90 protein-coding genes and 1 riboswitch (2 of these 91 only partly in view) are annotated in these 115,343 nt (G+C 44.1%); of the genes, 57 read left to right on the top strand and 33 right to left on the bottom strand.

Annotation, left to right across the window (positions count from 1 at the left end; genetic code table 11):
• Positions 1 to 369, top strand: partial view of a PQQ-dependent sugar dehydrogenase gene (locus J8L84_RS06440; RefSeq protein WP_211069958.1) — the end only. 1,107 nt of this gene lie to the left of the window's left edge; the window shows 369 of its 1,476 coding nt (coding positions 1,108–1,476); the start codon falls outside the window, past its left edge; the stop codon is at positions 367 to 369.
• A gap of 98 nt (positions 370 to 467) precedes the next feature.
• The gene (locus J8L84_RS06435; protein WP_348771816.1) at positions 468 to 1,301 is read left to right on the top strand and encodes a ThuA domain-containing protein; all 834 of its coding nucleotides are present in this window, start codon (positions 468 to 470) and stop codon (positions 1,299 to 1,301) included.
• Positions 1,302 to 1,404: 103 nt separating this feature from the next.
• Here the strand turns inward: J8L84_RS06435 and J8L84_RS06430 are convergent, their stop codons facing one another.
• Both J8L84_RS06430 and J8L84_RS06425 read right to left on the bottom strand, forming a co-directional pair.
• Positions 1,405 to 1,944: a cohesin domain-containing protein gene (locus J8L84_RS06430; protein ID WP_211069957.1), complete on the bottom strand. Its 540-nt coding sequence runs from the start codon at positions 1,942 to 1,944 to the stop codon at positions 1,405 to 1,407.
• Positions 1,945 to 1,978: 34 nt separating this feature from the next.
• Complete coding sequence (locus J8L84_RS06425) at positions 1,979 to 5,128, bottom strand: Ig-like domain-containing protein (protein ID WP_211069956.1); 3,150 nt, start codon at positions 5,126 to 5,128, stop codon at positions 1,979 to 1,981.
• Between the two features lie 450 nt (positions 5,129 to 5,578).
• On the opposite strand from J8L84_RS06425, the gene J8L84_RS06420 reads away from it, so the two are divergent.
• Together J8L84_RS06420 and J8L84_RS06415 are read left to right on the top strand one after the other, a co-directional pair.
• Complete coding sequence (locus tag J8L84_RS06420; protein ID WP_348771815.1) at positions 5,579 to 7,450, top strand: sulfatase-like hydrolase/transferase; 1,872 nt, start codon at positions 5,579 to 5,581, stop codon at positions 7,448 to 7,450.
• A complete protein-coding gene (locus tag J8L84_RS06415; RefSeq protein ID WP_211069955.1) occupies positions 7,450 to 9,438 on the top strand; it encodes a sulfatase-like hydrolase/transferase in 1,989 nt (662 codons plus the stop codon). Before J8L84_RS06420 ends, J8L84_RS06415 begins: the two co-directional genes overlap by 1 nt.
• Before the next feature lie 129 nt (positions 9,439 to 9,567).
• Here J8L84_RS06415 and J8L84_RS06410 read toward each other — a convergent pair whose 3' ends face one another.
• From J8L84_RS06410 to J8L84_RS06400, 3 genes are all read right to left on the bottom strand, one after another.
• Positions 9,568 to 10,605, bottom strand: coding sequence for a hypothetical protein (locus J8L84_RS06410; protein ID WP_211069954.1), 1,038 nt, complete (start codon positions 10,603 to 10,605; stop codon positions 9,568 to 9,570).
• Between the two features lie 172 nt (positions 10,606 to 10,777).
• Positions 10,778 to 12,163 (bottom strand): siroheme synthase CysG, encoded by a 1,386-nt coding sequence (gene cysG / locus J8L84_RS06405; protein WP_211069953.1) that lies wholly within the window; start codon positions 12,161 to 12,163, stop codon positions 10,778 to 10,780.
• Positions 12,164 to 12,288: 125 nt separating this feature from the next.
• A complete protein-coding gene (locus J8L84_RS06400; protein ID WP_211069952.1) occupies positions 12,289 to 14,055 on the bottom strand; it encodes a DEAD/DEAH box helicase in 1,767 nt (588 codons plus the stop codon).
• Between the two features lie 216 nt (positions 14,056 to 14,271).
• Between J8L84_RS06400 and prsT the strand changes: the two genes are divergently transcribed.
• Positions 14,272 to 17,049 carry an XrtA/PEP-CTERM system TPR-repeat protein PrsT gene (prsT, locus tag J8L84_RS06395; protein WP_211069951.1) on the top strand — a complete coding sequence of 926 codons (2,778 nt, stop codon included), beginning with the start codon at positions 14,272 to 14,274 and terminating at the stop codon, positions 17,047 to 17,049.
• 160 nt (positions 17,050 to 17,209) lie between these two features.
• Here prsT and J8L84_RS06390 read toward each other — a convergent pair whose 3' ends face one another.
• Positions 17,210 to 18,034 (bottom strand): ion transporter, encoded by an 825-nt coding sequence (locus J8L84_RS06390; protein WP_211069950.1) that lies wholly within the window; start codon positions 18,032 to 18,034, stop codon positions 17,210 to 17,212.
• Between the two features lie 270 nt (positions 18,035 to 18,304).
• Positions 18,305 to 19,672 (bottom strand): outer membrane channel protein TolC, encoded by a 1,368-nt coding sequence (gene tolC, locus J8L84_RS06385; RefSeq protein WP_211069949.1) that lies wholly within the window; start codon positions 19,670 to 19,672, stop codon positions 18,305 to 18,307.
• Between the two features lie 292 nt (positions 19,673 to 19,964).
• Here tolC and nudF point away from each other — a divergent pair, with 292 nt between their 5' ends.
• The 9 genes from nudF (at position 19,965) to J8L84_RS06340 (ending at position 33,320) form a co-directional block, all read left to right on the top strand.
• Entirely contained in the window at positions 19,965 to 20,591 is a 627-nt protein-coding gene (nudF, locus tag J8L84_RS06380) for an ADP-ribose diphosphatase (RefSeq protein ID WP_211069948.1), read from the top strand.
• A gap of 41 nt (positions 20,592 to 20,632) precedes the next feature.
• Positions 20,633 to 21,028: a DUF1249 domain-containing protein gene (locus tag J8L84_RS06375; RefSeq protein WP_211070041.1), complete on the top strand. Its 396-nt coding sequence runs from the start codon at positions 20,633 to 20,635 to the stop codon at positions 21,026 to 21,028.
• On the top strand, positions 21,025 to 21,780 hold the full coding sequence (locus J8L84_RS06370; protein ID WP_211069947.1) for a metallophosphoesterase: 756 nt from the start codon (positions 21,025 to 21,027) through the stop codon (positions 21,778 to 21,780). Before J8L84_RS06375 ends, J8L84_RS06370 begins: the two co-directional genes overlap by 4 nt.
• Entirely contained in the window at positions 21,777 to 22,361 is a 585-nt protein-coding gene (locus tag J8L84_RS06365) for a YqiA/YcfP family alpha/beta fold hydrolase (protein ID WP_211069946.1), read from the top strand. Before J8L84_RS06370 ends, J8L84_RS06365 begins: the two co-directional genes overlap by 4 nt.
• 250 nt (positions 22,362 to 22,611) lie before the next feature.
• Entirely contained in the window at positions 22,612 to 24,507 is a 1,896-nt protein-coding gene (gene parE / locus J8L84_RS06360) for a DNA topoisomerase IV subunit B (RefSeq protein ID WP_211069945.1), read from the top strand.
• A gap of 516 nt (positions 24,508 to 25,023) precedes the next feature.
• Positions 25,024 to 29,526, top strand: a complete 4,503-nt coding sequence (locus J8L84_RS06355) for an EAL domain-containing protein (protein WP_211069944.1) — start codon at positions 25,024 to 25,026, stop codon at positions 29,524 to 29,526.
• Positions 29,527 to 29,533: 7 nt separating this feature from the next.
• On the top strand, positions 29,534 to 31,036 hold the full coding sequence (locus J8L84_RS06350; RefSeq protein WP_211069943.1) for a GAF domain-containing protein: 1,503 nt from the start codon (positions 29,534 to 29,536) through the stop codon (positions 31,034 to 31,036).
• A gap of 154 nt (positions 31,037 to 31,190) precedes the next feature.
• The gene (locus J8L84_RS06345) at positions 31,191 to 31,868 is read left to right on the top strand and encodes an HAD family phosphatase (protein WP_211069942.1); all 678 of its coding nucleotides are present in this window, start codon (positions 31,191 to 31,193) and stop codon (positions 31,866 to 31,868) included.
• 102 nt (positions 31,869 to 31,970) lie between these two features.
• Positions 31,971 to 33,320: a hypothetical protein gene (locus J8L84_RS06340; protein WP_211069941.1), complete on the top strand. Its 1,350-nt coding sequence runs from the start codon at positions 31,971 to 31,973 to the stop codon at positions 33,318 to 33,320.
• A 135-nt stretch (positions 33,321 to 33,455) separates the two neighbouring features.
• On the opposite strand, the gene J8L84_RS06335 is transcribed toward J8L84_RS06340, so the two are convergent.
• On the bottom strand, positions 33,456 to 33,770 hold the full coding sequence (locus tag J8L84_RS06335) for a hypothetical protein (RefSeq protein ID WP_211069940.1): 315 nt from the start codon (positions 33,768 to 33,770) through the stop codon (positions 33,456 to 33,458).
• Positions 33,771 to 33,934: 164 nt separating this feature from the next.
• On the opposite strand from J8L84_RS06335, the gene J8L84_RS06330 reads away from it, so the two are divergent.
• Positions 33,935 to 34,126 (top strand): hypothetical protein, encoded by a 192-nt coding sequence (locus tag J8L84_RS06330; RefSeq protein WP_057793966.1) that lies wholly within the window; start codon positions 33,935 to 33,937, stop codon positions 34,124 to 34,126.
• A 3-nt stretch (positions 34,127 to 34,129) separates the two neighbouring features.
• Here J8L84_RS06330 and epmB read toward each other — a convergent pair whose 3' ends face one another.
• Entirely contained in the window at positions 34,130 to 35,155 is a 1,026-nt protein-coding gene (gene epmB / locus J8L84_RS06325) for an EF-P beta-lysylation protein EpmB (protein WP_211069939.1), read from the bottom strand.
• A 36-nt stretch (positions 35,156 to 35,191) separates the two neighbouring features.
• Here epmB and efp point away from each other — a divergent pair, with 36 nt between their 5' ends.
• The 5 genes from efp to J8L84_RS06300 all read left to right on the top strand — a co-directional run bounded on the left by efp (position 35,192) and on the right by J8L84_RS06300 (position 40,958).
• Positions 35,192 to 35,761 (top strand): elongation factor P, encoded by a 570-nt coding sequence (gene efp, locus J8L84_RS06320; protein ID WP_013785484.1) that lies wholly within the window; start codon positions 35,192 to 35,194, stop codon positions 35,759 to 35,761.
• Positions 35,762 to 36,015: 254 nt separating this feature from the next.
• Entirely contained in the window at positions 36,016 to 36,984 is a 969-nt protein-coding gene (gene epmA, locus J8L84_RS06315; RefSeq protein WP_211069938.1) for an elongation factor P--(R)-beta-lysine ligase, read from the top strand.
• A gap of 246 nt (positions 36,985 to 37,230) precedes the next feature.
• Positions 37,231 to 39,660, top strand: coding sequence for a TonB-dependent receptor (locus J8L84_RS06310; protein WP_211069937.1), 2,430 nt, complete (start codon positions 37,231 to 37,233; stop codon positions 39,658 to 39,660).
• 18 nt (positions 39,661 to 39,678) lie between these two features.
• Positions 39,679 to 40,452 (top strand): gamma-glutamylcyclotransferase family protein, encoded by a 774-nt coding sequence (locus J8L84_RS06305; protein ID WP_211069936.1) that lies wholly within the window; start codon positions 39,679 to 39,681, stop codon positions 40,450 to 40,452.
• Entirely contained in the window at positions 40,440 to 40,958 is a 519-nt protein-coding gene (locus tag J8L84_RS06300) for a GNAT family N-acetyltransferase (protein WP_211069935.1), read from the top strand. The genes J8L84_RS06305 and J8L84_RS06300 overlap by 13 nt, the downstream gene beginning before the upstream one ends.
• Here the strand turns inward: J8L84_RS06300 and J8L84_RS06295 are convergent.
• On the bottom strand, positions 40,955 to 41,578 hold the full coding sequence (locus J8L84_RS06295; protein ID WP_211069934.1) for a peptidylprolyl isomerase: 624 nt from the start codon (positions 41,576 to 41,578) through the stop codon (positions 40,955 to 40,957). The genes J8L84_RS06300 and J8L84_RS06295 overlap by 4 nt on opposite strands.
• A 9-nt stretch (positions 41,579 to 41,587) precedes the next feature.
• Complete coding sequence (locus J8L84_RS06290; RefSeq protein WP_211069933.1) at positions 41,588 to 42,790, bottom strand: methyltransferase; 1,203 nt, start codon at positions 42,788 to 42,790, stop codon at positions 41,588 to 41,590.
• Positions 42,791 to 42,820: 30 nt separating this feature from the next.
• Between J8L84_RS06290 and J8L84_RS06285 the strand changes: the two genes are divergently transcribed.
• The 4 genes from J8L84_RS06285 to J8L84_RS06270 all read left to right on the top strand — a co-directional run bounded on the left by J8L84_RS06285 (position 42,821) and on the right by J8L84_RS06270 (position 45,275).
• A complete protein-coding gene (locus tag J8L84_RS06285; protein ID WP_211069932.1) occupies positions 42,821 to 43,450 on the top strand; it encodes an alpha-ketoglutarate-dependent dioxygenase AlkB in 630 nt (209 codons plus the stop codon).
• A gap of 7 nt (positions 43,451 to 43,457) precedes the next feature.
• The gene (locus tag J8L84_RS06280) at positions 43,458 to 43,772 is read left to right on the top strand and encodes a BolA/IbaG family iron-sulfur metabolism protein (RefSeq protein ID WP_211069931.1); all 315 of its coding nucleotides are present in this window, start codon (positions 43,458 to 43,460) and stop codon (positions 43,770 to 43,772) included.
• A 77-nt stretch (positions 43,773 to 43,849) separates the two neighbouring features.
• Positions 43,850 to 44,530 carry a phosphatase PAP2 family protein gene (locus tag J8L84_RS06275; protein WP_211069930.1) on the top strand — a complete coding sequence of 227 codons (681 nt, stop codon included), beginning with the start codon at positions 43,850 to 43,852 and terminating at the stop codon, positions 44,528 to 44,530.
• 97 nt (positions 44,531 to 44,627) lie between these two features.
• Positions 44,628 to 45,275 (top strand): nucleotidyltransferase family protein, encoded by a 648-nt coding sequence (locus J8L84_RS06270; protein WP_247670592.1) that lies wholly within the window; start codon positions 44,628 to 44,630, stop codon positions 45,273 to 45,275.
• Here J8L84_RS06270 and J8L84_RS06265 read toward each other — a convergent pair.
• Positions 45,252 to 46,616, bottom strand: coding sequence for a nitrate regulatory protein (locus tag J8L84_RS06265; protein ID WP_211069929.1), 1,365 nt, complete (start codon positions 46,614 to 46,616; stop codon positions 45,252 to 45,254). The two genes, J8L84_RS06270 and J8L84_RS06265, sit on opposite strands and share 24 nt — an antisense overlap.
• 257 nt (positions 46,617 to 46,873) lie before the next feature.
• Complete coding sequence (locus J8L84_RS06260) at positions 46,874 to 47,158, bottom strand: hypothetical protein (RefSeq protein WP_057793943.1); 285 nt, start codon at positions 47,156 to 47,158, stop codon at positions 46,874 to 46,876.
• A gap of 325 nt (positions 47,159 to 47,483) precedes the next feature.
• Between J8L84_RS06260 and J8L84_RS06255 the strand changes: the two genes are divergently transcribed.
• From J8L84_RS06255 to J8L84_RS06205, 11 genes are all read left to right on the top strand, one after another.
• Positions 47,484 to 49,049: a SulP family inorganic anion transporter gene (locus J8L84_RS06255; protein ID WP_211069928.1), complete on the top strand. Its 1,566-nt coding sequence runs from the start codon at positions 47,484 to 47,486 to the stop codon at positions 49,047 to 49,049.
• Positions 49,050 to 49,402: 353 nt separating this feature from the next.
• Positions 49,403 to 51,952 (top strand): nitrite reductase large subunit NirB, encoded by a 2,550-nt coding sequence (gene nirB, locus J8L84_RS06250; protein ID WP_211069927.1) that lies wholly within the window; start codon positions 49,403 to 49,405, stop codon positions 51,950 to 51,952.
• 14 nt (positions 51,953 to 51,966) lie between these two features.
• Positions 51,967 to 52,320, top strand: coding sequence for a nitrite reductase small subunit NirD (gene nirD / locus J8L84_RS06245; protein ID WP_211069926.1), 354 nt, complete (start codon positions 51,967 to 51,969; stop codon positions 52,318 to 52,320).
• A gap of 43 nt (positions 52,321 to 52,363) precedes the next feature.
• Positions 52,364 to 55,153 (top strand): nitrate reductase, encoded by a 2,790-nt coding sequence (locus J8L84_RS06240; protein ID WP_211069925.1) that lies wholly within the window; start codon positions 52,364 to 52,366, stop codon positions 55,151 to 55,153.
• A gap of 117 nt (positions 55,154 to 55,270) precedes the next feature.
• Entirely contained in the window at positions 55,271 to 56,170 is a 900-nt protein-coding gene (gene cobA / locus J8L84_RS06235) for a uroporphyrinogen-III C-methyltransferase (RefSeq protein ID WP_063458142.1), read from the top strand.
• Entirely contained in the window at positions 56,154 to 57,149 is a 996-nt protein-coding gene (locus J8L84_RS06230; RefSeq protein ID WP_211069924.1) for a glycosyl transferase family protein, read from the top strand. Before cobA ends, J8L84_RS06230 begins: the two co-directional genes overlap by 17 nt.
• A 199-nt stretch (positions 57,150 to 57,348) precedes the next feature.
• Positions 57,349 to 58,665, top strand: a complete 1,317-nt coding sequence (locus tag J8L84_RS06225; protein ID WP_211069923.1) for a methyl-accepting chemotaxis protein — start codon at positions 57,349 to 57,351, stop codon at positions 58,663 to 58,665.
• A gap of 447 nt (positions 58,666 to 59,112) precedes the next feature.
• A complete protein-coding gene (locus tag J8L84_RS06220) occupies positions 59,113 to 60,528 on the top strand; it encodes a CmpA/NrtA family ABC transporter substrate-binding protein (protein WP_211069922.1) in 1,416 nt (471 codons plus the stop codon).
• A gap of 36 nt (positions 60,529 to 60,564) precedes the next feature.
• On the top strand, positions 60,565 to 61,560 hold the full coding sequence (locus tag J8L84_RS06215) for an ABC transporter permease (protein WP_211069921.1): 996 nt from the start codon (positions 60,565 to 60,567) through the stop codon (positions 61,558 to 61,560).
• Positions 61,561 to 61,575: 15 nt separating this feature from the next.
• Positions 61,576 to 62,442: an ABC transporter ATP-binding protein gene (locus J8L84_RS06210; protein WP_211069920.1), complete on the top strand. Its 867-nt coding sequence runs from the start codon at positions 61,576 to 61,578 to the stop codon at positions 62,440 to 62,442.
• 274 nt (positions 62,443 to 62,716) lie between these two features.
• The gene (locus J8L84_RS06205; RefSeq protein ID WP_247670620.1) at positions 62,717 to 63,892 is read left to right on the top strand and encodes an alginate export family protein; all 1,176 of its coding nucleotides are present in this window, start codon (positions 62,717 to 62,719) and stop codon (positions 63,890 to 63,892) included.
• Positions 63,893 to 64,101: 209 nt separating this feature from the next.
• On the opposite strand, the gene J8L84_RS06200 is transcribed toward J8L84_RS06205, so the two are convergent.
• The 5 genes from J8L84_RS06200 to ccoG all read right to left on the bottom strand — a co-directional run bounded on the left by J8L84_RS06200 (position 64,102) and on the right by ccoG (position 70,298).
• Entirely contained in the window at positions 64,102 to 64,704 is a 603-nt protein-coding gene (locus J8L84_RS06200) for an HD domain-containing protein (RefSeq protein ID WP_211069918.1), read from the bottom strand.
• Positions 64,705 to 64,825: 121 nt separating this feature from the next.
• Complete coding sequence (locus J8L84_RS06195) at positions 64,826 to 65,458, bottom strand: thiol:disulfide interchange protein DsbA/DsbL (RefSeq protein ID WP_057793918.1); 633 nt, start codon at positions 65,456 to 65,458, stop codon at positions 64,826 to 64,828.
• Between the two features lie 200 nt (positions 65,459 to 65,658).
• A complete protein-coding gene (locus J8L84_RS06190) occupies positions 65,659 to 67,584 on the bottom strand; it encodes a TonB-dependent receptor (RefSeq protein WP_211069917.1) in 1,926 nt (641 codons plus the stop codon).
• A 51-nt stretch (positions 67,585 to 67,635) separates the two neighbouring features.
• Positions 67,636 to 67,852: riboswitch (cobalamin riboswitch) on the bottom strand.
• 44 nt (positions 67,853 to 67,896) lie between these two features.
• Positions 67,897 to 68,868, bottom strand: coding sequence for a serine/threonine protein kinase (locus J8L84_RS06185; protein ID WP_211069916.1), 972 nt, complete (start codon positions 68,866 to 68,868; stop codon positions 67,897 to 67,899).
• Positions 68,865 to 70,298 (bottom strand): cytochrome c oxidase accessory protein CcoG, encoded by a 1,434-nt coding sequence (ccoG, locus tag J8L84_RS06180; RefSeq protein ID WP_211069915.1) that lies wholly within the window; start codon positions 70,296 to 70,298, stop codon positions 68,865 to 68,867. Before ccoG ends, J8L84_RS06185 begins: the two co-directional genes overlap by 4 nt.
• Before the next feature lie 321 nt (positions 70,299 to 70,619).
• On the opposite strand from ccoG, the gene J8L84_RS06175 reads away from it, so the two are divergent.
• Together J8L84_RS06175 and J8L84_RS06170 are read left to right on the top strand one after the other, a co-directional pair.
• The gene (locus tag J8L84_RS06175; protein WP_211069914.1) at positions 70,620 to 70,985 is read left to right on the top strand and encodes a hypothetical protein; all 366 of its coding nucleotides are present in this window, start codon (positions 70,620 to 70,622) and stop codon (positions 70,983 to 70,985) included.
• 309 nt (positions 70,986 to 71,294) lie between these two features.
• Positions 71,295 to 71,828 carry a DUF3016 domain-containing protein gene (locus tag J8L84_RS06170; protein WP_211069913.1) on the top strand — a complete coding sequence of 178 codons (534 nt, stop codon included), beginning with the start codon at positions 71,295 to 71,297 and terminating at the stop codon, positions 71,826 to 71,828.
• A gap of 87 nt (positions 71,829 to 71,915) precedes the next feature.
• Here J8L84_RS06170 and J8L84_RS06165 read toward each other — a convergent pair whose 3' ends face one another.
• On the bottom strand, positions 71,916 to 73,676 hold the full coding sequence (locus J8L84_RS06165; protein WP_211069912.1) for an acyl-CoA dehydrogenase family protein: 1,761 nt from the start codon (positions 73,674 to 73,676) through the stop codon (positions 71,916 to 71,918).
• Positions 73,677 to 73,921: 245 nt separating this feature from the next.
• Between J8L84_RS06165 and J8L84_RS06160 the strand changes: the two genes are divergently transcribed.
• Both J8L84_RS06160 and J8L84_RS06155 read left to right on the top strand, forming a co-directional pair.
• Positions 73,922 to 74,671, top strand: a complete 750-nt coding sequence (locus J8L84_RS06160; RefSeq protein ID WP_211069911.1) for an SDR family oxidoreductase — start codon at positions 73,922 to 73,924, stop codon at positions 74,669 to 74,671.
• On the top strand, positions 74,668 to 75,537 hold the full coding sequence (locus tag J8L84_RS06155) for an amidohydrolase family protein (protein ID WP_211069910.1): 870 nt from the start codon (positions 74,668 to 74,670) through the stop codon (positions 75,535 to 75,537). Before J8L84_RS06160 ends, J8L84_RS06155 begins: the two co-directional genes overlap by 4 nt.
• Positions 75,538 to 75,647: 110 nt before the next feature.
• On the opposite strand, the gene J8L84_RS06150 is transcribed toward J8L84_RS06155, so the two are convergent.
• The 5 genes from J8L84_RS06150 to J8L84_RS06130 form a co-directional block, all read right to left on the bottom strand.
• Positions 75,648 to 76,001, bottom strand: a complete 354-nt coding sequence (locus tag J8L84_RS06150; RefSeq protein ID WP_211069909.1) for a hypothetical protein — start codon at positions 75,999 to 76,001, stop codon at positions 75,648 to 75,650.
• The gene (locus tag J8L84_RS06145) at positions 75,998 to 77,284 is read right to left on the bottom strand and encodes a hypothetical protein (RefSeq protein WP_211069908.1); all 1,287 of its coding nucleotides are present in this window, start codon (positions 77,282 to 77,284) and stop codon (positions 75,998 to 76,000) included. Before J8L84_RS06145 ends, J8L84_RS06150 begins: the two co-directional genes overlap by 4 nt.
• Positions 77,285 to 77,345: 61 nt before the next feature.
• Positions 77,346 to 78,530 carry a mandelate racemase/muconate lactonizing enzyme family protein gene (locus J8L84_RS06140; RefSeq protein WP_211069907.1) on the bottom strand — a complete coding sequence of 395 codons (1,185 nt, stop codon included), beginning with the start codon at positions 78,528 to 78,530 and terminating at the stop codon, positions 77,346 to 77,348.
• A 66-nt stretch (positions 78,531 to 78,596) separates the two neighbouring features.
• Positions 78,597 to 79,364, bottom strand: a complete 768-nt coding sequence (locus J8L84_RS06135) for a class II aldolase/adducin family protein (protein ID WP_211069906.1) — start codon at positions 79,362 to 79,364, stop codon at positions 78,597 to 78,599.
• Between the two features lie 116 nt (positions 79,365 to 79,480).
• Positions 79,481 to 80,002, bottom strand: a complete 522-nt coding sequence (locus tag J8L84_RS06130) for an NUDIX domain-containing protein (RefSeq protein ID WP_211069905.1) — start codon at positions 80,000 to 80,002, stop codon at positions 79,481 to 79,483.
• A gap of 145 nt (positions 80,003 to 80,147) precedes the next feature.
• On the opposite strand from J8L84_RS06130, the gene J8L84_RS06125 reads away from it, so the two are divergent.
• The 5 genes from J8L84_RS06125 to J8L84_RS06105 all read left to right on the top strand — a co-directional run bounded on the left by J8L84_RS06125 (position 80,148) and on the right by J8L84_RS06105 (position 88,217).
• The gene (locus tag J8L84_RS06125) at positions 80,148 to 81,209 is read left to right on the top strand and encodes an efflux RND transporter periplasmic adaptor subunit (RefSeq protein ID WP_211069904.1); all 1,062 of its coding nucleotides are present in this window, start codon (positions 80,148 to 80,150) and stop codon (positions 81,207 to 81,209) included.
• 3 nt (positions 81,210 to 81,212) lie between these two features.
• Positions 81,213 to 84,323, top strand: a complete 3,111-nt coding sequence (locus J8L84_RS06120; protein WP_211069903.1) for an efflux RND transporter permease subunit — start codon at positions 81,213 to 81,215, stop codon at positions 84,321 to 84,323.
• 529 nt (positions 84,324 to 84,852) lie between these two features.
• Entirely contained in the window at positions 84,853 to 85,257 is a 405-nt protein-coding gene (locus J8L84_RS06115; RefSeq protein WP_126872457.1) for a phosphate ABC transporter substrate-binding protein, read from the top strand.
• A 32-nt stretch (positions 85,258 to 85,289) separates the two neighbouring features.
• Positions 85,290 to 86,447: a topoisomerase IV gene (locus J8L84_RS06110; protein ID WP_211069902.1), complete on the top strand. Its 1,158-nt coding sequence runs from the start codon at positions 85,290 to 85,292 to the stop codon at positions 86,445 to 86,447.
• A gap of 150 nt (positions 86,448 to 86,597) precedes the next feature.
• Positions 86,598 to 88,217, top strand: a complete 1,620-nt coding sequence (locus tag J8L84_RS06105) for a methyl-accepting chemotaxis protein (RefSeq protein WP_211069901.1) — start codon at positions 86,598 to 86,600, stop codon at positions 88,215 to 88,217.
• Between the two features lie 236 nt (positions 88,218 to 88,453).
• On the opposite strand, the gene rpoD is transcribed toward J8L84_RS06105, so the two are convergent.
• From rpoD to rpsU, 4 genes are all read right to left on the bottom strand, one after another.
• Entirely contained in the window at positions 88,454 to 90,280 is a 1,827-nt protein-coding gene (gene rpoD / locus J8L84_RS06100; RefSeq protein WP_013785437.1) for an RNA polymerase sigma factor RpoD, read from the bottom strand.
• Positions 90,281 to 90,604: 324 nt separating this feature from the next.
• Entirely contained in the window at positions 90,605 to 92,386 is a 1,782-nt protein-coding gene (gene dnaG / locus J8L84_RS06095; RefSeq protein WP_211069900.1) for a DNA primase, read from the bottom strand.
• A 141-nt stretch (positions 92,387 to 92,527) separates the two neighbouring features.
• Positions 92,528 to 92,974 carry a GatB/YqeY domain-containing protein gene (locus J8L84_RS06090; protein WP_062086005.1) on the bottom strand — a complete coding sequence of 149 codons (447 nt, stop codon included), beginning with the start codon at positions 92,972 to 92,974 and terminating at the stop codon, positions 92,528 to 92,530.
• A gap of 370 nt (positions 92,975 to 93,344) precedes the next feature.
• Positions 93,345 to 93,560, bottom strand: a complete 216-nt coding sequence (rpsU, locus tag J8L84_RS06085) for a 30S ribosomal protein S21 (RefSeq protein WP_012517258.1) — start codon at positions 93,558 to 93,560, stop codon at positions 93,345 to 93,347.
• Between the two features lie 389 nt (positions 93,561 to 93,949).
• Between rpsU and tsaD the strand changes: the two genes are divergently transcribed.
• Both tsaD and J8L84_RS06075 read left to right on the top strand, forming a co-directional pair.
• On the top strand, positions 93,950 to 94,963 hold the full coding sequence (gene tsaD, locus J8L84_RS06080) for a tRNA (adenosine(37)-N6)-threonylcarbamoyltransferase complex transferase subunit TsaD (RefSeq protein WP_211069899.1): 1,014 nt from the start codon (positions 93,950 to 93,952) through the stop codon (positions 94,961 to 94,963).
• Positions 94,964 to 95,032: 69 nt separating this feature from the next.
• Complete coding sequence (locus tag J8L84_RS06075) at positions 95,033 to 96,337, top strand: ectonucleotide pyrophosphatase/phosphodiesterase (RefSeq protein ID WP_211069898.1); 1,305 nt, start codon at positions 95,033 to 95,035, stop codon at positions 96,335 to 96,337.
• Between the two features lie 40 nt (positions 96,338 to 96,377).
• Here the strand turns inward: J8L84_RS06075 and plsY are convergent, their stop codons facing one another.
• A complete protein-coding gene (gene plsY, locus J8L84_RS06070; protein WP_211069897.1) occupies positions 96,378 to 96,980 on the bottom strand; it encodes a glycerol-3-phosphate 1-O-acyltransferase PlsY in 603 nt (200 codons plus the stop codon).
• A gap of 238 nt (positions 96,981 to 97,218) precedes the next feature.
• On the opposite strand from plsY, the gene folB reads away from it, so the two are divergent.
• From folB to J8L84_RS06050, 4 genes are all read left to right on the top strand, one after another.
• A complete protein-coding gene (folB, locus tag J8L84_RS06065) occupies positions 97,219 to 97,572 on the top strand; it encodes a dihydroneopterin aldolase (RefSeq protein WP_211069896.1) in 354 nt (117 codons plus the stop codon).
• Positions 97,572 to 98,066, top strand: coding sequence for a 2-amino-4-hydroxy-6-hydroxymethyldihydropteridine diphosphokinase (gene folK / locus J8L84_RS06060; RefSeq protein WP_211069895.1), 495 nt, complete (start codon positions 97,572 to 97,574; stop codon positions 98,064 to 98,066). Before folB ends, folK begins: the two co-directional genes overlap by 1 nt.
• Before the next feature lie 8 nt (positions 98,067 to 98,074).
• Positions 98,075 to 98,875, top strand: a complete 801-nt coding sequence (locus J8L84_RS06055; RefSeq protein WP_211069894.1) for an undecaprenyl-diphosphate phosphatase — start codon at positions 98,075 to 98,077, stop codon at positions 98,873 to 98,875.
• A 142-nt stretch (positions 98,876 to 99,017) separates the two neighbouring features.
• Complete coding sequence (locus tag J8L84_RS06050) at positions 99,018 to 99,386, top strand: histidine triad nucleotide-binding protein (protein WP_211069893.1); 369 nt, start codon at positions 99,018 to 99,020, stop codon at positions 99,384 to 99,386.
• 100 nt (positions 99,387 to 99,486) lie between these two features.
• Here J8L84_RS06050 and J8L84_RS06045 read toward each other — a convergent pair whose 3' ends face one another.
• Positions 99,487 to 101,208, bottom strand: a complete 1,722-nt coding sequence (locus J8L84_RS06045; protein WP_211070039.1) for a Zn-dependent hydrolase — start codon at positions 101,206 to 101,208, stop codon at positions 99,487 to 99,489.
• A gap of 389 nt (positions 101,209 to 101,597) precedes the next feature.
• Here J8L84_RS06045 and J8L84_RS06040 point away from each other — a divergent pair, with 389 nt between their 5' ends.
• Entirely contained in the window at positions 101,598 to 102,434 is an 837-nt protein-coding gene (locus J8L84_RS06040; protein ID WP_211069892.1) for an HDOD domain-containing protein, read from the top strand.
• Positions 102,435 to 102,481: 47 nt separating this feature from the next.
• On the opposite strand, the gene J8L84_RS06035 is transcribed toward J8L84_RS06040, so the two are convergent.
• Positions 102,482 to 103,645 carry a benzoate/H(+) symporter BenE family transporter gene (locus tag J8L84_RS06035; protein ID WP_211069891.1) on the bottom strand — a complete coding sequence of 388 codons (1,164 nt, stop codon included), beginning with the start codon at positions 103,643 to 103,645 and terminating at the stop codon, positions 102,482 to 102,484.
• A 162-nt stretch (positions 103,646 to 103,807) separates the two neighbouring features.
• Between J8L84_RS06035 and J8L84_RS06030 the strand changes: the two genes are divergently transcribed.
• Positions 103,808 to 104,377, top strand: coding sequence for an XRE family transcriptional regulator (locus tag J8L84_RS06030; protein WP_211069890.1), 570 nt, complete (start codon positions 103,808 to 103,810; stop codon positions 104,375 to 104,377).
• Between the two features lie 129 nt (positions 104,378 to 104,506).
• On the opposite strand, the gene rdgC is transcribed toward J8L84_RS06030, so the two are convergent.
• On the bottom strand, positions 104,507 to 105,418 hold the full coding sequence (gene rdgC / locus J8L84_RS06025; RefSeq protein ID WP_211069889.1) for a recombination-associated protein RdgC: 912 nt from the start codon (positions 105,416 to 105,418) through the stop codon (positions 104,507 to 104,509).
• 93 nt (positions 105,419 to 105,511) lie between these two features.
• The gene (locus tag J8L84_RS06020) at positions 105,512 to 107,248 is read right to left on the bottom strand and encodes a HAMP domain-containing sensor histidine kinase (protein ID WP_211069888.1); all 1,737 of its coding nucleotides are present in this window, start codon (positions 107,246 to 107,248) and stop codon (positions 105,512 to 105,514) included.
• Positions 107,249 to 107,450: 202 nt separating this feature from the next.
• Here J8L84_RS06020 and phoB point away from each other — a divergent pair, with 202 nt between their 5' ends.
• The 5 genes from phoB to J8L84_RS05995 form a co-directional block, all read left to right on the top strand.
• Positions 107,451 to 108,140 (top strand): phosphate regulon transcriptional regulator PhoB, encoded by a 690-nt coding sequence (gene phoB / locus J8L84_RS06015; RefSeq protein ID WP_057793852.1) that lies wholly within the window; start codon positions 107,451 to 107,453, stop codon positions 108,138 to 108,140.
• A gap of 73 nt (positions 108,141 to 108,213) precedes the next feature.
• Positions 108,214 to 109,515, top strand: coding sequence for a phosphate regulon sensor histidine kinase PhoR (gene phoR, locus J8L84_RS06010; protein ID WP_061997161.1), 1,302 nt, complete (start codon positions 108,214 to 108,216; stop codon positions 109,513 to 109,515).
• Entirely contained in the window at positions 109,516 to 110,478 is a 963-nt protein-coding gene (locus J8L84_RS06005) for a phosphate ABC transporter substrate-binding protein (protein ID WP_211069887.1), read from the top strand.
• A gap of 25 nt (positions 110,479 to 110,503) precedes the next feature.
• Positions 110,504 to 111,313 carry a 2OG-Fe(II) oxygenase gene (locus J8L84_RS06000; RefSeq protein WP_348771814.1) on the top strand — a complete coding sequence of 270 codons (810 nt, stop codon included), beginning with the start codon at positions 110,504 to 110,506 and terminating at the stop codon, positions 111,311 to 111,313.
• Positions 111,314 to 111,520: 207 nt separating this feature from the next.
• Positions 111,521 to 115,343 carry the 5' portion of a hypothetical protein gene (locus J8L84_RS05995; RefSeq protein WP_211069885.1) on the top strand. The gene runs 251 nt beyond the window's last position, so 3,823 of the gene's 4,074 nt are visible here — the first part of the coding sequence; its start codon is at positions 111,521 to 111,523; its stop codon lies off the right edge, out of view.

Genomic DNA, 115,343 nt, shown 5'->3' with positions numbered 1-115,343 from the left:
AAAGTCGTGTGGGATGGCACTATGCCCTTCGAATTGCATTCTATTACGCTGACTGAAACAGGGTTTAGAATGTCGTTTACCGATACCTTATCTTCTGAAACTGTTGCTAAGGAAAGCCTTAAAGCCCAGTCATGGCAATATCATTATTCTAGTAGCTATGGCTCGCCTAAGGTGGACTTGTCTACGTTGCCGATTACTAATGTTGTTTTGTTAGATGATGGAAAAACCATCGACGTAACACTGCCATTGACTTCGGGCAAGGTGGTACAAATTGATTTCCCAGGTCTGAAGGATGTTAACGGGCGTTCAGTTAGTGTCGACAAAGTTTACTATACGCTCAACCAGTTGCTCGCGAGTAAGCAGCAATGATGCTCTGTGAACGTCTTATTCGGACATGTATATTGTTCGTAATCGCCTGCCTGCTCATGGCGTGTGTTTCACCAAATATAACGCCTGAGCCTAAAAAAGTGTTGATCGTAGATGGTCAAAATAATCATCCTATCTGGCCCAAATCAACGGCAATGATGAAAGCTTTTTTAGAAGGAAACGGGCAGTTCGTCGTTGATGTTTATCGAACGCAATATACTTGGCGGGGAGATAAGTGGCTTGAGCAGTATCCGTCCAATGACGGCCGTGAGCATCAATCAATGTCACAAGCTAAAACAGACCTCTCGTTTTCCCCCGATTTTGCGCAATATGATGTGGTTATTTCTAATTTTGGTTGGAAGGCCGCGCCATGGCCACCTGCAACCCAGCGCAAATTTGAGCAGTACATGCAAAACGGAGGTGGTTTCGTGTCTGTGCATGCTGCCAATAATGCATTTCCCAATTGGCTTGAATACAACAAAATGATTGGCCTAGGTGGTTGGGGAGGGCGAAACCAAAAAGATGGGCCTTATATTTATTACAATGACGATGGTGAATTGCAGCGTGATATGTCAGCAGGGCAGGGCGGCGGACATGGTTATATACACGAGTTTACTATACAGGTAAGGCATGCAACTCATCCCATAATGCAGGGTCTGCCTAGTGATTGGTTGCATAGCGAAGATGAATTGTATAATCGCCTGCGGGGACCGGCAGAAAACTTAACAGTGCTAGCTTCGGCGTACGACAACAAAAAATACAACGGATACGGACGGCACGAACCTGTGATTATGACCATTAATTATCATCAAGGAAGAGTGTTTCACACTACCTTAGGTCATGGTGAAGCGGTCTATTCTGACCCTACTTTTATGTCGATATTGGCTAAAGGGGTTACCTGGGCAGCGGGTACTAATCATGAGGATATGCGATAAAAAACGACGTTATTATTGTGCTATGGTTGGTTGCTACAAGCTTAATGAACACCGGTTGATAGCGACAGGTTTTTAACCTGTCGCTATTACGATAAACGACCTATCAGCGGTTAAATCGTCGTATTCCAATAAATGTGATAATAACCATCAATATAATACTCAAGGTGTTGGGTGCAATTACGTTTACCGCATTAACCGTTGCCGACGCTTGCCCGCTATCTATTGCAACATCTAACTCCCCAGCGACAAATTCAGCAGCAATGATATTTTCTATATTGAAGCTGCTTTGCCCAGCATCGAGAGCATTTACGTTGAATTTAACAACAGTAAAATCGCCACCGGAAAAAGCGACAAAGTCTAAAAAAGCCACCGCGACACCAAACGCTTGAGGCGTCACGTTGAATAGAAACGGTAACGAATCGTATAAATCCCCGCCTATGGAAAGTGCATCAAGCTCAAATAAATCAGTATCAAACGCAATATCTAAGCTCAAAGTGTCGAAGCTTGTAAATCCTGTGCCTATTACCGAAACCTCTACGGTATCACCAACAATAAGGTTGCTAGTATCAAGCTCAATACTGATGAGTCCAGCTTGAGCTTGAAAGCCAATTAAAAGCGTAATTAAAGTAAACAGTTTTTTCATTCAATGGTGTTCCTGTAAGTGGTTATTTAGCGACTTAATCCGTGTCTTCTTTTGCGCATCGCGCACGAGTACATAAGGCCATCATGGCGCGAGCGTCTAAAATATTAACGAGGCCATCGCTGTTAATATCGAATTGAGGGGCGATATCTTGACGGGCTTGTATTGCGGCCAGAAGTTCGCTGATATCAGCACTGTCTATATCGGCGTCTCCATCCCAGTCACCGGATAACGCTGCAGGTGCGACGACATTCAATGGCGCAATTCCTTGAATTTTATAGGTGCTGCCGTCGGTTGAGATAAATTGCGCAAACAGGAAGTAAAAATGCCCCTCAGGTAACGCTTGGGTTGGGGGAATACCACTAAGTGGCAACGATACCTGTGCAGTACCGCTCTGTTTACCAATAGCGTTAGGATCGGATACCACAATGTCGTTAAACGAACGTGACCAAGTTTGATCCATTTCCCTTAGGAAAAATTTTACGCCACCAAGCTCGTCGGTTACGGTTTGTCCCTCACCGGCTTCAAAAAACGCAGTGACATCAAGAGTGTCATTATTGCTATATGTGCTAGAAAGGTACTTACTCTCATCATCTAAGGCTAGGCTAGGTGTAACTGTGTTTTCACTTGGCACCATAGTAATAGGGTAAGCGGCCACATTTTTAGTAACGCCAGAGGAGGAGTGCACGCGCACAAACAAAAAGTAAAATTCACCGTTGGTTAAGTCCTCGCTGGGCGTAAGTCCTGACAGAGGAAGGTAAACTGTAGAAGTGCCTTTCTGTGTTCCAATAGCGGTACTGTCCGTCACCTTGATATCACTAATGACTGTCCAGTTGCTCGCCATGTGCCGCAAGAGGTAATTAATACCGCCTAAATCAGCCGTTACCTCAAAGCCCGTGCCAGCGTCATATTCAGTAGTGACTTGCATATTTTTATCTAAATGGAATTCAAGCGTTTCATATTTTTGAGCATCATCAAAACTTATTGATGTTTGCGTGGGCTCTTCAACGGTTATCTTGGTGGTTGCCGTAAAATTGCCATCACGTGATGTGGCAGTGATAGTCACATCACCAACGTCCAGGGCTGTTACCATGCCATTGCTATCGACCATAGCGACTGATTCATCGCTAGACGCTAAATTGAAACTTTGATCACTAGCAAAAAAGGGCGTCACGGATGCGGATAGTTTTAATGTAGCTCCGACGGCGAGCGTAGCGTTGTCAGGGCTAATATACATGCCGGTAACTGCGCCGCCATCCGGTCTGATCTCTTGGTCAAAACCAAACACTTTCATATTAACGCTGGCAATGTGGCCTCCCGTATCGGGGAAGGTAATATCGATTTGGTTATCGTTTTTAAGTAATGAATAGGGAACCGGAATTTCAAGTAACCCAAAAAAGCGGTCTCTTCCTAATTGTTCGTCTCCGCTAATACGTGCATTCGAAGTGAGTAACTGACCATTGAATCTCACTTCTGGTGAAAGTGATTGACCATGGTCTCTGCCGAGCGCTATGCGCAGAATTGATTCACCCAGGGAGGTGGTTTGAACCCCTTTTATTTCAAATTGATTAACTTGATTGGCGTTTATTTCTTTTAAGTACTCTGTTGCAAAGTACTTGTTTTCAGTGGATAGGCCATTGATGTTCAAGTCGGCGTCGTAACTATATTCGACCACTATCGTTGCTTCTGGCGCTAGCTCGAAGTGCTCGAGGTTCAATGGAGCATTAATAATATCTAACTGCGGCGCATTATTGGCGAGATATAAATGTTTAACTTTTATGTTTTGAACCTTGGCACCTGAAGTACCATATTGATGAAGTAATATGGTTTCGTTGTCTTCAGTCAGGTTACTGAAAATAACGTACAACTTTTCTTTGCTGACATAGCTATCTATCAAGATATCTTCGTTGGTAGTGAACGAATCTACCCGCTTACCTTTCACATCAGACCAAAGCTCATAAAACTTCACCATTTCAGTGAACACCCAGTGCTCACCTTGTTCTCCTTCGCCCTCTTTAGCTTGACGAAGTAAGCGCCAGTTATAAGGAAAACCGTTTCTAGTTCCCCATAATGCTTTTACGGTGACAAAAGGAATTGCTTTGCTGATAGCATCTGGACGATCCATAAACTGCATCATCATGGGGCTGGCGGTTTTAAGAAACCACCAGTCTCTCAGCGGTGTCCAGGGGGCATTCTCGATAGGGCGATTACGGCCGCCGTATTCTGAAATAACATGTTCTTTCGTTTCGCCCAGCGTGAGCAGGGAATAATGATCCATCATATCTAAAGTGGCTTCTATACGGCTCCCTTTGAAGCGATTGTCATCTTCTAAGTCATAAAAATGGGTTGAGTAGAAATCCATACTTTCGCCGGCGGTATCAATGAATAACTTCATTCTTTCTTCCCACCGTGCAAAGTTACGCTGCTCGTAGATTGGGAAGGCAACCGTATAGCCGCCAATTTTTATATCTTGATTGTGCTGGCGAAAAGCGTTGGCAACGTCTTTGTGAAATTTGAAAATGTCAATGGGAGGAATGGGCGCTTCTAAGCCCATTTCATGCGGCGCATCGGTGAGTTGATATAAGGGTTCATTTAATACTTCAAAATAAGTTGGCTTCACTCGTCCTTGGGTAGAGGGTTCGCCATCGGTACGAAAGAAAGCATTCATATATTGACCCATGAAGTCACCCACTGCATCGGCGCCATTTGCTTGCCAGCTTTCACCTCCACAGCAAGGATTTACCGTTGCAAACCAATGCGGGCGAGGTTGCCCTCCCACCATAACGTCTCCGCGGCCATCGTATTTGTGAACGCCCGCGTCGTTAATTCCATACGTGGTTTCACGAGCGAATTTACCGCGATTGACTAGGTGTGTTGAGTCGACATAACCAGGGTTGAGCGGGTCTTCAACAGACTGATTAAAGTTCCAACCAGCACTGCCGTTTTCTCGGCCAAAATAGACGTCTAAGTCTTCCATCAAATATTTAAGCTTGTCTGCTTCTCCGTCCCAGTCACTTTCTGAAGCCGTGGAATGCAACGTAATATATTTGTGTCTATCAAAGCTGTCTTTTCCTCCGACGGAATGCTTAATATTTACATTCACCACGGCCTCTGTTTTTGCGAATAATCCTGGGGATGATAAAGCCAACCCTACTCCAACCAAGAGGGAGGATATTTTGTAATTCATTATACTAGGATCCTTAATGTTGACGCGTTGCTAAATTGTTAACTCAGGTAGAATCCTATGATATGAATGTTATTTATACAATAAATTGTTAACATTTTACTTTTTATTTTTCGGTGGTATTGTATTTTTATTGAAAAGAGGTAGCTTTCATTTTGTTGATAAATAATGTTTTTTATTAAATTCACATTTATGACAGTGGGTGCAATTAATTATCGGGTTTAAATGAGAGGTTGATTTATTTTTGGTAATTGTTAACAATATGGCAACTTGTGTTATGTTGAGCGCTATTATTTGGCAGATGGTTAGTGCGATTACTATCTGCTTAAAGTGTTCATTTATTCATTAAATTCTGAACAGGTCCTAGCAATGAAACATTCTCGTCTCTCAATTCTTTTAATAGTGCCAGCCATGTTTGGAATCATTTCGTGTGCACATGAATCACAGGATAACGTGTCAAAAATAGCAACCGATTCACAACCTCACGTTCAAGACAGTACGACCCCTAGTTTAAATGCCACTGCAGCAGATAAAGTTCAGCCCAACATTCTTTGGATAATTACCGATGACCATCGGCCGGATTCGGTGTCTGCGTACAACAAAGCCATATATGGGCAAAGTGAAAGCCCGTTAGGGTATATAGAATCTCCCAGTGCTGATCAGTTAGCCCAAGAAGGCGTGCTATTTACCCAGGCCTTCACTAACTCTCCGGTATGTGCGCCATCGCGGGCCGCATTACATTCTGGTAGATATCCCTTTCGTACCGGGCGATTTGCGTTTGAGTTGTCACACCCCGGGCCTGATTTTTCTAAACCTTTGTTATCTGAATACCTAAAAGGTGCAGGCTATTACACTGCAATGTTTGGCAAAGAAGATCATTACTTTATGCAGTGGGGCCCCGGCCAGACGTTCAATAAACTTCCTTTATTTGATTTTAGGGTGCACTTCAAACATGACCTGCAAAACCATGGTATTGGTGATATTTACACCCGAGCGTCATATGGCGACGAACCTGGTAATTCAACCCCTATTGGCTATAGCGAATACGTGAACTACCCAGATGGCACTAGCAGAAGTTATTTAATTAAAAGTAAAGAGGGAGAGATTAGTGAGCAGGATCTTGCGCTGCGAAGAAAGACCGATGAAGAATTCGATATATTACGAAGTTATACACGCAGCAACCCCAATCTCATTATTGGTGGCGTGAATCCAAATACGGCTACTGAAACTATTGATGCGAAGGTGGTTAGGGAGTTACGTAATCATTTAGAAAATGCTAAGCAAGCCTACACGACGTTATCAGGGAAGCCTGCAAAAGGCGCTGATTCTAATAAACCATTGTTCATTAATTTGGGCTTCCATTTACCTCACACGCCTGTTTTACCGCCTAAGTCTGTAAGAGACCGTTTTAAAACAAAGGAATACAAGGTTCCAAAATTCGAATTATCTGAGGTAGAGAAGTTGCCTCCGCAACTTCAAAAAATGTATCACGCCACTAAAATTACAGGCATGACAGATGCTGAAGTTCAGCAAGCAATACAGGACTATTATGCATTTACTGCGCATGGCGATGAGCTTATTGGCGAAGCGGTAGACGCTTTTAAAGCTTACAGTAAAAAACAAGGCCGCCCTTGGGTGGTGGTTTATACCGTGGGTGATCATGGCTGGCATCTAGGTGAGCAAGGAATCGAGGCAAAGTTTGGTCCTTGGCAACAAAGTGTAGCCAATGCTGCAATCATTACAGCCTCTGATAAGTCTTTAGTTCCTCGTGGTTTGGTTAATCATGATTTGGTTGAATTTGTTGATTTTGCGCCGACCATACTAGATCTGGCAGGGGTCGATATTAAGCAAGAAAGGTTTAATCATTTAGATGGTTACAGCTTACTTGATGTCGCAGCTGGTGAGGCGCCAAAGCGAGAGTATATCTTGGGTGAGACAAATGTGGTGGTAGGGCCTCGCGCATACCTGCATTCAAAACGGTTTCGTTTTTCTATGCGAACTCGACCTCCAGGCGCAGCGCCCGGTGAGCGCATGCGTTGGGCATTAGATGCAGATGCGAATGAGGTCGACATGGCATTATACGATTTAGCTGTGGATCCGTTAGAGAGGCAAAATGTCGCTGATACAGAGGCCTATAGACCTTTAGCGCTATGGCTTAGAAATAAACTAGGCAGCATAGTGCTAGGCGATGGCAGAATTGAGGTGGACTGGTCAAAAGAAAATAGTTATGTAGAAAGTAATTTCGCTGAAGGCGCTGATGACAAACGGTTGGATATTCCTAAAGACTTAATTCCTTCAGTTCCACAAAATGTGGCGATAAATTAATGAAATACTTACAAAGCCGCTTTATGCAATGCGCCTTTTTCACATGTGCAGCTGTGACCTCGAGTTTAATACTCGGGTGCAGCTTCACTGCACCCCAAGATAGCGGAAATGAAAGGTTACCTTTATCACCAACCTCTTCTTCAGATATCCCAATGCAGGGCGATGTTGCAGATGAATCCACCCGTCATGTACACAAGAAACCACAGCTACAGCCGAACATATTATGGATTTTAACTGATGATCAACGTGCTGACTCAATCGCTGCCGTCAACCGAATCATTAGGGGAACGAGTGAAAGTGCGTTGGGCTATGTAGAGTCGCCGAATATCGATGCCTTAGCAAAGGAAGGCGTGTTGTTTACTTATGCATATAGTCAGTCTCCAGGTTGCTCTCCCTCACGATACTCTATGGCGACAGGACAATATCCTCACAGAAGTGGACGCTATGGCTTTGAGTATGCCCATCGTGGGAACGAACATGCAAAACCGACAATACCTGAAATACTACGACAAGCCGGTTATCAAACAATGCTTAGTGGAAAGTCAGGTTTGCGGCTACGAGAATGGCAGCCTGAACAAGGTGAGCGGCAGACACCCTTAACTTATGATTTTGAGGTTGAGCGATATGCGCTAAGTAAAGCTGGGTTTACTGATTGGGGTAAAAATACCGTTTACGATCCTGATACATGGAAGCCACTGTCGACATCCGAGCATTTTTATTATTCTGATGGCAGTAAAAAATCTTTTTTAGTCAGTGAAAATGGCAAGAGTATTGGCGCTAAAAACCCAATTGATGAAGAACTGGATATTGTGCGCTCTTATACCCGAAGCCTTAAATCGTTGATTCTAGCAGGGGAGAGTCCCAAGCCCGCTGGTGAAACACTAGATGGCTTTATATTAAAGGCATTTACTCAGTATTTAAGTCATCCAAACACTTCGTATACTTCTGTACTTGGCGACAAAATTGAAGGACCAGATCCGACTAAGCCGGTAATGCTAAGTTTAAGTTTCGGTTTTCCCCATACGCCAGTGCTCCCTCCTAAATCTTTTCGTGACCGGTTTAAAACTAAACAATACCGTGTTCCTGAGTTTTCAAAGTCTGAATTAGAAAGTTTGCCACCACAATTGGTGAAGCTATATAAGAATATGAAAACGGATGGTATGACAAACGAAGAAAAGCTCAAAACCATTCAGGACTACTATGCTTTTACAGCTTATGGTGATGCTTTGATCGGCGAGGCGATTGAAAAATTCAAGGCATTTAATGAAACATCGGGGCGGCCATATTTGATTGTGATGTCGGTAGGGGATCACGGCTGGCACCTAGGTGAACAGGGCATTTCTGCAAAGTTTGGGCCTTGGAATAAATCTAATCATGGGGCGATGATTGTTGTCGATTCTTCCGGTGAATATTTTCCGAAGGGTACGGTATATAACGACTTTGTTGAATATGTGGATATTGCGCCAACGATACTAGCAGCTTCAGGCCTTGATGTAGATAATGATGAAAAGCTATCTCATTTAGATGGTTTCGATTTGGCTTCGGTTATTCGAAAGCCAGCTTTGAAGCGAGATTATGTCTTAGGTGAATTAAATCAAATTATAGGTGATCGTGCTTATTTGAGAACAAAGCGATTTGGCTTTTCTATGAAAGTACGACCCAAATTAGGCAAGCCGGGGGAAACCCATGCGCCAGGCGAAGATATTCATTGGGCTGTTAATGCTAGCTCAGGTGATGTTGAAATGGCGCTGTATGATTTAGCCTGCGACCCAAATGAGCGAGAGAACGTGGCTTACCACAAAGATTACGCTGATATTGCTGCTGCGCTGCGCACAAAAACACAAAACATCTTTTTGGGCGATAAGCGATTAGAGATAGATTGGCAAAAAGAAAACGTCTCTTTTGAATCAAACTTTGCGTCGGGCGCCCATGATTACCGTTTACCAAAAGCGCTTAGTGAAGAGGCCTCATGCACTGCAGGGCTATAAACTGTATCGGGTAATTAAACCACATGGTATGGACTATAGATGGTTTAACTACTGAGCTTAATGATGGAATTGGCTGGGAGCGATTGGAAAAATAATTGAAAGCTAACCGATAGCCAATCAAGAACTATGCTAGTCAATATGCTCCACTTGATAGCGGCCTGTAGAGATGTAGCGTTTCGTATCTTCTGAAATGTCGCCAAAGGGGATAAGGGCTGGGCCGGTTGGGTCAAAAAGCACGTAAGTCTTACCCTCAACGTCTAACTTCTCGTCTTCGGAAGTGGCGTTTATCGCCACCCCTAGTAACGCATGATGGGGAAGAAAAACCATAATGATGTTGGTAGAAGGAAGAAAGGCACGTACCAAAGCGCCCGTCAGCACCGCCTTACTGTCGCAGTCGCCTCTGTTTTGCATCAGTAACCCTAGAGGCGGCGCAAACCCTGAACCGTTACTAGCAACTCTATCTTCCAGCGTGTCGTAAGGAATGCTTTGAACCCAGCTGAGTAAAAGCTGCAAATAAGCGCGGTTGTTTTCGATACGACCTATTTTGTCATAAAATGCTTCCGATATAGGCCTAAGCGATTCAAACGTTTGTGCAACGTAGCGAAGGTGGTCCGGCTTTACCGCTTGTTGGTTAAAAAGCGTGGTGAATCGGGTGTAATAATGCTTATCAAGGTAGTCAGAATAAGCGGTTCGTTGCACGTCTTTTAGTTGAAATAATATTTGGTCAGCTTTATTTGGCTTGGTTGATTTAACCTTAATATTAACGGCGTCATTTTCATGGGTAACTGACACAACGGCTTCGCGCGGATCGACTTTTTTTGCCTCTTTCAATAACGACACAGTAACGTAACGCTGGGCTATTTCAGGTTTATAGTTGGCTTGTGTGGTAGGCGCTACCTTTAACGCGCTATTAGGCAAAGAGAATGCAATGGTTTGCTCCATGCCTTCGCTATCTAGCCATCGATATTTGAACTGAATATCATCAGGCGTCACGGTTTTGTCGAAAGAGAGTTGCGATGCGTAAGTAGCGATAGGGGCAAAACAAAGAAGAAAAAGTGCGATCCTAAGCGGCAGGGCTAGTGGCGGTGCCAGTGAAAAGGCAAGCGGAAAGGCTAACCAGAGCGCTAACGGCTTAAATAACCGAGTAGATAAGCCTATGACAAACATCGCCGTTTGCCTGCAAAGACGGCTTACATGCCCTACAAATTGAAACCTTCGCTTTGGTGTGATTACCAATGTATAAATGCCGACATGCCGCTTAGCTGATTAATTCAGTATGCGTACACAGGGGTAAATTGCAACAAATTAGTTAAAACCAACGCCTTCTCACAAGGGGAAGTTAGTCACCAAACCAATTGAGCTGGTTATGCAAATTTACTACTGTACCTACGATAATGAGTGTAGGGGGCTTTAACGCAGATGTAGCAGGGTTTTGTGTAATATCGCTAAGCGTGCCTGTTACCACTACCTGATTTTCAGTAGTGGCCGATTGGATAAGGGCAATAGGGGTATCTGCGGTAAGACCATTTTCAATTAGCTTTTCGCAAATAATGGGTAAACCCGTTAACCCCATATAAAACACAATCGTTTGATTAGCGTGTGCGAGTGATTGCCAATTTAAATCGATGGTACCGTCTTTTAAGTGACCTGTAGCAAACACCACTGATTGGGCGTGATCTCTATGGGTTAATGGAATGCCTGCATAACTAGATGCGCCATTGGCCGCGGTAATACCGGGCACAACTTGAAACTCAATACCGTACTGAATAAGAGTTTGAATCTCTTCCCCGCCACGGCCAAAAATAAACGGGTCTCCGCCTTTTAAGCGCACTACACGGTTACCTTTTTTCGCTTCATCAACCATCAATTGGTTTATGTCATCTTGCGGCAAGCTATGGTTGCTCTTTGCTTTACCCACGTAAATTTTTTCGGCATCGCGGCGAACGAGTTCTAAAATTTGTGGTGACACTAATCTATCGTAAACTACCACATCGGCTTTTTGCATTAAGCGCAATGCGCGAAAGGTGAGTAAGTCTGGATCGCCAGGACCTGCGCCTACCAAATAAACTTGGCCTTGCACTTGGTTGTTTTCAGCCGCTGCCGTAAGCGCGGTCTCAAAAGCTGCATCGGCTTTACTGTCTTGGCCTTTTTCGACCATCTCAGCAATATCACCGTCTAATACGTCTTCCCAAAAGTAACGCCTTGCAGTAACACCATTTAAGGCTTGCTTTACTTTTTCTCTGAATTTCTCAGAGAACGCGCCCAGTTTACTTAAATTAGCAGGTAGTACGGTTTCCAGCTTTTGGCGCAAATAGCGCAATAGTACGGGCGCTACGCCGCCGCTACTCATGGCAATAATAATAGGTGAACGGTCTACGATAGAAGGGGTAATGAATTGGCAAAGTGGTGTGTTATCTACCACGTTTACTAGCACTTTTTGTTCGCGAGCTAAATCGTGAATAGCTTGATTGGTTTCTGATTTATCAGTGGCAATAAAAACCATGTCTTTGTCGGCTAAATCGCTATCGATAAATTCTCGCTCAATCAGGGTTACTTTTTCGTTTTGTGCCAAACGTTTTACCGTATCGCATGCCCAAGGCGCCACCACAGTGATGTGAGCTGGGGTCTTCATGATGAGCTCAAGTTTGCGGGCGGCTACTTCTCCAGCGCCAACAATTAAGCAGCGAAGAGAGCGAGCATCTAAAAATAGGGGAAAGTAATCCATCAAAGGGCACATAAAAAAAAAGAACTAACGCTATTTTGCGCTAATTCTTTTTAATTAGAAACAACGAAATCAGCCTTTATATTCCACAACGTTATATAAAGGCGGAAGTTGCTTTTATTTCGATCTTACGACTTGCGACGTGCGCGGTTATCACGGCTGCGGTTTTCACCACGGTTGTCGCCACGCTCACGCTTCGCTGGTGGTGTATCAGACCATTCGCGAATAGATAAACGTTGACCCGCTACGCGAGTACCTTGAAGTTTATCTTTAGTCTCTTTTGGCATACCTTCAGGCAAATCAACAGTACTGAAGTTATCATAAATTTCGATAGCACCAATGTGCTTAGAATCCATGTTACCTTCGTTTGCGATTGCGCCAACGATATTACCCGGCTTAGCACCGTGTGTATGACCTACATCGATACGGAAGCGCTGCATACCTGCTTCTGGCTTACGACCAGTGCGAGGCGCTCTAGGCTTACGCTCACGACCGTCGCCGCGGCCATCTCTGCGATCGCCACGAGGTTCACGGCTATCACGAGGTGGTTTGCTATGAAGATCAGGGCGGTCGCTTTCTTTAAGAATAAGCGGCTCATCACCTTGGGCAATCTTAAGCAATGCTGCCATAAGCACTTCAGGAGAAGCTTCAGCTTCTTCTTTAATCATCTCAACCAATGGAATAAGCGTTTCAATGCTGTCATCTTGCGTAGCTTCAATAACAGATTGCTTGAAACGGCTTAAACGGGTTTCGTTGATTTCGCTAATTGAAGGAATTGGCATTGCTTCAATTGGCTGCTTAGTCGTCTTCTCAATAGAGAAAAGCATACGCTTTTCACGATGAGAGATGAAAAGGATTGCATCACCTTGACGTCCAGCACGGCCAGTACGACCAATACGGTGAACATAAGATTCACTATCGTAAGGTACGTCGTAGTTAACTACGTGACTAACACGTTCAACATCAAGACCACGTGCAACAACATCAGTTGCTACTAAGATATCAATGTTACCTTGCTTAAGCTTATCAACAGTACGCTCACGAGCGTTCTGAGGAATATCACCATTTAGCGGTTCAACATCGTATCCACGTGCAGAAAGTTTATCAGCAAGTTCAACAGTCGCTGTTTTAGTACGCACGAAAATAATCATGCCGTCAAAATGCTCTACTTCCATGATACGCGTAAGTGCCTCAAGCTTATGATGAGGCGCGACTTGGCAGTAACGTTGACGGATAGTACTTGCAGTACTTACCTTAGACGCAATTTTTACGTGCTTAGGATCTTTAAGATAACGCTGAGTAATCTTCTTAATTGGACCAGGCATAGTGGCTGAGAACAACGCCGTTTGACGTTCAGCTGGCGCGTGGCTCAAAATAAGCTCAACGTCATCAATGAAGCCCATACGTAGCATTTCGTCGGCTTCATCAAGTACGAGGAATTTAAGTTCGCTTAAATCCAACGTTTTACGTTTGATATGATCGATTACACGACCTGGTGTACCTACCACAACTTGAACGCCGCGCTTAAGCTGGCGAATTTGGTTGTCGTAAGATTGACCGCCGTAAACAGGCAGTACTTTAATTTTATGGCTGAAACTAGCGTACACTTGGAACGCTTCTGCTACCTGAATCGCTAATTCGCGAGTAGGTGCTAGTACCAGTAATTGCGGCTTACGTTGCTCAGGATCGATATTTGCCAACATTGGAAGGGCAAACGCTGCGGTTTTTCCTGTCCCTGTCTGGGCCTGACCGAGTAAGTCGTGACCTTCAAGCAGTAATGGAATACTCTCGGCTTGAATAGGTGACGGTTTCTCGTAGCCAACTTTTTCAAGGGCTTGTAAGATAGGTTCTGGTAGTTTTAGATCTTTAAATGTCATGTCGACAGTTGTTGTCATTAAGGGTCCTGATGCTTTAAGTAAGGAGGGTGCGGCATACTGTAGGACGCCTTCAAACGTCGGAGTGTGCTCGCGGTATTGCAAAAAACGTTATTATATTCGAATAATGGTCAGGTTGCCACGAAATTGCACAATAATGACGAAAAAATGCACAATTGGTCGTGTAAACTTCGGGTATACCTCGAAATTCAAATGATGTAGGGCAAAGGAACGACAATGAATAAGAAATACCCACAGCAGATTTTTAAGCGATCTTCCATCGCAGTTCTTATTTTGAGCAGCCTTTTAGTAGGATGCGGCGACAAATCGATAGACGCTCACCTCGAAGATGCACGAGCTTATGCTCTAAATCAAAATAATGCTGCTGCAATTGTTGAATATAAAAATGCCATTCAGATGGACCCCAATGCAGCGGTACCTCGCTTTGAGTTAGGTAAATTATACCTTCAAAATGATAATTACGTATCAGCCGAAAAAGAATTAAATAAAGCGTTAGAGCTAGGCCACCCCGCCAGCGAAGTCATTCCCTTGCTCTCTGTTGCTTATCAACAGTCGGGTGCAGAAAATGCTTTAGGAGAAGTGGATTATCGTGCAGAGGGCATGACTGCCGTAGAATCTGCCGAAGTCGGCTTTTATAAGCTTCAAGCTTTAGTGCAGTTAGAAAAACTGGGAGAGGCTGAAGCACTGCTAGACGATTTACTAACCCTTGATACGCAATCTGTGTATAAGGGCTTAATTGAAAGCTACCAACATGTGCTTAGTGAAGACTACGCGCAGGCACTTACGGCTACTGAAATACTGCGAAAGCAAGCGCCAAGTAACAAAGATGTTTTATTGCAGCTTGCCCGTCTTTACCTACTAGAACAAAAACAACCAGAAGCCATTGGTGTTTATGAAGATTACACCAAAGCCTATCCAAAAGACGTGACCAGTAAGTTCGCTTACGCTGCTTTGCTAATAGAGCAGCGTGATTTAGAACGTGCTGAGCCGGTGGTGGATGAGCTGTTAACGCTGAATGAAGCACACCCACTGTTAAATACGTTTAAAGGCATAATTGAATCGGCCAATGGTAATCATGCAAAAGCGTTAGCGCATTTAGAGACAGCAGTACAAAACGGTCGTAATGATCAAGTGGTGCGATTGGTTGCCGGTTTCAGCGCGTATCAAATTCAAGATTTTGAAGCTGCCCAACGACACCTAACTATGGTGGCATCACGGTTACCTGAAAATCACCCAGGCTTAAGAATGCTGGCAGACAGCATGTTGCAACTGGGTGAAAACGACGAAGCTCTTGCCGTGTTAAACCGAGTGGAAGGCGGCGCGACCACAGACGCAGCGTTATTTTCAAAAGCGGGGTATCAATTACTTCGTGAAGGTAACGTGCTTGGTGCCAAGCAAATGGTAGAAAAAACCGAAGCGGTTGTTGATACCTCGCCAGAAGATCTTGCTCGTTTAGGAGTGCTACAACTTTCATTAAACGATGTGACCGGTTTGGTTAATATTGAAGAAGCGGTTCAACGGGCCCCAGAATCAACAGCGTCTCAAAATACCTTGCTGCGCGCATACATCGCTACTGGTGAACTTGAAAAGGCCAAAGTTGCTGCCAGCGAATGGCGTGATCAAGCGCCAAACGAGGCCTTGCCGTTGGTGTACCTAGCCAGCATTGCGATTGTAGAGGAAGACTTTACTACAGCAACCGACTTACTAAATAGCGCTCAGAAGCTAGAGGGTGCCAATAAAGAAGTGGCTTATGCCAAGGTGAAATTGCTGATTGCACAGAAGCAGTTTGCTGATGCTGTTACGCTTGTTAAGTCTCATATAAAAGATAACCCTTCTGACGTGCAGGCGTTGACCATGTGGTATGCCCTAGAAGCGCGAGAAAATAATGATGGGGTAGTGGTTGATTACTTAGAGAAGCAACTTGCAACGCAATCAGCTGATATCGATTTGCGTTTATTATTAGCCCGTATTTATTCGCGAATGGGTGAAGTCGCCAAGAACAATAACTTGCTAGCCTCTGTGGAAGGTGATGAAAGCACCCCAATGGCGTTTTGGAATTTAAAAGGCCAAGGGCTAATTCGTGCCAACGAAGTTGGAAAAGCCAAAGCGTTGTTTGAGCGTTGGGTCGCGTTTTACCCGCAAGATAAAAATGCGGTACTGGGCATGTTGCTTATCCTTGATTCAGAGAATAACTACCGCGAAGGTTTAGCGCTTACTGAAAAAGTATTAGCGAAGCGTCCTGATGCACAGATTAGCCTTTTAAAAGCGTATTTCCACGCCATGATGGGGCAAAGCAAACCGGCATGGGAGGTTATTAATGGCACCTCTGATGAGGTACAAGCTCTGCCATTTGTACGCGGTATTCTTGCACGACTGTATGTTATCGATAAGCAACCAGAACAAGCATTAGAACATGCAGAGGTGGCTTATGAAGCTACGCCAAACTCAGACATGGCTTTGCTAATGGTGGCTATTCTTGAAATGACAGGTAAACAAGCCGAAGCTTTATCATTTCTTGAAAAGCATGTGGATAACACGCCAAACGATGTACGCAGTGCCATGCTGTTAGCTGAACGCCAAATTGGTCGCGATAAAGAAACTGCCATAGCGACCTATGAAACTATTTTGACTAAAACCCCAGATAACTTTGTAGTGTTGAATAACTTAGCGTTTTTGAGTTTTCAAAATGGAAACCTAGATAAAGCTGAAACCATGGCGAAAAAGGCCGTGTCTTTGCAACCTGAAAATGCTGACTCAGTAGATACGCTGGCGCAAATACTGATTGCTAAAGGCGATAAAGAAGCCGCCCTTAAACTGTATTCAGATATTGCAACTCGGCCTATCTTAAATGATGAGGTTTATCTTAATCACGTAGAGCTATTATTGCAGATGGATAAACAAGCATTAGCTAAGCGTCGCTTAGCCAGTAGAGAGTTTGAAAAAGAAGTATCACTTCAGCGTATAGAAACGCTTAAAACTAGCTACAAGTTATAAAAAGTTATTCGTTACTTAGAAGCTATTAGCTATTGATTTAATTAAAATAATAGCGACATTAACAGCTAAGTGAATACAAAAAAAGCGCCTAGGTTGCCACTTCAATCTTCCCTAGGCGCTTTTTTATTGTCTGTTATTTACTGTTGTTAATTAGTGCGAATTATTGTTTTTCGAGTTTGGCCTTAATCGCGGTAAGCTCTGCCATTACGTCTTGTAATGTAGGTTCACTATGGCCTTCGGCTTCTAATTCGGCTCTTAACAAGGCTTCCTTCTCTTCCCTGGCTTTTTCATTCTCACGCTCCATCACGTTCACCACAATGCCAATCACCATGTTTAAAAAGGCGAACGCAGTAAAGAAGATAAAGGTTAAGTAATACACCCAGCTTAGCGGATAAACCTCCATGGTTTCGTACATAACATCGGTCCAATCTTCAAAGGTCATCACCCTGAATAAGGTAAGCAATGAGATGGTAATGTCGCCCCAAAGGACAGGGTTAATATCGCCAAACAACGTACTGCCCACGGCAGCGTAAATATAGAAAATGATAAACATGAGCAACATTACGTAGCCCAGTTGCGGTAACGCTTTTACCAGCGACACTAAGAGTATGCGCAGTTCAGGAATGATAGAGATCATCCGCAGCACCCTAAACACCCTTACTAGTCGTGCTATCAAGGCAAGTTCAGTATCATCGGCAGGTATAAGGCTGATAATAACAATGACGGTATCGAATACATTCCAGAAGCTTTTGAAAAAATTTCGCTTTCGGCGTTCGCCTAAAAAACGAATAGTGATTTCAGTTAAGAAAAAAGCGCTGATAAACCAATCAAGTAGCAGGGTGACACTGCCAAATCCAGCGGGCAGTTCATAGGTTTTAGCGCCTACTAATAACGCTGAAATGACGATAACGCTAACCACAAAGGCTTCAAACCATTTATTAGCGCGAATACGTTCAAATCGACTTTGTAACTCAGAAGCTTGCATGTTTTTCTTTGCTCACATTACAAACAAATAAGCGCTACCAATCATTTACGATAAATAGGCTTATTTAGGGATAATAAAAAAGGGGCAACATCATGGACGATGCATTGTGCTTGTTGCAAGTAAAATTGTATCACCGGCATATTACTGGCTTAGCGTGCCTGACATCATGTTCTGACTTTACATCATTTACAAAGAAGGCGGCTAATGCCGCCTTCTTTAATAACACTGGTTGTATCGCCAGATTATTTTTTCAGTTTGTGTTGTCGATGACTATTCAGCGTCTTCCATTGGCTTTAAGCCACGGTTGATAATAGCCACATCTTCACCGGTTAAGGTACCTGCAGCTTGCTTTAAGGTAACAACCGATTGGATAAAGTCGTAGCGTGCGCCCGATAAGTTGTTACGTGCATCGAACAAATTACGGGTGCTATCGAGTACATCAACAATAGTACGTGTACCTACATCAAAACCCGCTTCAGTTGCTTTCAATGCACTGTTTGCAGAAACCACAGACTGCTCAAGGGCGCGAATGGTTGATATTGATGCTTTTACGTTATTAAACGAGCTACGAATAGACTGAACCGTTTCACGGTACGTTTGTTCAGCAGCTTGACTGGCTGATACGTAAAGGTATTTCGCTTGGTCAGTTTGCGAACTTACACGATGGCCAGAGTAAATTGGGATTGACACTGAAAGGCCAATTGACTCGCTATCAAGGTAAGGCGTCTCGTACTGAATAAACTGAGAATCTACGTCATTTTTCGAGCGCCCCAGGCTTGCCGACAAATCAAGGGTAGGTAAGTGGCCTGAACGGGCAGCAGCGATATCTTCTTTAGCAATATCCATCGCTAAACGGTCAACCAACAATGCTAAGTTTTTATCTTGCGCCGTTTCTAGCCAGTTATCGACTTTTGCAGGCACTGGCATAGTGGCAGAAAACGTTTCTTTATCTAAGCCAAACAAGCGGTCGTGGTACTTGCCGGTGATCACACGTAATGCTTCAAGAGCGAATTCTAGTTGGTTTTCAGCCTGAATCTCTTGAGCGACAGTGCTGTCGTAGTTAGCTTGTGCTTCGTGCACATCAGTAATAGCAGTAAGCCCTACTTCAAAGCGCTGTCGGGTTTGCTCTAACTGACGTTCAATGGCACGTTTTTCTGCGTTAACAAATTCAACGCTATCTCGGGCACGTAAAACATCAAAGTAAGCGGTAACTGTACGCACGATTAAATCTTGCATGCTTGCGGCTAATTGCGCATCGCTTTGTTCTGCAACCTTTTCGGCGCGATCTAAGCCAATCCAGTTTGCATGATCGTACAACGACATAGATAACGAAATACCGTAATCGATACTGTCAGAGTCTGTCTCAAAAGTGACGACTTGTAGGTCTTCTGCGCCACTACCTAATGTTTGTGCGTTCTCTGTGGTAGAGGTGGTATAAGACATAGATCCAGAGATTTGAGGAAGAAGGTTTGCACGACTAATGCTGATCCCTTCAAATGCAGCATCACGCTGCGCTTTCGCTTGATTTACCAAAGGGTCATTGGCAAGTGCTTGTTGATACACTTGCGTCAGATCATCGGCAAGCGCACCGGTTGTTACTGAGAAACCGATTGCGAGCGACAGAAGTTTTCGATTCATGCTTACGTCTTCCTGTTATGTCTAGATGAGTCTAAGTGACTGCTAATAATTATAAATAATATGTGAAGTGTATAAATTTTATTCGTAAACCGAAACAGTACAGTCGTAACAGTGTTGCTTTAACTGTAACAGAATATGTGATCGACCTTGTTCATCGGCAAGTAATCACATTTATCTCAGAAAATTCGGTATTAACTTTTTATGCTTTCGTCCGCGGTTAGGGCGCGTATACAAAAGTGGTATGTCTATGTACTATGCATGATAAATCGTTTCGAACCAAAAGTGTCTGCAAATGAGCAAGAAAATCCTTTCATTTACCTCAAACGACGTTGAAATTACGAGTGTAAAACCGGTTTATCGTGGTTTTTTCACCATGCAAGAATATCTGTTTACGCACAAATGCTTCGACGGCACCCAAAGCGGTACAGTGAAACGAGAGCTATTTGAGCGCGGTCATGCTGTAGGCGTATTGCCCTACGATCCTATTTTGAAGGAATTTGTTCTTATTGAGCAGTTTAGAATAGGGGCATTAGCGACATCTTCAACCCCTTGGCTGATAGAAATAATTGCGGGCATGATTGATGAAGGTGAAACAGAAGTAGATGTATGCCATAGAGAGTCGATGGAAGAGGCCGGTATTGAGCTTGAAAATCTCACCAAAGCAATGAGTTATTTATCTAGCCCTGGGGGCACCACCGAGCGTATTCATATTTTTATTGCAAAAACCAATGCAGAAAAAGCCCACGGCATTCACGGATTAGAGACTGAGTCGGAAGATATCAAAGTACATAGAGTGGCTGAGCAAACTGCCCTTGAATGGCTGGAAAACGGCCATATAGACAACGCTGCCGCAGTAATTGCGCTACAATGGTTCTTTATGAACAAATCCACGCTAATGGAGCAATGGAAGATATCGTGACACAACGTACCCACAGAAAATACGTCCCTCATCTACCCACAATGCAGGCATTGTGCGAGTTAAACTACGCGCACATTCTTCGTATTCTGCCCGATTGTGATACAGAGGAACTTAACTACGTATTTACTGTGGGCGACACGCTTACCTACGAAATTAAGATTATTGAGTCTGCTCGATACACCAGTACATTAAGCCTTAAACAAACGTCCAACGATATGCCCAGCTATTTAACACCATCAATGACGGTGCGTTTGTACCATGATGCCAGAATGGCCGAAGTAATAAGTAGCCAAAATACGGGCGCGCTTCAACCCTCGTACGAATACCCTAATTTAAAAATGCGCCAACGCAATGAAAAGCAAATGGTGAATATCTTTCTTGCTGAATGGTTAGATTTTTGCCGAAAACTGCGTCCTAAGGTAACGTCGCTAGCGTGAGTACCCTGCTGCATATTAGCGACTGCCATTTATTTGGTGATACCACTCGCCAAGGTTATGGTGCGATTAATCCCTATCACAGCTTAAAACAGATATTGGTTGAGGCTTTCGAGCACAGCGCCAATATCAGCACGATTATCGTTACCGGTGATATAAGTGGCGATGACTCTCTAACAAGCTATCAGCACTTTACCGCGTTAATAGAAAACTACGCCAAGGCACCAGTTTATGTGATTGCTGGCAATCATGATAATAACCCTCATTTTAATACATTATCTGCTCACCATCTTGTTGCTGGCGCGCCAGTTGAATTAGGCGACTGGCAAATTCACGGCGTAGATACACGTTTTGAAGGCGCGAGAGGGCAAGTAGATATTTTTGAGCTTAAGGCTATAGGCAAACAAGTATCTGAACATTCACATCGCCATCATTTACTTGCCATGCACCACCATGCCTCGCCATCAGAAAGCTGGATGGATAAACACGACTTGGCAAACGCCGGTGAGTTTTTGAACTGGGTAGAGGAAGGCATTCCATTAGCGGCCATTATTCATGGCCATGTACATTCGCCCCTTCGTTACACGCTAGGTACCAAGAATAAAGTACCAGTGATGGGTTGCCCCGCAAGTTGTTGGCAGTGGGAAATGGCACCTGAATTTGCGTTAAGTGACGAGCAGCCAGGTTATCAATTAATTAGGTTACACGGTGATGGAACGTTAACCTGCGATATAAAGAGAATAAAAACAACATGAAACACGTGTTATACCTTCATGGCTTTTTAAGTTCACCACAGTCTGTAAAAGCGCAGGCTACCAAAGCGTATTTTGAGCAGCATCACCCCGATGTAACATTGCATATTCCCGCGCTTTCGAATTACCCGAGCCAAGTAGAAAGCCAGTTGCTGGCACTGATAGAAAGCACACCTGCGCTAATTGAAGATGGCCTGCGCGTTATTGGTAGTTCAATGGGCGGTTATTTGTCTACTTTTTTAATAGAAAAGTTCTCGGGAAAAGCGGTATTGATTAACCCTGCGGTAAAACCTTATGAATTACTGCAAGGTTTTATTGGAGAACATACCAACCCGTATACGGGCGAAGTGTTTAATATCGTTGAAAGCGATATTGAAGTGATAGAAAAGCTAGACGCTAAAGAATTGCAGCATGCACCAGCGTACAAGGTGTTATTGCAAACTGAGGATGAAACTTTAGATTACCGTTTAGCAGAAACCAAATATGCAATGAGTACGCTAGTGGTAGAGGAAGGCGGCGATCACAGCTTTATTGGCTTTGAAGATCACTTGCCCGCCATTGCAGATTTTCTGCTTAAAGACTAAAAGCCGTTAGCTAAGTTGTGCTGCTAATTTAGGCTGCTAATTTTTTTGGGGGGCTACTCGCTTCTCATTGTTGCGCGACTATTCGTAATTATTCATTAGTATTAACGGCACATCGTTTTAACCAAGCTTGCTGACTTTCGCCTTTTCATTGCGAGGGTAGGCAAGCCTTGGTAACATCAATTTATCTTGCGTTGCAGTTGTCTTCTGCGTACGTTAACCCTTGTTGCTGGCTTAAATAATAACCATAACTATGTCAAATCAATATAACTCTGATGCAATTGAAGTCTTAAACGGTCTCGACCCGGTTAAGCGCCGCCCAGGTATGTATACCGATACCACTCGACCCAACCATTTGGGCCAAGAAGTTATTGATAACAGTGTGGATGAAGCCCTAGCAGGTCATGCTTCCAACATTAAAGTTATCTTGCATGAAGACCAATCTCTTGAAGTCATTGATGATGGCCGTGGTATGCCGGTGGATATTCACCCTGAAGAGAAAATCTCTGGTGTAGAACTTATTTTAAGTAAGCTGCATGCAGGGGGAAAATTCTCTAACAAAAACTATGCGTTTTCAGGGGGATTACACGGGGTGGGTATTTCAGTAGTTAATGCCCTCTCTACTCGGGTAGAAGTGACTATTCGCCGCGACAGTAACGTTTATCAAATTGCCTTTGCCAATGGCGATAAAATTGAAGAGCTCGCGGTGATAGACACCTGCGGCAAACGCAATACGGGTACGCGAGTACATTTTTGGCCCGACCCGCAATATTTCGATTCAGCTAAATTTTCAGCCAGCCGTCTTATTCATAACCTTCGTGCAAAAGCAGTACTAAGCCCAGGCTTACGTATTCGTTTTGACAATAAAATCGCTAAAGACTCGCAAGAGTGGTACTACGAAGATGGTTTGCAAGATTACTTATATCAAGCGGTACAAGAGTACGAAACACTTCCTACTGATGTGCCTTTTGTAGGTAGCTTCAAAGGCAACACTGAAGGGGCTGATTGGGCGGTAATGTGGCTACCAGAAGGCGGTGAATTAACTACCGAAAGTTACGTTAACCTTATTCCTACTGCCCAAGGCGGTACTCATGTGAATGGTATGCGCCAAGGCTTGTTAGAGTCTATGCGTGAGTTTTGTGAATTTAGAAACTTAATGCCTCGTGGCGTAAAGCTGTCTCCTGATGATATCTGGGACCGATGTGCTTATATTTTGTCTACCAAAATGCAAGACCCACAATTTGCAGGGCAAACTAAAGAGCGCTTATCGTCACGCCAAGCGTCTGCGTTTGTGTCAGGGGTAGTTAAAGACGCGTTTAGCTTATGGTTAAACCAACATACTGAAGTGGCTGAAGCTTTGGCAGATATGTGTATTAACAATGCACAGCGCCGTTTACGTCAAAACAAAAAAGTGGCGCGTAAAAAGGTAACCCAAGGGCCAGCTCTGCCAGGTAAGTTAACCGATTGTTCGTCTCAGGATATTTCCTACTCTGAGCTTTTCTTAGTGGAAGGGGATTCAGCAGGTGGTTCTGCCAAGCAAGCTAGAGACCGAGAATTCCAAGCTATCATGCCGCTTCGCGGTAAAATTCTAAATAGCTGGGAAGTAGACTCTTCACAGGTATTAGCGTCACAAGAAATTCACGATATATCAGTAGCGTTAGGGATAGACCCAGACTCTACGGATTTGTCTGGCCTTCGTTACGGTAAAATTTGTATATTGGCGGATGCCGATTCCGACGGACTGCACATCGCTACTTTGTTGTGTGCATTGTTTGTGAAGCACTTTAGAACGTTAGTCGACCAAGGTCATGTTTATGTAGCCATGCCGCCGCTATTTCGTATCGATGTGGGCAAGGAAGTTTTCTATGCGCTAGATGAAGGCGAGAAAAAAGGCATATTGGATCGCATAGAGGCAGAGAAAAAGCGCGGCAAAGTAAACGTTCAGCGCTTTAAAGGGCTAGGTGAAATGAACCCTTTACAACTTCGTGAAACGACCATGGACCCGAACACCCGTAGGTTAGTGCAACTTACCATAGAAGACTCTGCAGAAATGCTTGAGTTAATGGACATGCTGTTAGCTAAAAAGCGTTCTGGGGACAGAAAAGTCTGGCTTGAAAGCAAAGGGAATATGGCAGAAGTTGACCTGTAACCATCATCGTTGTTAGCCATATCGATATCGATATGGCTTTGACCCTATGCAATACCTTTCGCGATTTACCTATCCGTTTACTTATCACTTCATGATGACAGTCCATAAATATGAGTTTAGTTACCATTTATGAGCTTTATCCTCGGACTCTTTACTGTTACTAACTATTACTCGCCTACTTTTCAGCCACCTATAAACCTATTACTTGCCTAATTGTCGACTCAATTTTGCAACTAGACTTAGTTTGATGAAATAGTTATCAAGTAACGCCGATGACGTCGTTATATAAAACCAGCAAAATGCCGTGATCTTTTCGTTAGTTTTCAACGTCAAGTACGGGCGTTTTGAACCTTTTAGGCACGTAACGCGTTTTATTTAACGTAATAAGATTAGACTTTAGTATATTTCTACAGTGCTAATTACTGGTATAGTAAGCGTATTAGATGCGGTGAAGATGCCGCAAATACTGAATGTTCGCATTGGCACTCAGTTAACTCAAATGGAGCTAAATGTAGTATGGAATCCTTACCGTCATCGCGGGTGACTAAACCTGAGATAGCTCCTTTTATTGTTGGCGTAGGCTCTTCAGCGGGCGGAATAGAAGCATTGATTAACTTGGTAAGCGAATTACCAAAAGCTATTAATGCGACTTTTATTATTGCTCAGCATTTATCGCCTACCCATAAAAGCCAAATGACAGAAATATTGGCGCGAGAAACTGAATACCCCGTGGTCGAGGCTACACCGCATTGCAAAATTAAAGCGAACACCATTTATGTAGGCCCACCGGGCTTCCACCTCAAATACAAAGAGGGGTATTTACACCTCGATAAATCACCGGATGAGCTTTCGCCTAAGCCTTCGGTAAACCTCTTGTTTGAATCATTAGCTGACGAAATTGGCGATCACGCCATTGGCGTTATCTTATCTGGTACTGGCGGCGATGGTGCCAGAGGGCTTAAGGCCATCAAAGGTGTCGGTGGATTTGCCTTTGTACAAGACCCTGCCTCAGCAAAATATGATGGCATGCCCAAAGCGGCGCTTGAAAATGTGGCTGTGGATTCAATTCTTGAACCCCAAGAAATGGGGCAAGAAATTGCACATATTTCGCAAAACATCGCGCGAAATTTCTTAGCGGTGCAGGAAGACACTCGAAGTGAATTGATGAGTGAGCTCTACGGAAAAATAAGAACCGCTACAAAAATAGACTTCAGTTTTTATAAACAATCTACCTTGTTGCGCAGGGTGAATCGCCGTTTAATTGCCACACAAACTGAAGATTTACCCTCTTACTTGACCTATTTAGACAATAACGCCGATGAAGTTATAGCATTGTCGAAAGAGCTTTTAATTTCAGTTACCGACTTTTTTAGAGATCACACTGCCTTTAACGCTATCAAAACGCACATACAAAGCATTGTAGAGAATAAAAACAGCGGCGATGCTATTCGGTTATGGGTAGCAGGATGTGCCACTGGGGAAGAGGCATACTCATTAGCCATCTTATTTCTTGAAGCTATTGAGAAGCAGGGCATTGATGCCAACTTACAGATTTTTGCGACTGATATCGACGAACAAGCACTCTCAGTTGCCCGCAAAGGGGCTTATTCTGTTCAGGCCATTGCAAGCCTTTCATCCGATTTAACCGACAAATACTTTCGGTATGCTGACAATGCGTATTATCCGCAAAAATTACTGCGTGATGTAATCACCTTTTCTCGTCAGGATATCACGCGAGATCCGCCATTTTTACACCTTGATATGGTGTCGTTTAGAAATGTACTTATCTACTTTAATAGCGATTTACAGCAGCGGGTATTATCACTGTTTCGTTATTCGCTAACCAAAGAAGGTATTCTCTTTTTAGGTAAGTCTGAATCGATTGGCTCTACAGAAGATATGTTTGTTGCCCTTGATAGGCGCAGTAGAATTTTTAAAGTAAGCGAGGCGTCTAAGCCTCCCGCACTGCCGAAAATGCTAAAAAGCCATGTAGATATAACTAAAACGAAAACGGCTATCACTAACAGCTACGAAAATATTTTCACTCGCTCTGTGCTAGATAGCTTTGGGCCAAGTTTACTCATCAGTGAAAGGTTTGCCATTTTGCACTCACATGGCAACTTACGACGCTTTATTACGTTTCCATCCGGGGTGCCCGATCTTAATTTATCGAAACTCATTGCTGCGCCTTTCGCCGCAGACTTAATTTCTTGTGTGAATAAGGCCAGTCGTACTGGTGAAATAGTCACAAGCCGAGCTAAGCGCCTCGCTGACGATGACAGCCTACTGTGGAAGTTAAGGGTGTTGCCGCTAGAAAACCAAAGTCCTCAGCACTACTTAGTTAATTTTTACGAAGACGACGCTATTATTGATGCCGAGCCCAAAGAACCGACGGCAACCAATGAAGCTGATGTTGCCGAACTGATTGCAGCGCGTGAGCAACTACAAACGCTTACCGAGGAAATGGCTGCCTCTGCAGAAGAAATGCAGGCACTTAATGAAGAAGTGCAAGCCGCTAACGAAGAGCTACAAGCGAATAACGAAGAACTTGAAGCCACCAACGAAGAGTTGCAAGCCACTAACGAAGAACTCATTAGCGTAAATGAAGAAAGCATGCGTAAGTCTGCTGATTTAGGTGCCATAAACAGTGAGTTAATGAGCGTTTATAACACGTTAGATTTCCCTATCTTGGTGTTTGACACCGATACCTGCTTAAACCGAACGAATGACGCTGCCAATCGCCGTTTTCACTTGAATAATGGCTCGTTTAAAAAGCCAATGTACTCGCTTAATTTCCCTGACTATTTTGAAGACATTGAAAAGCGCTTAAGTAAAACCCTGCGTAATGGTGTAAAAACGAGCATGGTGATCAAGCCATCGAGCCAAGAAACTTACAATGTATTCATTACGCCAATTCTAAACAGTCGAGACCGCATCACTGGGGCCATTTTAGTTATTATTGATAATTCAGAATTGGTTATTGCCCATGAGCGAATTGAAAAAAGCCAAGAGCAGCTTTTATCTATCATGAATAACTCGTTGGCGTTAATTGCATTAAAAGACAATGCGGGCCGATATGAGTTTGTGAACTCTCGGTTTGAAGAAGTCTTTGGCGTAACCGCGCAAGATGTGATTGGTAAAACCGACCTTCAAATTTTTGAGCGAGATACTGCCCGCCAGTTCCGTGAAAAAGACTTAGACACCATGCGTGCTTTATCCCCGGTAGAAACCCTTGATGAGTTCACCTTGCGGGCTGGTAAAGTTATTATCAAAAGTGTGCGATTCCCTATTTTTGATGCAGAAGGCACTATTAAGTCAATTTGTACCCAAGCAACAGATATTTCAAAAGAGTTACATGCCAATGAACAGTTGCGTTTAGCTGGCAAGATATTTGAGCGGACCAGTGAAGCTATCCTGGTTACCGATGCCAATCAGCGCATTCTTACCACTAATGAAACATTTGCAGAGCTAACGGGTTTTTCTCAGCAGGAGTTAACCGGAAAAACACCTAAGTTATTGGAATCAGGAGAGCACTCTAAAGATTTCTTTGCTGCAATGAAGGCCTCGTTGATCGAACGAGGGTTTTGGCAAGGTGAGGTCATAAACAAAGTGAAAGATGGTAGCCATGTAAAAATGTGGCTAACAGTCAATGCAGTAAAAGGCGCTAATGGCGATATTGTTAATTACGTAGCGTCTTACAGTAATATTGACGAAATAAAAAATATGCAGCGCCGTATTGAGTATCTTGCTACTCATGATGAATTAACGGGTTTACCCAATAGGACGGTATTGCTTGAACGCCTTGAATTAATGGTAAATGGGGCGAAGCGCAGCAAGCAACTGTGCGGTGTACTCTTTGTTGACCTAGATAACTTCAAGCCAGTTAATGATAACTTAGGGCATAAAGTGGGCGACTTGCTACTTAAGCAGGTTACTAAGCGTCTGCAACAATGTATTCGAGACACAGATATGTTGGCGCGAATTGGCGGTGATGAGTTTGTAGCCTTAGTATCGGCTTCTCATATCGACGAAATTGATGATATTGCAAAACGTATTATCAGTCAGGTTCAAAGCGAATTTGATGTGTCTACCCATTCTATTTCCGTATCTGCGAGCATTGGTATCGCCGTTTACCCTGCAGATGGGATCAGCTCAGAAATACTCTTGCAGCACGCAGATGAAGCCATGTATTTAGCGAAATCTTCTGGTCGCAATCAATATCAATACTTTACCGCGAAGATGAAAGAGCAGGCATTGGCTCGTTTAGAAGTTGAAAAACAGCTTAAAGTGGCGCTAGATGGTAAACAGTTTTCAATGGTATACCAACCGCAGTTCGAGTCTACTTCGAATGCCATAATTGGCGCCGAGGCATTACTGCGCTATAAAAATAGTGATGGTGAAGTACTCAGTGCTGAGTCATTCATTAATATTGCCGAGCGTGGAAAGCTCATAGAAACCATCGGCTTTCATGCGGTTGAGTTGGTTGCGCGAGAAATTGCTCAATATATACAGCTTGGTAACAAACTGCCCGCCATAGCAATTAATTTATCTGGGGCACAGTTGCTCACATCCGATTTTATTAAAAACTTTGTAGCAGTACTTGAGCGTTATGAACTCACTGCTGGTCTATTTAAATTTGAAGTTTCAGAAAAAGATATTGAAAGTGGTGAAGAGCGAATTTACCATCGGTTGAAGACATTGGCCTCAATGGGCAGTGTTATAAGCATTGATGACTATGGCCTTTATCATAGTGCTATCTCTCAGCTTCAGCGAAGCGGTGCAAGTGAAATTAAGCTTTCAAGCCGATTAATGGCCGATGCTAGCGATAGCAATGACACTAATAAACTCATCCAAGCTTTGGTTAATGCAGGTAAAGCACTAGGTCTTAAAATCATCGCGGATAAAGTTGAAACTCAACAGCAGCTCGAATACTTACGGGATATCGGGTGCGATGTAGTACAGGGTCTCGTTCTTTCGCCTATGCTTACTTGCTCAGAGCTTAATAAACAAATTAGCTAATAAGATTATGAACCCGGATACGATTACCCGTAATAAACACGATACTAAGATGGACACCTTAGTTGAAAATTGCGAAAAAGAAGCCTTGCACTTAAGTGGCAAGGTTCAGCAATTTGGCGGCGCCTTTTTTATCGATAGTGAATCTCTACAGGTCACCGCGGCTAGCAGTAATTTGGCCAGTCTTATTCACCTCTCGCCCTCTGAGCTGGTGGGCAGGCCGGTAAAATCACTCGACTGGCTACCGTTAAGTATACTTTATAACTTAGGTTCAAAGGCTGGCGACAGAGCTTATGCCTTTAACGAACCCTTCAATGATGATGTACTGAACTTCAGAAGCCATCGTAGTGAAGAAGGGATTTTAATTGAGATAGAATCAAGCATTGCTAATGTCTCCCAGCGTCAGTATTTGCAATTAAGATCGGCCATTCTTCCTACCATCGAACAGCATTGGGAAGATGAGGATTTTTGGGATCAGCTTATCTCAACCCTTGATGAGTTTTTGCCCTGTGAACGTATATTGCTTTATCGCTTTAATGAACTTTGGAGCGGTGAAGTGGTAGCAGAAAAAGTCATTGAAGGGGCGCCAAAGTATATTGGGTTAAAATTTCCTGCATCGGACATACCAGCTATTGCCCGCCAGATGTATTATGAAAATCCGTCGCGATATATTGCTAGCAGTGCTACACCGCCCGCTGACTTTTTGAATCAAGCAGAACAACCGCTAAACTTAACGTATTCGGATTTACGCAGTGTGTCGCCTATTCATGGCGAATATATGCAAAACATGGGCGTGGCTACATCGTTTTCTATTCCTATCATTCAAACTGGTAAGTTGTGGGGCATAGTGTCCTGTCACAACAGCACTGAATCGCACATTGATGCGCAGTTGCGCCATCAAGCGGAAATGCTGGTGAAGTATTTCTCTATGGTGTATTCCACGCACAAATCGAAAAAGCGCCTGCAATTACTCACCTCATTGGATGAGAAGGTTGGGGCTATTACGCATAAGCTTCGCCTGAAAGATGCTGAAGCAACGCAAGATTTTCTAGAAGACGTAAAGCGAGATTTTACCGCATGTGGGTCTGCCATTTTCATTAATGGAAAATGGTTTATTAGTAATGACAATGGCTACGACATTAGCCTACTAAAACGTATCGATAAAGCCTTTCAGTCAGACACTTCTGATGTCATTCTGCACACCCAAGATATTCGCCAGTACTCAGGGTTAGAGGCATTAGGCTCAGAAAATGTGAGAGGCGTGATGCTAATTCGTATGAACTATGAATTGGCCAAAGCGCGATTATATATTTTCAGACAACCGGAAGCGCAAATAACGCACTGGGCTGGCAAACCGGAAAAAGACATTAACGAACAAGGCATGCTATCACCACGTGCGTCATTTGAGCGGTGGAGCGAGGTTGATGGTGAGCAAAGCTTACCGTGGACTAAACGAGATATTTTGTTTTCCAAAAAGCTGCGTGCATCGTTAATTCGAACGCTAACACGTTAGGCATTGTGCCCGACCATCTATCTAGGGCCTCCTGATTGGAGGTTCTTTTTTTTCAGTACAATAATCTGTACATTTTCTAACAAGCATTCATGCAAGTAATCATGCGAGTAATAAAAAATTCGTTTTAATACTTGCTCATATTCGAGGTGAACCGATGGCAAATTCTTCCGTTTCCAAAAACACTACCACGCTATTGTTTGATCACGATGGTACCTTGATTAATTCAGAGCACGTCCACTTCACTCTTTGGCAAGAAATAGTCGCCAGCTACGGGGCTGAATTAACCGACGAGTTTTACTGCAAGGTAATGGCGGGCATACCCGTTAAACAAAATGCCGAAGATGTAGTTAAGCATTTTTCTTTAGATGCAAAGCCCGAATTGCTGGCCAAAAAGAAACACGACAAAATTGAAGAATATCTCTTACAGCAAGCTTTCCCCCTTATGCCCTATGCTGCTGAAACTATCAAAGCGTGTGCAGAAGCAGGGTACACCCTAGGGATAGTGACCGGGGGAAGTACATTATCAGTTGAAAAAACTCTGACTAGTTATGGCCTAGCGCAATACATTTCCTGTGTGGTGGCGGTAGAAGATGTTGCTAATAGCAAACCTGCCCCCGATTGTTACCAACTGGCAATGAAGACGTTGGGTGTATCGCCTGCTGAATGTATTGCCATTGAAGATACGTATACTGGCATGCAGTCAGCGTTGTCTGCTGAATTAGCGTGTGTGGTTGTTCCTACTACTCAATCAGCTACCCATGATTTCACCGAGGCCACCTCTCGTTACGAAAGCTTACAATTATGGGTGGAACAAGAGATCACAGGTCGCTAGTCATAAACACTAGATTTAGCTACTATTTCTATTCTTCACAACGTAGCGTTTAGGTAAGGTCGTGGTGGTATGTATTCATGGTGTTTGGGAAGTGATTAAATCATGAGAAGTGTGGGTCGTTGGATTCTTGGTGTCGTGGTGACTTTATTCGTGGTTACCTTTGTCGTATTGATAGGGGTAAGCGTAGCTGTAGTTCAGCGCTCGCCGTTAGTGGTAGCCAGTGCACCAAACCAATTGGATGGCGCAGATAGCGTTAACGACTTATTGTCTCAGTTACAAAATGCGTTCACCGAGCGTAGTGCTAATCATGTTATTCATCTAACCGAAACCCAGATTGAAAGCTTAGTCGGGGTGTTGCAGCGGGCCGTGCCTAATTTTAGTGGCGTAGTCAACGTAACCGAAGTAGGCAGTACAATTACCTTTACCTTTTCACCCAGTAGCGTTGATTTATATTTCAATGTATCAGCACTGATTTTACCCGGCGATAGCCTGCAAATTGATTATATTAGTGTGGGGGATTTGTCGTTGTCTGGGCCTCTCATGCTCTCGTTTGCTGAAAAGGGTATAAATTATTGGACTAAGTCTGAAATTGCCACTATTGCCCTGACCCGAGTTGAAAAAGTGACCATGCGCCGTGGTGAGGTGTCTTTACATACTGCCCCACTGGCCTCGTTATTAGAAGAGCTTACCGTTGTGTCTAATAATATGGGCGTTGAAGAAGAAACCGAGCTTCAAACCCTTGCCGCTTATTACTTGCGTTATATTTCAGGGCGAGATTTAGCCTTATCAAAGCAGCCAGTGCCTCTTATTGAGTATTTACGGGAAGGCATGGCTCGCGCAAGAGAGCAAAGCAATTCTCCACAAGAGGCAGCACTACATAATAAAGCGGTTATTTTGGCGCTTGCAGCGTATGTGGGGCACTATCGTATTGGTAGCTTAGTGGGTGACTTACAGCCCAACCCAACAAAAGCACTGAAGCCTCGCGCCCCCGCTATTTTATTGGAGCGTAACGATTTGGCCCGGCATTTCATTATTTCCGCTGCCCTTGAATTACTTGCCGAGCAAGATATGTCCTGGGCGATTGGTGAGTTCAAAGAGTTAATGGACAGAGGTGCAGGTGGTTCAGGCTACAGTTTTGTTGATTTAGGTGCCGATATGTCGGGCTCACAATTTGCCCGAGTGGCGACCATGCCTGAGCATGCCGAAAGTACGCAAAACGCGGTGGCACGAATTCAATCTGATAACGACATTGTCCCTGCGATAAAAACCTTCCCTGAAGGGTTGAGTAAGCAAGCATTTACGGAAAAGTATGGGCAAGTAGACAGCGACGCCTATTTAAACGAAGTGGCTGAGATTAAGCGACTAATCAAACAAGTGCCTATGTATCAAAAGGCCCATGCTGAAGGGAACTTAATCAATCAAATTGAAGCGGGCGAGGTAGTGGAACACTAGGCGAGGTAGGGGAACACTAATAGCTTGCGCTAGCTCCCTGAGCCAAAATCTAAACGTGGCCATGCTACCTAAATTGCGAATAAAGGTAGCATGGATTTTTATAGGTTAATGGTATTTGTAGGTTAAAAAGCGCGTCTATTTACTTGCCAAAGACTGCTGAAATTGAGACACCGTGGTAAGTGCCAATTCAATCTTTTTAATCAAAGACGGCAAAGCTGCCTTCGCTTCTTCTTCTGTCATGTCTTTCAATGCTTGCCAATCTACTGCAATCTCTTCCACATAAGGGCCGAAGCGTTTTGCTTGTGTGGTGAACGGGCTATCTTCAGCAAATATGGCGGCGAACTTGCCTTGACTGTCTTTTTGCAAACGATCCAATGCTTGATCTGCATCCACCGCCTTACGATAAAGGGTCTGGATAGTATCTTGAAGTTGTTGGTGAATAGCTTGCATATCTTTTCCTATACAAAGAAGCCTATAAAAGACGTCTCATAAAAAGCGCCTGAAAAAAGCAGTGTAAAATTAGATTAAAGTTTCAGCATCTTTAGCCGATAACTTCGAAGGTGGGCAATTTTGCCTATTTTTTTACTTTGCTTCAAGCAACAAAGGAAAACGGTATGGATCTACAAGGTGCTAGTGCCTCTGGAACGTCCGGTGCGTCACTTGAACTCGCTTCGCTTAAGTTGGCCAAGGGTCAACAAGAGCAAGAAGGAAAAGCGGCGCTTCAGCTTTTAGAAAATTCAGCTGACGTACCAAAATCAACATCTTCTAATCCTGCTGTAGGCGGAAATATAAACACTTTCGCTTAAGGTTTAGGGATGTAAATGTAAGTCGATAGGCGTTTTGCCAGGCTGAGCGCCTATCTCTCTAACGAGTTTAGGCACAAGGAAACCTGGTAGGCGCTTTATCGCTTCTTGCATAATCTGTCTTGCCTTATCATCGCTTACATAGAAGTGACTTGCCCCTTGTACTTTATCGAGTACATGTAAATAGTACGGCAGAACCCCCGCATCAAATAACCGCTCACTTAATTCACACAATGCATCGGCCGAGTCATTCACATCTTTTAGCAACACCGATTGGTTTAACAGGGTAACGCCCTGACTACGCAATTTCTCCAGCCTAGTTTTCAACGCTGTTGATACTTCATTAGCATGATTGACGTGTAACACGAGTATTTTTTGAATAGACAGCTGAGTAAACCAGTCAAAAAAAGCGTTATCGAGGCGCTCGGGCAATACAACCGGTAAACGGGTGTGTATGCGAAGTCTTTTAATATGAGGGATTGCGGCGATTTCTTTTGCCAATGCGGCTAGGTGATCATCTTTTGCCATTAGCGGGTCGCCGCCTGAAAAAATCACTTCGTTAATGGCAGGGTTGCCAGTAATGTAATCTATTGCCTCTTGCCACTGGGCTTTATTCACTGCGTTATCGGCATAAGGGAAGTGCCTGCGAAAACAATAGCGGCAGTTAACGGCGCACCCAGTGCGAACCATGAGTAACACTCGTGAGTCGTACTTGTGTAACAAGCCTTTGCTCGCAGTATCGTGTTCATCTAATGGGTCTTTCGTGTAACCCGGTTCAATACTAAACTCTTCTTTAAGGGGCATCACTTGCAGAAAAAGTGGATCCATTGGGTTTCCTTTTTCCATTAGCGAAGCAAAGTGTCGTGGAACACGCATAGGAAAAAGGCGTCGTGCTTTACTGTCTTGTTCGTAGTCTTTGGTAGGTAAATCTAAAAAAGACAACAGCTTTTCAGGGCTGGTAAAGCTATTAGCTAATTCTTTTTGCCAGTTATGCTCTACAGAAATCGCTTTTTTAGGTATTATTTGTTCCACGAAATTTTTTGTACCTTATGTTTAGACAGAGGAATTATGGCTAATTACAGCACTAACGAGTTCAAAGCCGGCCTGAAAATCATGCTGGACGGTGAACCTTGTAACATTTTAGAAAACGAATACGTGAAGCCGGGCAAGGGTCAGGCATTCAACCGCGTTAAAATTCGTAAACTTATTTCAGGCAAAGTTTTAGAAAAAACTTTCCGCTCTGGTGAGTCAGTAGAAGGCGCAGATGTTTTGGACACTGAGCTTGCATACTTGTACACCGATGGCGAATTCTACCACTTTATGAACAACGAAACATTCGAACAAATCGCTGCCGACGAAAAAGCGGTGGGTGATAGCGTTAAGTGGTTAGTCGAAAACGATGTATGCGTTATTACCTTGTGGAACGGTACGCCAATTACAGTAACGCCACCAAACTTCGTTGAACTTGAAATTACTGAAACTGACCCAGGCCTTAAAGGCGATACTGCGGGTACAGGTGGTAAGCCAGCTACGCTAACAACGGGCGCAGTAGTACGTGTTCCTTTGTTTGTGCAAACAGGCGAAGTGATTAAAGTAGATACTCGCTCTGGTGAGTATGCGTCTCGTGCGCAGAAGTAAAAATAGGTAAAAGTAAGTAAAAAGTAGGTAGAAAAGCTGAAGTTAGCCGATGCTGTATTTGGCATCGGTAACTCGCTTATCGTTACGCATTTTTTCAAGCGTTATTTGCCAGATTAAGCCCAAGAATCTTGAGCTTAGGCTTTGTAAGCATAAGCATCGCAAGCTCGAATCTCGTAAGGTTAAGAGTTGATAATCCCAACGCTTTTTATCGTATTTATCACCACCCTTTTCAATAAGTAAACACACACCTTTTCATGAACGACTGGCAACCTACCTCATCACATGATTCTCGACTTGCGCGAGCCCACTTACTTCGCAGCATAAGACATTTTTTCTATACACGTGATGTGCTAGAAGTAGAAACCCCTTTGTTGTCCACCGGTACGGTAACCGATGAACATCTTGATGCATTTTATACTAGGTTCAATCATTCACATGATGGTAAGCCCGTAGACTTATACCTGCAGACGTCCCCTGAGTTCGCTATGAAACGCCTTTTGTGCGACCAAAGTGGTGCTATTTATCAAGTCTGCAAAGCATTTAGGCATGAAGGGGAAGGGCGCTGGCATAACCCTGAGTTCACTATGCTTGAATGGTATCGTCCTGGATTCGACCATCACGCCTTAATGCAAGAGGTTGATGCATTGTTAATGGAAACTTTAGGGACGGATTCTGGAGAGTTGGTTAGTTATCAAAATGTGTTTAAATCTCGTTTAGAGATTGACCCACTAACCGCTACGGATGAAATGCTTTTGGCTAAAATGGCTGACTGCAATATAAATATTTCAAGCCCGGAACAACTTAATAAAGACAGTAAGCTACAACTGCTTTTTGCAATGGCGATTGAGCCCGTTATAGGCCAAGAACGCCCGTGTTTTGTATTTGGGTTTCCTGCTTCACAAGCATCGCTTGCCCGTATCAATACAGAAGACTCACGCACTGCCGACAGATTTGAAGTGTATTTTAAAGGGGCTGAATTGGCGAACGGATTTCATGAACTCAGCGATGCTTCAGAACAAGAGCAACGTTTCGAGCAAGACAATGAGAAGCGTCGCAATAATGGCCAATCTGTAAAGCCTATAGATACACGATTTCTGTCAGCACTGAAAAGCGGCTTGCCACAGTGCGCAGGTGTAGCGCTAGGTATAGATCGGTTGTTAATGCTTAAAATAGGGGCGTCGCATATTCAAGAGGTGCTCAACTTTCCAGTGAGTAGGGCGTAAGTTTCACTCTTTATGCTATTTTCTACCCAGTGCCTTGCCCCACACTTCAGTCTATTCTCAGCGTTAAGCATGACGGCGACTGTCTCTAATCAAAGTACTACTTTAACCAGTGTCCTCGGTGAATGAAGTTAAATCGTAGACAAGTTGCCATTGACAATAAACGGCTCAACCCACAAAATGTTATAACATCACAAGAATAGCCATGTAAATGGTTAAACAAATAAAGAAATTGTTAGGGAAACCGTTATGAAAATGCGTTCACTGCTAAGTCTTACGATAGCAGGTCTACTCTCGTCTCCATCCTTTGCGACTGTTATCAGCGGTAAAGTTACCGATGTGTCAGGTCAACCCGTTGAAGGTGCCGAGGTTAGCATTGAAGGTACTCGCCGAGTCGTTACCACCGATGAAAACGGTGTGTACCGTTTTAGCGATGTTAAGCAAACTCATGTGCATCTTCACGTATTTTCAAGCCAATATATTCATGGTGACAATGACCTTGGTGAAATCGTCGGTGATAAAACCGTTGATTTTTCACTTACCCCTTCGTCTGTTGAAAATATTGTTGTTACGGCTACCGCATTACAATCTTCAGTACTTGAGTCTGTTACGCCCGTTACTGTTATTGGCGCAGAGCGCCTTAGACGTATTGAAGCGCCGACATTAGGTGAAACGTTAAAGAATACTCCTGGGGTACAAAGCACGTATTTTGGTCCAGTCTCAAGTAGCCCAATTATTCGTGGTAACGATGGCCCACGGGTTAAAATTGTTCAAAATGGATTAGATGTTTCTGATGTATCTCGTGTTGGTCCTGACCACAATGTAACCAGTAACTTGGCAAGTGCCACACAAGTAGAAGTCCTTCGCGGCCCTGCCACTTTGCAATATGGTAGCGGTGCCATTGGCGGTGTGGTTAACATCGTTGATAAGCGTATTGTGCAACACCAAATGGACGGCGTTGAAGGTGAAGCCGAAGTAAGCTACAGCACAGTAGATAACGGTAAATTTGCTCGCGGCGATGTAACTGGTGGCAGCGGTAACTTTGCATGGCATATCGATGGCTATTCTCGTAACACAGATGACACGGATATTCCTGGTTATGCTTCAGTAGAACCTGATGAAGATGAAGCATACGGCGTATTAGAAAGCACCGCGATGGAAACCAGCGATATTACGGCTGGCTTGTCTTACATTGGTGAAGAAGGTTACTTTGGCTTTGCGGTAGAGCAACTTGATAACCGTTATGGCGTGCCTGGTCACAGTCATGAGCATGAAGAAGACCACGATGATGAAGATCATGACGACGAAGATCATGATGAAGAGCTGCACGAAGAAGAAGGCGTATTGATTGACGTAGACATGACTCGTTATCAAGCGGCAGGCGAATGGCATTCACCTATCAGAGGGTTAACCAATGCGAAGTTTGCAGCGGCTTATACCGATTACGAACACGTTGAAATTGAAGATGGCGAGCAAGGCACTATTTTCACTAATAAATCTAGTGATATTCGCGCTTCAATTTCACATGAAGAAGTGGATGGCTGGCATGGTGTGCTAGGTGTCCAGTTCCAACATAGCGACTATGAAGCTGAAGGGGAAGAAGCCTTTACCCCTGCAAATACCTCTTCAAACTATGCGGTCTACCTTGTAGAACAAAAAGTAGTGGGAGACGTGACCTTCGAACTAGGTGGTCGTGTTGAATACACTGAGTACGATGCCGACGACAGTGAGTTATCTCTTGAGGTGACGCATGCTGATGAAGATGAGCACGAAGAAGAAGAGGATCATGAAGAGCATGAAGAACAAGTCACTTCATATAGCTTCAACAAGTATGACTTCACCAGTACGTCTTTATCAGCTGGTTTGAACTGGGAATATGCAGAAGGGCGCTCAATCGCCACTACACTTTCACGTAGTGAGCGTGCGCCTAGCCAACAAGAGTTGTTCTCTGCAGGCCAGCATTTAGCCACACAAAGCTACGAGCTAGGTTTGGTTTTCGATTTAGATGAAGACGGTCATATTGAAGAAGACTTAAAAGACGTAGAAAAAGAAGTTAGCACCAATATCGATGTTACTTTCCGTAAATTCACTGGCGATTGGGGCTATACAGTTTCATTGTTCTATAACCAAGCGGATGATTATATTTATCAAACAAATACTGGGTTATTGGCAATAACCGAAGAGCACGAAGATCATGAGGAAGAAGAAGAGGAAGGCCATGAAGAAGAAGGCACACCTATCTATTACTTCCAACAAGCCGATGCGGATATTTGGGGCTTAGAAGCCGAAGCCTACTACGATGTAAATGCGCAAGTACGTGTTACTGTGTTTAGTGATTATATTAACGCAGAAATAGAAGACGACAACTTGCCTCGTACTCCACCTATGCGATTTGGTGGTAACATTAGTTACGTCAATAACGGTGTAAGTGCTGATGTAGGCGTAACTTGGTATGATGACCAAGACGACGTTGCGTCTTACGAAACACAAACCGATGGTTACACCTTGTTAGATGCCAGTGTTCAGTACGAATTTGGCGGCCAAGGCGTTGAGTGGATTGTTTATGCAAAAGGAAACAATCTAACAGATGAAGAAGCTCGCGTTCATACATCATTTTTGAAAGATCAAGCGCCACTACCTGGCCGTAACCTTACGCTAGGAGTACGTGCGCTGTTCTAATATCGCAGCGAAAACGGGGTGCGCTTGGTAGACGTAAAAGCAGCAAATTGCTTATTAGAAAATACGGCAAAAAGCTCGGTAAAAAATACGGCAAAAAGCTCAGTAAAAAGCACAGTAAAAGACAGTTGGTTAGCTACCTTAGCTAACCAACAAAGTAAGCATATTGTGCTAGGTTACGGCAGTTTACTAAGTCGAGATTCCAGGGAGCGTCACTCCGGTATTTATACTCAAGGTTTACCCGTGCGTGTTTCAGGTTTTAAACGCGCATGGGTTACTCGTAGTCTGCAAGAAAAACAAACCTATGTAGGCGCCGTTGCCGACAAAACATCTCAATTAAATGCACAGCTTATTCCCGCTGAGGTAAACCCTTCATTGCGTGCGCGAGAAAAGAATTATCGATTTGTGGAAGTGCCAGTTAGTGCAATTGAACATGTAAGCTCCTCCTTGTGTAATCAATCCTCTTTCACCCCTGCGCTTCGCGAGGCGTTAAGCCAACACCAGCTTTGGTTGTGCGAAACCTTACTTTGTCATCATGCCAGTACCGACTTCCCAGTTTCACAATCTTATATCGACACCTGTCTTGTGGGCTGTTTAGAGCATGGTGGGGTAAGTGAAGCTAACGCTTTTATTGAGCATACTCATGGCTGGGAACACCCTAGAATTAACGACAGAGCAAACCCGATTTACCCAAGAGCTGCCGCTATTTCAAAGCAACATTTAGCGCAGATAGATACGCTGTTAAATAAGGCAAAGCAATCCACTCAAAGGCATACTCATTCATGTTGTTACTAACTGAAAGGTTGGCATTAAGCCCGCTAACACAAGCCGATAAACTGTGGATTGTGGAAATGCACCAAGACCCGCTATGGAAGCAGTTCATTGGTAATCGTGGTGTGGCAAGTGTTGAAGATGCTGCTGATTATATTGACCGGGTTAATGCGCAAATTAACGAGTGGGGATACGGCTTACTGGCAATAAGAAATAAGAAAACCAACGCGCCTTATGGTGTGTGTGGGCTGATTAATCGCTATGTTTTCAAGTGCCCTGATTTAGGTTTTGCGCTGCTACCGAATGCCCGTAGACAGGGGATAGCGTTAGAAGCCGCTAAAGCGGTTATTGATTGGGTAGAGATGGAAGAAGATATACATTTCATTACCGCTTCTACCCACCCCAATAACACGCGCTCTCAACATCTGTTACACCAGCTAGGGTTTGAAAAACGTGGCCCTTACTTTATTGATAAGTCCACACCGGTTCAAACCCTGTTCTGGCGAAACAGTGATTACGCTAGCCGTTAGAACGGCGGAAGTACGGTAACCTTTTTAATGATAATAGGCTCAATGGGGACATTGTTGGTGTTAAGCACTAAAGAGTATTCGGTCTCTACTTCAGACATCGCATCGACAATATCTTCACCTTCTACAATCATGCCAAAAACCGCATAGCCCCAGTCTCGACCGGGGTTTAATGTTTCGTTGTCATTCACGTTGAAGAAAAACTGACGATTTGCGGTATGTGGATCATCTTGCCGAGCCATAGCGATGGTGTGCAAATCGTTGGTAAGCCCATTGCCCGACTCGTTAAATATTTCTGGATAATTAGACTTACCCTCAAAATCGGTGGTATAGCCTCCGCCTTGCACCACAAACCCTGGCACAATGCGATGGAAAATAGTGTTTTCATAACTGCGCTTGTCTACATAACGCAAAAAGTTATTCACAGTAATCGGCGCACGTCGGCGGTCTAATTCAACCACAATATCGCCCATAGAGGTTTCAATTTTTACTCTAGGGTAATAGTTATCAGGCTGAATTTGTGAGCCATCGTCTTTTTTAGCCGCCAATGCATTAGGGCTAATTGCTGCAGACGTAAAAACGAGAGCTGAGAAAAGTAAGGCCGTTATAAGCGGTTTTAACATGTGCATTCCTTATCGTTTAGCGGTACCCAAAATAACAAATTTTTTGTCGCTTGCCAGCACGTCTGAACCACCAAACATGCGTTTAAGTTTAACGTGATGTTCAAGGTGTCTGTTTCCAACCACCACCAACTGCCCACCTTTTACCAAGGCGTGTTTTGAGTCGTTAAACATTTGCCAGGCAATATGGTCGGTAATGGCATTTTGTTGATGGAAAGGCGGGTTACACAATATCTTGGTTACCCAAGGTGATTGTTGCTTTTCTAGCAAGCTTTCAAGGCAGTTACTGGCAATAAACTCACATTGATCAATTTTGTCTGGGAAATTCTCAAGTACATTTAATCGTGCACTTTCCACAGCCATAAAAGACTCATCAATGAATATTACCTTGCAGTCGCCGGCCAAGGCTAAGGCGTTTACGCCTAACACGCCATTGCCGCAGCCTAAATCGACCACGGTTTCATTAGCGCTTACCGTCATGTGCTCAAGCATAAGACGGGCACCAATATCTAACGACTGGCGAGAAAATACATTTGCGTGGTTTTTTAGTACGAAGGTTTGGCCTGTGGCGCCCTTGCATTCCCATGTTTCAGGGTAAGGCGAGGGGATAGGAGCAATACTTTCATCAAGAGTACTAAAAACCAATCGCGACTTCTTCTTTGCCAAGGAGGTTTTAGCTGGGCCAATGATTTTCTCGAATAAGGCAGATACCGACTTGGTCACAGCTTTTATTTTACCCGCCGCCACAATATGCGTACCAGGCGCTGCATATCGCTTAATATCGATAAGCTGTTGTTCAAGTAAAGCCAGCGTGCGCGGCACTTTCAGCATAATTACGCTTGGGGCACGCTCAGGCGTGAAAGTAAGGCTTTTAACACTGGTTAAACTTGTCACGGGTGACGTTAGCGCGCCTTCCTCATTCATAACCGGTTTTAAATGGTTACGCCTTAGGTTTTCTTGTAATGATCGCACGCTAATATACGAATCTGAAATCCAAATAGGATTATACTGCGTAAACCAACAGCCAAGGGTACCAAAGTCGTCATTAAAAATGAGGATGGGACCCAAGGTAGATGACGCATCGAGGTGTGCTTCAACATGCTCAATAAGCAATTCATCGGCACTGTCCCACGCTTGTAGGCTTTTGTGCTGATGTTTTTCAGGGTAGCGTATTAAGGTAAACTGGCGCTCTGCCATTGAAAATTCTGTATTCATTATTTTCTTGTCTAAAGTTATCGGGGGGTTATGCAATTACCACTTTTTACTGACGCAAAAGCAGCGAAAAACTCACCCATTACGCTACCGTTGCCAGAAGCTGAGGTGCGCTATTATCCGCAATGGCTTAGCTCAGAGCAAGCGAATGACTATCAAGGTGTGTTTGAAAGCACATTGCCATGGCGACAAGACACTATCCGCATGTATGGAAAGCGCCTAGACGTGCCTAGATTACAGGCTTGGCATGGTGATCCAGAGTGCTTTTATAAATATTCGGGTATTAAGCTTGCACCACAACCTTGGACTCAAGAGCTGGCAGCTATTCGGGATAAATGTATCGAGGTTTGTCATATTCCTTTTAACAGTGTGCTGGCAAACTGGTATCGACATGGTCAAGACAGCATGAGTATGCATGCTGATGATGAGCCAGAACTTGGGCCAAACCCGGTGGTGGCGTCGGTAACTTTTGGCGAATCTCGGCCTTTTGTGTTCAAACACAAAGAAACCGGCGCGCGTTATACCCAAATATTAGAGCACGGTAGTCTGTTGGTTATGGGTGAAACCACTCAATCGCATTATCTACACGGTATTGCTAAGACGACTAAACATATCGGTGGTAGAATTAACCTTACTTTCCGGCATTTAATTTCAACCAAGTAGTTTTCATATGAATGTTAAAGAATTTATTGAATCGACCATTACCAGCGCACTTTCACCTGTTTTATTAAAGGTAGAAGACGAGAGCTTCATGCACAATGTACCTGACGGTGCACAAAGTCATTTCAAAGTAACCGTGGTGACTGAGGCCTTTGAAGGCAAACGTTTAATTGCTCGTCATCGTGAAATTAATACGTTGGTCGATGAAGCCTTGAAAGGGCCTGTACATGCGCTAGCATTACACACTTATACCCCAACAGAGTGGGTAGCACGAGGTGGCGAAGCACTAACATCTCCAGCGTGTTTAGGTGGCAGCAAGTCTTAACGCGTATTTATTCGTTTCATTCCTTAATTAAGTATTCATTTTAATTTTCTATAGCCCCAATAGGAGCGCTACGTAACATGGAAGTAAGAAGTTCGGTCAACGCGTATTTGCAAATAGTAAAAACACCCACGGTGCAGGTGGTGTTATTAGGTGGTGGCTTTTTGCTGCTAATGCTATTTGCCACCATGGAAGTCTTAGCGCCTTTCGACCAAGCCGTCATTGAAATGTTGGTGTGGGACGATATGCCGGGAGTGGTTCAACGCTTCTTTGAAAATTTCACCGCACTTGGCAGTAATGAAGTACTTATCTTTTTTTCACTTGCCGTTGCCGGTTGGTTGAAATTGACCGGGCATCCTAAAAAAGCATTTACGCTACTAATAGCGGTAGCAGCAGGTTTGGTCATTACCTTTGTCCTTAAAGCCGGTATAGACCGCCCTAGACCGCCGCTGTCTGGCCATCAAGTTACCGTATTAACACAAAGCTTTCCCTCTGCACATGCCATGATGTCTACCCTTGTTTACTTCTGTATTGCTAGGCTGTTTTGCTTTTCTATCACAAAAGTTAAATTAAAAGTTTGGGTATATTCTCTGACTACACTATTGGTATTTATGATTGGCCTGAGTCGAGTGCAATTAGGCGTGCATTGGCCGACCGACGTAATAGCAGGATGGTTAGGAGGGGGGGCGATAGCCGCATTTAGTTTCTATGTGATCAAATGGCAAAGGAATCTGCGCATTCGTTCTGAGCATTCGAAATAACGCCTAGCTTTCTCTTGCTAGCTTTTCAATGTTGGCCTTTTCATTAATCTTATGAAATTAGCCTTATGAAATTAGTCTGCTCAAGTAAACGGCTTCAATGATGACGAACCTCAAAAGTACAGGCAGTAACGAAAGCGCAGCTAGCACAGCCAACACAGCCAGTATAGAAAGCGAAGCCCGATCAGCGGTTAGCCGTGTGCTAACCGCTGATCTCTACCGCATGCAGTGTTTGACTGCGCTCAAAGCGCTAAACCTGCCCCAAGGGTATTTAGCGGCGGGATTTCTACGTAATGCCATATGGGATGAGCTCCATGGCTATAAGAAAGCTACGGCGTTAAACGATATCGATGTTATTTACTTCAACCCATCAGATACCTCAAAAGACACCGAGCTCAATATAGAAAAAGCGTTAACTTCGCAAGTGCCATCAGCCCACTGGCAAGTGAAGAATCAGGCGCGTATGCATCTGAACCATGGTCATAACGCTTATAGAGATTGCGAAGAGGCCATTAGTTATTGGGTGGAAAAAGAAACCTGTGTCGCCATCAGGCTTTGCCCAAAAGAGGGGAGTGATAAGTTTGATATGCTTGCGCCCTATGGGCTTTCAAGTAATTTTGCCGGTAGGATTTCAATAAACCCTCGCCACCCTAGAGATGACGTGTTTACCCAACGAGTGAAAACGAAAAATTGGCTGGTAACGTGGCCGCAACTTACTTTAGGTTCAGCGTTGGTTCGCTCTATTTGATATTTCAACAACGGTAGCGGCTATGTCGGTAAGTTTTTTATGCTCATTCATGGCCTGCTTTTGTAGCTTTCGATATGCATCATTTTCATTTAATTGAAATTGCTGCATAAGAATGAGTTTAGCTCTATCTACTAACTTGTGTTCGGTAATAGCGCGTTTCGCTTCTTCTAACTCACGACTCATGTCTTCAATATACTGGGCTTGCCCTCGCAACAAATCGTAAAATGAGCGATGCGCAGACAGGGTTTGTGTCTGCTCACTAATATCTGCGTTGTTACCCGAGCCAGTTATATCAGGCTGTAGCAGCCCAAGATCACTGTCTTCCACCAAACCAGGCATGCTAGGGTCAAACAGCATAGTAAGGGGTGAACCATCTTGCGCATGTTCATCGGTAAAGCTTTCAATCAACCGTTGATGGTTTTTCATTTCATGATGCGCGTTACTGACTTTAGTTTGCGCTTCTTTAGTTAAGCTGTCGGTCAGTTTATTTTCAATTTCTTGCATGGCATCAATACGCCGCGTGGCCACATCGAACCACACTTCACTAATTTCAGCCGCAATCGGGCTGCCATCAGCAAGTTGTGCAATCATTTTGCGCAATTGATTAATATCGTGTGCAGCAGGGCTGCCATCTAAAAGCTCGTAAGCGTCTTTATGACAAGAACGGGCGAATTCATTAAACACGGTAAAGTGATGCTGCTGGGCGTGTTGAAGGGCGCTGAGTTTATCGCATAATCGCTTATCAAAGTGCGTTTCTGCAAAGCCAATAGCGCCCCATGCGCGTTCTTGCCCCGCATATTCTTTACCCTGCATAAAGTTGAAAAGTGCAACTAAAAGGCGGGTTATCACTGGGTCGCTCGCAATGTCAGCGGCTTCAAAAATAACAGTCAGTAGCCCAGCGACTAAGCGGCAATAGGCGCGAGTGGAATCTAGCGGGGACAGGGTTAAATTTTTCGCTTGTTCACGAAGTACTGGCAGGTAATCAATGCCTTGCAGCGCTAAGGTAATGCTGCTTAACAAACGAGGGTTAGCGGTGTCATGGCTATCGGTTAAATACAGTGACTTGAGTTGACTGCGTAACATCGATTCTGCTTCACAGCTTGCTTCAATATGAGTGGCGCGCTGCCCTGCAAACCTATCACCTTTAGACGCTAAATAAATGTTGGTGGCACCACGTTCGCGCTGCAGAGCATGCACCATATTACGAACCGAAATAACAATACGGCAGTTGCTGGATAGCTGCTCAAGCACCGTAATCTCGGCGCGTTTGGCGGCGAGCAAGAAGCGCTTAGTGGCATCGCTATAATGCGTAGGGGACGTTATTTCATGGTCTGTTTGCATGATACGTTATGGATTTAGCGGACTAATTGAATAGTTTATAAAAGCAATGCCTATGCCTTAACGTACCTTTCTTGAATGGGTTTGCTTAAGTGTCTGTTTTTAATGAGATATTTGTTGAAGTGGAATTTAAGGGAGATGGGTTTTTGAGCCAACACCTGTAACCAGTACTACGTGTGATACGTTTTATGCTCGATAACGGTGCAAGTTAAGATAATCTTAGCCTTGCACCTCGCTTAATATTTGTTATTACGCGCTTACTAGGCTCTTACTACGCGCAGAAACCAGCCGACAAAAATAGAAATAAGCAGCCCGAAGAAAGACATCAACGCAGTAATCATCAGTAATTTACCGGAAAAGTCAGGATCTTCACCCGTCTCAGTCATTAGCATGCCGGATGCTTTGAAGATAAATAAAGCGGCAATAGAAAATAGCAAAATGACAGCGGTGGACATTAACGTAGATTTCCAAAAGGTTTTTGGAAATGCCCAATGAATAGCGCCAGCCACCAGCACGCATAAAATAGTGAGTAAATAAGGGACCACTTCCACTCCTTATCGGTTGGTCAAAATACACCTCGCCGCAAAAAGTGTCAGCGACGTAGTTTAAAAAATCAGTGAGAATACAATTGAGAGCGTCAATGACAATAAACGACGCATCAATTGCTAGATAAAAACTAAGCTTGCTACGATGCCATGGAAAGCCAGTCTTGTCAGCTTAAAATCCTCTGTACGATTAACATTCTATTAAAAGATTTTAAGCATTAATGGTGGTAGAATCGCACCAAAATTTGTGCAAGACAGTGATTTATAGCATCCACAGCTATACTGACAACGCACGATCCTAAAACCTCTAAACTCCTGAGAAAACATGTTTGATTTAATTACTAATCGAGATAGTAATGTAAAAAATGACGTGCTTTCTGGTATTACCGTTGCACTAGCACTGGTACCAGAAGCGGTTGCTTTTGCATTTGTTGCTGGTGTTGAGCCCATGATTGGGTTGTATGCCGCATTTATGATGGGACTTATCACGTCAGCCATTGGCGGGCGTCCAGGAATGATTTCTGGTGCGACAGGTGCTATGGCCGTGGTCATGGTGGCACTAGTGGCACAGCATGGCGTTCAATATCTGTTTGCCGCCGTTATATTAGCCGGCTTACTGCAAATACTCTGTGGGGTATTTAAGCTTGGTAAGTTCATACGATTGGTGCCATACCCAGTAATGCTAGGGTTTGTGAATGGTTTAGCCATTGTTATTTTCCTTGCCCAATTAGGTCAATTCAAAGTAGTGAATGCCCTAGGTCAGTTGGAGTGGATGCAAGGGTCTATGTTGTATTGGATGCTTGGGCTCGTCGCGCTTACCATGGCGATTATTTACTTACTGCCTAAGCTTACTACCGCAGTGCCCGCCTCGTTAGTGGCTATTGTTACGGTAACTGCCATGGTACATGGGCTTGATTTAGAAGCGCGTACCGTTATCGATTTCGTGCGTGATTTACTGCCTGAAGCACAAAAAGCGAGCGCTACCCTAGCGGGTGAACTACCCACTTTTGCTATCCCGATGGTACCGTTTACTTGGGAAACGGTGATGATTGTTCTGCCTACTTCAATCATTTTATGTTTGGTTGGCTTGATTGAGTCACTCCTTACATTATCGCTTATTGATGAAATGACAGACACCCGCGGCCGTGGCAACAAAGAATGTGTTGGTCAGGGCGTTGCGAATACAGTGAATGGCTTCTTTGGCGGTATGGGCGGTTGTGCCATGATTGGTCAGAGTATGATTAACATTAACTCTGGTGGTCGTGGACGTTTATCTGGTATTACAGCGGCATTGGTATTGCTTGCCTTTATCCTTTTTGCAGCACCATTAATTGAAATGATTCCGCTAGCGGCATTGGTTGGCGTAATGTTTGTTGTGGTTATTGCTACCTTTGAATGGGCATCGTTCCGCATTATCCGTGGTGTAAATAAAGAAGATGCTTTTGTCCTATTCTTAGTTACCGCGGTTACGGTCATTGCCGACCTTGCGATTGCGGTTGTGGTGGGTGTTATCGTTTCTGCCTTGGTATTTGCGTGGAAGCACGCTCGCCATATTGAAGTTAAGAGTCATATCGATAGCGACGATTGGAAAGTGTATGACTTAGAAGGGCCTTTGTTCTTCGGTTCAGTTAGTCACTTCAAAGACTTGTTTGATATTGCCAATGACCCTGAGCATGTGGTTATCGACTTTAAAGAATCGAGAATTTGGGATTCTTCAGGTATTGATGCCTTAGACACGTTAGCTGACAAATATGAACAGCAAGGTAAGAAGCTGCATATTCGCCATATCAGTGATGAGTGTCGCAACTTACTGCGTAAAGCAGACAAGTTTGTAGAAATTAACGTGAATGAAGATCCACGTTATCGCGTTGCTACCGATAAACTTGCTTAACCGCTGTTGGTTATCGCCTTGGTGTTACTACTAAGGCGAATTACTAATACTAGAAAGTAAAATAGACCACTTAAGTGCACCAAATGAAATCGCAAATGCTTTTGTTTGGTGCAAATTAGGGTGGTTCGAAAAGCCTAGTTTTTGAATAAATCTATATAAAACAGGCTTGTAATGACATGGCACTAATATTGGATATACTTAATTGTGTGAAATACTGTGTGTGTATGTTTAGAGCAACCTAGCTCATAAAAATTTGATAGCTACGATCACTCGTAGCGCTTGATAGGCAACGAAGCCCGCAACAACGAAAGTTGATGCGGGCTTTTTTTTGTCCCGAATAAAGGGGAGAGACCATGACATCTTTGGCATCTAAAACGCGAATTCTCGTCGTTGGTAACGGAATGGTAGGGCACCATTTTGTTGAACAGCTTCATCAAAGCAGCGATAACGTTGATATCACCGTACTGTGTGGTGAGTCGAGACTGGCCTACGATAGAGTACATTTGTCCTCTTACTTTAGTGGTGCTAGCGCAGATGATTTAGCGCTGACAACCGCTGATGTATATCGTGAGTGGGGCGTTAATGTGGTAACCAACGCCATAGTGACTGACTTGCTGCGCGACGAAAAAAAGGCGTTAACAGAAGATGGCCAGGTGTTTCCCTATGATAAGTTGGTTCTTGCCACGGGGTCTTACCCGTTTGTTCCGCCTATTCCAGGAAACGATCAAGAACACTGCTTAGTGTATCGCACTATTGATGACCTGATTGCGATTGAAAACTCTGCCCGCGAAAGCAAAGTGGGTGTGGTAGTGGGTGGCGGATTATTGGGGCTTGAAGCGGCAAACGCATTAAAAGAAGCCGGCCTTGAAACCCATGTGGTGGAATTTGCGCCACAGCTTATGGCAGTGCAGTTAGACGAAACCGGCGGTGACGTACTTCGCAGTAAAATTGAATCCTTAGGGGTAACCGTACATACCCAGAAAGCGACACAGGTTATTGAAGCCGGTGAGCAATCACGTTATCGCATGGTATTTGCCGACGGTACTTTTCTTGAAACGGATATGGTGCTGTTTTCAGCAGGTATTCGCCCATCAGATCAACTCGCCAGAAAATCCATGCTAGCCCTAGGGGAGCGTGGCGGTATTGTCGTTGATGACAACTGCTTAACCTCAGATCCTGACATTTTCGCCGTGGGCGAATGTGCGCTGTGGCAAAACCGCATATTTGGTTTGGTTGCGCCTGGCTACACGATGGCTCGCGCAGCAGTAAGCTCGCTAACAGGTGGTGATACTGTATTCACCGGCGCCGACATGAGTACTAAACTCAAGTTGATGGGCGTGGAAGTGGGCTCTATAGGCGATGCGCACGAGCGTACCACTGGCGCACAAAGCTACACCTACTTTAATCAGCCTGAAGGCGTGTACAAAAAGTTGGTAGTAGATGAAAGCCAACAAAAAGTGTTAGGTGCCGTGTTAGTGGGTGATACCAGCGATTACGATACCTTGTTGCAATATGCCTTAAACGGCATTGATTTACCGGAAAATCCTGAAACGCTTATTTTGCCTAGTGCTGGTGCTGCGCCAGCGTTAGGTGCAGATGCACTGCCAGATACCGCAACAATATGTTCATGTCATAACGTGGCCAAAAGCGACATTGTCTCGGCTATCGACGAAGGCTGTTGCAGCCTTGGTGATGTTAAAAGTTGCACGAAAGCCAGTACCGGCTGTGGCGGGTGTACCGCATTGTTGAAAAACGTGGTTGATAGCGAGCTTGAAAAACGGGGTGTTGAAGTCTCGAAAGCCATTTGTGAGCATTTCAATCATACCCGCCAAGAACTATTTCACATTGTAAAAGTGAACGGCATTACCTCTTTTGACGAGTTGCTCGAAAAGCATGGTACGGGTCTTGGCTGTGAAATATGTAAGCCAGCAGCAGGCTCTATTTTAGCCTCTGTGTACAACGATTACGTACTTAAACAAGAGCATTTACCTCTGCAAGATACCAACGATATTTACCTTGGTAACATGCAAAAAGACGGCACTTATTCTGTAGTTCCTCGTGTGGCGGGGGGAGAAATTACCCCAGAGAAGCTTATTTTGTTAGGCGAAGTTGCCAAGAAATATAGCTTGTATACCAAAATAACCGGCGGTCAGCGTATTGATTTATTTGGCGCGCGGGTCGATCAACTGCCTGATATTTGGGAGGCTCTCGTTAAAGGCGGCTTTGAAACCGGCCATGCATACGCTAAAGCCCTTCGTACGGTGAAATCTTGTGTAGGTAGCACGTGGTGTCGTTACGGGGTGCAAGATTCGGTAAAAACCGCAATCGATTTAGAGAACCGTTACAAAGGCCTACGGGCACCGCACAAAATTAAATTCGGCGTTTCCGGCTGTACCCGAGAATGTGCAGAAGCACAAAGTAAAGATATTGGTGTTATTGCTACCGAAAATGGCTGGAACTTATACGTGTGCGGAAACGGCGGTATGAAACCTCGTCATGCCGATTTATTCGCTACCGATTTAGATACAGAAACGCTGGTTAAATACATCGACCGTGTATTGATGTTCTATGTACGCACTGCCGATAGGCTTCAACGTACATCGGTGTGGATGGACAACTTAGAAGGGGGGTTAGCTTACCTTCAGGATGTTGTTATGAATGACTCGCTCAACATAAACGCAGACTTAGAAGCCCAAATGGAAACCGTGGTTGGTGCTTATCAATGTGAGTGGAAAACTACCCTTGAAAGCGAAGCATCCCGCAAACGTTTCCGTCAATTCGTTAACACAGATGGCACAGATACAAACATACAATTTGTATCTGAACGAGGCCAAGTTAGACCTGCCACTGAAATGGAAAAGTCTAAAGGTGCCGACAATCTCATTGCGGTTGACGTAATTTAAAAAGGAACAAACTGATGACAGCAAATACAGATGTGGCGCCCCTTTGGCATGACGTGTGTGGCATTGACGACGTGGTAACAAATAGCGGTGTTTGTGCACTTATCGAAGGTCAGCAGGTGGCGTTGTTTAGTGTAATAAAAGGTGGCGAGCAGTTTCTTTACGCCATTAGCAACTGGGATCCCATCGGCAAAGCAAACGTGCTATATCGTGGCCTTATAGGCTCTATAGCGGATGATATTGTGGTGGCATCGCCTCTTTATAAAGAGCATTACGTGTTGGCCACAGGTAAGTGTATTGAACGTGATGACGTAAGCGTAATGGCGTACGACGTGAAAGTGGAAGGTGAGCGAATACTCGTTGCTGTTTAACCCATTTTTATCCGTTGTCTTTGTTTACTAAGAGAGTTTTTCCATGAATATGGCTACACCAAAAACCACTATGCTGGAACCACTACTACGGCAAAAGCAAACCACCTGCCCTTATTGTGGTGTGGGTTGTGGTGTAGATATCAGTTGCAACGTTAGCGGGCGCACTACCTCCCTGGACAAGGTTACTGGTACGCCCGAGCATCCGGCCAATTATGGTCGTCTGTGTGTAAAAGGCACAAACCTGCTTGAAACAAATGATCTTAGCGGCCGTTTGCTTCACCCAACCATGGCAGGTGCAAAGGTAGATTGGGACACGGCTACCCGCGCGGTGGCTGATAAAATCACCCAGACTATTGCTGAACATGGGCCGGATGCCGTTGCGTTTTATGTATCAGGGCAATTACTTACTGAAGATTATTATGTTGCGAATAAGCTCATGAAAGGGTTTATTGGCAGCGCAAATATAGACACAAACTCACGGCTTTGCATGTCATCTGCTGTTGCAGGTTACAAACGTGCGTTTGGCGAAGACGTGGTGCCTTGTGATTACACCGATTTAGAGTGTACTTCGCTGTTGGTGCTGACAGGCAGTAACACCGCGTGGGCACACCCTGTGCTATTCCAGCGTATTCAACGGGCGAAGCTGCGCAATCCAGCTATGAAAGTGGTGGTGATAGACCCTCGGGAAACCGAAACATGTACCATCGCCGATTTACACTTGCCTCTTACAGGGGGCAGCGACGTTGCACTTTTTAATGGGTTACTTCAATTTGCTCACAACAATGGGGCAATCAATGAACCTGCTATTAGCGAGTTCACCCAAGGATTAAGTGACGCCATTACAAGTGCTAACACGCTTGATGCAAAAGACGTGGCGAGTGTGTGTGGTTTGAATGAAGCAGATTTGGCCACTTTCTATCAATGGTTTATTAGCGCAGACAGTGCAATTACCTTCTATTCCATGGGGGTTAACCAATCCTCTGCTGGAGTAGACAAGGCCAACGCCATTATTAATTGCCACTTGGCGCTAGATTTCATTAGCAAGCCAGGTTGTGGACCCTTTTCAATAACAGGCCAGCCCAATGCCATGGGTGGCAGAGAAGTGGGGGGGTTAGCCAACATGTTGGCGGCGCATTGTGATATTGAAAACCCTGAACACCGTGAAAATGTAAAAGTGTTTTGGCAGTCTCCTGCTATGCCAGAGCAAGGCGGCTTAAAAGCGGTAGACCTGTTCTCTGCTATGGATGCGGGGCAAATAAAGTTTGTATGGATAATGGGTACAAACCCCGTAGTCAGTATGCCTTATCGTGAGCAAGTTGAATCGGCGCTCAAAAAGTGCGACATGGTAGTGGTATCTGACATTGTACAGAGTAACGATACCCTTGCCTTTGCCGATATTGCACTACCGGCAACGGGGTGGTCTGAAAAAGACGGAACCGTGACGAATTCAGAGCGAAGAATTTCACGTCAGCGAGGGATTATGCCACCTGCAGGTGAAGCCAAACACGATTGGCAAATTATGTGTGATGTCGCACGGAAAATGGGATTTAATGACGCATTTTCTTATTCACATCCCAGTGAAATATTTGATGAACATGCCCGCTTAACATCATATAAAAATGACGGAGCACGACTACTCAATCTTGCTCCCTTAGTGGGGAAGTCGCAGGCTCAGTATGATGCAATGGCGCCAGTGCAATGGCCATTAATGACCAACAGCGATAAAACTCTTTTACCTGTTCGCCCCTTTTATAACAAAGTGTTTTCTACCCCGACGGGCAAAGCAAACTTTGTTGCTGTGACATTTACAGCACCTGTTCAAGTGACCTCGAATGAATTTCCATTTGTGCTCAATAGCGGGCGAATGCGTGACCAATGGCACACCATGACTCGAACAGGTAAGGCGCCGGTACTTCATGCCCATACTGCCCACGCTAATCTTTATATTCATCCCGAAGATGCAAAAACATTGCTTGTAGCACAAAACGACTATGTTGCTCTTAGCAGTGAAGTGAGCGGCGAAACACCCTGTATCTTCCCTGTGCAAATCGATAAACGTCAGCGTCGAGGCGATGTATTCGTTCCTATTCATTGGTCTGGAGAGTGGGGTTCGCACAGTAAATTGGCAAAGCTTTTTGCGCCGGCAACCGATCCTATTTCAGGACAGCCAGAATTAAAACATGGTGCGGTATCCATTGCCCCCCACAGCTTTTTAAGCTACGGAAAGCTTTATATTAGTGACGACGTACAATCGGCAAATAGCAAATTGGATATCGTCAATGTGCTCAGCGAGGTAGTGGAAAGTAATGGCGGCTACTGGGCTAAACAATTAATCGAAAATGGGCTGGGAGTATCTATTGCCAGCCAACTTACATCGCACGCGTTAATGACGGGTTTGCTAGAAAAATTACCTAAAACGTGGGTGTGCTATCAACACAAAACCACCGATAGCCAAGTGCTGATTTGTACTTATGAAGATTCGTTTTGTTTTATGGCATTTTTCGGTGCGCAAAGCCCGAGTACCAAGCCAAAGTATGATGTGCCAAATTCTTGGATAGACAGTGCATTAACGCAAAGTTTCAGCCCTGACAAACTGGCTAATTTTTTACGCTGCGAAGTGGATGAAGCGTTTTTAAATGGCCCTGTGGTTTGCAGCTGCTTTTCTGTAAGGGAAAAAACCATTAACAAAGCGATTGCAGCAGGGTGCTCATCAGTGTCTGAATTGGGCGATACGCTAAAGTGCGGAACAAATTGCGGTTCGTGCAAACCTGCTTTAGCAACATTAATTAACGAACATGTTACCCCGGTAGGAGACGTCGCGCGTGAGAGTTAACACTAAGAGCGTGTCTGCCAAAAAGCTATACAGAGTGCATCCTTGTATAAATGTAACTAATACAAGAGCGATTAACACAAAAGCTACAGCCACGAGCCTTGCTCTGGAGACATTATCATGAACACTTTAGTTAACACATTTGGGCTGTTGTTTCGCGAAGCATTATCGTTACCTGTTCGTCACTCGACATCCAATTTTTTAAGTGGATGGTTGGGCAACGGGAAAAACGCGCCACGCAGTAAGAAAGAAGGAAAAGTGTACATTGTTGGGGCGGGTCCTGGTGATGTAGAATTACTCACCCTTAAAGCGCTTAGGTTAATCAAGCAAGCCGATATTGTGTTGTTTGATGCGTTAGTGGGCAAAGATGTCATTGCAGAAATTCCCCGTCATGTGAAACGTGAATATGTGGGTAAACGCTGTGGGCAACACAGTATGAAACAGCAAGATATTAGTGCGAAGGTGGTTGAGCTGGCCAAGGCAGGTCATTGCGTAGTTCGACTTAAAGGTGGCGACCCTGCGTTGTTTGCCAGAACGTGCGAAGAAACTATGGCGCTAACAGAAGCGAATATTCCTTTTGCTATTGTACCTGGTATTACGGCGGCTTCTGGTATGTCTGCCTACACAGGTATCCCCCTGACTGATAGACGTTGTGCACAGGCGGTAAGCTTTATTACTGCACATTTTCAAAACCCTGAAACATGGCCAGAGATGACACAATTGGCAAAAAACGTAGCCTCTCAAACGGTAGTGGTTTATATGGGGCTAAGTCGTTTGTCTTTGCTGTGTGAGGCGTTAGGAAATCAGGGTATAGCCCATGATTGGCCTGTAGCCGCAGTAGAAAATGCAACAAGTCCACAACAGCGAGTCATAGAGGGCACCTTGAGTACCATTGGTAGTTTGGTATCTGAAGCGAATGTGAGTGGTCCTACGTTACTTATTTTTGGAAAGGTGATAGAGTCACGACAACTCGTCAATACATCACTTTTACATAATAAACAGCATGTCTCAGCAATTTAGCAACTATATAAAAATCATAGGCAAGGGCCAAAAAGGTGGGCGCAGTCTTACCCGTCAAGAAGCTTACGAGTCTATGAAAATGGTATTGTCTAATCAGGTTACCGGCGATCAACGCGGCGCTTTTTTAATGCTCTTACGCACGAGAGAAGAAACCCCAGAAGAAGTTATTGGGTTTATTGATGCATGCCGTGAATTACTAGAGCCTGAACTTGCTGAATTAACACCTACGTTAGACGTGGGCTGCTATGCCGGTAAGCGCCGCCAGTTACCTTGGTATCTGCTATCGTGCGCGGTGCTGGCTAAAAACAACTATACCGTTATGCTACATGGCGCTCATGAGCCAGGCTCTGGTCGGTTATATGCTAGTAAAGCGTTACCGGCTTTGGGGCTTGTAGAAGTAAATAGTATTTCCGATGCATCTCGCCAAATGTGTGAATTTGGTGCTACCTATCTCGACTTATCGCATTTATTACCAGCGCTTAATACCATCATTAAATTACGTGAAGTGTTTGGGCTGCGCTCATGCGCAAACACCTTGGCGCGCTTACTAAACCCAACGTCGGCTCCTTTTTGTGTACAGGGTGTTTATCACATGCACCTTGACCATAAGCATTGCCGCGTGAATGAAAGTTTTCCCGCGTTTGAAGCGCTTTGTTTTCGTGGTGATGGGGGAGACCCCGAAGTAAACAGTGAGCGAAAAACCGAGCTCTATGTCACGCGCAATGGAAGTACAGAAGAAATCATTCTTCCTGAGTTAACAGAAAAAATGGCTCTTAAAGATACCCAAATGAACGTAAACGATATGCTGGCGGTTTGGCGAGGCGAGGCTTCGCATCTTTACGGTGAACAAGCTATTCACGCTACGCTGGTGAGCTACCTTATTTTACTTGAAGGGTGTGACGTAGAAAAAGCGAATACGCTTGCCACACAAATGTGGGCAAAACGAGATAAAACTACACTTCCATTTGCCCAGCATTAGGCCATTTGTGTCTAATGCTGTTGCCTATTAATCAATTCATTTTCAAATTTCTCCAATAATTAAGTAACTTGTAAATCATCTGCTATCTTTAGATCAGCCAACTAAAGCAATAACGACTTTGTATCCTCGCTCGCTCTCATAAACGATATGAGAAGTTTGTGTGAGCGAGATGCTATACCCGAATGTCGAGGAGCACGGGATGTTTTTTAAGAATAAGCAATTGTTAGAAGAAGTAGAACGTTTACGCAAAGATGTTGAATCATTTCACACGGTAGAAAGCGAACTCAGGGCAGAAATGCTTTATGTTGAATTAGACAGAAACGGCAGAATCAATAGAATTAACGACGGCTTTGCAGATGCTATAAGTTTTTCATCCAATGAACTTGATGGAAAAACCATGGATAGTCTCATTCCTCAGGGAGTCATGAGCCAAGCCGCCACGAAGGAGTTTCTTTCTGCTATTAAGCAAGCGCAGCATTGGCATGGTGCGATTAATCTTGCTAATGCGAATGGCGAAGACCGTTGGTTTAGAGGAATATTGCAACCCATCCTTAATGACAGCGGTGTGGTCGACCGACTCGCCTTGTATATGGCTGAACAAACGAGAAATATTAATCGAAGCCGTGAGATGAAAGACATGCTTGAGGCTTTGCATCGCTCCACTGCGGTAATTGAGTTTGACCTCACAGGTATTATTCTTAAAGCCAACGATAACTTCTTATCTTCTATGGGCTATTCATCAGAGCAAATAGTGGGTAAGCACCACAAGATATTTTGCTCCGCAGATGAAGTCGACACGCCAGAATACCGACAATTTTGGAGCGATCTTTCGCAAGGCAAAATGTTTTCAGACCGCTTTAAGCGAGTAGATAGTCGCGGTAATGAAGTGTGGCTAGAGGCATCTTACAACCCAATACGAAACGACAAGGGCATACTGTACAAAGTCGTTAAGTTTGCCACCGTCATAACCGAACAAATGCAGAGAGAGTTTGCTATTTCTGAGGCCGCTAATGTTGCTTTTAATATTTCACAAGGTACGGGAGAGCAAGCCCAGAAAGGTAAAGAGGTTGTGGGTAGCATGGTGCGAATTATGGGTGAGCTTACTTCGCAGATGGGAACGGCGAGCGAGGGTATTCGAGAGCTTGACGAACAGTCGCAAAAAGTGGCCGACTTAGTTAAAAGCATCAGTGGTATTGCCGACCAAACTAACTTATTGGCGCTGAATGCGGCAATTGAAGCCGCCAGAGCGGGGGATCAAGGAAGAGGTTTTGCCGTTGTTGCTGATGAAGTGCGCCAACTTGCATCCAGAACCAGTACAGCCACTGAAGAAATTGTCAGTGTGGTAAATGAAAACAGAAAGCTCACAGAAAATGCGGTGCAACTCATTGAGGCTGGTCAGGAAAAAGCGAGAGAAGCGCTTGAATACTCGACCGAGTCGGGCAAAGTCATGAACGAAATTCAAAATGGATCTTCAGAAGTAGTGAACGCCATTGGTCAATTCACCCAACGGCTGTAAGCCAGAAACTAAAAAAGCACTGAGGGAGAACGTAGTGTCTCCCTCGTGTTTTTATTCTTCGTCGCCACTATGCGACACACATCCCTGAGCTACAAACAACCCAGAGCTACAAACATTCCAGTGCTGTGCATCGAACACTTCTAGTGCAATAAACGCACTGTTATTGTTCAGGTAAAAGAATGATTACCATTTCTATTTTTTCTAAATCCTATAATTTCAGTAGGTTAGGGTTTTGGCACGAACTCTGCTTTATCAATGGCAGTTACACTGTTAAGCGATACTAAAATAAAAAAGTACATTAAGTACTGGTAGCTACAATTAACACCCAAACAATAAGTTCGCCTGTATTTCATTAACTAATGATTACAGGCTCGGCATCGAAGCCCACCAAGCGCGACGTTTATTCGTCTACGCTGGTGGGTTTTTTTTTGGCTAAAGGAAACATAAATGACCAAGTTTAAAAACGTTTCAATGCTCAAACAAATAAAGAAAAAAATGACAGCTGGAATAACCGCGGCGATAGCGCTTTCCTTCACCTTAGGCGCACCACTTGCTAGCGCACAAAGCGATGTAAAAGTGGGTTGGCCAGAAAAAGAAGAATTAAAATTTGGTTTTATTAAGCTGACCGATATGGCGCCGTTGGCCATCGCTTACGAAAAAGGCTTTTTTGAAGATGAAGGCTTGTATGTAACCTTAGAAGCCCAAGCAAACTGGAAAGTATTACTAGATAGAACCATCGACGGTCAACTTGATGGCGCTCACATGCTGGCAGGGCAACCTCTTGGCGCAACCATTGGTTTTGGTACTGAAGCACACGTTGTGACTGCGTTCAGTATGGATTTAAATGGTAATGGCATCACGGTTTCAAACGAAATATGGGAAAAAATGAAGGCCCATATTCCGGTAGAAGATGGCAAACCGGTGCACCCTATTAAAGCTGACTATTTAAAGCCTGTAGTTGAAGAATACCGTGATGCGGGTAAGCCGTTTAACATGGGTATGGTTTTTCCTGTATCTACACACAACTACGAGCTTAGATACTGGCTTGCTGCTGGTGGTATTCATCCAGGCTACTATGCACCGCACAAAGGTGATAATGCTGGGCAGATAGATGCCGAAGCTTTGCTATCAGTTACCCCTCCTCCTCAAATGCCCGCCACCATGGAAGCCGGCACTATCTATGGGTATTGCGTAGGCGAACCTTGGAACCAGCAGGCGGTATTTAAAGGCATTGGTGTTCCGGTTATTACCGATTACGAAATTTGGAAAAACAACCCAGAGAAAGTGTTTGGTGTGAGCCAAGCATGGGCAGAGAAGTACCCGAATACTCACATTCGTGTGGTTAAAGCGTTAATTCGAGCTGCCATGTGGTTAGATGAAAATGACAATGCTAATCGCCCAGAAGCAGTAAAAATCTTAGCCAAAAGCAACTATGTTGGCGCCGATGAAGATGTGTTGGCTAACAGCATGACAGGCACTTTCGAATACGAAAAAGGCGATAAGCGTGAAGTACCAGACTTCAACGTATTCTTCCGTTACAACGCCACTTACCCATTTTACAGTGATGCGATTTGGTATTTAACGCAAATGCGCCGCTGGGGACAGATTTCAGAGCCTAAATCAGACGATTGGTATAAAGAGACTGCACGTAAAGTGTATAAGCCTGAGGTTTACGCCATGGCTGCAAAAGCACTCATTGCTGAAGGAAAAGCAAAAGCGACGGACTTCCCAGCGTTTGCCACTGAAACTGGCTTTAAACCACCTCAATCTGAATTTATCGACGGCGTTACCTACGACGGTAGCAAGCCAAATGCTTATCTCGAGCAGTTTGGTATTGGGCTAAAGGGTGAAACTGTTCTTTAACAGTTTCACAGTCATACACACATAGCGGAGAACAACATGAGTAAGATGGCAAATATATTAAGCTTTTCGCCAGCCAAGTCACCGATGAGCGGTACCATGGGGGCAGTCTATAGTCGAGCGCCCGCTTTATTATTGCCTCTTATTGGCCTTTTGATGTTCCTCGCTATTTGGAATGGTGTGGCAAAAAGTATTGATACCTCGCTCGGGCAATTTCCTGGTCCTGCTCAAGTATGGGAGCAGGCAGGATCACTTATTACTGAGCACAGTGCACAGCGAGAAAAAGCTGATGCGTTTTACACAAGACAAGAAGAGCGCAATGCCGCGCGAGTTGCACAAGACCCAACTTACGAACCAAAAACTCGTGAGTTTACCGGTTCACCCACCTTCTTTGATCAAATATGGACAAGTCTTTACACCGTCATGGTGGGGTTTCTTATTGCCTCAGTGATTGCTGTACCCGTGGGAATTTTATGTGGACTGAGTAAGTCAGCCTATACGGCCATTAATCCGCTCATTCAGCTGTTTAAACCCGTGTCACCTTTAGCATGGCTACCATTGGTCACTATGGTCGTGAGCGCGCTGTATGTTAGCGACGACCCTATGTTTTCAAAGTCATTTGTAACATCGGCACTCACGGTATCTTTATGCTGCCTTTGGCCCACGCTAATTAACACTGCGGTGGGTGTGTCTGCTATTGATAAAGACTTGATTAACGTGAGTAAAGTACTGCGTTTAACGCCCATGTCTCATTTAACAAAAATCATTCTGCCTTCTTCTATTCCTATGATTTTCACAGGGTTGAGATTGTCACTTGGCATCGGCTGGATGGTATTGATTGCAGCAGAAATGCTGGCGCAAAACCCGGGCCTTGGTAAGTTCGTCTGGGATGAGTTTCAAAATGGTAGCTCAGAATCTCTGGCTCGCATCATGGTAGCGGTGCTTACTATAGGCGCTATCGGTTTCATACTAGATAGAATAATGCTGTCGGTTCAACGTGCAGTGAGCTGGGACAAAACCAGCGTATTACGGTAATTAAGGAGAAAGAACATGCAAGCTAAACACTTGGAATTAGAACAAGTAGGCATCGATTTCCCTACACCGAAAGGCCCGTTTACGGCACTGACTGATGTAAACCTTAAAATTGCGAAAGGTGAGTTTGTTTCATTAATCGGTCACTCGGGCTGTGGTAAATCAACTGTTCTTAATATTGTGGCGGGTTTACACCAAGCTACCACAGGCGGAGTTATACTCGATGGTGCTGAAGTAAAAACACCTGGGCCAGAACGTGCAGTTGTTTTCCAGAACCACTCCTTATTGCCTTGGTTAAGCGTTTATAAAAACGTGGAATTGGCGGTAAAGCACACTATGCGTGGCAAGCCTAAAAAAGAAATGCGAGATTGGATAATGCACAATTTAGAGCTTGTGCATATGACCCACGCCCTTGATAAATTACCCAGTGAAATATCTGGGGGTATGAAGCAACGTGTTGGTATCGCTCGGGCCTTAGCGATGGAACCAAAAGTATTACTCATGGATGAGCCCTTTGGAGCGTTAGATGCGTTAACGCGCGCGCACCTGCAAGACTCTTTAATGGAAATTCATGCTGATTTAGGGAATACAGTGATTATGATCACCCATGATGTCGACGAAGCCGTGTTGCTTTCCGATAGAATCGTGATGATGAATAACGGCCCTGCAGCGACGATAGGCGAAGTCCTTGATATCGAGCTGCCTAGACCCCGAGACAGACTTAAACTTGCTGACAACCCCCAGTACAACCACTACCGACATGAAGTACTGACCTTTTTGTATGATAAGCAAAAAAAAATTGAGCCGGTGTCTTCCCATATCAAATCTACTCAAGCTGGAGGTGGTTCTGCAAAGAAAGCGAACAGCAAATCCGACGCAGCTTGAGTTAGGCGTTTAACGCTAATTCAAAGCGCTACAGCATAAGTCGCTAAAACTTATTTAAACCCTTAGGTGCTCATCCCATTTTTAACTGGGAGGGAGCCCCTTAACTAAAAATCGTCAATAAGAACGCTAACCAATAAACGTTAATATCGTTAATAACAAGGGAACGCACATGAATACGCAAGATATAAAACCATCAGCCCAGCTAACAGAAGCACCAACAAATAGATGTAAACCGGTACAGAAGCGCTTTGCAAAAGCAGCACTGACAAGCGCTATGTTGGCATGTTTCAGTGCGCCATCGTTTGCCCAAAGTTGGCACGATGTATTAAGCGAAGCCTCTGCATGGGCAGACTTGAACTTACGTTATGAATCAGTCGACCAAGATAATGCGCTTGATGACGCCAGTGCATTAACGCTTCGTACTCGCTTAGGTTTTAAATCGGGTACGTTAAATGGATTTTCTTTTACCGCAGAAGTGGAAGATAGCCGCATTGTTATGGGGCAAGGCGATTATACAGTAGGCCCTACAGGTTATAACGTAGGTGAGTATTCAGTGATTGCAGACCCTGAAACCACCGAAGTGGATCAAGCTTTTATTCAGTACAAAAATGAAAAGCTAACACTCAAAGGGGGCAGACAAGTAATTGCCCTCGATAATCACAGGTTTGTTGGACATGTGGGGTGGCGTCAAGATAGGCAGACCTTCGATGGTGTAACTGCTACCTATGCGCTTAACGAGAAAGTGAATTTCTTTTATGGATACCTTACCCAGCGAAATCGAATTTTTGCACAAGCCGCTGATTTTGATTCAAAAGATCATTTATTCAACGCGAGCTTCAAAACCGCGGTAGGAAAATTTACCGCTTATGGTTATTTATTAGAAATTGATAATGACACCGACAATGCGCTTGATACCTACGGTATTCGCTACAACGGAAGCATGAAAGGTGAGACAGTGAATTGGGCATACGGCGCTGAATTTGCTACGCAAAGCAGTGAGTCAGGCTCTGGTGAAACCGCTACCGACTATGATGCTAGCTACATTAATGCAAACCTTGCAGCTACCTTTTCAGGTATTACCGCAAAGATTGATTATGAGTTGTTAGGCTCTGACGATGGTGCATATGGTTTTGCCACGCCACTGGCCACCCTGCATAAATTTAACGGGTGGACAGATCAATTCTTAGGTACACCTGCACAAGGTCTTCAAGATGTTACTTTCTCTTTATCCGGAAAATTAGCTGGAGGTAAATGGTTGCTGGCCTATCATGATTTTAGTGCCGATGAAGCCACAGCGGAGGTAGATGATTTAGGTAGCGAAATTAACGTACAGTACGTGACTAAAGTGGTGGATAAGGTCACTCTTGCGGTGAAGTATGGTAGCTACTCAGCTGGTGATATCAAAGTAGACGCCAATAAGTTATGGGTGTGGGCAAGTACGCGTTTTTAATCATGCTTGAAGGGCGTTTGATGACGTTTTTTTAAAAAGCGACATCAACTAAGCGCCACCAGCAGGGCCGACAAAACAAATTTACCAACAGACACACCAACGGGCCCATACAAAAGACTTATAAAAAAGGTGCTGGAGAATAGACTCTCTAGCACTTTTTTTGTCGCTTATGAACGCGAAGGTCGAAGCGTTTAAGAGGTTTAACCGCTTTAGCTTTTTGCTGGAAGCAGCCACTTGTTCTGTACCGCGGTATCTAATTGACGCGTCACATAATCCCATAATTTAGGTGCACAATGCTTCAAGTGTAAGTTACGCTTTTCTATCTTATCTCTGGTAACAGCATGTTTATTCCAACTACCACCTTGATTTTGCATGTTTTGAAACACAGGAAGCACTCGGTCCATTGCCTTGGCAAACTCGGCATCAGGGGTCTTTGCTTCTTCAAACTCTACCCATAGTGATAATAATTCTTCGGCATAGGAACTGGGCAGTAAGCCAAAAATACGCTTTGCCGCATCAAGCTCTTTTTCTGCTTGCGCGTCGTGTTCTGCGGCGTCGTTGAAGGCAAACAAATCACCTGCATCAATTTCCACTACATCATGAATCAAAATCATACGAATCACCCGAGCGACATCAATAGGTTTCTCGGAATAATGTGCCAATGTACTGGCCATAAGCGCAACATGCCAACTGTGCTCGGCAGAGTTTTCCTGACGTTCGCCATCACATGGCAATGTTATTTGGCGTTTAACACTTTTTAGTTTGTCTAATTCGCAAATAAAGGCACTGAAATCTTCCGGTAAAAACGACATGAATCGCTCCTGCTTTTTTACATATTAAAAATGAAAATGGGCCTTAGCGATAACCGCTACGGCCCATTTAATTTTGCACTGAAATAGGCATGTTGCAGCCTACTTCAGTCATCTATGGAAATTACTTTTGCTCAGATAACCAAACAATCAAATCAGCAATATCATCAAAGGTCATTTCAGCAGTAAACTTAGGCTGATATTTACCATTAATAACAAAGCTTGGTACGCCTGAAAGGTAGTCTCGGTTCTTATCGATAAGCTGCTGGTTCTTACGAATCATGTTGTTGACACCAAAGCTGGTGGCTAACTTATCAAACTCAGCGCCATCAACACCGTTTACCACAAAGATGTTACGCAAATCTTTAAGGTTGGTAATGGTTGCGCGTTGCTTATGAATGTAGTTGAAGATAGCTGTGTTCATTGCATCTTCTTGTTTCATTGCACGGGCAATTAACATGGCATGCGTCGCGGCATCTTGAACGTCAGGGCCGGTAAAGCGCATAAAGTTAACATGCACTTTTTCAAACTTAGTGTTCTCGCCTTTCTTCTCTTTAATTTGTTTTACGATTGGCTCAAATTGGAAGCAATGTGGGCACCAGAAAGAGAAGTATTCTGTGATAACTGGCTTTTTAGTCGCTTCTTCATCTAATACCGTGTAATGGGTACCTTCTTTCCATTTAGCTGTACCCTCTTGGGCACATGCGGTTAATGGCAAAAGCATTGCCATTACAAACAATACTGCAAACTTCTTCATGTAATTGAATCCTTTGATTTCAAATCTATCTATCAATGCTGAGGTTACCACAGGCTTTTATTGGGCACTAGTTTACGCGACAAGCGAGCGGAAAAATGCAACGAATGGATGATATCTGAGAGGAAAGTTTCGCTTCTTCGTAAAGAAGAAGCGAATAAAGTGTCACTATTTGAGTTTAAAAAGTGACGGAATAGGTATTACTAGTAGCTGTAGCTCACCGATAGCAATGCACGTCGTTCTTGTCCTGCATAGCCCACGATATCCTCGTAGTCAGTATCAAAAAGGTTATTCACTTTTAATGATAATGCCCACTTTTCAGAAACTTGATAGCCAAGGTTAACTGACGCTAGGGTATAAGCTGACAGTCCTAAGGTTTCTGCATTAGCAGGGTAGGGAGGGAAGTAAGTATCGTAATGGGTGCCGGTATAGGCCAATTTTGCATAAAGGCTAAATTTCTCGGTACCTAAATCAGACAATACCGACAATGCGCCTTGATGACGTGCACGGCGAAGCTCTGTGCTGGCAATGCCAAAACTGGTTTGGTCAGCGTCTAAATAGCTATAAGACGCCGACACCTTCGCTAAATCGCTAAGCCAAGTTACTTCAACGTCTACGCCATCACGACTACTTTCACCATCTACATTGGCAGCGGTGTACACGCCTTGGGTGGCGTCATAAACGAAGCCATTAATTTCGTCTTCAAGTTGGGCGCTATAAGCACTCATTTGTGCGGTAACCGAATCCCAATTTGCTTTTACGCCAACTTCCCACTCTTCACTCTCTTCGGGCGTTAAGTCTGGGTTACCAATAAAGCTATCTGGGAAATAGCCAAATCGCTCAGTAAAGGTTGGGGTTTTAATCGCCTTACCGTAGCTTGAAAATAGCGCATAGGTTTTTGATACTTGCCACGTTAGGCCTGCGCGATAACTAACGGCGTCATCAAATTCACTGTTGTTGTCGAACCGTGCGCTTAAAGTCGCAAAAACATTATCAACGAGGTCACCAGTGGCTTCACCAAATAAGCTGGTCGTATTGTCGTGCTGTTTTTGATTCGGATCGCCAAATACAACAGGGCCACGTTGTTCAAACAAACGTTGTAAGTATTCAGCACCACCCGCTACTTGCCAGTTATCAAAGTTGTAAAAACTTGTCCAATTTAGGGCTAAGCGCTCACCCGTGGTACCACCAGCATCGGCACCTGATGTGGTATTGTCATTGTCGTCTTTTCGGTAATCGAAAGACATGGTAGACGCATAGGCCGATGCATCTGGCGCGTAGCGCCAAGCTAGTTTAGTACTAAGCTGGCTACCATCAGTCACATTGTCGGCATCAGCAGGTAACCCAGTGATGGCATAGTCAGTACCATCGTAATCATTTTCGTATTGGGTGCTGCGAAATTTCGCACTTAACGTGTGAGCATCAGCCAATGCGTAATCAACGTTGATGCCTGCGGTCATGTTGTCATAACCGTCATCTTCATTACCCACGCGGGAAATGTTATCGCCATCTGTTTTTAGGTAATTGGCATAGGTGCGTACAGCCACATCGCCATTTTGCGTGGCGGCATTAATGCTGCCTTGGTAAGTACCTTGTGTGCCTATTCCCGCACTTAAATTAATGCTAGGTTTTGCACTGGCTCCTTCACCTGCTTTGGTGGTGATACTCAATACACCACCAATTGCACCACTGCCCCATAAGGCACTTTGCGGGCCACGTAGTAGCTCTATACGTACCACGTTAGCCGAGGTTAAGTGGGCCAAGTCTATCAAGCTTCCTTGGCCAATATCGTTAGACACCACGCCATCAATAAGCACGAGTAAGTGGTTACTTTCGCTGCCTCGAACACGAACTTCGGTAAGGCCGCCTGGGCTACCAGATTGGGAAAGGCTTACGCCAGGTAGGCCACGAATTAAATCGGTAAGTTGTACAGCGCCTGAGGCTTGAATATCTTGCTCGGTTAATACGCTTACCGATGCAGGCAGCTTAGCTATTTGTACAGGTAAACGGGTGCCAGTAACGGTAAGTGTTTCTATGGTGTCAGGAGTTTGCGCTAAAACAGGTGCAGACAGCAGTGTTGCCACGGCAGCGTAAACTGCAGTGCAGGTAAAGTGTGTTTGAAATTTCATTGTATTTCTCGCTATGTACTCCGCCCGAGTACAAGGGTGAATGTAAGCAGAATAACTGCCGTGAAGTTAGGCCGGTATCCGGGCTCACTCACCAATACTGTGTATGGTTTCTCTGCCTTCCCATGTCGCGACATTAATACCGATGACACAGTGGCGTGTTAAGGAGAATGTGTGTGTTCACACTGAGTTTACCGTTGCGGGGGCAGCATCAGATTTCACTGATTTCCCGTTTAACCCATAGATGGGCACCTAAGCGCGAAGGAGTATAGCTTAAGTGCCTAATAAATAGCGAGTGTGTTCAGGTTTAGCGAGCTAATATCCAAGCTTCAAGGGCGCTTCCTGCATGGCAGAGAGTTGCTCTTTTAGCGCAAGAATTTGACCTTCCCAGTATTTATCGTCGGCAAACCATGGAAAGGCACGAGGGAAGGCTGGATCTTCCCAGCGGCGAGACAGCCATGCCATATAGTGCACCATTCGCATGGCGCGAAGGGGTTCTATTAACGCAAGTTGATTAGTATTAAATGGCTGAAATTCTTCATAGGCTTCAATCAACGTATCAAGTTGCAATAGTTGTTGCTGTCTGTCGCCACTTAACATCATCCATAAATCTTGGATAGCAGGGCCCATCCGGCAATCATCTAAATCAACAAAGGTAGGACCATCTCGCCATAGAATATTTCCAGGATGGCAATCGCCGTGCAATCGAATAATGTCGGTGGCTTTATAAGCAGAGGAAGCGGCACTGATAACAGGGTTCAAAATAGCAAAGAAGGCTGTTTTGAGATGATCTGGAAGCAAGGTGCTGTTCTCAAGAACCTGACGAGGTTCATCTAAATAGCTTTGGGTATCGATATCTGGGCGCTGTTTAAAGGTTTTCGATTGAGATACGCGGTGAATACGGCCAATAAAGCGGCCCATCCATTCCAGTTGATCTAAGTTATCGTTCTCAAACTGGCGCCCACCCACAGAAGGAAAAACCGTAAAGCGATAATCGCCATGGTGGTGAAGGGTTTTTCCGTTTAGCGCTAAGGGCGTAACAATCGGAATTTCGTTATCAGCAAGTTCTTGGGCGAAGCTGTGTTCTTCCAAAATTTGCGCGTCTGTCCAACGGGCAGGGCGATAAAACTTAACCACGTAACGTTTATTATCATCGGCTTGAAATTGGTAAACCCGGTTCTCATAACTATTGAGAGCAAGTAAGCCGCTTTGAAGAAAAATGCCCTGAGTTTCCAGGGCATCTAATATAGTGTCTGGATCTAATCCAGAAAACGAAAAGTCTTTCATCGATAAAGGAATTTGGTTGGCTCATTAACCGTAACGCTTTCACCTGAATCGGTGGTAGTGGTAACGGTGAATTGAATGTCTGTTACCACATCTTCCAGATTATACGGGTCGGTTGCAACCGAAATCGGTGTGCTATAAACCTCACCACCTTGCACAGTCACTTCTTTATTGCCAATAAAGGTGTATTCAGGCAGCCCTTGTACCGAAATGGTATAGGTATGAGTTTGCTGAGATTTGTTCAATACTTTAACGGTATAAACGTTCTCAATTAACCCTTCATTCGTTTCACGGTATAACGAGTTACGGTCGCGAATAATATCAATTTCTAAGGGCACGCGGGTCACAATGTCAGCAACCAATAATCCTGTCATGACAATAAGCACGATAAGGTAGCCAATCAGCTTAGGCCGCACGATGTGTGTTTTACCCCCCGCTAGCTCTTCTTCCGACGTAAAGCTTATAAGCCCTTTGGGGTAACCCATTTTATCCATTACGCCGTTACAGGCATCTACGCACGCACCGCAGTTAATGCATTCATATTGCAAACCGTTTCGAATATCGATGCCGGTGGGGCAAACCTGCACACAGAGGTTACAGTCAATACAGTCACCCAAGCCTTTTTCGTGTACCTGTTCATGGCTAAGTTTACGAGGGCGAGGGCCTCGCTGTTCGCCTCGTTTGGCATCGTAAGAGACGGTAAAGGTGTCTTTGTCGAACATGGCCGATTGAAAACGGGCATAAGGGCAAATATGGGTACACATGATTTCTCGCATGTAACCCGCATTGGCATATGTGCACACTGCAAAAAAGACCACTGAAAACCCGGCCCAGAAGCCTGTGTTAAAGGTGAAAAAATCAACAAAGAGTGCGCCGATTGGGGTGAAATACCCCACAAAGGTGAGTGCGGTAAGTAGGGCAACCGCCACCCAAGCCGTATGTTTGAGGGTTTTGCGAATAAACTTATCCGCATCCATGTTTCGTGCGTCTAGTTTAATACGTTTATTTCTAGGGCCTTCTATCTTCTCTTCAAACCAAGTGTAGATATACACCCAGGTAGTTTGAGGGCACATGAAGCCGCACCACACCCTACCTGCAAAGGTCGTCACGAAAAACAGCGCGAATGCGCCCACGATGAAGATATAGGCAAGCAAGGTTAAATCTTGCGGCCATAAGGTTAACCCAAAGATAGAGAAGCGCTGCTCGACAATATCAAGTAGCACTGCCTGCTGGCCATTAAATCTTATCCAAGGAATAGCGGCGAAGATGGCGAGAAAAAACAAACCGAAAAAACGTCTGAATGTTTCAAGAGGGCCTTTAACCGCACGAACATAAATACGACTACGTGAGTCGTATCGCTTCCCTTCAGTGGTTGATGCGGGTTTGTGCACCTTAACTGGAGTAACGTTTTTAACCGGAATTTGTTCGTTCATTTTTTCAAAACCTTAGCCAACTTCTTGTATTGCGCGGCGCATTATAACAGCTGAAAATTCAGCGTGTTTAACATAGATCAATGATAGGGCTAATGATCAGCTTTATTTATCTTTCAGTCAATACTGAAAGTTCAGAAATTAGATTTTATCAATCTATCTTTACTTAATGCTAGTTGACTACTATGGCGATAATAGTTTTTAATACCGAATGAAAATTATACAAGTAATTATCCTTTTGATTTTTTTGACGAAAATGTTTGTTGAAAATAACTAACGATAGCTGCGTTGTTTGAATTAAGTATAGTAGTGGAATAATTTTAAATGCTTCGTTTCTTTGTAATCTGTGCCGAAATTGTATTATTGGTGATTGTGCTTCGATCGCCTTTTGTTCAATACTTTTTTTCAGATATACAAAGTACCGTCTCAGGTTGGTTTGTTTCTATTTCTGAGTTACCTGAACAAAGAGAGCTAGATGCGTTAAGAGATCAAGCGGCGGCGCAGCTTGCGCCTTTAAAAGAATTCGAAGCAAACTACCTTCGAAGAATTCTGGCAAGTCGTTCAACGGTCATGCGCTTTCATATCGCATATTGCGAAACCACCGATATAAACCCAAATTTTAGCCGCGGCAAGCGCCAGCAGTTGTGCGTAATGATAGAGCAATCTAAACTACTGCAGCCCGATAAATAGCTACTGCAGCCCGATAAATAGTTACTGGAGCCTGATAAATAATTGGCGCTAAAGGTGTTGTTTCTTGTATTAGTCTCTTCTTTGTTTCTGTCGTCGTACCTTCCAATCCTTTCCCACTATTACCCTGTATATAGATAAAGCCATTCATTCTACGTTCAGCTACCTGTGCTATTATTGAGCATATAGTTGTGATAAAAGTAGTAACATTGCTATAAGTTGAAGCCATGCTTCACTAAGCGCCGTTACCCGCTTACTCAGTTTTTTGTCGCTGACTAATACCGGGTTTTTAGAAACGAGGTAGGGGGTTACATGAAAATAGCTAAGTTAACGAGTGTATCTGCGCTCTTGCTCGCCAGCGTGGGTATGTCTGGTGTACTGCAAGCGGCACAGGTTGAAGTAACCTGGGAAGAACCAAAGTCTTACCGAGATGTTAAGCCATCGAATGAATCTCTAACTCGCTTTAGAGAACGCACTTTTAAAGAGCTCGATGAGTTTTTTACTGAACTGGCAGAAAAGCTTCCTGACGATCAAAAACTGTCAATTACCGTCACTGATTTGGATTTAGCCGGTCAGGTGTGGCCTGCATCTTTTGTTGGTATGGGGCAGTCTGCTACGGATGTCAGGATCATTAAAGAAATAGACATTCCTAGAATGTCATTCTCATATGTACTTACAGGCGGTGACAGCACAGTGCTTAAGAGCGAAGAGGTTAAGATTAAAGATATGATGTTCATGAATACCGTTAATCGTAGGTTACCCAGCGATAATCTGGTTTACGAAAAGAACATGATTGAAGATTGGTTTAACGATACGTTTGCAGAAAGCCTTGTTGCTAATAAGTAGTTACGTTTAGCGACCAGCTGTTATTTGCTATATCAATATGAATAAAAAACCGCCTATACAGGCGGTTTTTTAGTTTTATCTGCTTGATTAAATGTAATCAAACTCACTGCCGGATACGGCCAACGTGCTTTCATAGCCTGCTGAATACGCTTGTTTATGCGCATTGCGACGAGGCAATATACGCTGCATGTAGAAATCACGGGTTTTCTGCTTAGAAGAAGCTAGCACAGCATTATCTGTACTCGCCGCTTTATCTGCCATGCTGTACCACAGCACACCAATTAGCGAGTAGGCAGAATAGGCTAAGTAATCTGCTGCTGCCGCCGCTGCTGTAGTGCCATCCATACCTAGGCAGTCAGCCGATGATGCGCGCCAATCGTCAAGTAAGCCTTGCGCCAGTCCTTTACTTTCAGCATCGCTAATATCAGCAACTAGCTCAGCAAACGCCTGATAAGTAGCTTCCATCATTTGCCCGCCATCGCGGGTTAATTTACGGCCAATTAAGTCTAATGCCTGAATACCGTTGGTGCCTTCATACAACATGGCGATACGAACATCACGCATCAATTGCTCCATGCCCCACTCACGGATAAATCCATGACCACCAAAAACTTGCACCCCGATACTGGTAGTTTCAAGGCCCATATCTGTCATGTAGGCTTTGCAGATTGGCGTAAGAAACTGCAGCACTTTATCTGCATTTTCTTTTTCTTCGTCAGTGCCTAATTTTTCGATATCCATGTACTTTGCGTATAGCAAAGACAGTGCGCGGCTACCTTCAATTTGTGATTTTTGCGTCAGTAGCATTCGGGCTACATCAGGCTGAAATACAATAGGATCGGCTTTGCCATCAGGGTTTTGAATACCTTGCGGCGCACGAGATTGAACGCGCTCACGGGCATACGTTAACGCACCTTGGTAAGAAGCTTCTGCAGCTCCTAGGCCTTGTAAACCCACTTGGAAACGAGCGTCGTTCATCATAGTGAACATGCAGGCTAAGCCTTGGTTTTCTTCACCCACTAACCAGCCTGTCGCGTCGTCAAAGTTCATCACACAGGTTGGGCTCGCCTTGATACCCATCTTGTGTTCAATACTGCCCACAGATAAAGAGTTTGCAGTGCTTGGTTCGTTATTTTCATCAAGCATTAGTTTAGGCACTAGAAACAAGCTAATGCCTTTTACGCCCTTAGGCGCATCGGGTAAGCGAGCGAGTACCAAGTGAATAACATTGCTGCTCCAATCTTGATCGCCCGCAGTAATAAAGATTTTATTACCTGTTACTTTGTAGCTTCCGTCACCTTGCGGTTCAGCCTTAGTACTCAGTAAGCTAAGGTCGGTACCCGCATGAGGTTCTGTTAAGTTCATTGTACCTGTCCACTCACCGCTGATGAGTTTAGCGAGATACTTATCTTTCAATTCCTTGCTAGCATGTTTAGTGACCGCCAAAGTGGCACTTTCTGTCAGCATCGTTGTTAAACGCCAGCTTAGGTTTGCGGCATTTAGCATTTCATGTACAGGTACCGCCATGGTGTAGGGAAGTTCCTGTCCATCATATTCTGCCGTACCTAACATGGCGTTCCAGCCATTTGCTACATACTCTTGATAGGCATCAGCAAAGCCTTTCGGTGTGGTGATTTTTCCGTCTTCCAGCTTACAGCCTTCTTCATCACCTTCACGGTTTAATGGTGCTACAACGTCAATGGCGAATTTAGCGCCTTGCGAAATAATTTCGTTGGCCAGTTCGCTATCAAAATCGCTGATACCCAATTTTTCATAGTGGGCATCTAGGCCTAACCAGTCCTTAAGTAAGAACTGAAAATCGGTAGTAGGGGCGTGGTACAGAGGCATAGAAGACTCCCTTTTCAAACAAGTGTTTTAATTTTGCCACATTATAGACACAAAAAGCATAGACAGAGTAGCCCGTTAAGGGAAAGTTAATGAAAAATAATATGGCTGTATTTGCACAACAACTGTTCAATCCCTTTAAATTTAAACCACAGGGGCATCATAATCTGTGGCAAAGCTTGCTTTTCAATAGCTCGCTGGCATCCTATAACTATAGTTAATTCCATGTATTAAGAAGTAGAGAACTTATGAACCACGGGCAATCAGTTTGTGTCGTTACCGGCGGAAGTTTAGGAATAGGTTTAGCGGTTTGTAATACCTTTAGTGAAAATGACTACCGAGTGATAAACCTGGATGTAAGAGATTTTGACGACACACCAACTAACGCTGAATGGGTGGCTTGTGATGTCAGTAACGTGGAACAAGTGCGACATGCTATCGATAATATTGCCGTAAAATATGGTCGTATAGATGCATTGGTGTGTAACGCAGGTATGCACGTGTCGGCAACCATTGAAGACACCGATGAAGCACTACTCGATAAGATAATGAGCCTAAACATTAAAGGCGCGTATGGGGCAATTAAAGCGTCACTACCTACTATGAAAGTTCAAAAAAGTGGGGCTATTGTGGTGATGGGATCCGATCAGTGTTTTGTCGGTAAGCAGAACTCTTTTGCCTATGGTTTAACTAAGTCTGCCTTAGCGTCTATAGCTAAAACCACGGCACTGGATTATGCCCCCTTTAATATTAGAGCTAATGCGGTATGCCCGGGTACGATTGAAACGCCCTTGTTTCACCACGCTATCGATAAATATGTAGCAGCATCAGGGGCCGATAAAACCGCAGTTGTAGCCCAAGAGGCCGCTGAGCAACCTATTGGTCGTATTGGCCAGCCCGAAGATGTGTCTGAACTGGTGTATTTTCTTTGCAGTGATAAAGCGACCTTTATTACCGGAAGTTTACACGCTGTCGACGGCGGTTATACCGCCAAGTGAATATCGTCGATGGTCATCTACATTTTTTTGCCCTTGAGGCGGGTGATTACCACTGGCTTAAGCCGCAAAATCCGCCGTATTGGCACGACAAGCAAGCCATTGCATCATCATGTGATGAAAGAAGCTTAACACTTTCTAGTGGTCACACTCTTGCAGGCTACGTGCATGTTGAAGCAGGGTTCGACAATGAACGTCCTTGGCGTGAGATCCGGTATTTAGAACAACGAGCCCAACTGCCGTTTAAAAGCGTTGCCAGTATCGATTTATGTAGTGAACGGACCTTGTCTGATATTCAAACATTGGCAGGGTTTTCTTCAGTCGCGGGGCTTCGCCATATTTTAGATGAACAAGCCGACTTTATATTAACCCACCCTAAAACAAAACATGCGCTTAAGCGTAGTAGCGAATATGGATTGTCTTTCGATGCCCAACTGGATTTGGGTGACGGCGAGGCGGTAAGAGCGTTATTAAAGTTATTAGAGGCATTGCCCGCACTTTCAGTCATTATTAATCACGCAGGTTCAGCGCTGTTAGGTTCTGCTGTTACCGCTACCTACATTAAGCAGTGGCGAATTAATATGAACGCACTCGCTCAGTGTTCTCGGGTGGCAGTAAAACTCTCAGGGTGGGAAATGCAGTGCAGAGATTGGCATTGGCTCAGTGCGCAAAATATTGTCGTGGAAACGATAGCTATATTTGGCGTGTCGCGAGTAATGTTAGCAAGCAATTTTCCACTTTCTAACTGGCGCCACAGTTATCAAGCGCTTTGGCTGCAATATGAAAAAATGCTGGCGCAGTTTACCTTTGACGAGAAATGCAGCTTGTTGGCAAACAATACCGCTCGTTGGTATGGCCTAGATATCTAAACGACTAATGTCAGCCACGATTTTAAGCGATAGTGCTACGTCGCTAGCTTGCAGCTAAGAGCTTACACCCAAGAGCGGGCACCCAAGGGCTTGCGCCTATATATCGCTTTTTAGTCTATAAGTTGATGGTGGGCGGCCACTGTCTGGCTTTCAATATGAATAAAGCTAAACTCTGCGCTTTGCTGTTTTTTCAATATAGTGAGGAATGCACGAAGCTCATCCACAAAGCGCTCTGCTTTATCTGGCATTACCGCGCACCACACACACAGTGACTTCTCGGTAATTAAATTGGCGTCGTAACGAGGTTTGAATTCGCACGCATCTTCGCGCCAAGACCCTTCACAATCAAAGTGCGTGCATCCACCATAATAGGTGGATAAATATTCGTTTAACGCTTCTTTTACTGGTTCGTATGCGTGTGTGCCTGGTGTCAATATAATGGTAAATTTTGTGCGCTTATTCATTTGTTCTTCGCAAATAGTAAGGCCATTAACAGCACCGCTATTAAGGCTAGGTTAACCGTATTTTCAGATGACATTAGCGAGAATATATCGTAGATACCCCACGTTGAATCATGCTTCACAGATTGTGATGCGGCGACAAAGTTGTTGGTAATATCCACCAAAGAAATACCCCCAATTAGCATGAGTATTACTTCAATCGATTTATTTATAGCACGATTAAGTTGGTTCTCGTAACTTGATATGGCGTTGTTAATATAGGCTGCCCTATCAAGCAAACTCTCTTCTACGGCATTAATTTCCCATGCATCTATGAGTGCGTTCGCGAGTGGCTTTCGACTTCCTTGCAGTCCTCGAAGCGAATCACAAAACTCCAATCGAATATACTCTAGGGTTCTAATTGAAACCATGCGCTGGATCAACTTTTCAAGGGCTTTTCTGCGCCGCCCCGTCGACAGAACTTTAAGCGATTGCAGCTGATGGTACGCGTTGCTCATCGATTGTTGATAGGCATACAACATCGCATTGAAATGCTGAAGCAAAAACAGAACCCGCCGGTTATCCAACGACAGTGAAATATCATTGTTTAAAAATAGGCAATTTCCCGAACGAAAGAAAGCCTCATCGTTCTCGTAGTTGCTAGGCGGACATTCATGAATAATTGAGAACGCCTGTTTGGCTTCTACGGCAGATTCTGGAACGCGAGTAATATAACAACGGCCGGTCCACAATACCGCGTCACTGTCGGTGAGTTCAGAGGTCAATAATTTACAGCGTTTACTTAGTGTATCAAAGGTGGTGTTTAGCAAGTTAATCATTACACCTCCTGCCGCTTGTAAAATTAAAGACAGGCTTTGTTCAATATCTCTGTTTTCAATCTTTTGCCAACATAGAGTGAGTTGTTCCTGAGATGCGGGTGCCAATGTCGCTTGTAAGGTAGCAATGCCTGTTTGATATAAGCGTAAATTTAAACCTTGAAGCTTAAGGCCTATTTCTTCTAGGGTTGAAAATGCATGTTGAAAAGCTGGACTTTCATGATCGACTTCAAGTTTTGCTAATGGGGTAAACATGGGGCTTAATAAGTCAGAATCGGTAGATACATAGCCCATGTCCAGTTTACTTTCTTGATTAAGTACCCAATCTTGGCTGTGCATGACTTCTTCAACTTTGCTGGTTAAAGACGGCGTAAGCGCACTGAATTTACGGGTTAACGCGATAGGCGTATACGTAACAATAGAGACGGGCGGTGAGTACAATAAAGCCGATGAGGAAGCCGAGGCTGACATACTTCTTCTTATCCTTGAAAACAGGCGGGGCAAAAATCATTGCCCCAATCTAAGCGTTTCGTTATTTAAGTTCTGTTACTGTCATATGAGGCGAGCGGTAAACAATCTCGTCATTTAAATCGATACCTAATCCAGGCGTGTCTGGCGCTTCAATAAAGCCATTTACAGGTTGTGGGTCTTGTAAACAAAGCTCACGGTTCCAGTCTTTAATGGCATAAGTGTGATGTTCGTGAATTAAGAAGTTAGGTATTGCGGTTTCCAAGTGCAAACTGGCTGCTGTCGCCACAGGTCCGCCACAGACATGTGCTTGAATGCGCACGTCATAGATGTCGGCGTAATCACATACTTTTTTCGCTTCAGTAAACCCGCCACACAGGCCTACGTCAGGCTGCAGTACATCAATAGATTGGTCTTCTAAATATGGGCGCACGTCCCAGCGATGATATAAGCGTTCACCACCAGCAATCGGTACGTTTACATTTTTAGCCACTTTATCGTGTAGTTTTGAATTTAGGTAATTCACAGGCTCTTCGTAATACAAGCAGCCAATTTCTTCAACAATGTCGCCAAGCTGTATGGCGGTAGATGCCCCTAACAAGCTGTGGCACTCAAAAATAATATCACCGTCTTCACCCATGGTGTCGCGTATAGCTTGTAAGCGAGCTTTAAATAACTTTAATTCTGGCTTAGAGAAAAGTTTAGTGCGATCGAAATGCGTCACGCCATCTTTATCGTAAACAATAGGGTCTACTTTTACCGCATCGTAGCCGTCTTTTAATGCTTTTTCGGTAGCACGAGCATAATCTGCAGGGTCGTTAAGCTTGGTGACTTCTTTATCCCAATCGAACTGCAACTGGCTAGCATAGCTGCGTAGTTTGCCATTGGTTTTTCCGCCCAATAATTCGTACACAGGTAAGCTTAGGGCTCTGCCTTTAATGTCCCAAAGTGCAGTATCAATGGCACTCATTGCTGCATAAATAACAGGTCCGCCACCTAAGCCCCAAAAACCTTCACGTAGCATACGCGACCACAATAGCTCTGTGTGAAATGGGTTGAAGCCAATTAACATGGCTTCGGCAATTTCTTTGATCATGTGCGCTGCAGCACTATGACCCCAATCATAAGCTAAGCCCGCTTCACCCACACCGACAATGCCTTCATCCGTATACACTCGCACAAAAACAGGGTTCCATGCTGGGCGTTTGGGGCACTCAATATCGAATATTTCTACTTTGGTTACTTTCATTTATTGTTTCTCTATTGTCTATTTGTAGTCGCTGCTAGCGGCACTGCCAACGACGCTTAAAAGGGATTATTCACAAAAGCCAGGGTCAAGCTTATAGGCTTTTCTTAACATGGCGGGCCAGGCTTTCTGGCCGCCGGTTTCACCACTGTGAACTACGCTGGCTTGCTGATAAATACCGTCGATAATAGGCTGTGGTATATCAATAACCTCTTCATTCGACTGCATGAGTGCCAGCTGAATTTCACAAGCCCTTTGTAAATCATAAAAGCGCATGAACGCATCGCCTACGGTGGGGCCTACTGTTAGCCCTCCATGATTAGGCAATAGCATATGATTGGTATCGCCCAAATCATCTTGTAGGCTTTTCTTTTCACTATCGTTCACTGCTAAGCCTTCGTAACTATGGTAAGACAGCGAGGGAAGTGAAAATAAAGAATACTGGCTCCAAGGCTTTAAACCGCCTTTTACCGATGCCACCGAAATGGTGGCGAGTGTGTGCAAATGAATAACACAGAGTGCATCGTGACGAACTTCGTGAATGGCACTATGGATAGTAAATCCAGCTGGGTTTATTTGATAAGGTGAGTCATCAAGAATGTTACCTTCAAGGTCTACTTTGACAAGGTTAGACGCTGTCACTTCGTCAAACCCTAAACCAAAGGCGTTAACTAAGTAATGGTCGGTACCGGGGACTTTCGCCGAAATATGCGTATAGATAAGGTCACCCCAACGCATATCAGCAACCAGTCGATAGCATGCAGCTAAATCGACGCGGGTTTGCCATTCTATTTCAGACACTTTGCCTTTAAGGCTAAGAGGAGCTAATGAATACACGGCCTGTCTCCTAAATATCGTAGGCTAAACATGAAGATAATGATGGCTTAATGCCTTCTGATATCAGCGGGTAGTCAAATTACCAAAGCAAGGGCATTGGCACAACTACTCACACATTATTCTTGCTGGGACTGGCTCACTTCAATTTTATTAAAGCTATCGCGAAACGCAATAAGGTCATCAGGAAAGCGAAGTTCGATATGAGTGAGTAAAAAGGGATCGGCTTGTACTAATTCAATCACTTCTAGTTTTGCCCATGGCGGCGCATCAAACACATCTGGCAAGTGTTCTACCCCAGCGTTTAATGTACACTCAAATAGCGCAAGACCGTTTTGTGTAACGGCCAGTTTTTCACCGACCTCGACATTGAAACCTGTTTCTTCCCATGTTTCTCGGTGGGCTGCGCAAACTAATGATTCGCCATCTTTTTTTCCACCACCGGGAAAATCTAAACGATTTGAAAGGCGATGTTTAATCAAAAGCGCTTTGCTTTGCACCTTAATGATGCATGCTGCGGCACTTTGAGTATGCTCATCGTTATTCGTGCTTCGGCAAAAAGGCGCTTCAGGCACCGTCTTTGTACATCCAAAAAGCGTTAAAACTACCAAAATGGATGATAAGCGAAAATTGATACTCATTAGTTTGGGTAAAATACTATTCAGAAAAAATTAATAATAATAAAAACGTAGATAAAGGTTTTGGTTTGAACGCGCCCCTGAATCTCGTTAATGCACCAACTTGGTTACTTTATCACGTGGTGCATATTTACCAATAGGAAAGGTTATGTCTTCACGCAAATTACTATCTCCATTACTAATAGGGGCTTTATTGTTAGCGGCTGTGGTTGTCTATGTAAACTTGCCTGCAGAAGAAGAGGTGAAAAAAGGCGGTCCTTTAGCCACAACAGTGAAAACCATATTGGTAGAGCAAGGCGCAATGGCGATTACTATTGAAGCCCTTGGCACTGCCAGAGCGAATGAATCGATAGCGGTCACTGCACAAGTTACCGAAACCGTACGCTCAGTTAACTTCGAAGATGGCGATAGTGTGAAAGCTGGCCAAGTGCTTATTCAGCTAAACAACAATGAAGAGTTGGCTCGGGTTGCTGAATTGCGCGCCAATATTGATGAAGCAAAGCGTCAATACACCCGTATTTTTAATTTACGTGAATCTAGCGCCGCATCTGAGCAGCTGCTTGATGAACAACAAGCACGGGTAAAAGGATTAGAAGCGCAATTAGACATCGCTGAAGCACAGGTTGATGATTTACAAATTCGCGCGCCATTTTCAGGTGTGCTGGGCGCACGACAAGTCAGTATTGGCTCATTGGTTCAGCCCGCTGGCGTTATAACTACCCTTGATGATATTAGCGTAGTAAAAGTTGATTTCAGTATTGCCGAAAATCAATTGGCGAGTGTAGCGAAAGGTCAGAAGGTTTCTGCTACATCGGTGGCCTATCCTGGTGAAAGATTTAGCGGCGAAATTACGCATATTGATACCCGATTAGATCCCATCAGCCGCGCAATTAGCGTACGCGCCATTATCGATAACAAAGACCAGCGATTAAGACCAGGCATGTTACTTACTATCGTGGTTGAAAAACGTGTGCTTGATACGCTTATTCTTCCTGAGAAAGCCTTAGTGCCAGTGCAAGATATTCAATATGTGTATGTGGTAGAAGACGACGTTGCCCATCAGCGTGAAGTGTTGATTGGTGAACGCCGCCCTGGTATTGTTCAAATTGTGTCAGGCCTTAAAGCTGGTGACGAAGTGATAACAGAAGGCACGCTTAGAGTACGCGACCAGTCTGCTGTTAACGTTCTTAACCGTAACAACGAGGGTTAAGCCATGTTGTTATCTGACATTTCAGTAAAAAGACCGGTATTTGCAACGGTTATCAACCTGCTGCTGATTATATTTGGCGTGGTCGCCATTTCTATGCTGGCCCTTCGTGAATACCCAGATATTGACCCGCCTATTGTATCGGTTTCAACCAAATACACGGGCGCATCGGCCAATATTGTTGAAACTCGCATAACTCAATTACTCGAAGACCGAATTTCGGGTATTGAGGGGATTAAAAATATTACCTCAACGTCCACCAATGGGCGTTCTGATATCACCATAGAATTTAAATTATCTCGAGATATCGACGCTGCCGCCAACGATGTGCGAGAGCGAGTGAGTAGGGCGTTAAATAACCTACCTGATCAGGCCGATCCCCCAGAAGTTTCAAAGGCCGATTCCGATCAAAGCGCGATTGTTTGGTACAACTTACGCAGTACGAATCTTAATACCATGGAGCTTACCGACTACGCAGAACGCTTCTTGGTAGACCGCTTATCGGTAGCCGATGGGGTCGCGCGGGTCCAAATTGGTGGTGGTCGTCGCTATGCCATGAAAGTATTTCTTGATAGAAATGCGATGGCTGCGCGAGGCATTACCGTAACTGATGTTGAAAGTATTATCAGTTCTGAAAACGTTGAACTTCCTGCCGGTGAAGTTGAGTCGCTAGATAGAAACTTTGAAGTGCGTGTAGCCCGTACTTTCTTATCGCCAGAAGACTTTGCGGCCCTAACGGTTGCGGTAGGAGACGATGGATACCTGGTTCGCTTAGGTGAAATTGCGAATGTGGAATTGGCGGCTGAAGACGACGAAACCGAGTTCAGAGGTGACGGCGTTAACATGATTGGATTGGGCATTATAAAGCAGTCAAAAGCCAATACCTTAGATGTTGCTCGCTCAGCAAAAGCGCAAATTAGAAAGATTGAAGAAACATTGCCGGACAATATTTTCATTGTGCCTAGCTATGACTCCTCAGTGTTTATTGAAGCATCGATTAACGAAGTTTACGAAACCCTTGCCATAGCCATGCTTATGGTGGTGATTGTTATTTACCTTTTCTTGGGCAATGTACGCGCCACACTGATTCCTGCGGTCACCGTACCCGTGTCGTTGGTCGCTGCATTTATTGTGATGTACGCGTTAGGCTTCTCTATCAACCTACTTACCTTACTTGCCATGGTGCTGGCAATTGGGCTGGTGGTAGATGATGCCATCGTGGTACTTGAGAACATTTCCCGGCGTATAGAAATGGGGGAGCCGCCCATATTAGCCGCTTATCGAGGTGCGAGAGAGGTTGGCTTTGCAGTTATTGCAACTACCTTGGTACTGATTTCTGTGTTTGTACCCTTGGTGTTTCTTGAAGGGAATGTTGGGCGTTTGTTTACTGAGTTTGCCCTGGCCATTGCTGCTGCTGTGGCGTTTTCTAGTTTTACCGCATTAACATTATCGCCCATGATGGCGTCGAAAATTCTAAAGAAACGTACCCGTTCAGCAGGGTTTGGCGCTTGGATGGATAAGCGTTTTCATGCACTCGAAAATCGCTATTTCAAAAGCTTGGGAAGCACTATTCACCAGCCGTTTATCATGGTGCTACTACTGATTGTTTCAGTGGTTGCGCTAGTGCAGATTTCAGAGAAGTTACCCAGCGAATTCGTACCAAAAGAAGATCGCGGTAACTTTTATATTCTAATGAATTCGCAAGAAGGGGCTAGTTTCGAAAGTAATGCTGCTAATCTAAAACTTATCGAAGACATCCTAATGCCCTACCGTGAAAGCGGTAAAATAGGCAGGTTACTGGTACGTACACCTGGATTTGGTAACAATGCTGGTATGGCTATTATTGGCTCTGCTGATTGGGATGAGCGTGATTTTAGCACCTTCACATTGATGGATGAAATAAGTGCGAAGCTTGATGCCGTACCTGATGTAAGAGCATTTGCCATCATGCGAAGTGGGATTTCAGGCGCAGGCTTCGGCCGACCTGTGCAATTCGTATTGCAAGGTGACACCTACGAGAACTTAGTTGAGTGGCGTGACATCCTCATTGAAAAGGCATCAGAAAATAGAAACTTAGTTCGTATCGATTCTGACTATAAAGAAACATCACCTCAGCTTCTGGTCAATATCGACAGAGACAGAGCCGCTGATTTGGGTGTGTCTATTAGTGATATTGGCCGTACCTTAGAAGTGATGTTAGGGCAACGTACGGTATCTACATTCTTAGATAGAGGCGAAGAGTATGATGTGATTATCGAGGGGATAGAGGCTGATTTCAGAAGCCCAAATAGTATCGATAATCTTTATGTTCGCTCTTCAAGAAGCGGCGAGCTTATTCCCATGGACAACTTGCTTACTTTCGAAGAGCAGGCGACGTCGTCTCGCTTAAATCGCTATAACCGCATGCGAGCTGTCACTATTTCAGCAAACCTTGCCGGCGATTATACATTAGGAGAAGGCTTGGCTTACCTTGAAAATATCGTACGCACAGAGCTGCCTGACAATGTGTCTATCGACTACAAAGGCGAGTCACAACTTTATCAAGAACAAGGGAATTCCTTTGTCTATGTGTTTATGCTGGCGTTAGCTGTTACATACCTCATTCTTGCTGCCCAATTTGAAAGTTGGGTGCATCCGTTAGTCATAATGCTAACCGTACCGCTCGCGCTGGTAGGTGCTTTTATCGGCTTATTCTTTGCCGGGATGACACTTAATATTTATAGCCAAATAGGCCTGGTTATGTTGATTGGCCTTGCGGCGAAGAACGGTATTTTGATTGTGGAGTTTGCTAATCAGCTACGAGATGCCGGTATGAACTTTGAAGATGCCTTACGACGTGCCGCTGCTCAGCGTCTTCGCCCAATCGTTATGACTGGTTTTACGACGGTATTTAGTTCTTTGCCCTTAGTGTTTGCCTCTGGGCCTGGTGCGGAAAGTCGCATGGTAATTGGTATGGTTATCGCGGCAGGCGTGCTGGTTTCAGCTTTCATGACTTTATACGTAGTGCCTACCGCTTACAGTTGGCTAGCCCGAAATACCGGATCGCCACAGCAAAGAAGTACTGAAATAGAACGCCTAGAAGTTGACATTCCCTACCGTAAGGGTGAGGAAAATTGAGCCCCTATTAGTAAGGGCAAGAGCGTGTTTTTTAAACGCTTATTCCATACGGTTATGCTCAGTGCTTGACCAATAAGCACTAAAAAGTTCAAAAAGTCGTGCGGTATTAAGGTATATATTTTTATACACTAATATCGTTCGGCACTCCTAAGTTAATTTGTTGTTTTTTATTATCCAATTGATTTTAAATGGGTAAGTTGGTTTTCTCGCTGCGCCTTAGTTATATTTACGTATGACTTTTTAAGCCCTTCCAGTGCGCTTATCCTTTTGTATAGTTGCTTCTACGCCTCTCTTCCCTAAACTGCGCTTACTTTTTAAAGCCAGATTGAACGTAACGAAATTTAATACAAAAATTTTTCGTATCTCAGTTGGCAGTTTTTCTAATCCTTGCTAATACTTATCTTAATCTTGAAGCAGGAAGATATCTGTATGAGTAAGAATAAAAAATAGGCACATCGGTATTTGTAAATTAAAGAATAACGTTCTTAGATTGCGCTACCGAAACAAACACAACATTAGAGGACATGTAATGAAACAGTGGATACTAGCAGCAAGTTTATGCAGCAGCATGGCTTTTGCAGATGTAGCAGTAATAGTTCACCCATCCAATGGTGATGCGTTAGATAAAGATTCTATTAGCCGTCTCTTCCTTAACAAAATGAAAGCATTTCCAAACGGCACAAAGGCAGTACCTTTAGCACTTGCTGAAGGGCAAGCCGCTACAGATGAATTCAATGGCAAAGTTTTAAATAAGTCTGCGTCACAGCTTACCGCTTTTTGGTCTAAATTAGTTTTTACTGGGAAAGGTCAGCCTCCTAAAGCATTAGGTAGTGACGCCGAGGTGGTTTCAGCTGTTGCTGCAGACCCGGGTGCAATTGGCTATGTAGATGCTGGCTCCGTCGACGGAAGCGTTCGCGTAGTTGCCACTTTTTGATTACACAGTTTAAGAATATTTAAGGATTTACCATGAAAACCAAACTTGCCATTTTATCAGTAGCCAGCCTACTAGCCATGCCCGCAGTGGCAGACATTAAAATCAACGGATTTGCTAATCTTATCGGTGGTATGACACTAGATGATGACGAAGCAGTCTACGGTTACGATAGCGATTTCAATTTCGAACCTGCAAGTGTTTTCGGACTTCAAGTTCGTGGCGATGTTAGTGAGAAGCTTTCTGCAACAGCGCAGCTAGTTGGCCGTGGAAGTGACGATTACGATGCAAGTTTTGAATGGGCATACATGACTTATGCACTTTCAAATAACTCGAGTATTAGTGCTGGTCGAGTTCGCTTGCCATTTTTCAAATATTCTGCTTCTTTAGATGTGGGTTATTCATATCACTGGTTAACACCACCTGATTCAGTTTACGGCGTACTTATTAACAATATGGACGGTGTTCGTTACGACTACAGTAACTATGCGGGTGATTGGGAATACGGTGTTCAGGCTTTTGCAGGACGCTCGGAGGCTGACACAGTAGAGGCGGATAACCTTACTGGTATTTCGTTTGAAGCCACTCGTGATTGGTTTAATATTCGTACTATTTATGCGCAAGCTAAATTTACTAGTCCAAATGAAGATCTTGATTTTTTAACTGATAGCATTAATCAATTTTCTGCAGTTGTTCCTACTGTCACTAATTTTTCAAACAACTTCTTAATTGATGACGATTCGGTTGGTTTCTTCGAACTTGCTGTCAATATAGATAAGTACGATTGGTTTGTAGGTGCAGAATATACCCACATTTCATTTGATGATGCTCCTATCGCAAATGATGATGCTTGGTATGTTACTGCGGGAATGCGTTTCGGTAAGTTCACGCCGCACATTACCTATGAACACAAAGAGTCAGATCCTGATGATGTTGCAACTTACTTAAACGATGTTCCTTCTACTATTGCTACTGGCGATGCCGTTACTGATGGAACATGGTCAGCGTTGTATCAAGGTTTTGCAGCTGTAGCCGCATCAACATTAGAGGATACATCTGCGTTAACGGCAGGTTTACGTTACGATGTTGAGCCTGGTTTCGCGGTTAAGGGTGAAGTGACTTGGTTTGAAGACGATGCAAACGACGCTAATGATGCGACTCTCTTAAGAGTTGGTGTTAACTATACTTTCTAGTATTCATTTATTACTGTCGTTTTGGCCCCGCTCAGCAATGAGTGGGGCTAAGATATTTCTAAAGTTTTTTAAGAATGTGAAGATATAGAATTATAAAGCCATGATTAGTGGCCGTGCCTAAAGTAACGTGACGTAATTGGTGAGATAAAAATGAATTTTCTAAAAAAAATGCCCATCGCAACAAAGATTTTTCTTATACCGGGAATTGCTGCACTAAGCTTTATTATTTACCTCTTAATTACTGTTTTCGTTGCTCTAAACAACGGCGACACCCTTGAGAAAGTTGAAAAGGTCCAGTTTCCCGCACTTCAATTGTCTGCCTCTACATTAGTTGATATGCAAAAAGTGAGAGACACGCTAAGTAGTGCTGTGACCACTGGCGATCAAGATACATTAAGCGCTGCGAGTGAGATAGCTAAAGAAGCGAAAGCTGGGCTAGACGAGATAAGTGCGATAAGTCCAGAATTTCGTTCCGCGATATCGAAAATTTCTGACGGGTTCGATAACTATTTTGAAGTAGCTTTCGGTGTTTCCCAGTCAATGGTTGATGGCACTGCTGACTTTAGCCGCTTAGGTCAACTATCTGCCCAAATGAATGGTTCATACGATGCGGTGATCGCCTCAATGACGAATTTTAGAGATGAGCAACAGTCCGCATTTGATGCTTCATTCGCCAAAACCGATGCGGCGAATACTTCGTTAATTAGCACTGGTGTGGTAATGACTATTGTCGTTACGTTATTATTATTCGCTACTGCTGTGCCTATTGTTCGTGGCATTAAGCAGAGTATTGATGATGTGGTACGCTCGCTTAAAGATATTGCCCAAGAAAATGGTGACCTGACTGTTCGAATCGCAACGAAAAGTGAAGATGAAATTGGCGAGCTGGTTTATTGGTTTAACCAATTTATGGATAAACTGCAAGGCGTTGTGAAAGACGTGGTAGAGGCAAGTTTACCGTTATCAAATTTAGCGCAAAACCTTCGCGGCCTAACGGAAGAAACGCAACGTACCATCGACATTCAACAGCAGTCAGCACAAAACGCTAAACTCGCGGTTGATACTATGAGTGGTTCGGTAGATGGTGTAGCACACAGTGCCGCGCAAGCGGCTGGTGATGCCAATGAAGCCACTAGCGCTGCGGGTGAAGGTCGTCAAATCGTACAACAAACTGTTTCTAGTATTCAGCAGTTAGCCGAAAACGTGCGTGAAACCGCTGATGTGATTGGTCGTTTGGAATCAGATTCGAACAAAGTTGGCTCGGTACTCGACGTTATTAAAGGTATCGCTGAGCAAACCAACTTACTTGCGCTTAATGCCGCTATTGAAGCTGCTAGAGCCGGCGAACAAGGGCGTGGTTTCGCCGTTGTTGCTGATGAAGTACGTACACTAGCATCACGTACTCAACAATCGACTGAGGAAATTCAAAGCACTATTGAACAACTACAAAGTGCAGCGCATTCAGCGGTAGAAGTGATGTCTCGAGGTACCGAGCAAGCGACGAATAGTGTTGAAACGGCTAATAAAGCGGGTGTTAGTTTAGAAACGATCACCAGCACCATTGGTCGCATTAACCAAATGAACGAACAGATTGCACACAACACTGAAGATCAACGTTCAGTGGCGGTAGACATTGTGAAGCACGTTGAAGAAATTCATCAACGTACAGAGCAAACCTCTACTCGCTCAGGCGAATTAGGTGTTATGTGTAATGAACTTGCGGATTTAGCACAGCATCTAGAATTGATAGCGAAACAGTTCCGAGTATAATCGCTAACCCAATATTAAAAACGCCCTCACCATTGAGGGCGTTTTTGTATCTGGCATTAATCAATTAGCCCGCAGTGCAAATTGCGAAGTTACTGATCAATCAATGTTGAAAATGGAACTTACTCATCGTGGCAAGTGACCACTTTTTTGCTATAGCTTTAGCGCTAACTCAATATAAAAAAATCCCCTGACGAAGCAGGGGATTTTTAATTTTTTATTACTTTTTTGCGAGTATTCTACTCGTCTAAGAAGCTTCGTAGCTGCTCAGAGCGGCTAGGATGACGTAGCTTACGCAATGCCTTCGCTTCAATCTGACGAATACGCTCACGGGTAACGTCAAACTGCTTACCCACTTCTTCAAGTGTGTGGTCAGTATTCATGTCGATACCGAAACGCATACGAAGTACTTTCGCTTCACGTGCTGTAAGCCCTGCCAACACTTCTTGTGTTGCGTCTTTAAGGCTACCGCCGGTCGCAGAATCGAGGGGCTGAATAATGGTGCTGTCCTCGATAAAATCGCCTAGGTGCGAATCTTCATCATCGCCAATTGGCGTTTCCATTGAGATTGGCTCTTTAGCAATTTTCAACACTTTACGAATTTTGTCTTCTGGCATAAGCATGCGTTCAGACAATTCTTCAGGTGTTGGCTCGCGACCCATTTCTTGCAACATTTGACGAGAAATACGATTAAGTTTGTTAATCGTTTCTATCATGTGTACAGGAATACGGATAGTACGCGCTTGGTCGGCAATAGAACGAGTAATTGCCTGACGAATCCACCAAGTAGCATAAGTTGAGAACTTATAACCACGGCGATATTCAAACTTATCTACCGCCTTCATCAGGCCGATGTTACCTTCCTGAATAAGGTCAAGGAACTGCAAACCACGGTTAGTGTATTTCTTAGCAATTGAAATAACCAAACGTAAGTTAGCTTCAACCATCTCTTTCTTCGCACGGCGAGCTTTTGCTTCACCAATTGACATACGACGGTTAATATCTTTGATATCAGCAATAACCAAACCAGTTTCTTGTTCAACCTGGTTCATTTTGCTAATACAGCGTTCAATTTCTTCTTTATTTACGGCTAATGCATCAGAGTACGCAGCGTTAGCTTTAATCGCTTTTGTTAACCAAGCAGAAGACGTTTCGTTTCCTGCAAATGCCTTGATGAAATCTTTCTTAGGCATTTTGGCGTTAACAACACAGAACTTCATAACAAGACGTTCTTGGATACGCACTTTGTCCATCATCGAACGCATGTTTTTAACCATACGATCAAATTGCTTAGGCACTAGACGGAATTCTTTGAAGACTTCACTCAATGCATTGATTTGCTCACGAGCGGCAGCATGAGAGCGACCTTTCTTCTCGATGACGTCACGTGCTTTGATGTACTGATCACGAAGGGCACCAAACTTAGCGCGTGCTAGTTCAGGATCTACACCGCCTTCATCTTCGTCTTCTTCATCATCATCGTCGTCTTCATCTTCCAGTTCTTCTTCTGAAAGTTCAGAGCCGATATGCGTGGCCGTAGGAGCAAGATCTTGATCATCATTCGGGTCAACAAAACCAGAAATAATGTCGCTGATGCGAATTTCTTCTGCTTCGTATAAGTCCCACTGATCGAGCAAATAAGTGATGGCTTCAGGATATTCAGCAACAGAGCACTGAACCTGATTGATTCCATCTTCTATACGCTTGGCAATTTCAATTTCGCCTTCACGAGTAAGAAGCTCAACCGTACCCATTTCACGCATATACATACGCACAGGGTCGGTGGTACGCCCAATTTCGCTTTCTACTGTAGCAAGCGCTTGAGCGGCAGCTTCAGCTGCGTCTTCATCGGCGGTTGCTTCTTGCATGAGAAGTTCATCTGAATCTGGAGCAGATTCAGAAACTTGAATTCCCATGTCGTTGATCATGCGGATAATATCTTCAATTTGATCAGAATCGACAATATCTTGCGGCAGGTGGTCGTTAACTTCTGCAAAGGTTAAGTAACCTTGCTCTTTACCTTTTGCAATCAGGAGTTTAATCTGAGACTGCTTGCTTTGCGCCATATAACCTACACTTCTCACATTCAATTAGTTTGCAATAGAAATACCCATACCAAAGAGGTATGTACATTATTTCTCTGTAGTACTACTGTTGTATCAATGCCGCTTCCGCTCGGTGTCACGTCATATTAAACGGTGCACACCTGCCCGGGTTTGGTTCTGCCCGTTTTGTTCGGCTTTATAATTGCTACTGACATTGCTGCAAATTTGTTCACATTTATGCTTATAAGCTTGCGTGCAGCGAATTAGCCAGTATAGCAGAATTATTAATGGTTTTACCAGATTGACGGCTGTTTTTTTAGCCAGTTATTAGCCTAGACCTTGTGGTCAGCTTTTCTGGCGTTCCTTCATTAACAAGTTCAGTTCCTCTTTTTCCACTTGAGTTAGTGGCTGAACCCGAGAGCGGGAAATTAAAGTTTCAATGCGGCTATCGAAATGCCAATCGAGTAATCGAGCAAAACTGTCGCTATAAACACGTTCAGCTTCCTCGTCTTTAACAAGATGTTCTTGTAACAATAATTTCGCGATAGTAGAAGAATGGGGATGATTGCGGAAGTTTTCAACTAGCTGCGCAGTGGTTGCTTGAGGATTTTGTGCACAATAACGATGAATATCCAATAAAAGGTCCATTCCGGTGGCATCACTCCCTTCAAATACAGAAGGTTGCACGTCATCACAGCGTGTGGCTAGCGAAGGGGAATCTAGCAGTAATCGAATCAGCATGCGTAGCGGTGACAAGCGGGCTTTTCCTACCTGGTTTCTATTCGCTGAATAAGCGGGCTTGCTACTGGCGTGATTCGCTTTGGATATATCTTGCTGTAACTTAAATCTATCGTATTCACCGGTATGTTTAGCAAGCTCTTCTAATAACATCTGCTTTTGGTCGTCACCCTGTACACTTTCAATTAATGGCATGGCGGCTTTGCGAAGCGCTATCTTGCCTTCCGGTGTACCCACTTTATGAGTTTTCAATTGGTTTTCGAAAAAGAAGCGTGACAATGGCATGGCATTATCAAGCATTTCCATAAAGGCATCTTTGCCAATTTTTCTTACCATAGTATCTGGGTCTTCGCCGTCAGGTAAGAATAAGAAAGACAGTCTGACGCCGTCTTTTAACGCGGGCAGGGCATTTTCCAACGCGCGCCATGCTGCTTCTCGACCTGCACGGTCGCCATCGTAACAGCAAACAATATGCGGCGTTGCTCGCACTAACATTTGCATATGTTCAGCCGTGGTAGCGGTTCCAAGTGCAGCCGTTGCTTGGTTAATACCAAACTGACTTAATGCCACTACATCCATATAACCTTCAACAATGAGTACTGCATCGAGTTGACGGTTTTGTTGACGAGCTTGGTAAAAACCAAATAGCTCACTGCCTTTATGGAAAATACGGGTTTCAGGGGAGTTTAAGTATTTTGGGCCGCCGTCTTCTAATACACGGCCACCGAAACCGACTACGCGGCCTCGCTTGTCCCTGATAGGGAACATGATTCGGTCGCGGAAGAAGTCGTAACGTCTGCCTTGGTCGTTTTGATTAACCAGTTTTAAGTCGATAAGCTGCTTTACGCGGGCTTGGTCTTTGCCAAAGGTTTTTAGCAGGGCGTCCCAACTGTCTGGCGCATAGCCAATTTCCCATTGCTTAACGATATCGCCGCTAAGCCCTCGGCTTTTCAAATAATCTATGGCTTTTCCGCTATTTTCATTTTGTTTTAGTTGGTGTTGAAAAAAGCGAACAACGTGTTCCATTAGTGAATAGTCGTCTTGCTGCTGTTGCTTTTTCTCTTCGCTAACAACAGGCAAGTGGCCTTTCTCTCTCGGTACTTCTAATCCATAGAGTTTGGCGAGTTCTTCAATGGCCTCAACAAATTCAAGGCGGTCGAATTCCATCAAAAAGGAAATAGCGTTGCCGTGCGCACCACAACCAAAGCAATGATAGAACTGCTTTTCTTGGCTTACGGTAAAAGAAGGGCTTTTCTCATTATGAAAAGGGCAGCAAGCTTGATAATTTTTGCCCGCTTTTTTTAACTTCACTCTACTATCAACAATGTCTACAACATCGGTGCGTGAGAGAAGATCATCAATAAAATCGCGAGGTATTTTTCCGGCCATGGGGAGACACTAATGCTTATAACGGTAATTAGAGTAGCACAAAAAAGTACTTTAACAGGGAAGGTAAATAATGAAAACGCCAGGTTTGCGATTACACAAACCCGGCTAATTCTATTTCTACCGCTATATCTTTGACGATATTTAGGCGTTCAAACGGGCTTTTATTTTAGCGCTTAGTGCGCCCATATCGGTACGGCCTTGCACTTGTGGTTTTAGGCTACCCATTACTTTACCCATGTCTTGCATACCTTGAGCACCGGTGCTTACCATTGCTTCATCAATTAAGGCGGCAAGTTCGTCTTCGGTTAAAGGCTGAGGAAGAAAACCTTCCAACACAACAATCTCTTCACGCTCTTTACTGGCCAAATCATCACGGTCAGCGGCATCAAACTGAGAGGCGGCATCTTGACGTTGTTTAACCATCTTGGTTAATACTGCAAGAATATCGCTATCACCTAAGGTGATTTGCTCGTCAATTTCACGTTGTTTAATGGCTGCTATTGCCATGCGAATGGTGCCTAGACGTAATTTCGCTTTAGCGCGCATTGCATCTTTTTGTGCAGATTTTAAATCGTCTATTAAAGCCATGATGCTCCCAAATTAAGTAAAGTTTCAACAAAGAAGGGTTGTCACTATAAAGGTATAAAAAAAGGAATAAAGAAAAAAGTAAAACAGTAAAAATAAAAAAACACGCTATACAAGCATATCCATGAAAAGGCACACGCTATTAAATAAGGGGCAAGTCAGTGCGTATTAAAATCGGGCGCCTAACAGGCGTTCTTGATGTTCTTTAATTCACTATACATTAAGCAGTACATTAAATAATGCGCTGTTCATTAATAATGGACTGACGATAATCAATAATGGTAACAAGCGTTAATGAAGAATTTTCCGTACCCCAGAAACGCGAAAGGTGCTGCAAATGCAACACCTTTCAGACTCGTAAGTTAACCCTGTATTAGTAGAGTTTTACGCGACGTGCGTTTTCACGAGCTAATTTCTTTAGATGACGCTTTTTCGCAGCGGCTTTCTTACGCTTGCGTTCCCAAGTAGGCTTTTCGAAGAACTCACGACGACGAACTTCAGACAATACGCCTGCTTTTTCACAAGAACGCTTAAAACGACGCAGCGCTACATCAAACGGCTCGTTTTCTCTAACTTTAACGATAGGCATTTAAACACTCACCTCAAAACTTTTGCTGTATAATTCCGGGAAATTGAGCGCTAAAAAGGCCACCCGGGTTAAAAATGGTGCGAAATTCTAATCATTTCCGAACAGAAAGTAAAGACTGAATTGCCAAAAAATAGGCAATATTGCGCAAATAAACGAAGCACCATTCCAAGATATGCGGAATAAAGGTAAACTCTGCGCCCTCTGAGACAAGGTAATACCTTTTATCTGTCTACGTGAGAAGAAGAATTCAGCGCGATCCCGCATTGGTTGAGTGGATCATATCACAGATCGCAGATGATCAAACAGGTCAGGTACTGATCTATTGTAATAAACTTTGTTATTAAAGACGTAAAAGTAAGGTTTGGCTCAATGCAAATATTAGGAATAGTATGCGTATATTAGGAATAGAAACTTCTTGTGATGAAACGGGTATTGCCGTTTATGACGACACTGCGGGGTTATTGTCACACGAATTATACAGCCAAGTTAAATTACACGCCGATTACGGCGGTGTAGTGCCTGAACTTGCGTCACGAGATCATGTTCGAAAAATTATTCCCCTTATCGAAAAAGCGCTTAGTGATGCTAACACCCAACCTAGTGAATTAGACGGCGTAGCCTTTACCCAAGGTCCAGGCCTTGTTGGTGCCTTATTAGTCGGTTCATCAGTGGGCCGTTCTTTAGCGTATGCGTGGGGTGTACCTGCGGTAGGTGTGCATCATATGGAAGGGCATTTACTTGCCCCCATGCTAGAAGATAACGCACCTGAATTTCCCTTTATTGCATTGTTAGTATCGGGCGGCCATTCTATGTTGGTAAAAGTAGAAGGTATAGGCAGCTACGAAGTACTTGGCGAGTCGATAGATGATGCTGCCGGCGAAGCCTTCGATAAAACCGCTAAGCTTCTGGGGCTTGATTATCCTGGTGGGCCTTTACTAGCTAAATTGGCTGAAAAAGGTGAGCCAGGCCACTACAAATTCCCACGTCCTATGACAGATCGCCCCGGTTTAGATTTTAGCTTTAGCGGTTTAAAAACGTTTGCAGCCAATACTATTCGTGCTGCGGATGACGACGAACAAACCAAAGCAAATATTGCTTATGCATTTCAAGAAGCGGTTATCGACACGTTAATCATTAAATGTAAGCGAGCGCTTAAACAAACTGGGATGAAGCGCCTTGTCATTGCTGGAGGCGTAAGTGCGAACACCATGCTGCGCTCACAAATGAAAACCTTGATGGACGATTTACGTGGGGAAGTGTTCTACCCGAACTTGGCATACTGTACCGACAACGGTGCCATGATTGCCTATGCAGGTATGCAGCGTTTAAAAGCAGGTGAAATATTAGGGCTTTCTTCACAAGCCAAACCTCGCTGGCCACTCGATACGTTAGCGCCTGTATAATAAAGCTATCGTGGGGCAGGGTTATCATGCTAACTAAAAAGTATGTATTTAGCTTGTAGGACAACCATTATGTTTGAAAAGATTCAACCTTGGCGATTCATTCAATTTTACGTAAAGCTATCCATTGCTAGTGTTTTATCGCTAGTAGCTTTATATGCCAACGCCCAAAGTCATAACAATATCACGTTAGACCCCATTACCAATTTACCGGTCCAGCACGAAAAAAATCATGTCGTACTCATCTCATTAGATGGGTTTAGGCATGATTACATTGAACTTCACGATGCAAAAAATCTCGCCCGTATTGCTAAAGCGGGTGTGCGATCAACATCATTAACGCCAGTTTACCCTGCCAATACGTTCCCTAACCATATTTCGATTATAACGGGGCTGTTGCCCATAAACCACGGTATTATTGATAACCGGTTCTATGCTAAGTCGCGGCCTGATAGTGCGGGGGGATATGCTAAATATTCGATGGGTAAAGCTAAGCAAGATAGTAGTTGGATTACGGCATTACCCCTTTGGCATTTAGCTGAATTTCAGGGACATAAAGCAGCGACCTTTTTCTGGCCTGAATCTGACGCCAGAATAGCCGGCGCTCTTCCTACCTACCTTTACCATTATTCAAAGTATGCGGACTACCAACAGCGGATTGATCAAATTGTTCAATGGCTACGTTTACCTGAAGCATCACGCCCACTCTTCGTTGCAGGCTATTTTTCGCTAACCGATACGGTGGGTCACGACGAAGGGCCTACGTCGTCAAAAACAAAAGAAGCCGTAGCTGAGGTTGATGAGTTAATTGGCCAACTGTATGACCGTCTGAACACGCTGCCCATAAAAGTAGATTTAGTGATAGTGTCTGATCACGGTATGACAACATTAAAAGACAGTCATAACGTTATGGTGGAATCTCTAGATATTCCGGATTATTTTACCATTAATAATAGTGGTGCTCTGGTTCGATTATATGCACATTCTGAGGTGTCGCCCGAGCTAATTGCAGATGAGGCATCACGGCTTAATGCGGTCGCAAACGGCCAATTTAAAGTGTTAACCACTGCTGAGCGTAATAAAAGGCAGATACCGTACAACGAGCGCACTGGCGACATTATTATTGAAATTTCGCCTCCAGGTCGTTTTAGAAGTAAAGAGGACATCCATGTTAGTAAAGGTGGGCATGGATACTTAAATACGCTTCCAGATATGGGAGGGTTATTTGTTGCATCTGGCCCCTCATTTGAAGAAGGTAAGACAGTGCCTGCGTTTAGCAATTTGGAAATATACCCAGCGTTGGCGGAAATTATGGGGCTGGAATTACTGACAACTATTGATGGCGAAATTGACGTATTAAGGCAAGGTTTACGATAAATCATCAATAGCGTTTGTTAGGCCAACAGGATGATAGTAGTTACTCTTTGGTATTGCCCTTGTCCCAAATTTTACCTTCAGAACGGCTCATCAATCGGGCGATATTTTCCCGGTGCCGTAAGATGATAAGTAAAGACAGCATGAGTACCGGAACGGTATAAAGTGGCTTTATTAACCACGTAAACAGCGGCGCTAGGCTGACTGCAACCAATGCGCCGAGTGACGAATAGCCGGTAAGAAACACCACAATTACCCAGCTTAGAATAAGTAGCCCTGCCAAATCTAACCCAATAGGTAACATGGAACCAAATGCCGTTGCTACTGCTTTGCCCCCTTTAAAGCCAAAATATAAAGGGAAAATATGGCCTAAACATGCGGCAATAGCGATAAGACCTAAAAGCACGGGTTCCAAGCCTAGAAAGTAGCTTGAGTAAACCGGAATAGTGCCTTTCAAAATATCCATTACCAACACCAGCAAAGCCGGAATTCTGCCACCAATTCGATATACATTGGTGGCGCCGGGGTTCTTAGAGCCTGCAGTACGGGGATCGGGGAGAGAAAATGCTTTGCAGATAACTACCGCGCTCGATAAAGAGCCAAACAAATAGGCTACACAAATCATTAATAGGGCTAACGGTATCATTATTGCTGCTTTAACCTGCTGCTTTGTACACTAAACGTATATCTACACTAATAATATGAGGCGAATGCTATTGTGCGTGTTGCCCCCACTTGCAGTACAACGGTATAGTTGTGCCACCATCGCTCTAAGGCGAATAACGTAAAGCGTAAAGCTACTCCATTCAAAAGTGATATACCACCTTTTGAGAAGAAGTTAACGTGGTAGTAAGACCAGTATGGTCATAAGAATGAAAAGGTTTATGGGAAAAATATATATAACAGGGCTAGCTGTCGATACCCTCATTGGTGTGTATGATTGGGAGCGCGAGCGTTTAACCACGCTGTTGCTCGATGTTGAACTCGACGCTGACCTAGATGCTGCAATGCAGTCGGATAATGTTGATGACACCATTAACTACGCCGACGTGGCTGATTGCATTACTGAGGTAGGGAAAAACAGTCGCTTTATGCTGCTAGAAGCATTTGGCGGTGCTGTAATGAACCAAGTACTTGCCACCTTTGGGGCTCATGCTATTCGCCTGAAAATTGTGAAGCCGAATATTCTTCCTAATGCACAAACGGTGGCAGTGGCTATGTATCAGGAAAAGTCCTAGTGGGGCGTCATACGATTTTAATTAGTGTGGGTTCTAATATCGACAAAGAACACTACATACGAGAAAGTATTAAAGCGCTTAAACAGAATTTCGATGGCGTTAGCTACTCTTCGGTATATGAGAGTGAGTCAGTCGGCTTCGATGGCAGTGCTTTTTATAATTTAGTGGCGAAAGCCGAGACTTCTATGAGTATCATTGAAGTGCGAGATACCTTTCGTCAGATTGAAAGCGACAATGGCCGTAAACACGGGGAAAAGAAATTTTGTTCCCGTACACTAGATTTAGATTTACTCACATACGACGACCAAGTTACCCATGAACCCGTCGTATTGCCTCGGGAAGAGATTCTGTATAACGCCTTTGTACTATGGCCGTTAGCTGAATTGGTTCCCAATGATATTCACCCTGTTGAAGGCAAAACCTACGAGGCGCTTTGGCAGGCTTTCGATAAAGAAACACAAGCACTCTCGCCCATCAATTTTACTTGGAGCTAAGCAACGGAATGACACTGTTCGAAATAATCATATTGGCCATTATTCAGGGCGTTACCGAGTTTTTACCTATCAGCAGTTCTGGGCACCTATTATTGCCCGCAGAACTATTTGGCTGGGTAAGTCAGGGGTTAGCGTTTGATGTTGCTGTTCACGTGGGAAGTTTACTGGCGGTAATGATTTATTTTCGCCAAGAAATCGTACAAATGACAGTGGCGTGGGTTACCAAGGGATTCACAAAAGAGCAAAACACTGACAGTAAGTTAGCCTGGTATGTGATTATCGCTACTATACCTGCTGTAATTATTGGTTTTGTCATGAAAGACTGGATAGAGCTTAACGCCAGAACTGCCCTTGTTATCGCCGCTACCACCATTATTTTTGGCCTAGCCCTATGGTATGCCGACGCCACCGCGAAACGCACTCAAGAATTAACATCGCTTAACTGGAAACAAGCATTGTTGATTGGTTTAGCGCAAGTACTGGCGCTAATCCCTGGTACTTCTCGCTCGGGTATTACCATGACAGCAGGTTTGATGCTGGGCTTAAATAGAGAGAGCTGTGCGCGCTTTTCGTTTTTACTGTCTATCCCTGTTATTTTGGGCGCCGGTTTGCTCGCCACTCTTGATTTATTACAAGCTAACGAAGCAGTTGATTGGTCTGCGTTGCTTTATGGCGCTGCGTTCTCATTTGTGAGTGCTTACTTATGTATTTACCTCTTCCTTAGCTGGATATCGCGAATTGGTATGCTTCCATTTGTGATTTATCGCTTACTGTTAGGCGTCATTTTGCTTTGGTTCGTTTTTGCATAAGCTTTTCCCCAAGCTGTTAGCATAGGGTTCATAATACTGTGTTGGCGTAACACAAAGGAGCGACTTCCCTTTTAGGACGTCGCCTCTTTTGAAGTATTCAGCAACGCAGTATGGTTACAATAATTGATGCAGGGAGTACGCAATGTTAGACACTATTTTTACGAAGATTATCAATAAAGAAATTCCAGCAGATATCCTTTATGAAGATGATATCTCGTTGGCGTTTAGAGACATTAACCCGCAAGCGCCGGTGCATTTTTTAGTGATCCCGAAAAAAGCAATTCCTACTATCAATGACATCACAAAAGAAGATAGAGAGTTGGTGGGGCATTTATCTTATATTGCTGCGAAGGTAGCCGCTGAATTAGGTGTGGATGAGCAGGGTTACCGCACGGTAATGAACTGTAATGAGTTTGGTGGGCAAACGGTGTACCACATACACTTGCATGTACTAGCCGGTAAAATCATGGGCTGGCCGCCATATACCGATAACGCTAAGCGTTTAGAATAGCTTTTAAACGCATAGCGATAAGTTTAATAGCCGGCTAGTTGCTTAACACAGGCAACTAACCGGCTTAGTCTTTACTAAACCACTTATAGAAAGGAAGTGGTTAGTTCAAACCAAGTACCTTTTTGCCTTGTTCGAAGTGAATATCCACAGGAATATTTGCCGCTTCTAAGCGTGCTAAATCTGCCGCTAGCTGTGGTTTAATTACGCCCATACTGTCGACAAGTTCTGCAACACCGTCGTAATCGCCATCACCTTGCAAGGTTAATATAAGCTCTGATAACGCGGCTACTGCTGCGCCCATTTTCTCAACATTAACGCGATAAACACCGTCTTCGGTTTGCTCAAAAGCGCCTTCTTGTGCAAAGAAATTAAAGCGGATCATATTCGCTTTACCGTGTGCACTAGAGGCCCCAAAACGGACTGAACGGAAGATGCCAGCCATAAAGGTGACATAGTAATCTTCAAGTGTACCTTCTGAAATCTCACCTTTTTCGAGCAAGCTTTGAATCATGTAAAGGCCCAAAATGTCAGCTTTACCTTCTTCTAAGGCAGAGGCGTGCTCTTTTAGCGAACCCCTTACAGTATCGCTGCCATCAAGGGTGTTTTTTATCCCTAAGCCATGCGCCACTTCGTGAAACATAGTGTTAGCAAAGAACGCATCAAACGTAATGTGAGCGCGTTGCTCAGGTGCAATTAGCATATCTGCAATAGGAATAAGAATATTGTCGAACTTGGCACGCATCGCGTTTTTCAGTTGCAAGCGACGGGTGCCTTTTTCAAGCTGTACACGCTCATCGTTAGGCAAGTTAATCGCAATGGTTTTACTGCCAGCGTTTGAATGACCCGCGTAATACACTACATCATAGGCGTTTAAGTCGGCATCGGAGCCTGGTACTTCTGCTTTGTACTGGGCAGGTACAGGTAAACCTTGTTGTAACTCTGGAAGAAATGCTGCGTATTTTGCGAGCTTTTCACTCCAAGCTAAATCTTTTACCAGAACGTAGGCTTCAAAGGCGGCGCGATAACCAAATAGCTGGTCTTCATAGCTTTCAATTGGCCCAATTACCAACTCTACAGGGTTGGTCTTCATGTCCATCCATGCCATGTCAGACGCTAAGTAATCGTCGGTAAGTAATGCTTGTGCACGAAGGGTTAAGTAGGCTTTAAAGCTTGAGTTTTCTGCCAGTTCAGCCGCTTCTTTTAGAATTTTGGATGCTGCAGTTAATTCACTTTTGTACGCCTCAGAGTAGGGTACAGAGTAAAGGTTGCCAGCTTCATCTTGCTTCACTAACGAGTATAAGCCTTGTTTGCCTTCAAACGTAGCGGTGGCGAAGTCGGCCTTTGTCATGTTGTGAGGATAAAACTCTGCACCTAGGGCTTTTTCTTCATAGCCTGAAAGAAAAGGGCTATCGCCGTTCAATCTGTCCCATGGGCCGTAGTTGATTGAAGCAAAGTGTTTTACATCGTCGCTTTTAATATTATTTAGAAACTCACTTTTATCGCCGAAAAAGGCTTGTTTCCAAAATAAGTCATCCATTATCTTTGATGCATCAATAAGCAAACCAATCATCTTTTGTTGGTTGTCGCTTAAGTGGGATAAATCGCTTGTGAGTTCAACGGGATGATAAATAGATAGCCGAGACTCATTCACAAGAAGGGCACTATCAACAAGGGCACTATCGGGTGATGCAGTTTGCGGAGCCTCTACAGAAGGATTTGTTTTTGATACTGTCTCTTCTGGCGCCTTAGAGCAGGCGCTCATAAATAAACTTGTGGCAACAGCCACTGCAAGAGTAGAGTAATGTTTGCGCGGAAATTTCATCATAAAGGTTTCTGTTCTACATTTATTGGCAGGATAAGAATATACAATAAAGTAACACGTTAGCGAGCGGCGTTTTGATGTGTATCAAGGTTTCATGTAAAGGCATATGTACTACACTGTTCATAACGCGTAATAATGCATATTCAATGTTGAGTTAGTAAAAGGTTCAATATTATTCGAGCTCAATAACGGTTATAACATAAGGGGAATGTGATTTCCTGCTATCATAAAGCTATGCTTTTCATATGCGTAGCGTATAGTGGAATAGTAAGTCTCTGAGCAACTGCAACTTGGTCATTTACTCGCAAACAAGGATTACAGTGTAACCGCGGGTATCTTAAATTCATTGCCTTTTAGTGGCTATTTGAAACATATCTAAGGGTAGGTATATGTCTACACAAAATGCGCTCTCAACAATTCTGGTTGAAAAAATAACAAACGACACACTCGTACTTCCTACATTACCGGCTATTGCTTTAAAAGTAAGAAAGTCAGCGGACGATCCTAATATCAACTTAAGTGCGATGGGGGATGTTATCGGACAAGACCCCTCACTAAGCGCAAGAATGATTAAAATTGCGAACAGTGCTTATATGGGTCGCAGTATCAAAGTAAATTCTATCAGCCAAGCGGTAACCCGCATTGGTTTACGCCAAATCAAAAATATTTCAACCGCGCTTGCCATGGAGCAGCTGTTCGTTTCTAAAAACGATGTAGTGAGTGCCTATTTACAAAAAGAGTGGGCGAATACGGTAAATATCGTGGCTAACTCAATGGCGGTGATGCAGCTTTATATCGCTCGCACGAAAAAGCGTGAAATGAGTATGGATATTATGACGCTAACAGCGTTAACCCATAACATTGGCGTATTACCTATTTTAACCGAAGCGGAAAGACACCCTGAAGTGTTTGCGAATCCAACCTTTTTAGAAGTGGCTATCGACAAGCTAGCGGGCCGAATTGGCGCTAGTATTATGCGAGAGTGGGGCTTTGGTGAAGAGTTTGTGAGTGTAGCCAAATGCTGGAAAGACTTAAGCTATATTCCTGAGCAGGTTACCTACATAGATTTCGTTCGTGTTGGTGCGGCCGTTTCTGGCGCAATGGACAGTCAAAAAGACGCTGTTTTGAACTTAGCCATACAGCGAGATGTGATTGATGATGTGGCGGTACTTCACTCAGATGAATTTGCCGACCTTGCCAGTGCCGCAAAGCAAATATTTGCCTAACACGTTGCGACTATAACGCTGGTAAGCACGATGACTTAAAGCCGAACTTATGTTCGGCTTTTTTGTTTGTTACTTTCAACCAGCATTAACAATAAGCCGAGTAATAGGCCCCACACCGCTGAGGTGATAGATAGAAGACTGAAGCCTGACGCCGTACATAAAAAAGTGACTAAGGCAGCGTGACGGTATTTGTCGCTCTCTACGGTTTTGACTAGAGCGGCTTGCAAGGTAGCCAGCAGCGCAAGACCTGCCAGTAAATGCACCACAATCGTGGGCATTGAAACGAATAAAACCACCACAACAGAGGCGAGTAGCCCCATGAATAGGTAGCCAATGCCGGCGGCAATGGCCGCTTTGTGGCGCTGACTTTTATCTTTATCTGCTTCTTCTCCCATGCACAATGCCGCGGTTATTGCCGCAAGATTAAACGTGAACCCGCCAAACGGCGCCAGCACCCCCTGCAATATGGCAATGCCACTTAGCACTTTTTTATGGTCGGGGTGGTAACCATGGGCATGGTGTATCGCAATGCCGGGTAAATTCTGAGAAAGGGTAGTAATAATGTACAAAGGAATGGCAAGCCCAATCGCGGCGGTAACTGAAAACTCAGGGCTAACCCACACAGGAGTAGGTAGTGCGAGTGTTAAGGGAATTTCACCGTTTAAGTAGCTACTCGTGACGATAGAAACAGCCAGTAAACACAACATAAGGTAGCGAGGGAAAAATCGGCTTCCAGCAAGATAGATAGCCAGAAAACTGGCAACAATATAGGGATGTTGTTCTACATCAGTGAATATCGATATACAGATAGGCAATAGAATACCTGCCAGTAGCGCCGATGAGATACTAGTCGGAATACGGCTTATTTGATTGAGCAAACTGCGACTTTGCGCGGTAACCAGTGAAAGCACTGCGCAGATAATAAAGGCGCCGATACTCTCTGGGAGACTATACTGTTCCACGCTACCTAATAAAAAGGCCGCACCAGGGGTAGACCATGCAGTGACGACAGGCATTTTCATTAGCCAAGAATAGAAAATACAGGAAATGCCCATGCCTAGGCCTAAGGCGAGAAGCCAACTAATGACCATATCAGGGCTTGCTCCCGCTTTACGGGCAACATCAATAACAATAACAACAGCGCTGCTATAGCCAACGGTGACTGCCGTTAATCCTGAAGAAATGTGGCTAATCTGCCATTTTGATTTCATCTTTGCCTCAACAATTTGAACCTATTTCTAAACTACTTCATACTATGTGCGTTATAACGTACGCAATAAGTTAACTCTACACTTGTGCGCTATAACGCACAAGGCGTTTTATTTAAAATGCTAAATAGACGCTAGTTGTTTAAATGTGACAAGAAGCAGAGAATGATGAAGACCAATAGCGATGCACTACAGGCAGGGGACTTTTCGTTAAGTATCTCTACGCGTTTAAAGCAGTTGCGTGGTGATATGGGCTTGTCTCTTGATAAAGCCGCCACGTTAACCGGTGTGTCTAAAGCCATGTTAGGCCAAATAGAGCGGCAAGAATCAAGCCCGACTATTGCCACATTATGGAAAATTGCGACAGGGTTAAATGCTTCGTTCTCCTCTTTTATTGCAGCAAACGCACAGTCTGAATTCGATGTTAATCACGGCTTTATTCACGACCCAAACATGCAAGTGAAAACCCTTTTTCCATTTGATGTAAACAAAGGTTTTGAGGTGTTTGAAATTACCCTAACTCACTTCCATGAGCAGCGTTCTACCGCACACCAAAGTGGGGTAACAGAGCATATTCATTGCATTGAGGGTAGGTTAACCCTAAGGCAGGGCGATGAGAGTAGAACCATAACGGCAGGCGAGCAGTATTTGATAAATGCCGATCAAGTGCATGGCTATAAAGATGAAAGTGGGAAAACCCGGTTTATTAATATTATCCACTACCCGGTGTTGTAAAGGCAGCTGGCAGGCAAGTGATTAGAGGTAAAGCGGCTGGCTAACGGATGGCTAAGATAAACAGAATGTTGAGCAATACCCATGGGGCACTGCTCAACACGTATTAATGTCACGCTAGTTAAACACGGTTTAGGTGTTAGCGTCGTTCAAGTTGAGCGTTTCACGCAAGAAGTTTAGCAAAGTACAAAGCTCTGCAGACATTAACGCAAATTCAGCATCTAGGCGTGCTTCAACTTGGTCTTTAGGAATGTCTTCAGTCTCTTCTTTTAATCTATCGGTAAACTTAATACGCTTTAACGAGCCATCTTCAGCAATAACTGCCGTTAGGGTATCTTGATATTCAAACGCTACTTTTTGTACCAGCTTACCTGCATCCAAGTGAATCGTGATTTCATCACTATCAAGCGGCTGGTTCTTACAGCGAATAATACTGCCAGCATCATCTGTAGATTTGAACTCGGCTTCTTCAAGTAGTGCTATGCCATCTGGCGCAGCGTCAGTCAGCCAGTGAGTCAGTTCAGACTGCAAACTGTGGCGAGCTAAAGGCACAACCGGTAGTGAGCCAATGGCTTTTCGGACTAGGGCTAAAAAGGCTTCAGCTTTGCCATCGGCAGAGGCATCAACAGCCACAAGGTTATCTTCTAATGAAATAAACCCATGGGTGTAAGTGTTTTTAGTAAACGCTTGAGGTAACAAGCGAGTCTGAATTTCCTGCTTAAGATCAGCTTTCGCCTTTTTACCGACAGGCGAACCGGTTTCCATTTCAATTTTGGCAACCATGTCGTCCAGTTCGGCATTAATTACCGCGGCAGGAAGTAGCTTTTCTTGCTTCTTAACAGTAAGCCAGTAACGTTGGCCAACACGCTGAAACATAGTGCCTTGTTTGCCGGCTTGAGAGAAAGGGGAGGCAAAGCCCATAGTGGCCAAGTCTTGACTCTTACAAGGACGGAAGGCTTGCTCGCTTAGCACGCGCTCTAGGTCGTCATCGTCAAGGGAAAGTGGCTGTGTAATTTGGTAGGCTTTTATATTTTTAAACCACATTTGAGGCTATCTCTTTTAAAAATGGTGGGCAAGCGTACCAAGCTAGCGAATGCGGTGCAACGGATATAGTACGGGAGCTATAGAGATTTTTTGTTAAGCAGGTTTGCCCTTCATAGGAAAGCGAATGGTATATTGGAGGCCATCGCCAGGTTTGCTTTGCGCTTCAATGTGGCCAGATAAAGACTGAGTAACAAGATTGTACATAATGTGTGTGCCAAGCCCGCTGCCGCCTTCTCCTCGCTTAGTGGTAAAGAAGGCATCAAACAACCTATCTAAATCATCATTAGATAAACCTTTTCCGTTGTCACGGTAACGCATTTCTATGGTGTTGTTATCAGTACTCACATCCAACGTAATTTTGCCATCGTTAGTGTCTTCAAAACCATGCACTAAAGAGTTCACAATCATGTTCGTCACAATTTGGGCAATGGCCCCTGGTGCACAGCGAATATAAAGATCTTCAGGGCAATTGACCACTATTTCATGATTACTATGCTTGAAGCTTGGCTTGAGCGATTTAATGATGTCACGAATGTAATCGTTAAGGTTTATCTCTCGCTCAGTTTCGCTGGTTTGATCTACCGCCACTTGTTTGAAGCTGGCGATAAGCTCAGATGCTCTGTTTAAGTTAGTTAACAGAAGATTAGCCGTTTGTTCAGCTTCATTAATGAAGTTTTCCATGTTCTTAGTTGTCAGGCTTTTTTCTTCAAAACCCGTTTTTAAGTTATTGAGTCGCTCTTGCAAAAAGCTGGCTGCCGTCACGCCAACGCCCAATGGAGTATTCACATCATGGGTAATGCCTGCTACCAACCCGCCAAGAGAAGCCATGCGCTCAGATTCGACTAACTGATCTTTGGCGAGCTGTAAATTTCCCATTGAATTCGCCAACTCCGAGTTTCTTTTACGAAGCTCATCTTCTATATACTGCCTATTTTCATTCTCTTGACGAAGCTCTCTTTGATTCGCGATAAGCTCGTCTTTTTGCTGTTCTAGGCTAAGCATAATTTGAGAAAGCGAAGAGGTTTTCTTGGCCACTTCTTGTTCTAAAATGAGGTTCTGGTCGTCTAATTTTTTATTGGCATGTGACAGCTGACTTTGGGCATTGGTCAACTTGCTATTAGATACGATTAAATCGTCGATAACATTGTTGTACGACTCTTTTAGTTGCAATAATTCATTATCGTCACTTATTTTGACTGAAAGCTTACTTTCTTCAGGGTGAAGTGGATCGAACCCTTCCATTTGATGGGTGATTTCAGCCAAGGGTTCGGACAACATGGTGCGAAACGCGGTCATAAAAAGAAACACCAAGAAGGTTGTTTTTATTAACGCATTACCAATAAGAAAAAAGATCCCAATTTCAATACGACCAAAAATAGTATCGAAACTTGAGTAGAGCGTTACATCGCCTACAGTCGATTCTCGTCCTGAAAATTTAAATATTAATGGAAAGCTATAACTGAAAATACCACCTGGGTGGTCTTCAATAAGTTCTTCTTCGATAGGAGAGCGGGGACGCTGAATGCTTAAACCGTAGTCGGCAATTTGATTGCCATTTTCATCCCTGACTTGTACACCTTCAACAATAGGAAGTTCTAATAACCCCTCTGCTATTGAGCTAGCTTGTTCGGTGTTCAATTCCCACAGGGCACGGGTCAAGCTGGTTGAGAAGGTGTTCTTTAAAGTTTGTAATTCATCTTCGACATGATCTTTGGTACTAAGATACTCAGTAAAAATCTGTCCAACGGTAACAATAAGCGTAAGAATGAAGTATACAGAAAGCACTCGTGTCAGCAGTTTTCTTGATAACCCAGTTTTTACCGCCGCCATTGAACAACATTCCTCTGTCTACAATTTACTTGACCTTCATTGCCAAGAATATGCGTAAATGTATGAATAAACAAGCAACCTCTGTGAAGAAAGTTTTACCTATCTTTGTCGAAAACTTGACACATTAATGTAATCGTTTTAATAAAAGTGTCACAGTGCACATTAATAATAGCGGCGTTTTGTGATGAGCAGGAAAATAATAATGTCTCGTACAGTTTTGGTGGTTGAGGACGAAGCGCCCATCCGTGAAATGCTTAAGTTTGTGTTAGAGCAGTCTGGTTTTAATATCATTGAAGCCGAAGATTACGATATAGCGCAAGAAAAAATATGTGAACCTTACCCAGATTTAATCTTACTTGATTGGATGCTACCGGGTGGTAGCGGCGTGCAATTGGCTAAGAGTTTAAAGCAGCATGAGTTCACTCGTGATATTCCAGTGATTATGCTTACCGCTAGAGGCGAAGAAGAAGATAAAATTCGAGGCCTTGATGCGGGTGCGGATGATTACGTCACTAAACCGTTTTCACCCAAAGAGCTTATCGCTCGAATTAAAGCGGTGATGCGACGCGTAACGCCTACATCAAATGAGGAGCCTATTGAATTTAACGGCTTGAAACTTGAGCCGGTGTCTCACCGTGTTATGGCTAATGAAGAGCCACTTGACATGGGTCCCACAGAATTCAAATTACTGCATTTTTTCATGACCCACCCAGAGCGTGTTTATAGCCGTGAGCTATTACTCGACAATGTATGGGGTACGAATGTGTATGTGGAAGATAGAACGGTTGATGTACATATCAGGCGTTTACGTAAAGCTATCTCTCGTCATGGGCATGATGCTATGATTCAAACCGTGCGTGGAGCCGGATACCGTTTCTCTACCAAACTCTAAATTCCCTGCGGATAAGAGACGCCACTAGCGTCTCTTCGCTCTCCGCGTTTCACTGTTTCAGGGCGCATTCACTATGTATTACCCGTTCTCATGGCTGAGAAGTACGCTTCGACTAGTGCTATACCTTCTGGTATTCGCGCTAATCGGTTGGTACATGAATGACATGTTATTTGCTGTAGCCATTGGCGCCACCTTGCTGCTCATTTTCAACTATTGGCATTTATACAAGCTTAACCGCTGGTTATGGCATAGCCGTAAGATGTCACCACCCACAGTGCGTGGCGTGTGGGAGCATATTTACGAAGGTATTTATTACCTGCAGCGCAGAAACAGGAATAAGCGTAAAGAGCTTGGCGAATTAGTGAAGCGCTTCCGTGAGGGGTCTGAAGCACTCCCCGATGCAGCGGTAGTAGTAGATTCTAAAGCATGTATTATCTGGTGTAACCGCTTAGCGCGGTTGGATCTGGGCTTAAAGTGGCCACAAGATGCGGGCAGAAGGCTCGATAACTTACTACGACACCCAGAATTTATTCAGTATTTTCATGCTGGAAATTTCAAATATCCTATTGAAGTTCCATCACCAACCAACCCGCATAAAACCTTTGAATATCGGGTTATGCCTTATGGCGACGAGCACCTGTTATTGATTGCGCGAGATATTACCCGCGTCTCTCAGTTAGAGGCCATGCGTAAAGATTTTGTCGCCAATGTGTCACATGAACTACGAACGCCTCTCACGGTTATCAATGGCTATTTAGAAATCTTGCCAGTGGATGAAACCGCAGATCCTTTTATGCAAAAAGCCATGAAGGAGATGACTGCGCAAACTCATCGTATGCAAAATTTGATTGAAGATTTATTGGTGTTGTCTCGCATTGAAGCCAGCTCGGAACGGATTTACGAAAATGTGGTTAATATTCCCACGGTACTGTCTCAGATAGAGCGAGAAGCCCAAGCACTGAATAAAGAAAAACAGCACCATATTGAATTTCATATTGATACCGACCTTAAAGTCTTTGGGGTTGAAACCGAGCTACGAAGTGCTTGTTCTAACTTAGTATTTAATGCGGTGCACTACACTCCACCTGGTGGTGAAATTCATGTATATTGGCGGCATGATGAGGAAGGCGCAAAGTTCGCGGTGCACGATAATGGTGATGGCATTGAATCCAATCATCTTAATCGACTCACAGAACGTTTTTATCGGGTAGATAAAGCACGGTCACGCAAAACCGGTGGTTCAGGATTGGGGTTGTCGATAGTGAAGCACGTACTTAGCCACCATAATTCTCGTTTAGACATTGCTAGCACTTTAGGGGAGGGCAGTCAGTTTTCCTTTGTGCTGGATAAAGAGTTAATTGCGGAGCAAATTTAAATGCGAATAAAGCAATTCATCGCCTTGTGCAATGTGGCCGTTTTGCTTCTTGTTTCAGGCTCGCTAGGCGCTGAAACTACCCACGAGTTAGAATACGAACGTCAACCTGGGGTGGCAGGAAAAATTACTTCGGTAGGGTCAGACACACTCGCGAATTTAATGACTTTTTGGTCACAAGAATTCAAAGCCCTCTATCCGCAGGTGGGTTTTCAAATTCAAGCGTCTGGTTCTTCTACTGCGCCCCCTGCGCTCATTGAAGGAACCGCCACTATCGGCCCAATGAGCCGAGAATTAAAACCTAGCGAGATTCGCGACTTTACCCGCAAGCACGGTTACCCGCCTTTAGTCCTTAAGGTTGCGATGGACGCCATCGCTATCTTTGTTGAACGCCGCAATCCGTTGCAAGGGCTAACCTTAAACCAAGTCGATTCTATTTTTTCCCAAACACAATTTTGCGGAGGGGATGGGCCAATCAATAGATGGTCAGAGTTAGGCATTGACGCGAACGGTTATCGCGCTCCAATTCGCTTGTACGGACGAAATTCGGTATCAGGAACCTATGGGCTATTTAAAATCATAGCTATGTGTGACGGTGACTTTAGAAATACAGTTAACGAACAGCCGGGGTCGGCATCAGTGGTGCTATCTGTGGCTTCAGGCAAAGGGGCGATGGGCTACGCCGCCTACGGGTATAAAACTGCAGGAGTGCGGGCGCTGCCATTAGGTGAAAGCAAAGATTCTTTAGTGCCACTTACCATAGATAACGTTCGCAGTGAGTCTTATCCGTTTTCTCGTTTCTTGTATTTGGTGATAAACAAAAAACCGGGTGAGCCACTACCTACTCTTGAAAGAGAGTTCCTGCGTTATATTTTGTCTGAACAAGGCCAAGAACAAGTATCTCGAGATGGGTACTTTCCTATTCGAGAAGATATGCTGCTTAGACAGCGTAGGTTGGTTGATTAGTTATTGTACAAGCAGGTGGGTAATCGTGGAGCACGTTCCATCACGCTGGAAAAGTTGGGTAGTAAAAAACCTTTTATCAGGCACGGCACTGCCCGTAATTATTGAACAGTTAACCCTAAATGGGTTTGACGCAAAAACCGTTCGCTCGCTTCTAGGCAGCAATTTACCTGAAAAGCATGTTTTCGACCGAGACATAGAATTTTACCGTAAGCTCGCATTTCCAGCGTTTTTACATCAGCCTTCAAATCAGAATGTGAGTTGTTTGTACGATGAAGAGCAAATTCAGCTCTATCGCGTTGACGACTTTCTACCTGCTGACGAGTGCCACGAGGTGATAAGCCTTTCTTCAAGTAAACTTACGCCCTCAAAACTCACTGGAGCTCCTTCTACAGCAGGAATTAGAACATCTTCCACTTGTGAACTCGCCTTCATGCAGAGCGAATTAGTTACCTCAATAGATAGCCGCGTCGTCAACTTCTTAGACTTGGGCGTAGGAGAAAAAGAGGTGATTCAAGCACAACATTATGAGGAAGGGCAATATTTTAAACCGCATTTTGATTTCTTCCCGCCAGGCACACCACAATATCTAGAACATGCAAAAACAAGAGGTCAGCGGACATGGACTTGCATGATTTATTTAGACGATGTCATGGAGGGGGGACATACACATTTTACAAAAATAGGCCTGTCGATAAAGCCCCGCCGAGGCGCAGCACTGATATGGAACAATTTGACCCAAACAGGCGCGCCTAATTTTAATACTTTGCATTATGCCGAACCGGTGACTACGGGTAATAAAAACGTCATAACCAAGTGGTTTCGAGATAGAAATTAGCAAATCTTTCAATATAACCATCTGCTGAAATCCCTAAATTTCATTTTAACTACCTAAAAAACAAGACAATCTTAAAGACATTTAAGACTATTTATAAAAGTTCCAAATATTTCTATTTGAATGTGCATTTGTAACAAAAATGTCACCCTTCTCATTTAACCTCTACCGGACTTTGAAATTCAAACTAAGATCTAACTGGAGAATTTAATGGAAATTCGTAATGTTTTTAAGATCAGTGCAATTACAACAGCACTTGTTCTTGCAGGTTGCGGTGGCGATATAAATATTAACGAAGGTGACGAAGTTGTTGCAGCGCCAACAACACCAACCACGCCAACGACCCCAACCACGCCAACAACCCCTGATGTTGATACGCCATTTTCATTAGGCTTGGCGACAGATGCATCTAGCGAATTCTCTACTATTACCGATAAACCTGTTTATCGGTTAAACGACGACTTAGTGTTAACGCAAGACATGACGTTGACGAACGATGCACACTGGATCATTAAAGGTCGTACGGCTGTAGGTAACGACAACGCTGATTCAACAGTACTTACCATTGAAGAAGGTACTACGGTTATTGGTGAAGACGGTGATGACTTCCTAGTGGTACGCCGTGGTTCACAAATTGAAGCGTCTGGTTCATCTTCAGCGCCAATCGTTATGACATCTATACAAGATGTTACTGGCGAAGAAACATCAATTGGCCAATGGGGTGGTGTGGTATTACTCGGTAATGCACCAACCAACCTTTGTAATACAGGTGATGATGACCAAACGTCTGACGATGAACTGGCTTCTTGTGGTGTGTCTGCTGAAGGTGATGCAGGCCTATATGGCGGCAACAACGCTCAAGACAACTCGGGTACGCTTGAATACGTTGTTGTTAAGCATGCGGGTAAAGCGTTGGCTTCTGGTGATGAACTAAACGGTATTTCATTCGCGGGTATCGGTTCTGAAACCACCGTTAATCACATTCAAGTTCACCAAAACCTTGATGACGGTATCGAATTTTTCGGTGGTACGGTTAGTGTAAGCAATGTCGTACTTACTGATATTGGTGATGATTCACTAGATTGGTCTTTCGGCTGGACGGGTAGTGCAACTAACGTTTACATTCAGCAATCTGCTGACGGCGGCGATAACGCCATTGAAGCGGATAACAATGAAGATAATCCTTCATGGTTACCTCTTACCAAACCAACGATTTCTAACGTAACCATTGTAAGTGCCGATGGCACTAACGGCGTACGTTTACGTAACGGCACTGCGGGTGTGTTATCAAACGTCGTGGTAACAGGTTCTACCTTGGCCGCTAACTGCTTGCGTGTAAATGGTGACGAGTCTATTGCTAATGCAGAATCTGGCGAGCTTTCAATTACTAACTCTGTTGTTGCGTGTGAAACACCTGCCAACAACTTCGGTTCAGATGAGATTGGCGGTGAGTCTACACAAGCTTGGTTTGAAGGCCAAACAGGCAATAGTGTGCTTACACCATCAGAACTATTATTTGAAGATAACGGTTATTTCCCAACTTCTGCATCGCCGTTAGCTAACAGTGGAAATTACATCGGTGCATTTGACCCTGCTGGTGAAGACTGGACTACCGGTTGGACGGTTGGCGTAAATGGTGGATTTCCAACGGATATCCAAACGGCTTTCGAACAAGGTTTAGCAACAGATGTATCTGCTAACTTCCCAGAATTAACCGATAAGCCAGTTTATGAACTTGCCGAAGATACAACATTAACCAGTGATGTAACGTTAACTAACGATGCTTACTGGCTAATTAAAGGTCGCTTAGCGGTTGGTAACGATAACGCAGATAATGCAGTACTTTACATTGAACAAGGCACCACGGTGTTCGGCGAAGAAGGCGATGACTTCTTAGTAGTGCGTCGAGGCTCTCAGATTCAAGCTGAAGGCACGGCCAGTGCACCCATTACATTTACCTCAGTTCAGGACCTAACGGGTCAAGAAACGTCAATTGGTCAATGGGGCGGTTTAGTGCTTCTTGGTAACGCACCCACTAATCTATGTAACACGGGTGATGATTCTGATACTTCAGATGCGGAATTAGCGGCATGTGGCGTAGCCGCGGAAGGCGATGCAGGCCTATACGGTGGTGCAGATGCTGAAGATAATTCAGGTACACTTCGCTATATCGTCGTTAAGCACGCAGGTCGCGCATTAGCGGCAGGTGACGAGCTAAACGGTATTTCATTTGCGGGTATTGGTTCTGGTACTGAAGTTGAATTTATTCAAGTTCACCAAAACCTTGATGACGGTGTTGAATTCTTCGGTGGTACAGTAAGTGTTCGCAACATTGTGTTGACTGATATCGGCGATGACTCACTAGATTGGTCATTTGGTTGGACTGGTAACGCACAAAACGTTTATATCCAGCAATCTGCTGCAGGTGGCGATAATGCTATCGAAGCGGATAACAACGAAGATAATCCAGCTTGGTTACCGCTTACTAGCCCAACTATCTCGAACGTAACCATTGTTGGTGCCGATGGCACAAACGGTGTGCGTTTACGTAACGGTACTGCAGGAGCAGTTCGTAACTTAGTGGTTACGGCGGGTGAAGGCTACTCAAACTGCCTACGTGTTAACGGTGCTGAATCTATCGCTAATGCAGAATCTGGTGCACTTTCTGTTGAGAATTCAGTGGTTGCCTGTGAGACAGATGACAACTTTGGATCTGATGAAATCAGCGGTGATTCAACACAAGCGTGGTTTACCGGTCAAACTGGAAACAGTGTACAAACGGCTGAAGCCTTAATGCTTTCTACCGATGGCTTCACACCTCGCTCTGGTTCTCCTTTACTTGGCGCTGGCGTTGATATGTCTGCTGACAGTGATTTCTTCACATCAACTGACTACATCGGCGCATTTGATGGCGAAAACAACTGGATGGATGGTTGGACTGTTGCGGTTAACGACTCAATCCCTTCAGATGTGACTAACGCATTTGAGCAAGGCCTAGCGACTGACGTTTCAGGCAGCTTTGCCGCCATCACAGATAAGCCTGTGTATCAACTAGCTGCTGATACTATCTTTACGGCTGACGTTTCTTTAACCAATGATGCTCACTGGTTAATTAAAGGCCGTACTGCAGTAGGTAACGATAATGCTGATAGCGCTACGCTTTATATCCAACGCGGTACTACCGTATTTGGTGAAGATGGCGACGATTTCTTAGTGGTACGCCGCGGTTCAAAGATGGAAGCGTCTGGTACAGCAACATTGCCTATCACGTTCACCTCATCTGAAGATATGACAGGTGGCGAAACGACTATCGGTCAATGGGGCGGCCTAGTTATCTTAGGTAATGCGCCAACTAACTTGTGTAATACAGGCGACGACGACGCAACATCAGATGCTGAATTAGCAGCATGTGGTGTATCTGCTGAAGGTGACGCTGGTCTATATGGCGGCGCCGATGCAGAAGATAGCTCTGGTACATTCCGCTACGTTATTGTTAAGCATGCAGGTAAAGCACTGGCAGCAGGTGATGAACTAAACGGTATTTCATTTGCTGGTGTTGGTAGTGGTACAGAAGTAGACTTCATCCAAGTGCACGAGAACTTAGATGATGGTGTTGAGTTCTTTGGTGGCACGGTAAACGTTAGCCACTTAGTATTAACAGCCATCGGTGATGACTCACTGGATTGGTCTTTCGGTTGGACAGGTAAGGCTCAGTACGTACTTATCAAACAGGGTCTTAATGGCGGCGACAACGCATTTGAAGCTGACAACAATGAAGACAATCCTACTTGGACACCACTTACAACACCTACTGTATCTAATGTAACCATCATTGGTTCTACAGATACCAATGGTGTACGTCTGCGCAACGGTACTGCAGGAACCATTAAAAACTTAGTGGTAACTGGCGGCGCTGACTACAGCAACTGCCTACGCGTTAACGGTGATGAATCAATTGCGAATGCAGCAGATGCGTCACTTACCGTTACCCATTCTGCAGTGGCTTGTGAGTCTACAAGCGCATTTGGTTCTG

Origin of the sequence: Alteromonas sp. MMG017 (assembly GCF_018100795.1) — a bacterium.
Classification (GTDB): Bacteria; Pseudomonadota; Gammaproteobacteria; order Enterobacterales; family Alteromonadaceae; genus Alteromonas.
Note: the sequence above shows the minus strand (reverse complement) of the source record. Positions and strands in the feature narration are given on the sequence as shown.

Bases quoted from the DNA above. Each gene is read 5' to 3' on its own strand.
- plsY (WP_211069897.1), bottom strand. From the start codon at position 96,980: ATGATACCGTTAGCCCTATTAATGATTTGTGTAGCCTATTTGTTTGGC.
- J8L84_RS06310 (WP_211069937.1), top strand. From the start codon at position 37,231: ATGAAAATGCGTTCACTGCTAAGTCTTACGATAGCAGGTCTACTCTCG.
- J8L84_RS06290 (WP_211069933.1), bottom strand. From the start codon at position 42,790: ATGAATACAGAATTTTCAATGGCAGAGCGCCAGTTTACCTTAATACGC.
- nirB (WP_211069927.1), top strand. From the start codon at position 49,403: ATGACATCTTTGGCATCTAAAACGCGAATTCTCGTCGTTGGTAACGGA.
- J8L84_RS06030 (WP_211069890.1), top strand. From the start codon at position 103,808: ATGATGAAGACCAATAGCGATGCACTACAGGCAGGGGACTTTTCGTTA.
- J8L84_RS06075 (WP_211069898.1), top strand. From the start codon at position 95,033: ATGTTTGAAAAGATTCAACCTTGGCGATTCATTCAATTTTACGTAAAG.
- J8L84_RS06215 (WP_211069921.1), top strand. From the start codon at position 60,565: ATGAGTAAGATGGCAAATATATTAAGCTTTTCGCCAGCCAAGTCACCG.
- J8L84_RS06255 (WP_211069928.1), top strand. From the start codon at position 47,484: ATGTTTGATTTAATTACTAATCGAGATAGTAATGTAAAAAATGACGTG.
- J8L84_RS06160 (WP_211069911.1), top strand. From the start codon at position 73,922: ATGAACCACGGGCAATCAGTTTGTGTCGTTACCGGCGGAAGTTTAGGA.
- epmA (WP_211069938.1), top strand. From the start codon at position 36,016: ATGAACGACTGGCAACCTACCTCATCACATGATTCTCGACTTGCGCGA.
- nirD (WP_211069926.1), top strand. From the start codon at position 51,967: ATGACAGCAAATACAGATGTGGCGCCCCTTTGGCATGACGTGTGTGGC.
- J8L84_RS06400 (WP_211069952.1), bottom strand. From the start codon at position 14,055: ATGACAACAACTGTCGACATGACATTTAAAGATCTAAAACTACCAGAA.
- J8L84_RS06390 (WP_211069950.1), bottom strand. From the start codon at position 18,034: ATGCAAGCTTCTGAGTTACAAAGTCGATTTGAACGTATTCGCGCTAAT.
- J8L84_RS06230 (WP_211069924.1), top strand. From the start codon at position 56,154: ATGTCTCAGCAATTTAGCAACTATATAAAAATCATAGGCAAGGGCCAA.
- J8L84_RS06195 (WP_057793918.1), bottom strand. From the start codon at position 65,458: ATGAAGAAGTTTGCAGTATTGTTTGTAATGGCAATGCTTTTGCCATTA.
- J8L84_RS06110 (WP_211069902.1), top strand. From the start codon at position 85,290: ATGAAAACCAAACTTGCCATTTTATCAGTAGCCAGCCTACTAGCCATG.
- J8L84_RS06190 (WP_211069917.1), bottom strand. From the start codon at position 67,584: ATGAAATTTCAAACACACTTTACCTGCACTGCAGTTTACGCTGCCGTG.
- J8L84_RS06265 (WP_211069929.1), bottom strand. From the start codon at position 46,616: ATGCAAACAGACCATGAAATAACGTCCCCTACGCATTATAGCGATGCC.
- dnaG (WP_211069900.1), bottom strand. From the start codon at position 92,386: ATGGCCGGAAAAATACCTCGCGATTTTATTGATGATCTTCTCTCACGC.
- nudF (WP_211069948.1), top strand. From the start codon at position 19,965: ATGAGCAAGAAAATCCTTTCATTTACCTCAAACGACGTTGAAATTACG.
- J8L84_RS06120 (WP_211069903.1), top strand. From the start codon at position 81,213: ATGTTGTTATCTGACATTTCAGTAAAAAGACCGGTATTTGCAACGGTT.
- J8L84_RS06270 (WP_247670592.1), top strand. From the start codon at position 44,628: ATGATGACGAACCTCAAAAGTACAGGCAGTAACGAAAGCGCAGCTAGC.
- J8L84_RS06145 (WP_211069908.1), bottom strand. From the start codon at position 77,284: ATGTCAGCCTCGGCTTCCTCATCGGCTTTATTGTACTCACCGCCCGTC.
- J8L84_RS06340 (WP_211069941.1), top strand. From the start codon at position 31,971: ATGAGAAGTGTGGGTCGTTGGATTCTTGGTGTCGTGGTGACTTTATTC.
- J8L84_RS06295 (WP_211069934.1), bottom strand. From the start codon at position 41,578: ATGTTAAAACCGCTTATAACGGCCTTACTTTTCTCAGCTCTCGTTTTT.
- J8L84_RS06430 (WP_211069957.1), bottom strand. From the start codon at position 1,944: ATGAAAAAACTGTTTACTTTAATTACGCTTTTAATTGGCTTTCAAGCT.
- J8L84_RS06090 (WP_062086005.1), bottom strand. From the start codon at position 92,974: ATGGCTTTAATAGACGATTTAAAATCTGCACAAAAAGATGCAATGCGC.
- tolC (WP_211069949.1), bottom strand. From the start codon at position 19,672: ATGAATCGAAAACTTCTGTCGCTCGCAATCGGTTTCTCAGTAACAACC.
- J8L84_RS06210 (WP_211069920.1), top strand. From the start codon at position 61,576: ATGCAAGCTAAACACTTGGAATTAGAACAAGTAGGCATCGATTTCCCT.
- J8L84_RS06225 (WP_211069923.1), top strand. From the start codon at position 57,349: ATGTTTTTTAAGAATAAGCAATTGTTAGAAGAAGTAGAACGTTTACGC.
- J8L84_RS06335 (WP_211069940.1), bottom strand. From the start codon at position 33,770: ATGCAAGCTATTCACCAACAACTTCAAGATACTATCCAGACCCTTTAT.
- prsT (WP_211069951.1), top strand. From the start codon at position 14,272: ATGAATAAGAAATACCCACAGCAGATTTTTAAGCGATCTTCCATCGCA.
- J8L84_RS06020 (WP_211069888.1), bottom strand. From the start codon at position 107,248: ATGGCGGCGGTAAAAACTGGGTTATCAAGAAAACTGCTGACACGAGTG.
- J8L84_RS06280 (WP_211069931.1), top strand. From the start codon at position 43,458: ATGAATGTTAAAGAATTTATTGAATCGACCATTACCAGCGCACTTTCA.
- J8L84_RS06150 (WP_211069909.1), bottom strand. From the start codon at position 76,001: ATGAATAAGCGCACAAAATTTACCATTATATTGACACCAGGCACACAC.
- J8L84_RS06170 (WP_211069913.1), top strand. From the start codon at position 71,295: ATGAAAATAGCTAAGTTAACGAGTGTATCTGCGCTCTTGCTCGCCAGC.
- J8L84_RS06330 (WP_057793966.1), top strand. From the start codon at position 33,935: ATGGATCTACAAGGTGCTAGTGCCTCTGGAACGTCCGGTGCGTCACTT.
- phoR (WP_061997161.1), top strand. From the start codon at position 108,214: ATGTATTACCCGTTCTCATGGCTGAGAAGTACGCTTCGACTAGTGCTA.
- J8L84_RS06125 (WP_211069904.1), top strand. From the start codon at position 80,148: ATGTCTTCACGCAAATTACTATCTCCATTACTAATAGGGGCTTTATTG.
- J8L84_RS06410 (WP_211069954.1), bottom strand. From the start codon at position 10,605: ATGTTTGTCATAGGCTTATCTACTCGGTTATTTAAGCCGTTAGCGCTC.
- J8L84_RS06115 (WP_126872457.1), top strand. From the start codon at position 84,853: ATGAAACAGTGGATACTAGCAGCAAGTTTATGCAGCAGCATGGCTTTT.
- J8L84_RS06200 (WP_211069918.1), bottom strand. From the start codon at position 64,704: ATGTCGTTTTTACCGGAAGATTTCAGTGCCTTTATTTGCGAATTAGAC.
- J8L84_RS06165 (WP_211069912.1), bottom strand. From the start codon at position 73,676: ATGCCTCTGTACCACGCCCCTACTACCGATTTTCAGTTCTTACTTAAG.
- J8L84_RS06300 (WP_211069935.1), top strand. From the start codon at position 40,440: ATGTTGTTACTAACTGAAAGGTTGGCATTAAGCCCGCTAACACAAGCC.
- parE (WP_211069945.1), top strand. From the start codon at position 22,612: ATGTCAAATCAATATAACTCTGATGCAATTGAAGTCTTAAACGGTCTC.
- phoB (WP_057793852.1), top strand. From the start codon at position 107,451: ATGTCTCGTACAGTTTTGGTGGTTGAGGACGAAGCGCCCATCCGTGAA.
- J8L84_RS06365 (WP_211069946.1), top strand. From the start codon at position 21,777: ATGAAACACGTGTTATACCTTCATGGCTTTTTAAGTTCACCACAGTCT.
- J8L84_RS06240 (WP_211069925.1), top strand. From the start codon at position 52,364: ATGAATATGGCTACACCAAAAACCACTATGCTGGAACCACTACTACGG.
- rpsU (WP_012517258.1), bottom strand. From the start codon at position 93,560: ATGCCTATCGTTAAAGTTAGAGAAAACGAGCCGTTTGATGTAGCGCTG.
- rpoD (WP_013785437.1), bottom strand. From the start codon at position 90,280: ATGGCGCAAAGCAAGCAGTCTCAGATTAAACTCCTGATTGCAAAAGGT.
- cobA (WP_063458142.1), top strand. From the start codon at position 55,271: ATGAACACTTTAGTTAACACATTTGGGCTGTTGTTTCGCGAAGCATTA.
- J8L84_RS06415 (WP_211069955.1), top strand. From the start codon at position 7,450: ATGAAATACTTACAAAGCCGCTTTATGCAATGCGCCTTTTTCACATGT.
- efp (WP_013785484.1), top strand. From the start codon at position 35,192: ATGGCTAATTACAGCACTAACGAGTTCAAAGCCGGCCTGAAAATCATG.
- J8L84_RS06285 (WP_211069932.1), top strand. From the start codon at position 42,821: ATGCAATTACCACTTTTTACTGACGCAAAAGCAGCGAAAAACTCACCC.
- J8L84_RS06350 (WP_211069943.1), top strand. From the start codon at position 29,534: ATGAACCCGGATACGATTACCCGTAATAAACACGATACTAAGATGGAC.
- cysG (WP_211069953.1), bottom strand. From the start codon at position 12,163: ATGGATTACTTTCCCCTATTTTTAGATGCTCGCTCTCTTCGCTGCTTA.
- J8L84_RS06045 (WP_211070039.1), bottom strand. From the start codon at position 101,208: ATGAAATTTCCGCGCAAACATTACTCTACTCTTGCAGTGGCTGTTGCC.
- J8L84_RS06040 (WP_211069892.1), top strand. From the start codon at position 101,598: ATGTCTACACAAAATGCGCTCTCAACAATTCTGGTTGAAAAAATAACA.
- J8L84_RS06140 (WP_211069907.1), bottom strand. From the start codon at position 78,530: ATGAAAGTAACCAAAGTAGAAATATTCGATATTGAGTGCCCCAAACGC.
- J8L84_RS06275 (WP_211069930.1), top strand. From the start codon at position 43,850: ATGGAAGTAAGAAGTTCGGTCAACGCGTATTTGCAAATAGTAAAAACA.
- tsaD (WP_211069899.1), top strand. From the start codon at position 93,950: ATGCGTATATTAGGAATAGAAACTTCTTGTGATGAAACGGGTATTGCC.
- J8L84_RS06220 (WP_211069922.1), top strand. From the start codon at position 59,113: ATGACCAAGTTTAAAAACGTTTCAATGCTCAAACAAATAAAGAAAAAA.
- J8L84_RS06105 (WP_211069901.1), top strand. From the start codon at position 86,598: ATGAATTTTCTAAAAAAAATGCCCATCGCAACAAAGATTTTTCTTATA.
- J8L84_RS06130 (WP_211069905.1), bottom strand. From the start codon at position 80,002: ATGAGTATCAATTTTCGCTTATCATCCATTTTGGTAGTTTTAACGCTT.
- J8L84_RS06050 (WP_211069893.1), top strand. From the start codon at position 99,018: ATGTTAGACACTATTTTTACGAAGATTATCAATAAAGAAATTCCAGCA.
- J8L84_RS06355 (WP_211069944.1), top strand. From the start codon at position 25,024: ATGGAATCCTTACCGTCATCGCGGGTGACTAAACCTGAGATAGCTCCT.
- J8L84_RS06425 (WP_211069956.1), bottom strand. From the start codon at position 5,128: ATGAATTACAAAATATCCTCCCTCTTGGTTGGAGTAGGGTTGGCTTTA.
- J8L84_RS06345 (WP_211069942.1), top strand. From the start codon at position 31,191: ATGGCAAATTCTTCCGTTTCCAAAAACACTACCACGCTATTGTTTGAT.
- J8L84_RS06185 (WP_211069916.1), bottom strand. From the start codon at position 68,868: ATGAAAGACTTTTCGTTTTCTGGATTAGATCCAGACACTATATTAGAT.
- folB (WP_211069896.1), top strand. From the start codon at position 97,219: ATGGGAAAAATATATATAACAGGGCTAGCTGTCGATACCCTCATTGGT.
- J8L84_RS06175 (WP_211069914.1), top strand. From the start codon at position 70,620: ATGCTTCGTTTCTTTGTAATCTGTGCCGAAATTGTATTATTGGTGATT.
- rdgC (WP_211069889.1), bottom strand. From the start codon at position 105,418: ATGTGGTTTAAAAATATAAAAGCCTACCAAATTACACAGCCACTTTCC.
- J8L84_RS06035 (WP_211069891.1), bottom strand. From the start codon at position 103,645: ATGAAATCAAAATGGCAGATTAGCCACATTTCTTCAGGATTAACGGCA.
- ccoG (WP_211069915.1), bottom strand. From the start codon at position 70,298: ATGAACGAACAAATTCCGGTTAAAAACGTTACTCCAGTTAAGGTGCAC.
- J8L84_RS06005 (WP_211069887.1), top strand. From the start codon at position 109,516: ATGCGAATAAAGCAATTCATCGCCTTGTGCAATGTGGCCGTTTTGCTT.
- J8L84_RS06055 (WP_211069894.1), top strand. From the start codon at position 98,075: ATGACACTGTTCGAAATAATCATATTGGCCATTATTCAGGGCGTTACC.
- J8L84_RS06205 (WP_247670620.1), top strand. From the start codon at position 62,717: ATGTTGGCATGTTTCAGTGCGCCATCGTTTGCCCAAAGTTGGCACGAT.
- J8L84_RS06375 (WP_211070041.1), top strand. From the start codon at position 20,633: ATGCAGGCATTGTGCGAGTTAAACTACGCGCACATTCTTCGTATTCTG.